At 62.9% G+C, this 113410-nt stretch carries 105 protein-coding genes, 4 tRNA genes and 2 pseudogenes (1 of these 111 cut by a window edge); 61 read left to right on the forward strand and 50 right to left on the reverse strand.

Features of this window, described 5'->3' with window-relative positions; translation table 11 throughout:
* The 6 genes and pseudogenes from DM872_RS04385 to DM872_RS04410 all read right to left on the reverse strand — a co-directional run.
* A pseudogene (locus DM872_RS04385) lies at positions 1-146 on the reverse strand (pyrroloquinoline-quinone synthase PqqC); the annotation flags it as partial.
* 11 nt (positions 147-157) lie between these two features.
* Positions 158-1072, reverse strand: coding sequence for a pyrroloquinoline quinone biosynthesis protein PqqB (pqqB, locus tag DM872_RS04390; RefSeq protein ID WP_179058317.1), 915 nt, complete (start codon positions 1070-1072; stop codon positions 158-160).
* Between the two features lie 46 nt (positions 1073-1118).
* Positions 1119-1190, reverse strand: a complete 72-nt coding sequence (gene pqqA / locus DM872_RS04395; RefSeq protein ID WP_072432761.1) for a pyrroloquinoline quinone precursor peptide PqqA — start codon at positions 1188-1190, stop codon at positions 1119-1121.
* Between the two features lie 292 nt (positions 1191-1482).
* On the reverse strand, positions 1483-3003 hold the full coding sequence (gene exaC, locus DM872_RS04400) for an acetaldehyde dehydrogenase ExaC (protein ID WP_179058318.1): 1521 nt from the start codon (positions 3001-3003) through the stop codon (positions 1483-1485).
* Positions 3004-3119: 116 nt separating this feature from the next.
* Entirely contained in the window at positions 3120-4703 is a 1584-nt protein-coding gene (locus DM872_RS04405; protein WP_179058319.1) for a methyl-accepting chemotaxis protein, read from the reverse strand.
* A gap of 176 nt (positions 4704-4879) precedes the next feature.
* Positions 4880-6664 carry a methanol/ethanol family PQQ-dependent dehydrogenase gene (locus tag DM872_RS04410; protein ID WP_179058320.1) on the reverse strand — a complete coding sequence of 595 codons (1785 nt, stop codon included), beginning with the start codon at positions 6662-6664 and terminating at the stop codon, positions 4880-4882.
* Between the two features lie 227 nt (positions 6665-6891).
* Between DM872_RS04410 and DM872_RS04415 the strand changes: the two genes are divergently transcribed.
* Complete coding sequence (locus tag DM872_RS04415; protein WP_179058321.1) at positions 6892-7905, forward strand: AI-2E family transporter; 1014 nt, start codon at positions 6892-6894, stop codon at positions 7903-7905.
* 95 nt (positions 7906-8000) lie between these two features.
* Here DM872_RS04415 and DM872_RS04420 read toward each other — a convergent pair whose 3' ends face one another.
* Genes DM872_RS04420 through pedF form a run of 4 tightly spaced genes read right to left on the reverse strand, consistent with a single transcriptional unit; the run spans position 8001 to position 11030 of the window.
* Complete coding sequence (locus DM872_RS04420) at positions 8001-8936, reverse strand: quinoprotein relay system zinc metallohydrolase 1 (protein ID WP_179058322.1); 936 nt, start codon at positions 8934-8936, stop codon at positions 8001-8003.
* A 9-nt stretch (positions 8937-8945) separates the two neighbouring features.
* Entirely contained in the window at positions 8946-9695 is a 750-nt protein-coding gene (locus tag DM872_RS04425; protein ID WP_179058323.1) for a quinoprotein dehydrogenase-associated SoxYZ-like carrier, read from the reverse strand.
* A 13-nt stretch (positions 9696-9708) separates the two neighbouring features.
* The gene (locus DM872_RS04430) at positions 9709-10587 is read right to left on the reverse strand and encodes a substrate-binding periplasmic protein (protein ID WP_179058324.1); all 879 of its coding nucleotides are present in this window, start codon (positions 10585-10587) and stop codon (positions 9709-9711) included.
* 5 nt (positions 10588-10592) lie between these two features.
* Positions 10593-11030, reverse strand: coding sequence for a cytochrome c-550 PedF (gene pedF, locus DM872_RS04435; RefSeq protein ID WP_179058325.1), 438 nt, complete (start codon positions 11028-11030; stop codon positions 10593-10595).
* Between the two features lie 1025 nt (positions 11031-12055).
* On the opposite strand from pedF, the gene DM872_RS04440 reads away from it, so the two are divergent.
* On the forward strand, positions 12056-12529 hold the full coding sequence (locus DM872_RS04440; RefSeq protein ID WP_179058326.1) for a BRO-N domain-containing protein: 474 nt from the start codon (positions 12056-12058) through the stop codon (positions 12527-12529).
* A 279-nt stretch (positions 12530-12808) separates the two neighbouring features.
* Here DM872_RS04440 and DM872_RS30415 read toward each other — a convergent pair whose 3' ends face one another.
* Entirely contained in the window at positions 12809-12943 is a 135-nt protein-coding gene (locus DM872_RS30415; protein ID WP_256873287.1) for a hypothetical protein, read from the reverse strand.
* A 153-nt stretch (positions 12944-13096) separates the two neighbouring features.
* Between DM872_RS30415 and DM872_RS04445 the strand changes: the two genes are divergently transcribed.
* The 10 genes from DM872_RS04445 (at position 13097) to DM872_RS04490 (ending at position 23226) form a co-directional block, all read left to right on the forward strand.
* Entirely contained in the window at positions 13097-14293 is a 1197-nt protein-coding gene (locus DM872_RS04445) for an ABC transporter substrate-binding protein (protein WP_179058327.1), read from the forward strand.
* Between the two features lie 23 nt (positions 14294-14316).
* Positions 14317-15285: a YVTN family beta-propeller repeat protein gene (locus DM872_RS04450; protein ID WP_179058328.1), complete on the forward strand. Its 969-nt coding sequence runs from the start codon at positions 14317-14319 to the stop codon at positions 15283-15285.
* Positions 15282-16004: an ABC transporter ATP-binding protein gene (locus DM872_RS04455; RefSeq protein WP_179058329.1), complete on the forward strand. Its 723-nt coding sequence runs from the start codon at positions 15282-15284 to the stop codon at positions 16002-16004. The genes DM872_RS04450 and DM872_RS04455 overlap by 4 nt, the downstream gene beginning before the upstream one ends.
* Positions 16005-16050: 46 nt before the next feature.
* Positions 16051-16845, forward strand: coding sequence for an ABC transporter permease (locus tag DM872_RS04460; protein WP_179058330.1), 795 nt, complete (start codon positions 16051-16053; stop codon positions 16843-16845).
* Positions 16846-17287: 442 nt separating this feature from the next.
* Positions 17288-19450 (forward strand): multicopper oxidase family protein, encoded by a 2163-nt coding sequence (locus tag DM872_RS04465; RefSeq protein WP_179058331.1) that lies wholly within the window; start codon positions 17288-17290, stop codon positions 19448-19450.
* Positions 19451-19459: 9 nt separating this feature from the next.
* Positions 19460-20428 (forward strand): SCO family protein, encoded by a 969-nt coding sequence (locus DM872_RS04470; protein WP_179058332.1) that lies wholly within the window; start codon positions 19460-19462, stop codon positions 20426-20428.
* A gap of 17 nt (positions 20429-20445) precedes the next feature.
* The gene (locus DM872_RS04475) at positions 20446-20940 is read left to right on the forward strand and encodes a hypothetical protein (protein WP_179058333.1); all 495 of its coding nucleotides are present in this window, start codon (positions 20446-20448) and stop codon (positions 20938-20940) included.
* Between the two features lie 139 nt (positions 20941-21079).
* The gene (locus DM872_RS04480) at positions 21080-21625 is read left to right on the forward strand and encodes a PQQ-dependent catabolism-associated CXXCW motif protein (RefSeq protein ID WP_179058334.1); all 546 of its coding nucleotides are present in this window, start codon (positions 21080-21082) and stop codon (positions 21623-21625) included.
* Between the two features lie 53 nt (positions 21626-21678).
* Positions 21679-22341 carry a response regulator gene (locus tag DM872_RS04485; protein ID WP_179058335.1) on the forward strand — a complete coding sequence of 221 codons (663 nt, stop codon included), beginning with the start codon at positions 21679-21681 and terminating at the stop codon, positions 22339-22341.
* Between the two features lie 27 nt (positions 22342-22368).
* A complete protein-coding gene (locus tag DM872_RS04490; RefSeq protein ID WP_179058336.1) occupies positions 22369-23226 on the forward strand; it encodes a DMT family transporter in 858 nt (285 codons plus the stop codon).
* Positions 23227-23584: 358 nt separating this feature from the next.
* Here DM872_RS04490 and DM872_RS04495 read toward each other — a convergent pair whose 3' ends face one another.
* The 3 genes from DM872_RS04495 to DM872_RS04505 form a co-directional block, all read right to left on the reverse strand.
* Positions 23585-24463 (reverse strand): DMT family transporter, encoded by an 879-nt coding sequence (locus tag DM872_RS04495; protein ID WP_179058337.1) that lies wholly within the window; start codon positions 24461-24463, stop codon positions 23585-23587.
* A gap of 52 nt (positions 24464-24515) precedes the next feature.
* Entirely contained in the window at positions 24516-25331 is an 816-nt protein-coding gene (locus tag DM872_RS04500) for a sugar phosphate isomerase/epimerase family protein (RefSeq protein WP_179058338.1), read from the reverse strand.
* 246 nt (positions 25332-25577) lie between these two features.
* Positions 25578-26354 (reverse strand): IclR family transcriptional regulator, encoded by a 777-nt coding sequence (locus DM872_RS04505; protein WP_179058339.1) that lies wholly within the window; start codon positions 26352-26354, stop codon positions 25578-25580.
* 277 nt (positions 26355-26631) lie between these two features.
* On the opposite strand from DM872_RS04505, the gene DM872_RS04510 reads away from it, so the two are divergent.
* From DM872_RS04510 to DM872_RS04525, 4 genes are all read left to right on the forward strand, one after another.
* A complete protein-coding gene (locus tag DM872_RS04510; protein ID WP_179058340.1) occupies positions 26632-26802 on the forward strand; it encodes a hypothetical protein in 171 nt (56 codons plus the stop codon).
* A gap of 97 nt (positions 26803-26899) precedes the next feature.
* Positions 26900-28168 (forward strand): OprD family porin, encoded by a 1269-nt coding sequence (locus DM872_RS04515; RefSeq protein ID WP_179058341.1) that lies wholly within the window; start codon positions 26900-26902, stop codon positions 28166-28168.
* A gap of 155 nt (positions 28169-28323) precedes the next feature.
* Positions 28324-30039 carry an FAD-dependent oxidoreductase gene (locus DM872_RS04520; protein WP_179058342.1) on the forward strand — a complete coding sequence of 572 codons (1716 nt, stop codon included), beginning with the start codon at positions 28324-28326 and terminating at the stop codon, positions 30037-30039.
* Between the two features lie 32 nt (positions 30040-30071).
* On the forward strand, positions 30072-30896 hold the full coding sequence (locus DM872_RS04525) for an aldo/keto reductase (protein ID WP_179058343.1): 825 nt from the start codon (positions 30072-30074) through the stop codon (positions 30894-30896).
* Positions 30897-31190: 294 nt separating this feature from the next.
* Here the strand turns inward: DM872_RS04525 and pcaC are convergent, their stop codons facing one another.
* The 8 genes from pcaC to DM872_RS04565 all read right to left on the reverse strand — a co-directional run bounded on the left by pcaC (position 31191) and on the right by DM872_RS04565 (position 38949).
* Positions 31191-31586 (reverse strand): 4-carboxymuconolactone decarboxylase, encoded by a 396-nt coding sequence (pcaC, locus tag DM872_RS04530; RefSeq protein WP_179058344.1) that lies wholly within the window; start codon positions 31584-31586, stop codon positions 31191-31193.
* Between the two features lie 82 nt (positions 31587-31668).
* The gene (pcaD, locus tag DM872_RS04535) at positions 31669-32457 is read right to left on the reverse strand and encodes a 3-oxoadipate enol-lactonase (RefSeq protein WP_179058345.1); all 789 of its coding nucleotides are present in this window, start codon (positions 32455-32457) and stop codon (positions 31669-31671) included.
* A gap of 9 nt (positions 32458-32466) precedes the next feature.
* Positions 32467-33828 carry a 3-carboxy-cis,cis-muconate cycloisomerase gene (locus tag DM872_RS04540; protein WP_179058346.1) on the reverse strand — a complete coding sequence of 454 codons (1362 nt, stop codon included), beginning with the start codon at positions 33826-33828 and terminating at the stop codon, positions 32467-32469.
* 198 nt (positions 33829-34026) lie between these two features.
* A complete protein-coding gene (gene pcaF / locus DM872_RS04545) occupies positions 34027-35232 on the reverse strand; it encodes a 3-oxoadipyl-CoA thiolase (RefSeq protein ID WP_179058347.1) in 1206 nt (401 codons plus the stop codon).
* Positions 35229-36011, reverse strand: coding sequence for a CoA-transferase subunit beta (locus DM872_RS04550; protein ID WP_179058348.1), 783 nt, complete (start codon positions 36009-36011; stop codon positions 35229-35231). The genes pcaF and DM872_RS04550 overlap by 4 nt, the downstream gene beginning before the upstream one ends.
* On the reverse strand, positions 36011-36859 hold the full coding sequence (locus DM872_RS04555) for a CoA transferase subunit A (protein ID WP_179058349.1): 849 nt from the start codon (positions 36857-36859) through the stop codon (positions 36011-36013). The genes DM872_RS04550 and DM872_RS04555 overlap by 1 nt, the downstream gene beginning before the upstream one ends.
* 156 nt (positions 36860-37015) lie before the next feature.
* Entirely contained in the window at positions 37016-37516 is a 501-nt protein-coding gene (locus DM872_RS04560; RefSeq protein ID WP_179058350.1) for a VOC family protein, read from the reverse strand.
* A gap of 383 nt (positions 37517-37899) precedes the next feature.
* Entirely contained in the window at positions 37900-38949 is a 1050-nt protein-coding gene (locus tag DM872_RS04565; protein ID WP_179058351.1) for an NAD(P)H-dependent flavin oxidoreductase, read from the reverse strand.
* Positions 38950-39043: 94 nt separating this feature from the next.
* Here DM872_RS04565 and DM872_RS04570 point away from each other — a divergent pair, with 94 nt between their 5' ends.
* Positions 39044-39907 (forward strand): LysR substrate-binding domain-containing protein, encoded by an 864-nt coding sequence (locus DM872_RS04570; RefSeq protein ID WP_179058352.1) that lies wholly within the window; start codon positions 39044-39046, stop codon positions 39905-39907.
* Positions 39908-39923: 16 nt separating this feature from the next.
* On the opposite strand, the gene DM872_RS04575 is transcribed toward DM872_RS04570, so the two are convergent.
* The 5 genes from DM872_RS04575 to gorA all read right to left on the reverse strand — a co-directional run bounded on the left by DM872_RS04575 (position 39924) and on the right by gorA (position 45563).
* Positions 39924-41093: an iron-containing alcohol dehydrogenase gene (locus DM872_RS04575; RefSeq protein ID WP_179058353.1), complete on the reverse strand. Its 1170-nt coding sequence runs from the start codon at positions 41091-41093 to the stop codon at positions 39924-39926.
* A gap of 8 nt (positions 41094-41101) precedes the next feature.
* The gene (locus DM872_RS04580) at positions 41102-42493 is read right to left on the reverse strand and encodes an aldehyde dehydrogenase family protein (protein WP_179058354.1); all 1392 of its coding nucleotides are present in this window, start codon (positions 42491-42493) and stop codon (positions 41102-41104) included.
* Positions 42494-42538: 45 nt separating this feature from the next.
* The gene (locus DM872_RS04585; protein ID WP_179058355.1) at positions 42539-43345 is read right to left on the reverse strand and encodes a dienelactone hydrolase family protein; all 807 of its coding nucleotides are present in this window, start codon (positions 43343-43345) and stop codon (positions 42539-42541) included.
* A 229-nt stretch (positions 43346-43574) separates the two neighbouring features.
* Positions 43575-44198, reverse strand: a complete 624-nt coding sequence (locus tag DM872_RS04590; protein WP_077526565.1) for a trimeric intracellular cation channel family protein — start codon at positions 44196-44198, stop codon at positions 43575-43577.
* 6 nt (positions 44199-44204) lie between these two features.
* Positions 44205-45563, reverse strand: coding sequence for a glutathione-disulfide reductase (gene gorA / locus DM872_RS04595; RefSeq protein ID WP_179058356.1), 1359 nt, complete (start codon positions 45561-45563; stop codon positions 44205-44207).
* A gap of 94 nt (positions 45564-45657) precedes the next feature.
* On the opposite strand from gorA, the gene DM872_RS04600 reads away from it, so the two are divergent.
* Positions 45658-46080: a VOC family protein gene (locus DM872_RS04600; RefSeq protein ID WP_179058357.1), complete on the forward strand. Its 423-nt coding sequence runs from the start codon at positions 45658-45660 to the stop codon at positions 46078-46080.
* A 190-nt stretch (positions 46081-46270) separates the two neighbouring features.
* Here the strand turns inward: DM872_RS04600 and galU are convergent, their stop codons facing one another.
* The 5 genes from galU to DM872_RS04625 all read right to left on the reverse strand — a co-directional run bounded on the left by galU (position 46271) and on the right by DM872_RS04625 (position 50379).
* Entirely contained in the window at positions 46271-47110 is an 840-nt protein-coding gene (gene galU / locus DM872_RS04605; RefSeq protein ID WP_077526560.1) for a UTP--glucose-1-phosphate uridylyltransferase GalU, read from the reverse strand.
* A gap of 47 nt (positions 47111-47157) precedes the next feature.
* Positions 47158-48519 carry a UDP-glucose dehydrogenase family protein gene (locus DM872_RS04610; protein WP_179058358.1) on the reverse strand — a complete coding sequence of 454 codons (1362 nt, stop codon included), beginning with the start codon at positions 48517-48519 and terminating at the stop codon, positions 47158-47160.
* Positions 48520-48623: 104 nt separating this feature from the next.
* The gene (locus tag DM872_RS04615; RefSeq protein WP_077526556.1) at positions 48624-48908 is read right to left on the reverse strand and encodes a hypothetical protein; all 285 of its coding nucleotides are present in this window, start codon (positions 48906-48908) and stop codon (positions 48624-48626) included.
* A 602-nt stretch (positions 48909-49510) separates the two neighbouring features.
* Positions 49511-49596, reverse strand: a tRNA-Leu gene (locus tag DM872_RS04620).
* Positions 49597-50070: 474 nt separating this feature from the next.
* Complete coding sequence (locus DM872_RS04625; protein ID WP_179058359.1) at positions 50071-50379, reverse strand: helix-turn-helix domain-containing protein; 309 nt, start codon at positions 50377-50379, stop codon at positions 50071-50073.
* Positions 50380-51084: 705 nt separating this feature from the next.
* On the opposite strand from DM872_RS04625, the gene DM872_RS04635 reads away from it, so the two are divergent.
* The 7 genes from DM872_RS04635 (at position 51085) to DM872_RS04665 (ending at position 60549) form a co-directional block, all read left to right on the forward strand.
* Positions 51085-51861, forward strand: a complete 777-nt coding sequence (locus DM872_RS04635; protein ID WP_179058360.1) for an HpcH/HpaI aldolase family protein — start codon at positions 51085-51087, stop codon at positions 51859-51861.
* Positions 51862-52124: 263 nt separating this feature from the next.
* A complete protein-coding gene (locus DM872_RS04640; RefSeq protein WP_179058361.1) occupies positions 52125-53324 on the forward strand; it encodes an ATP-grasp domain-containing protein in 1200 nt (399 codons plus the stop codon).
* Entirely contained in the window at positions 53321-55099 is a 1779-nt protein-coding gene (locus tag DM872_RS04645) for an IucA/IucC family protein (RefSeq protein ID WP_179058362.1), read from the forward strand. Before DM872_RS04640 ends, DM872_RS04645 begins: the two co-directional genes overlap by 4 nt.
* Complete coding sequence (locus DM872_RS04650) at positions 55084-56229, forward strand: MFS transporter (protein ID WP_179058363.1); 1146 nt, start codon at positions 55084-55086, stop codon at positions 56227-56229. The genes DM872_RS04645 and DM872_RS04650 overlap by 16 nt, the downstream gene beginning before the upstream one ends.
* Positions 56226-57977, forward strand: coding sequence for an IucA/IucC family protein (locus DM872_RS04655; RefSeq protein WP_179058364.1), 1752 nt, complete (start codon positions 56226-56228; stop codon positions 57975-57977). The genes DM872_RS04650 and DM872_RS04655 overlap by 4 nt, the downstream gene beginning before the upstream one ends.
* Positions 57974-59158 (forward strand): type III PLP-dependent enzyme, encoded by a 1185-nt coding sequence (locus tag DM872_RS04660; RefSeq protein ID WP_179058365.1) that lies wholly within the window; start codon positions 57974-57976, stop codon positions 59156-59158. The genes DM872_RS04655 and DM872_RS04660 overlap by 4 nt, the downstream gene beginning before the upstream one ends.
* A 590-nt stretch (positions 59159-59748) precedes the next feature.
* On the forward strand, positions 59749-60549 hold the full coding sequence (locus tag DM872_RS04665) for an inositol monophosphatase family protein (protein ID WP_179058366.1): 801 nt from the start codon (positions 59749-59751) through the stop codon (positions 60547-60549).
* A 157-nt stretch (positions 60550-60706) separates the two neighbouring features.
* On the opposite strand, the pseudogene DM872_RS04670 reads toward DM872_RS04665, so the two are convergent.
* The 8 genes and pseudogenes from DM872_RS04670 to DM872_RS04705 form a co-directional block, all read right to left on the reverse strand.
* Positions 60707-61318 (reverse strand): annotated as a pseudogene (locus DM872_RS04670) (DinB/UmuC family translesion DNA polymerase); the annotation flags it as partial.
* 109 nt (positions 61319-61427) lie between these two features.
* Positions 61428-61501, reverse strand: a tRNA-Cys gene (locus DM872_RS04675).
* A 40-nt stretch (positions 61502-61541) separates the two neighbouring features.
* Positions 61542-61617, reverse strand: a tRNA-Gly gene (locus DM872_RS04680).
* A gap of 69 nt (positions 61618-61686) precedes the next feature.
* Positions 61687-62247, reverse strand: coding sequence for a CDP-diacylglycerol--glycerol-3-phosphate 3-phosphatidyltransferase (pgsA, locus tag DM872_RS04685; RefSeq protein ID WP_077526549.1), 561 nt, complete (start codon positions 62245-62247; stop codon positions 61687-61689).
* 32 nt (positions 62248-62279) lie between these two features.
* Complete coding sequence (gene uvrC, locus DM872_RS04690) at positions 62280-64103, reverse strand: excinuclease ABC subunit UvrC (protein WP_179058367.1); 1824 nt, start codon at positions 64101-64103, stop codon at positions 62280-62282.
* A gap of 1 nt (position 64104) precedes the next feature.
* The gene (gene gacA / locus DM872_RS04695) at positions 64105-64749 is read right to left on the reverse strand and encodes a response regulator transcription factor GacA (protein ID WP_077526547.1); all 645 of its coding nucleotides are present in this window, start codon (positions 64747-64749) and stop codon (positions 64105-64107) included.
* A 291-nt stretch (positions 64750-65040) separates the two neighbouring features.
* Positions 65041-65670 carry an SCO family protein gene (locus tag DM872_RS04700; protein ID WP_306296687.1) on the reverse strand — a complete coding sequence of 210 codons (630 nt, stop codon included), beginning with the start codon at positions 65668-65670 and terminating at the stop codon, positions 65041-65043.
* 36 nt (positions 65671-65706) lie between these two features.
* Positions 65707-67494, reverse strand: a complete 1788-nt coding sequence (locus DM872_RS04705; protein WP_256873289.1) for a multicopper oxidase family protein — start codon at positions 67492-67494, stop codon at positions 65707-65709.
* 479 nt (positions 67495-67973) lie between these two features.
* Here DM872_RS04705 and DM872_RS04710 point away from each other — a divergent pair, with 479 nt between their 5' ends.
* The 4 genes from DM872_RS04710 (at position 67974) to DM872_RS04725 (ending at position 69978) form a co-directional block, all read left to right on the forward strand.
* On the forward strand, positions 67974-68174 hold the full coding sequence (locus DM872_RS04710; RefSeq protein WP_179058368.1) for a hypothetical protein: 201 nt from the start codon (positions 67974-67976) through the stop codon (positions 68172-68174).
* A 383-nt stretch (positions 68175-68557) separates the two neighbouring features.
* On the forward strand, positions 68558-68833 hold the full coding sequence (locus DM872_RS04715) for a type II toxin-antitoxin system HigB family toxin (RefSeq protein WP_373273679.1): 276 nt from the start codon (positions 68558-68560) through the stop codon (positions 68831-68833).
* Positions 68830-69306: a helix-turn-helix domain-containing protein gene (locus tag DM872_RS04720; protein WP_179058370.1), complete on the forward strand. Its 477-nt coding sequence runs from the start codon at positions 68830-68832 to the stop codon at positions 69304-69306. The genes DM872_RS04715 and DM872_RS04720 overlap by 4 nt, the downstream gene beginning before the upstream one ends.
* A 141-nt stretch (positions 69307-69447) precedes the next feature.
* Positions 69448-69978 carry a tyrosine-type recombinase/integrase gene (locus DM872_RS04725; RefSeq protein WP_373273680.1) on the forward strand — a complete coding sequence of 177 codons (531 nt, stop codon included), beginning with the start codon at positions 69448-69450 and terminating at the stop codon, positions 69976-69978.
* Positions 69979-70100: 122 nt separating this feature from the next.
* On the opposite strand, the gene DM872_RS04730 is transcribed toward DM872_RS04725, so the two are convergent.
* Positions 70101-70190: transfer RNA gene (locus DM872_RS04730), tRNA-Ser, on the reverse strand.
* Positions 70191-70316: 126 nt separating this feature from the next.
* Between DM872_RS04730 and DM872_RS04735 the strand changes: the two genes are divergently transcribed.
* The 7 genes from DM872_RS04735 to DM872_RS04765 all read left to right on the forward strand — a co-directional run bounded on the left by DM872_RS04735 (position 70317) and on the right by DM872_RS04765 (position 74561).
* Positions 70317-70985: a Bax inhibitor-1/YccA family protein gene (locus DM872_RS04735; RefSeq protein ID WP_179058371.1), complete on the forward strand. Its 669-nt coding sequence runs from the start codon at positions 70317-70319 to the stop codon at positions 70983-70985.
* 112 nt (positions 70986-71097) lie between these two features.
* Positions 71098-71490, forward strand: a complete 393-nt coding sequence (tusD, locus tag DM872_RS04740; RefSeq protein ID WP_179058372.1) for a sulfurtransferase complex subunit TusD — start codon at positions 71098-71100, stop codon at positions 71488-71490.
* A 1-nt stretch (position 71491) separates the two neighbouring features.
* Positions 71492-71848, forward strand: a complete 357-nt coding sequence (gene tusC / locus DM872_RS04745) for a sulfurtransferase complex subunit TusC (protein WP_179058373.1) — start codon at positions 71492-71494, stop codon at positions 71846-71848.
* Complete coding sequence (tusB, locus tag DM872_RS04750) at positions 71848-72150, forward strand: sulfurtransferase complex subunit TusB (protein WP_179058374.1); 303 nt, start codon at positions 71848-71850, stop codon at positions 72148-72150. The genes tusC and tusB overlap by 1 nt, the downstream gene beginning before the upstream one ends.
* The gene (locus tag DM872_RS04755; protein WP_179058375.1) at positions 72147-72482 is read left to right on the forward strand and encodes a TusE/DsrC/DsvC family sulfur relay protein; all 336 of its coding nucleotides are present in this window, start codon (positions 72147-72149) and stop codon (positions 72480-72482) included. Before tusB ends, DM872_RS04755 begins: the two co-directional genes overlap by 4 nt.
* Positions 72479-73462: a glycosyl transferase family protein gene (locus DM872_RS04760; RefSeq protein WP_179058376.1), complete on the forward strand. Its 984-nt coding sequence runs from the start codon at positions 72479-72481 to the stop codon at positions 73460-73462. Before DM872_RS04755 ends, DM872_RS04760 begins: the two co-directional genes overlap by 4 nt.
* An 85-nt stretch (positions 73463-73547) precedes the next feature.
* Positions 73548-74561: a glutathione S-transferase family protein gene (locus DM872_RS04765; RefSeq protein WP_179058377.1), complete on the forward strand. Its 1014-nt coding sequence runs from the start codon at positions 73548-73550 to the stop codon at positions 74559-74561.
* On the opposite strand, the gene cysG is transcribed toward DM872_RS04765, so the two are convergent.
* The 6 genes from cysG to ftsK all read right to left on the reverse strand — a co-directional run bounded on the left by cysG (position 74546) and on the right by ftsK (position 82133).
* A complete protein-coding gene (gene cysG, locus DM872_RS04770; protein ID WP_179058378.1) occupies positions 74546-75940 on the reverse strand; it encodes a siroheme synthase CysG in 1395 nt (464 codons plus the stop codon). The two genes, DM872_RS04765 and cysG, sit on opposite strands and share 16 nt — an antisense overlap.
* Positions 75941-76062: 122 nt before the next feature.
* Complete coding sequence (gene serS / locus DM872_RS04775) at positions 76063-77343, reverse strand: serine--tRNA ligase (RefSeq protein WP_179058379.1); 1281 nt, start codon at positions 77341-77343, stop codon at positions 76063-76065.
* A 16-nt stretch (positions 77344-77359) separates the two neighbouring features.
* Positions 77360-77734, reverse strand: coding sequence for a fluoride efflux transporter CrcB (crcB, locus tag DM872_RS04780; RefSeq protein WP_179058380.1), 375 nt, complete (start codon positions 77732-77734; stop codon positions 77360-77362).
* Positions 77731-79056: a replication-associated recombination protein A gene (locus tag DM872_RS04785; protein ID WP_179058381.1), complete on the reverse strand. Its 1326-nt coding sequence runs from the start codon at positions 79054-79056 to the stop codon at positions 77731-77733. The genes crcB and DM872_RS04785 overlap by 4 nt, the downstream gene beginning before the upstream one ends.
* Positions 79057-79068: 12 nt before the next feature.
* On the reverse strand, positions 79069-79695 hold the full coding sequence (gene lolA / locus DM872_RS04790; RefSeq protein WP_179058382.1) for an outer membrane lipoprotein chaperone LolA: 627 nt from the start codon (positions 79693-79695) through the stop codon (positions 79069-79071).
* Positions 79696-79724: 29 nt separating this feature from the next.
* The gene (gene ftsK, locus DM872_RS04795) at positions 79725-82133 is read right to left on the reverse strand and encodes a DNA translocase FtsK (RefSeq protein WP_179058383.1); all 2409 of its coding nucleotides are present in this window, start codon (positions 82131-82133) and stop codon (positions 79725-79727) included.
* Positions 82134-82399: 266 nt separating this feature from the next.
* On the opposite strand from ftsK, the gene trxB reads away from it, so the two are divergent.
* From trxB to infA, 4 genes are all read left to right on the forward strand, one after another.
* Positions 82400-83350, forward strand: a complete 951-nt coding sequence (trxB, locus tag DM872_RS04800; RefSeq protein WP_179058384.1) for a thioredoxin-disulfide reductase — start codon at positions 82400-82402, stop codon at positions 83348-83350.
* A 37-nt stretch (positions 83351-83387) separates the two neighbouring features.
* Positions 83388-84068, forward strand: coding sequence for a leucyl/phenylalanyl-tRNA--protein transferase (gene aat / locus DM872_RS04805; RefSeq protein WP_179058385.1), 681 nt, complete (start codon positions 83388-83390; stop codon positions 84066-84068).
* 54 nt (positions 84069-84122) lie between these two features.
* Positions 84123-84830, forward strand: a complete 708-nt coding sequence (locus DM872_RS04810) for an arginyltransferase (protein ID WP_077526651.1) — start codon at positions 84123-84125, stop codon at positions 84828-84830.
* 101 nt (positions 84831-84931) lie between these two features.
* Positions 84932-85150, forward strand: coding sequence for a translation initiation factor IF-1 (infA, locus tag DM872_RS04815; RefSeq protein WP_016492441.1), 219 nt, complete (start codon positions 84932-84934; stop codon positions 85148-85150).
* A gap of 53 nt (positions 85151-85203) precedes the next feature.
* Here the strand turns inward: infA and clpA are convergent, their stop codons facing one another.
* Together clpA and clpS are read right to left on the reverse strand one after the other, a co-directional pair.
* Positions 85204-87474 carry an ATP-dependent Clp protease ATP-binding subunit ClpA gene (clpA, locus tag DM872_RS04820; RefSeq protein WP_179058386.1) on the reverse strand — a complete coding sequence of 757 codons (2271 nt, stop codon included), beginning with the start codon at positions 87472-87474 and terminating at the stop codon, positions 85204-85206.
* A gap of 28 nt (positions 87475-87502) precedes the next feature.
* Entirely contained in the window at positions 87503-87865 is a 363-nt protein-coding gene (clpS, locus tag DM872_RS04825; RefSeq protein WP_179058387.1) for an ATP-dependent Clp protease adapter ClpS, read from the reverse strand.
* A gap of 230 nt (positions 87866-88095) precedes the next feature.
* Here clpS and cspD point away from each other — a divergent pair, with 230 nt between their 5' ends.
* Positions 88096-88359, forward strand: a complete 264-nt coding sequence (gene cspD, locus DM872_RS04830; RefSeq protein WP_179058388.1) for a cold shock domain-containing protein CspD — start codon at positions 88096-88098, stop codon at positions 88357-88359.
* A 67-nt stretch (positions 88360-88426) separates the two neighbouring features.
* Here cspD and icd read toward each other — a convergent pair whose 3' ends face one another.
* Complete coding sequence (icd, locus tag DM872_RS04835; RefSeq protein WP_179058389.1) at positions 88427-89683, reverse strand: NADP-dependent isocitrate dehydrogenase; 1257 nt, start codon at positions 89681-89683, stop codon at positions 88427-88429.
* Positions 89684-90039: 356 nt separating this feature from the next.
* Here icd and DM872_RS04840 point away from each other — a divergent pair, with 356 nt between their 5' ends.
* From DM872_RS04840 to nuoI, 20 genes are all read left to right on the forward strand, one after another.
* A complete protein-coding gene (locus DM872_RS04840; RefSeq protein ID WP_179058390.1) occupies positions 90040-92268 on the forward strand; it encodes an NADP-dependent isocitrate dehydrogenase in 2229 nt (742 codons plus the stop codon).
* Positions 92269-92366: 98 nt separating this feature from the next.
* Entirely contained in the window at positions 92367-92810 is a 444-nt protein-coding gene (locus DM872_RS04845; protein ID WP_179058391.1) for an NUDIX hydrolase, read from the forward strand.
* Between the two features lie 151 nt (positions 92811-92961).
* On the forward strand, positions 92962-94080 hold the full coding sequence (gene mnmA / locus DM872_RS04850; protein WP_179058392.1) for a tRNA 2-thiouridine(34) synthase MnmA: 1119 nt from the start codon (positions 92962-92964) through the stop codon (positions 94078-94080).
* Positions 94077-94697, forward strand: a complete 621-nt coding sequence (gene hflD, locus DM872_RS04855) for a high frequency lysogenization protein HflD (protein ID WP_179058393.1) — start codon at positions 94077-94079, stop codon at positions 94695-94697. The genes mnmA and hflD overlap by 4 nt, the downstream gene beginning before the upstream one ends.
* Before the next feature lie 108 nt (positions 94698-94805).
* Positions 94806-96176 (forward strand): adenylosuccinate lyase, encoded by a 1371-nt coding sequence (gene purB / locus DM872_RS04860; protein ID WP_153922512.1) that lies wholly within the window; start codon positions 94806-94808, stop codon positions 96174-96176.
* 60 nt (positions 96177-96236) lie between these two features.
* Positions 96237-97403: a ribosomal protein uL16 3-hydroxylase gene (locus DM872_RS04865; RefSeq protein ID WP_179058394.1), complete on the forward strand. Its 1167-nt coding sequence runs from the start codon at positions 96237-96239 to the stop codon at positions 97401-97403.
* Complete coding sequence (locus DM872_RS04870) at positions 97396-97821, forward strand: GNAT family N-acetyltransferase (protein ID WP_028628738.1); 426 nt, start codon at positions 97396-97398, stop codon at positions 97819-97821. The genes DM872_RS04865 and DM872_RS04870 overlap by 8 nt, the downstream gene beginning before the upstream one ends.
* Positions 97822-97829: 8 nt before the next feature.
* Entirely contained in the window at positions 97830-98459 is a 630-nt protein-coding gene (locus DM872_RS04875; protein ID WP_179058395.1) for a DUF7931 domain-containing protein, read from the forward strand.
* Positions 98456-99265, forward strand: a complete 810-nt coding sequence (locus tag DM872_RS04880; RefSeq protein WP_179058396.1) for a secretin N-terminal domain-containing protein — start codon at positions 98456-98458, stop codon at positions 99263-99265. The genes DM872_RS04875 and DM872_RS04880 overlap by 4 nt, the downstream gene beginning before the upstream one ends.
* Before the next feature lie 510 nt (positions 99266-99775).
* Positions 99776-101371 carry an isocitrate lyase gene (locus DM872_RS04885; protein ID WP_120651293.1) on the forward strand — a complete coding sequence of 532 codons (1596 nt, stop codon included), beginning with the start codon at positions 99776-99778 and terminating at the stop codon, positions 101369-101371.
* Between the two features lie 224 nt (positions 101372-101595).
* A complete protein-coding gene (locus tag DM872_RS04890) occupies positions 101596-102195 on the forward strand; it encodes a murein L,D-transpeptidase catalytic domain-containing protein (protein ID WP_179058397.1) in 600 nt (199 codons plus the stop codon).
* A 110-nt stretch (positions 102196-102305) separates the two neighbouring features.
* Positions 102306-104300, forward strand: coding sequence for a PhoX family protein (locus DM872_RS04895; RefSeq protein WP_179058398.1), 1995 nt, complete (start codon positions 102306-102308; stop codon positions 104298-104300).
* Positions 104301-104790: 490 nt separating this feature from the next.
* Entirely contained in the window at positions 104791-105204 is a 414-nt protein-coding gene (locus tag DM872_RS04900; RefSeq protein ID WP_077524433.1) for an NADH-quinone oxidoreductase subunit A, read from the forward strand.
* A 10-nt stretch (positions 105205-105214) separates the two neighbouring features.
* On the forward strand, positions 105215-105892 hold the full coding sequence (locus DM872_RS04905) for a NuoB/complex I 20 kDa subunit family protein (protein WP_077524434.1): 678 nt from the start codon (positions 105215-105217) through the stop codon (positions 105890-105892).
* A gap of 62 nt (positions 105893-105954) precedes the next feature.
* Positions 105955-107736 (forward strand): NADH-quinone oxidoreductase subunit C/D, encoded by a 1782-nt coding sequence (gene nuoC / locus DM872_RS04910; protein WP_153922522.1) that lies wholly within the window; start codon positions 105955-105957, stop codon positions 107734-107736.
* Positions 107733-108233 (forward strand): NADH-quinone oxidoreductase subunit NuoE, encoded by a 501-nt coding sequence (nuoE, locus tag DM872_RS04915; RefSeq protein ID WP_107504067.1) that lies wholly within the window; start codon positions 107733-107735, stop codon positions 108231-108233. Before nuoC ends, nuoE begins: the two co-directional genes overlap by 4 nt.
* On the forward strand, positions 108230-109576 hold the full coding sequence (nuoF, locus tag DM872_RS04920) for an NADH-quinone oxidoreductase subunit NuoF (RefSeq protein WP_179058399.1): 1347 nt from the start codon (positions 108230-108232) through the stop codon (positions 109574-109576). Before nuoE ends, nuoF begins: the two co-directional genes overlap by 4 nt.
* A 99-nt stretch (positions 109577-109675) precedes the next feature.
* Positions 109676-112384 (forward strand): NADH-quinone oxidoreductase subunit NuoG, encoded by a 2709-nt coding sequence (gene nuoG / locus DM872_RS04925; RefSeq protein WP_179058400.1) that lies wholly within the window; start codon positions 109676-109678, stop codon positions 112382-112384.
* Complete coding sequence (gene nuoH, locus DM872_RS04930) at positions 112381-113373, forward strand: NADH-quinone oxidoreductase subunit NuoH (RefSeq protein WP_179058401.1); 993 nt, start codon at positions 112381-112383, stop codon at positions 113371-113373. Before nuoG ends, nuoH begins: the two co-directional genes overlap by 4 nt.
* 11 nt (positions 113374-113384) lie before the next feature.
* Positions 113385-113410 carry the start of an NADH-quinone oxidoreductase subunit NuoI gene (gene nuoI, locus DM872_RS04935; protein ID WP_077524440.1) on the forward strand. Its footprint extends 523 nt past the window's final position, so 26 of the gene's 549 nt are visible here — the first part of the coding sequence; its start codon is at positions 113385-113387; the stop codon falls past the right edge of the window.

Consider the following 113410-nt stretch of genomic DNA (forward strand, 5'->3'; position numbering starts at 1 on the left):
CGGTTGGCCACCCAGCCCTGGATCTGCTCGCGGGTCGCACTGCCCTCGTACATCGCCCGGTGGTACGGGTGGTGGATGTGGTAGCAGGCGCCCTTGGCACGCAGGGCCTGTTCGAATTCGGCGGGCGTCATGGCGATCTGGTTCATCTCGGGCTCCGTTACAACACGATGCTCATGCCATCCCAGGCCACTTCGATGCCGTGGCGCTCCAGTTCGGCGCGTTCGGCGGAATCGATGTCGAGGATCGGGTTGGTGTTGTTGATGTGGATGAGCACCTTGCGCGGACCGGCAATGCCGTCGAGCACCTCGATCATCCCGCCCGGGCCGCTCTGCGGCAGGTGGCCCATCTCGCTGCCGAGCTTGTCGCCCACCTCGCAGTGGCGCATCTCGTCGTCACGCCAGAGCGTGCCGTCCACCAGCAGGCAGTCGGCGCGGCGCATCCAGTCGAGCAGCGCGTCATCCACCTGGCCCAGGCCCGGGGCGTAGAACAGGCTGCCGCCGCTCTCCAGGTCCTCGACGAACAGGCCGATGTTGTCACCGGGGTGCGGGTTGCCGCGGTGCGGCGAGTACGGCGGCGCGCTGCTGCGCAGGGGAATGGCGGTGAAATTCAGGCCCGGACAAGCGGGAATGGTGAACGACGGGCTGGCCAGGTCGATGGGGTTCCAGGTGAGGCCGCCATTCCAGTGCTGGAGCATGCTGAACAGCGGGAAGCCGCTGGACAGGTCCTGGTGGACCATGTCGGTGCACCAGACCGGGTGCGGGCAGCCCTCGCGCAGGCTCAGGAGGCCGGTGACGTGGTCGATCTGGCTGTCCATCAGAATGATCGCGGCAATGCCGGTGTCGCGCAGGCGGCGGGCCGGTTGCAGCGGCGGAAAGGCCTCGAGCTGGGCGCGGATATCCGGGGAGGTGTTGCACAGCACCCAGTCGACGCCATTGGCGCTGAGGGCGATGGAGGACTGGCTGCGCGGCTGCGCGCGGACCTTGCCGCTGCGTACGCCGGCGCAGTTGCGGCAGTTGCAGTTCCACTGGGGGAAACCGCCGCCGGCGGCCGAGCCGAGAATCTGGATGTGCATGGGAGTTGCCCTGGCGGGGGCCCCGGCTGGGCCGGGGCGATGCGGATCAGCGGTTGGCGAAGTACAGGGTGACTTCGAAACCAATGCGCAGATCGGTAAAGGCGGGTTTAGTCCACATGGAGCCATCCTCTTGTTATGTCGCCGGAGGATTCCGGCAAGTCCAGTTAACCACCGGCCCGGAGGGGCCCGAATGGTACTTTCGGAGGAGATTTGCTCGTGATTTGGTAGGGGCCGGAGGGTGGGATGGGGGAGAAGGTAGGTTGGGCAGAGCGCAGCGAAGCCCAACATTCGGAGCTTGACCCTGGCACGTTGGGCTTCGCTGCGCTCTGCCACAACCTACGGGAAGAGGTTCGTGCTCCATGAAATAAAAAACGCGGCCGAGGCCGCGTTTTTTATTCAGGTGCCGGGGATCAGAAGAAGCCCAGCGGATTGATGTCGTAGCTCACCAGCAGGTTCTTGGTCTGCTGGTAGTGGTCGAGCATCATCTTGTGGGTTTCGCGGCCGACGCCGGACTTCTTGTAGCCACCGAAGGCGGCGTGCGCCGGGTACAGGTGGTAGCAGTTGGTCCACACGCGGCCGGCCTTGATGCCACGGCCCATGCGGTAGGCGCGGTTGATGTCGCGGGTCCACAGGCCGGCGCCCAGGCCAAACTCGGTGTCGTTGGCAATCGCCAGGGCTTCGGCTTCGTCCTTGAAGGTGGTGACACCCACCACCGGGCCGAAGATTTCTTCCTGGAACACACGCATCTTGTTGTGGCCCTTCAGCAGGGTCGGCTGGATGTAGTAGCCGCTGGCGAGGTCGCCTTCGAGCTTCTCGGCAGCGCCACCGGCCAGCAGCTCGGCGCCTTCCTGTTGGGCGATGTCGAGGTAGGAGAGGATCTTCTCGAACTGCTGCTGCGACGCCTGGGCGCCGACCATGGTCTCGGTATCCAGCGGGTCGCCACGCTTGATGGCTTTGACCTTCTTCATCACCTCAGCCATGAAGGTCGGGTAGATGGATTCCTGCACCAGGGCGCGCGACGGGCAGGTGCAGACTTCGCCCTGGTTGAAGAAGGCCAGCACCAGGCCCTCAGCAGCCTTTTCGATGAACTCGGGCTCGGCCTGCATGATGTCTTCGAAGTAGATGTTCGGGCTCTTGCCGCCCAGCTCCACGGTGGACGGAATGATGTTCTCGGCGGCGCAGTGGAGGATGTGCGAACCCACCGGGGTGGAACCGGTGAAGGCGATCTTGGCGATGCGCTTGCTGGTGGCGAGCGCCTGGCCCGCTTCCTTGCCGAAGCCCTGGACGATGTTCAACACGCCCGGAGGCAGCAGGTCACCGATGATTTCCGCCAGCACCATGATCGACAGCGGGGTCTGCTCAGCGGGCTTCAACACCACGCAGTTGCCCGCGGCCAGGGCCGGAGCCAGTTTCCACGCGGCCATCAGCAGCGGGAAGTTCCACGGGATGATCTGCCCGACCACGCCCAGCGGCTCGTGGAAATGATAGGCGGCGGTGTGTTCGTTGATCTCGGCGGCGGAACCCTCCTGGGCGCGGATGCAGCCGGCGAAGTAGCGGAAGTGGTCGGCGGCCAGCGGCACGTCGGCATTCAGGGTTTCACGCACGGCCTTGCCGTTGTCCCAGGTTTCAGTAACGGCCAGCACTTCCAGGTTCTGCTCGATGCGGTCGGCGATCTTCAGCAGGATCAGGGCGCGGTCCTGCACGGAGGTGCGGCCCCAGGAATCGGCGACGGCATGGGCGGCGTCCAGGGCTTTCTCGATGTCTTCGGCGCCGGAGCGCGGGAACTCGGCGATCACTTCGCCATTCACAGGCGAAGTGTTGGTGAAGTACTGGCCACCAATCGGCGCGACGAATTCGCCGCCGATGTAGTTGCCGTAACGCGGCTTGAAGGTGACGACGGCGCCCGGAGTGCCTGGTTGTGCGTAGATCATGGCGTTGCTCTCTCTGGTCGGTACCTGCCCGGCTGGGCAAGCTGTGGACCGATCTTAGTCAGCCGTTGCCCAGCCCCGGTATGCGCCCATGGGAGAGACGCCCTCGTCATTTGGTATTAGTTGGCGGGCGCCGAGGCCCGCGCCAGAGCCTTCTTCCCCGAATTCGGCGTCGCCGCCTGCTCGGGTCGATAGCCCAGGCGCAGCCCGCCCCAGTGCCGGCCCTGGACGATGATCGGCACCGAGAGATCGTGCATCAGCTCGCCCGTATCGCGGGTGTAGGTCTGCAGCAGCAGCGGCTGCTGGTGGCTGCCGCAGCGCAGGCCGGTGCGGTCGTTGAACATGCGCTTGCTGCGGCTGCGGGCCATGTCCTGCTCGGGGTCGCCGGTAGGTGCCTGGCTGAAGGCCTTGTTGTGGGTTGGCACATAGCCTTCCTGGGTGCAGGCGATGGCGAACACCAGCCCCTCGTGCTGCTTGAGCAGCGCCTCCTGGATATCCGGCAGGACCTGGTCGGTGTAGCGGTCGAAGCGCGAGCTGTACTTCTGCGGGTAAGTACCGGGTACCACCTGGAAGCGCCGGTCGAAGAGGTCGTCGAGACTGACGCGCCCTTCCTGCACGTCACGTTCGAAGCGCGCGGCGATGGCAGTCGCGCCGTCGCGGGCCAGGTCGTAGATTCGCTGGTGGTAGTCATCCAGCGCTACTTCGGCCAGACGCTCGCTGATGGTTTCGGCCTGTCCTTCCAGCTGGCTCGCGGCCCCGGCCAGGCGGCGGGTCTGTTCATCGCTGTCACCAAGGTCACGGCGCATTTGCCCCACCGCGTCGAACAATCCGGCAAGCTGATCGCGGTTGGTCATGGCACCACGGGCGATCTGGTCCACCTGCCCTTCCACCGCCGCGGCCAAACCGGCGATCTTCTCCAACTGCCGGCCAGTCAGCTCGACCTGGCCGACACCGGCCTCCAGGTCGGTGGAGAGTTGTTGGATCTGTTCCACCACCAGTGTGGTCTGACGCTGGATGTCCGCCACCATCTGCCCGACTTCGCCCGTGGCACTGGCCGTGCGCCCAGCCAGACCGCGCACCTCATCCGCCACCACGGCAAAGCCACGACCATGCTCGCCGGCCCGCGCCGCCTCGATGGCGGCATTCAGCGCCAACAGGTTGGTCTGGCTGGCGATGGACTGGATGACCTGGGCCACTTGCTGGATTTCCTCGCTGCGCTGGCTGAGCGTGGCGATCAACTCGCGACTGGCGCCGGCCCTGAGACTCAGTTGCTGCATGAGTTCGATAGCCTGCTGCAGCACTTCACGCCCCTCATCCCCGCTCTGGCGTACATCGTGGGCAGCAGCGAACGCCTGCTGACTGAGTTCGGACGTAGCCGCCTCGGTGGCGATCATCACCTCGGCGCTACTGACAATGCGTTCGGCGGCCTGCAGCTGGGACTTGAGGCGATCGGCCAGACGATCCACCGACCAGGCGACGCCGGCGGCGGACAGGGCGTTATGGCTGGTACTGCGGGACAGGTCGCGGGTCAGTCGGGACAGGTCAGCCCCCTCTTCTACCGTTGTCCGCTCCTGGGGCTTCTGCCGGAACAGCCACGGCAGTGGCAACAACACGAGAACGCCGAGCCAGGGCGGCAGGCCCGTAAACGCCACGCCAATGGCGATGAGGAAGATCAAGAGGCTGTGAATCAGGCAGTAGCGCATCGCTCATCCCTTTGTTGTCATTGTTTTCGGGTATTAAGCGGCTAATCGCCATCAGGCGACATGGTTCCTTGGTCGTAGAACGCACGGTGTAAATCCATGTGGGAGCGAATTCATTCGCGAATGAATTCGCTCCCACATGAATGAACAAGGCCCGCCGGAGCGGGCCTTGCAGCGCATCAGCGTTTGGCTACGGCTTCTGCCTTCGGCAGTTTGAAGGTCCAGAGCATGCCGCCCTGGTTCAGGTCCTTGATGCGTTTGGCCACCTCGCCACCCCAGAGCGGCACCGCGCCACCCCAGCCGGACAGCACGGAGACGTACTGCTCGCCATCCATTTCCCAGGTGATGGGCGAACCGATCACGCCGGAGCCCGTGTTGAACTCATAGAGTTTCTTGCCAGTCTTGGCGTCGAAGGCCATCAGGTAGCCCTCGGGGTTGCCGGTGAACACCAGGTTGCCCTTGGTGGCCAGGACGCCACCCCACAGCGGCGCGTAGTTCTTGTAGCGCCAGACTTCCTTGCCGGACTTCGGATCGATGGCGCGCAGCACGCCAATGTAATCCTCGTTCAGCGGTTTGATGGTGAAACCGGCGCCGAGGTAGGCCGCCCCCTTCTTGTAGGAGATGTTCTCGTTCCACATGTCCATGCCCCACTCGTTGGAGGGCACGTAGAACAGGCCGGTGTCCTGGCTGTAGGCCATGGGCATCCAGTTCTTGCCGCCGAGGAAGGACGGCGCAACGAATACCGAGCTGCCGTGCTTGCCATCGGTAGCCGGCGCGCCCGGACGCTTGGCGTCGTCGTAGATCGGACGGCCTTCCTTGTCCAGGCCCTTGGCCCAGGTCACGGTGTCGACGAAGGGGAAGCCACGGATGAACTTGCCGTTGGTGCGGTCCAGCACATAGAAGAAGCCGTTGCGGTCGGCGGTGGCCGCGGCCTTAACGGTTTTGCCGCCGTCCTTGTAGTCGAAGGACACCAGCTCGTTGACGCCGTCGAAGTCCCAGCCATCGTGCGGGGTGGTCTGGAAGTGCCACTTGATGGAACCGTCTTCCGGATTCAGCGCCAGGCGCGAGGAGGAATAGAGGTTGTCGCCCGGACGCAGGTGAGAGTTCCACGGCGAGGGGTTGCCGGTGCCGATCAGCAGGGTGTCGGTGTCCGGGTCGTAGTAGCCGCCCAGCCAGGGCGCGGCACCGCCGGTCTTCCACAGATCACCGGGCCAGGTCTTGCCAGCCTCGCCGCCGGAGATGCCGCTCTCGACCTTCTTGCCGTCCTTGTAGACGTAGCCCATGTGGCCTTCCACGGTCGGACGGCTCCACAGCAGTTCGCCGTTCTTCGGGTTGTAGGCTTCGACCTTGCCCACCACGCCGAATTCACCACCGGCGACGCCGGTGATCAGCTTACCCTTCACCACCAGCGGTGCCGCGGAGATGGAGTAGCCGGCCTTGTAGTCGGCCACGGTCTTGCGCCAGACCACCTTGCCGGTGTCCTTGTTCAGGGCCACCAGCTTGGCATCGAGGGTCCCGAAGATCACCAGGTCGTCGTAGAGGGCCACGCCACGGTTGATCACGTCGCAGCAAGGCATGATGCCGTCCGGCAGGCGGGCATCGTATTGCCAGAGCTTCTTGCCGGTGCGCGCATCGACGGCGAACACCCGCGAGTAGGAGCCAGTGACGTACATCACGCCATCCTTCACCAGCGGCTGGGCCTGTTGGCCACGCTGCTTCTCGCCACCGAAGGACAGCGCCCACACCGGGCGCAGCTGCTGCACGTTGTCGCTATTGAGGGCTTCCAGGGTGCTGTAGCGCTGGCCTTGCAGGCCCAGGCCGTTGGTCACCACCTGGTCGGTGGATTTGGCGTCATCGAGGATTTCCTGGTCGGTGACACCGGCCAGCGCCAGGCTACTGGACAGCACCAGCGCGACGCCGAGCAGCGTCCGGGCAAAAGGCGGTTTGAGTGTGGCGAGATTCATTGACGGCTACCTCTGCGGGCTTGTTGTTGTGATCCGGGAAAATTTCCCGGTCTGCCGCAAATTCTTGGTTTGCCGCGCCAGGCCAACAATTGGACGCAGTGCGGATTTTCCTACTCCGTTGGTAGCAATACCGACAATCCCTCGCATACTTCAGCTGCCGATTGTGCTGCGGCGTCTACCACTGGCAGACTGCCGCCCCTGCTTTGCACTCCAATACCCCGGGACCTATGCAAGTCTTCAGTGATCGTCAACTGCTCCTGGCCAGCTGGGCCATCGTTCTCCTCGGCCTGCTGCTGGTACTGCCCTTCCGGCTCCTGCCTTCCCTGCTGTCCGGGCTGCTGGTCTATGAACTGGTCATCAGCCTGGCGCCGCGCCTGCAACCCGTGATTCCCGGCGGCCGCCGCGCCCGTTGGCTGGCAGTGGCCTTGCTGGGCACCCTGGTGGTGAGCCTGTTGTCACTGTTCTTCGTCTGGATCGCCGGCGTGGTGACGCAGGAAGTGCACAACCCCGGCCAGTTGCTGGAGAAGTTCATCACCCTCACCGAACAGGCCCGGGCACAACTGCCGGCGTCCGTCGAGAACTACCTGCCGGCCAGCGCCGACGACCTGCGCCGCGAACTGATGGATTGGCTGCGCGCTCATGTCGGGCAGCTGCAGCTGTTGGGCAAAGGCGCGGCGCATACCTTCGTGACCATGCTGATCGGCATGATCCTCGGCGCCATCATCGCGCTGCAGCCCATCCCCAACTTCGAGACCCTGCGTCCGCTCAGCCGCCTGTTGCTGGAGCGCATGGCCCTGCTGGTCACCGCGTTCCGCAACATCGTCTTCGCGCAAATCAAGATTTCCCTGGTCAACACCACCCTCACCGGCATCTTCCTGGCGGTAGTGCTGCCGCTGATGGACATCCAAATGCCACTGACCAAGGTCCTGATCCTGCTGACCTTCCTGCTTGGCCTCTTGCCGGTGATCGGCAACCTGATGTCCAACACCCTGATCTTCATCGCCGGGTTCTCGGTATCGCTCTGGGTGGCGGTCGGCGCGCTGGGCTACCTGATCGCCATCCACAAGCTGGAATACTTCCTCAACGCCCGCATCGTCGGCGGCCAGATCAGCGCCAGGGCTTGGGAGTTGCTGCTGGCCATGCTCGCGTTCGAAGCGATCTTCGGCCTGCAGGGGCTGGTGGCGGCGCCGATCTACTACGCCTACCTGAAAAGCGAGCTGAAGCACGCGGAGCTGGTGTAAGCCCAGTCCAAACTCGACCGTAGCTTTGTAGGATGTGGTGGAGCGAAGCGATACCCATCAGCCGTGATCGATGGGTATCGCAAGCTCCACCCATCCTACGGGGCGAGCGTATCCAACCTTTGCATCCGCGCCACCTCGTACTTCGGGTAGAGGTGGCTGACGCTTCGGATCAGCTCGTAGCGGCTCAGGTTCACTGACGCAAAACGCTGGGGAATAGGCGACCGGATCACCTCGTTCATCTCCTCCCCCTTCCCCGCCGCTTCTTTCAGCAACCCGTCCAGCCAGCCCAGGTAGTCACGCATCTGCGCGAACGGTGCCTTGTCCTGGCTGACGGGTCCGTGGCCGGGCACCAGGACCTTCCAGGGCTGCGCCTCCAGCGTGTCGATATCCGCCAGCCAGGCCTCCAGGCCAGGGCTGTTGGGCGTGGTCAGGGCGCGCTGGTAGAACACCAGGTCGCCGGCGAAGAGCACGCCGGTGTGTTCATCCAGCACCGCGAGGTCGGCGCTGGTGTGGCCGCGCAAGGCCAGCAGCCTCAAACGGTGACCGCCGATTTCACGCACGCCAGGCTCCAGCGTTTCGGTCGGCAGGACAACCTCGGTGCCGCGCATCCAGTCCCCGACCAGTCGATACATGTTCTCCGCCATGGCGTTGCCCTGTTCGTCGAGCAACTTGCGGGTACCGGCCAGTGCGGCGATGGGCACGTCAGTGAAAGCCTGATTGCCCAGCACGTGATCCGGGTGATGGTGGGTCAACAGCACCAGCGTCACAGGCTGGTCGGTGACCGCCTTGATGGCCCGGCGCATGGCCTCGCCGTAGGCCTTCGACGGCCCGGTGTCGATCACCACGACACCCGCGTCGGTAACGATGAAGCCGGTGTTGACGATGTTGCCGCCGTTGGCCTTGTCGAAATTGTCGGTGCTGCCTTCCAGCAGCCAGGTCCCCTCGGCGATCTGCCTGGGGCTGAGTGCGTAGTCCGGCTCGGCCTGGGCGGTGATGGCGACGCAGGCCAGTATTAGGGCGATCAGGCGCATGGTCCCTCCTTAGAAGCTGGCCTCGAATTCGTTGCCGTTGTTGTCCCGCAACCACAACCTGGCTTCCTCATTGCCCTGCACTTCCAGGCTGATGGTGGGGTTCTCGCTCACCGCCGGGAACAGTTCGAGGCTGGCCAGCACCTGGCCGCTGGCGTCACGCAGTTCGGCCTGGTTGAGGAAGAACTCAGGGATGCCGCCGACCAGGCCGTTGTCCATGGGGTGGTCGATGCGCAGGCGCAGGCGGTTGCTGCCGCCATGGGAGAAACGGCCGCCGTGGACCTGGCCCAGGCGATCCTCCCAGCCGGCCTGGGCACGCACCACACTGGGCGCGGTGCAGCCGCCACCCGCCGCATCGACGCGGGTGGAGCCGATATGCCAGAGGCCGTCACGGGTCAGCACGGCGGCGCGAATGGGCGTGGCCTGCTCGACGCGGATGCGGATGGCCAGCACCGGCGCCACGCGCTCGCCGGGCTGGAAGATGAATATCTGCGGAATCGGGTTGAGCTCGGCCCAGGCCATGATCTTCACCACCTGACCTGCATAGGCGCGGGCGTCCACCTGGATGGGCACCTGGCGAGAATCCTCGGCAAAGGGTGGCGCTTCCAGCACCACCTTCGGGTCGTGGACGAAGGGTTGGCCAGCAAGAATCCGCTGGTGGAAATAGTCCCACATGACCGATTCCACCGGGTCCTGGCCAGCGCCCAGCAACGGCGCGCTGGCCCCGAGCAATCCCAATAGCAGCAACGAACGCCTGTGCATCCCGCACCTCCGGCTATTGAACGTCCTGATAGAGCCCCGGCAACTCGTACCGCAGGCCGTAGGCGGCGTAGAGCTTTTCCATGCGGCCGTCACGCACCATGCCGTCGAGGGTTTCTTCCACGGCATTGGCGAGCTGGCGATTGCTCTCGTGCACCGCCATGCCGATGTCCCATTCGGGCTGGCCGAGGTTGGGGTAGGTGTTGTCGGCGTTGAGAATCTGCGGGTCGTGGGCCTGGTGCTCCAGCCAGTCCAGCTCCCCGCGCAGGGCCATCACGGCGTCCACCTCTCCCTTGCGCATGCCTTCGAAGGCCGCCGCCGGCCCCGGATAGTGGTGGGTATTGCGCGACAGGCGTCCGGCGAACACCGAGGTGAGGTAGAAGGACGGCACGCTTTCCAGCTCCACGCCGATGGGATGGAACTGGAACACCCCGATGCTCGGCACCTCGGGCAGGCGCCGGCTGTCGTAGGCCACCTGCCAGCGTTCGCGCTGGTACGGACCGAACATCACCACCTGCTCGTTGGCCAACTCGCCCACGTCGTTGCGCTTCTGCGAGTAGTCGCGGTCGTAAGGCACCCGCAGCATCACATCGGCGAGCACGCCGGGGCGCATGTAGTGCCCCTTCCAGATGAAGTTGCGCAGGTCATCGTCAAGCCGTTCTCCCGGCGTGACCCAGAGCAGTTCCAGCTTCAGCCCGAGCCCCTCGGCCAGGGCATTGGCAAGGTCGATATCGACTCCGCGCGCCTGACCGTCTTCCTTGAAGCTGTAGGGCGCGAAGTTCTCGTAGACGGCCACCCGCAGCACGCCCGAGTCGACGATGTCGTCATAGGGGCGCACCTGTGCCTGCGCCAGAGGCAGGCACAGCAGCCAGCACAACAGAACCAGCAGGCGCATGGCGATCACTCGTCCACGTGCACGCTTTCCAGGTAGGTGCGGATGGCCCAGAGCGCTTCCTGGCTCAGGTAGTCGGCCATCTTCGGCATGTACACCGCCCCGTCGCGCACCGCACCATTGATCACCCGCTCCTTGAACCACTCATCGCCGCTGGCGTCGGTTTCCAGGAAACGCAGGTCGGGCGCGATACCACCGGACTTGGCTTCCAGGCCATGGCAGCGCGCACAGTTCTGGTTGTAGGCGGAAGAGCCGATCTCAACCGCCAGGTCATGCTGGGCATAGGGCGCGCGGTAGGGGTTTTCCTCACGCCACTCCTTGCCCAACTGCTCCAGGCCTTCGGTATTCACTGCCTGGGGCACCACGTCGCCGTGGGCCAGGACGATTCCGCTGAGGGTCAGACCGGCCAGGAATGCGAGGCCGCGCAGTGCGCTGTTCTTGTTCATCACGTACATCCTCATTAGCTGTGCAAGGCGGCGCCCCGGTGAGGCGCTGTGAGGAAATGGTAAGAAGCCCCCGATCACACCCCCATCCTGCTTTGGTGGCCTGACCCTACTTCCTTGGTAGTAGTGCGGGCGGAGGCAAACGAAAGGCCCGCAGGCGGCAATGCAAACGGGCACGCGCGAGTGTGCCGGCGAATGGCAGGAGGCCATTCGCCGGCGAGCGAGTCCTGTGCAGGTGAGAGAGGTCGGGCTATTCAGTTGGCTCTGGAGTGCAGCGCCAAGGGGGGAAGATTTTGGCCGGCCAGGTCGCTGGAGGCCCTGGCGAGCTCAAACTCGAGCACACAGCAGAGCACCAGTAGCGGAAACAGAAGATGCTTGATGACAACCACGACGGAATCCTCTTGAAGGTTCCTGTGTCCGTCATGCTAGGGCCCTGCCCCCTGGCTGACCTTGCTACCTTGGTATCGACTGGGTAATACCTTCGTTGCGCACGCTTCCGCCGCCTCTGGCGGCAGCCCCGTCGGAGACAGCGGCAGGGGCATTCGCAGCAGCGCCAAATCATGGACCCCGGCATGCGCAGGATCAGTCCGTAGGATGTGGCGGGCGGCGCTCCGCTGGAGCGCAGCGATACCCATCACCTGTGAGCATTGACGCATCAGAAGCGCCCTACGCCCCGACCGCCTTGTAGTCCTACAGGCCCCACCGATAGCGTCTCGCCCCGTTGTGGCTTCGGCTGCAACCGGGCTTAGAACCCCCGAAAAATCGACACGCACATCGCCATAAGCGAGATCGGAGTGCTGCCCGCCAGCGCAACGCAACTCGGTTGTCTATGGCGGACCGTGCATGGGTGGGCTTTTGCCCACCGGTTTCGTGCGTATCGACCGGGGTTCTAACCCTGCACGGTCCGCCACCCTTTCCCGCGGTGGCGGCTACTCAGTTCCGAACATGGAGTTTGAACATGAGAGCCCCAACCCTGTATTTGCGCCCCTCTGGCGCCCTGCCCCTCCACCTCCGCCAGGAGGTGCGCCATGACTGACTACCGCACACCTACGCGCTTCCAGCGTTTTCGCCTGCCACTGCGCGCCCTGCTGATCGACGACCGCGCCTGGTTCGTCAGCCGCGACCTGGCGAAGCTGGCCAGCATCCGCACCGATACCGACTTTACCCGCAAGCTGGACGAGGACCAGCTGCGCGATGAGCTGATCCTTCTGGAGGACGGCGGCTTCAGCCTGGAACGGTTGGTGAACGAGAGCGGGCTGCACCAGTTGCTGCTGGTGCATTACTACCACCCGGAGCATCGTGGCCTGCGCCGCTGGATCACCGACGAAGTGGTGCCCGGTCTGGGCCGGGAGCACGCCCAGAGCCAGCAGCCGCGCCGCCGTCTGATGAACTGGCAGGGCCAGCCGCTGAACCTGATGGAGTGGCAGGGCACGCTGTGGATTCGCTATGAGGACATGCCTCGCTTCCAGGGGCAGGTGCCGGAGAGGAAGGCATTGTTGTGAGCCGTACATTCGCTACGTGACCACGGCACCTTGTGGGAGCGAATTTATTCGCGAATGAATTCGCTCACGCAGATGAGTCCTGATCTGGCCGTGCTCGCCCTCGACTGGGCCGGCTTCGCTGGCCTTAGCGAATGAATTCGCCCCCACAGGATGAGTGCCCCGCCGGCACTCGGCTGCCCGTAGGGTGCGCCGTGTGTTCAGCCGGGGGCCAGCTTCGCTGTCCTTGGCGAATGAATTCGCCCCTACAAGGTGAGTAATGACCTGCGCCGACAGAGTGCTTCAATCCTTCAGCCATATGACCGGCAACACCGAGGTACTGCCCTGGGGTTGGATGCCGGAGGGGCCGACGCGGTCGAAGCCGAGCAGGCTGAGGATCAGCAGCAAAGGCAACAGCAAGTGCTTGAGGATGCGCATTGGACGGCTTCCTTCTGGTTTTTGTGTGGTCATCCTAGGGCCTCGTCGCCGCCCGCCTTCTACTACCTTGGTACCGCCCGACCGGTACTTTCTTCATATTTCCCAGGCCCTGCCCCCTTCCTATGCTGGCTCCACGTTCAGAGGAGCCATGAAATGCGCCATTACCTGCTCCACGGCCTAACCTACTTGCTGGCGCTGACCAGCGCCGCCCTGGTCGCGACACATGTCCACGCTGAAGACGACGGCCTGGAGGTGCGCATCGGCTATCTGGCCTGGGAGCCCGCGCGCGGCCCGCTGTTGTCCAACGTGATTCCCGAACCGGAAGATGCCGGCCTGCGGGGCGCCGAACTCGCCATCATCGACAGCAACAGCACCGGCCGCTTCCTCAAGCAGAGCTACGCGCTGAGCGCCGTGCGCACCGGCACGCCCGAGGCGTTGCTGACCCAGGCGCGGGCGCTGCATGAACAGGGTCTGCGCTTGTTCGTGGTCAACGTCCCGGCGAAGGAGCTGCTGCAACTGGCCGATGCCCTCCCGGACAGCCTGCTGTTCAACGCCGGCAGCGCCAGCGACGAGCTGCGCGGTGCAGAGTGCCGCGCCAACCTGCTGCACAGCCTGCCCAACCGCGCGATGCTGGCCGACGCCCTGGCGCAGTTCCTCGCCACCCGCCGTTGGCAACGCTGGCTGTTGGTGACCGGCGAAACGCTGGACGACCTGGCCTACGCCTCCGCCCTGCGCCGCGCCGCCGGGCGCTTCGGCGCGAAGATCGTCGAAGAGAAACCCTGGACCTTTGACAATGACCAACGCCGCAGCGCCCAGGCGGACATGCCGTTGTTCACCCAAGCCAGCGAGTACGACGTGGTGCTGGTGGCGGACGAGCGCGGCGATTTCGGCGAGTACCTGCCCTACAACACCTGGTACCCGCGCCCCGTGGCCGGCACCCAGGGCCTGACCCCCACCGGCTGGCACAAGACGGTGGAAACCTACGGCGCCGCCCAGTTGCAGAAGCGTTTCGAAGCACTGTCCGGGCGCTGGATGAACGACCGCGACTTCGCTGCCTGGATCGCGGTGCGCAGCATTTCCAGCGCCGTGACCCGCCTGAAGACCGCCGATGCCCAGGCCATCCGCACCCTGGCGCTGTCCGCCGACCTGCCGCTGGATGGCTTCAAGGGCCGCAAGCTGAGCTACCGCGACTGGGACGGCCAACTGCGCCAGCCCATTCCCCTGGTGCATCCCCGCGCCCTGGTCAGCACCTCGCCCCAGGACGGTTTCCTGCACCCGGTGAGCGAACTGGACAGCCTGGGCTTCGACCGCCCCGAGAGCAGCTGCCACCGTTTCACCGCCACCAACTGACAACAACAAGAAGGAAATCCGCCATGCCCACTCCCCTTGCTGCCGCCATCGGCTCCGCCCTGCTGCTGTTTGCCGGCCAGGCACTGGCCGCCACCGCCTATGTGTCCAACGAGAAGGACGACAGCATCAGCGTCATCGACCTGGACAGCCTTGAAGTCACCGCCAGCCTCGATGTGGGCGCGCGCCCCCGTGGCCTGGCGCTGTCGAGTGACAACAAGCTGCTCTACATCTGCGCCAGCGACTCCGACACGGTGCAGGTGATGGACCTGGCCACCCGAAAGATCATCAAGGAGCTTCCCTCCGGCGCCGACCCCGAGCAGTTCGCCCTTCACCCCAACGACCGCTGGCTGTACATCTCCAACGAAGACGACGCCCTGGTGACCGTGGTCGACACCCAGAGCGACCAGGTGCTGGCACAGATCCAGGTCGGCGTGGAACCCGAAGGCATGGCGGTGAGCCCGGATGGCAAGTGGGCGGTGAACACCAGCGAAACCACCAACATGCTGCACTGGATCGACACCGCCACCCAACAGTTGGTGGACAACACCCTGGTGGACCAGCGCCCCCGCCACGTGGAGTTCAGCCCGGACGGCAAGCTGCTCTGGGCCTCGGCGGAAATTGGCGGCACGGTGACGGTGGTCGATGTGGCCAGCCGCCAGGTGCAGAAGGTGTTGAAGTTCCAGATCAAGGGCGTGCACCCGGACAAGGTGCAGCCGGTTGGGGTGAAGCTGACCCGCGACGGCAAGTACGCCTTCGTCGCCCTGGGCCCGGCCAACCATGTGGCGGTGCTGGATGCCAGGACCTATGAAGTCCTCGACTACCTGCTGGTGGGACGCCGCGTCTGGCACCTGGCGTTCACCCCGGACGAAAAGCGCCTACTGGCCACCAATGGCATCAGCGGCGACGTTTCGGCGATCGATGTCGACAGCCTCAAGGTGACCAAGTCGATCAAGGTTGGCCGTTACCCCTGGGGCGTGGTGGTGACCCCGTGAACGCGCTCGATCTGGTCGATCTGTCCTTTGCCTACGGTCCACGCCGCGCCCTGGACAGGGTCGGGTTCCACCTCGAATCAGGCAGCTTCACCGCCCTGCTCGGCCCCAATGGCGCGGGAAAATCCACTCTCGTCGCACTACTCACCCGGCTCTACGACCTGCGCCAGGGCGAGATTCGCGTCTGCGGCTATTCGCTGCGACAGGAGCCGCGCAAGGCCCTTGCACAACTTGGAGTGGTGTTCCAGCAGAGCACGCTGGACCTGGACCTCAGTGTTGAACAGAACCTGCGTTACCACGCTGCGCTCCATGGCTTGCCCGGCAAGTTGGCCACGCAGCGCATTGAGCGGGAGCTGGAACGCCAGCAATTGGGATCGCGTCGGCACGACAGTGTGCGCCTGCTCAATGGCGGCCACCGGCGCCGGGTGGAGATCGCCCGCGCACTGCTCCACGAGCCACGGCTGCTGTTACTGGACGAGGCCAGCGCCGGCCTCGACCCGGCCAGCCGCGAGGGCTTGAACCGGCACGTGCGGCAACTCTGTCGCGAACAAGGCGTTGCCGTGCTCTGGACCACCCATCTACTGGACGAGGTCCGGCCCGAGGACCGGCTGCTGATACTCAACCAGGGGCGGATCATCGCCAACGATCGCGCCGCCAGCCTGGGCGCGCAGCAGGATGGCGGCCTGGCCGCAGTGTTCGAGCGGCTGACGGCATGTGCATGAGCAGAAGTCTTTGCGGCGCACCCTATCCACCTTCGGAGGCATGACGATGTTCGCTCCCTACTGGCATTGCCTGCGCGGAATTCTGCTGCGCGAGTGGCTGCGTTTCGTGCTGCAGCGCACCCGTTTTCTCAGCGCCCTGGTGCGCCCGCTGCTCTGGCTATTGGTATTCGCCGCCGGTTTCCGCGCGGCCCTGGGCATCGCCATCATCGAGCCCTACGACACCTACATCACCTACGAAACCTACATAGTCCCGGGCCTGGCCTGCATGATCCTGCTGTTCAACGGCATGCAGGGCTCGCTATCGATGGTCTACGACCGTGAGATGGGCAGCATGCGCCTGCTGCTCACCAGCCCCCTGCCCCGTCCCTTCCTCCTGGCTTCCCGCTTGCTGGCCACATCGCTGGTATCGCTGCTGCAGGTCTATGCGTTCCTCGCCATCGCCTGGCTCTACGGGGTGCAACCGCCGGCCTTCGGCCTGCTCGCCGCCTTGCCGGCACTGCTGCTCGCAGCGTTGCTGCTCAGCGCCCTGGGGCTGCTGCTCTCAAACGGCATTCGCCAGCTGGAAAACTTCGCCGGCGTGATGAATTTCGTGATCTTTCCGCTGTTCTTCCTGTCATCGGCGCTCTATCCGCTCTGGAAGATGCGTGAGGCCAGCGAATGGCTGTACTGGCTCTGCGCACTCAACCCCTTCAGTCATGCGGTCGAGATGGTGCGCTTCGCCCTCTACGAGAGCTTCAACCCATTGGCGGTTGCCATCTGCCTGGTGCTGACGCTGGCCTTCGCCATGGCCGCACTGTTGAGCTTCAACCCCCAGCATGCGGCCTTGCGCAAGGCCGGGTAGCAGCCCTACCAGGGGCACTGTAACGCTCGGGAAACACTGGAGTTTTTCTCTGTGTTCTGTGGGAATGAAATGCACTTCTTTAGTCTTAAAGAGACTGAGAAAGCGCACGATGGCTGATTGACAGCACCCCCTATTCGTAACAGGATGTTTCAAAGAAACTGCAAAGCGATACAGAAACGTCCTGCTGTCTCATTCAGTCATTGAGAGTGGCCTGCGGGAAACGAGGCCAGCCTTGGGACGTGCCGCGCGAAAGCTCCCTGCTCATTCCATGTACTTTCGTTCTTCCGGGCCTCGGCGGCCGGTAGCCTTGCCTCTGCATCCCGTTCCTGCGCAGGGGCTCTTCCAGGGGTGCCACTATGAGGAGGGGCAGATGTACCTTCCACGAGATGTGTCCGGGGCACGGCTCAGGGAAGCGGAAAATGCGCGAAGGAACTTTGCAGAGTTGGCGAGTGCCCTCGCCAAAAGCCAAGTCACGCGACGTGACCTCATCAAATGGGGCCTTGCCACCTCCAGCGGACTGCTGCTTCCAGTCCATGGATTGAGCCCCTTCACCAGCAGCGCCTACGCCGATACGTTCGACATCCCCACGGGTCTGCCACCCAGCCCGTTGTTCGGCGTCCAGGCATTCACCCAACCCATGCCACGCTTCGACGTGCTGCTACGCAAGCCCTTCACGCCGGGCGCCGGAGTGATGAACCCCATCCCCTCCCGGCCGGGCGTGCCCGGACCGGACCCCATGGAGCAGGCGAACACGACGCAACGTCCGGTTCCCGCAGTGCTGGGTGGTGGCTTTGGACCCATCGAGGGGCGACCGCCGGGACCCATCTGGGCTCACCAGCAATGGGGCACTTTCCCGCCCAGGTTCATCGTCGAAGTCACCCAGGAAGGCGCCAAGGTAAACAAGAACTACAACCCCGGGGTGCCGTCGAACCTCAATTCGGGCATCGATCCAGCGCGGGACCTTCGCCCGGCATTCCACCCTGGCCTGCCTGACCAGGGACCGCTGGCGATGTGGACCTTCAACGGCACCTTGCCGCCCAAGCTGCTGATCGGCCGCTACCACGACTCGATCATCTTCCGGCACCACAACCGCTTGCCCGAGGACCCCGCCGCCAACGGCGGATTCGGCATCCACACCATCAGCACCCACGAGCACAACGGTCACCACGGTGCGGAAAACGACGGGTTCACCGGGGCCTACTTCTTCCCCGGCCAGTTCTACGACTACCACTACCCCATCTGCCACGGCGGCTACTTCAGCTTCAACAAGGATGGGACGGACCCCCGTTGCGGCGCCCCCAGCGATGGCGGAGGCATCGTTCCGTATCCGGGCGACTACCACGAGACCATGAGCACCCACTGGTTCCACGACCACATGTTCAGCTTCACCTCGCAGAACGTTTACAAGGGCAACGCCGGGATGTTCAACATCTACAGCAGCCTGGACCGCGGCAACGAGGAGCTGAAGGACGGCGTGAACCTGTGCCTGCCCAGCGGCTCAGCCAAGTCGTATGGCAACCTCGACTACGACGTAAACCTGATGCTTGCCGACAAGGCCTGGGACCAGGACGGTCAACTGGCGATGGACATCTTCGACTTCGACGGCTTCCTCGGTGACGTGATGACCGTGAACCTGGTCTACAAGCCGTATTTCGAAGTCGAGCGACGCAAGTACCGCTTCCGCATCCTCAATGCGGCGGTGGCCCGGTTCTTCAAGCTGTCCCTGAGCGACGCCTCGCCAATGATCCAGATCGCCAATGACGGCAACCTGCTGCCGACGCCGGTGGTACTCACCACGCTGGACGAAATGGGCATTGCCGAGCGCTACGACATCGTCATCGATTTCAAGCGTTACAAGGTTGGCGACAAAGTGTGGTTCGTGAACCTCGCCGAACACGAGAATGGCCGGCGGCCGAAGGAAGACCTGACGCTGCGCGAGGCCCTGTCGGGCAACTCCAGCGATCCTTGCGTGGGCCGATTCCTCGAGTTCCGCATTGTCCGCGACCCGGCGCGGCCCGATGTCAGCCAGGTACCGGACCAACTGATCCAGAACCCGGACCTGACGAAGATCCCGGTGGCTGCCCAGCGCACCTTCGAATTCGGCCGTGGGGCGAAGCAAACCAGCGCAGACCCGATCACCAGCTTCCTGGGCCCGTGGGGCATCAAGGTCGACGGGGTTACCACGCTGGCGGCGGACTTCGGTAGGGTATCGGCTGGGCCGCGATTCGGCACACGCGAGATCTGGACCTTGAGGAATGGTGGCGGTGGCTGGGATCACCCCATCCACATCCACTTCGAGGAGGGACAGATACTCGCCCGCGACGGCAAGGCGAGCAACGTGCCGGCCTGGGAACGTGGACGCAAGGACGTGTACCGCCTGCACCCTGGCGGCAGCGTCACGCTCACCATGCAGTTCCGCGACTTCGGCGGGATGTACATGGAGCACTGCCATAACACCACCCACGAAGACAACGCCATGCTCCTGCGCTGGGAGATTGACGATGCCGGCGGCGCCTTCCTGCGTCCGCTGCCAACGCCGATTCCAACGCCACAGGGCGTGAAGTTCGTGCCACCTGACGAAATCCTGCCCACCGCGTTCCGCTAGGAGGTCGCCATGGGCAGCTTGAAATGGCTGGTGCTGCTGGCCGTCAGCTCGCTGACGGCCAGCGGGGCTGCGCTCGCGGCGCAGCCCTGGGGCCCCGGTTACTTCCCCGATGTGCCCCTGATTACCCAGGACGGCCGGACCGTGCACCTTTATCAGGACCTGCTGAAGGGCAAGATGGTGGCGGTCAACATGATCTTCACCTCCTGCCCGGACAGCTGCCCACTCAGCACGGCCAACCTGGCCAGGGTGCAGCGGCAACTCGGGGACAAGGCCGCGAACATCCACTTCTACTCCATCACCGTCGACCCCGAGACCGACACGCCGGAAGTGCTCAAGGCCTATGCCGAGAAGTTCCACGCGGGGCCGAACTGGCTGTTCCTCACCGGCAAGCCGGATGACATACGCCTGGCGCAACGGAAGCTGGGCCTGTGGTCCAGCACCGATGCCGAAGCCCCGGATGCGCACCTGACCAGTCTGACGGTAGGCAACGAACCCACCGGCCAGTGGATGCGCCAATCCACCCTGGACAACCCGAACTTCCTTGCGGCCAAGATCAGTACGTTCCTGCTGGGCTGGCAGAACCAGCGCGGGGTGGCGGCCCAGGGTTATACGGAGGTCCCGCCCATCACCAACACCGACGCTGGGCGGCTGTTGTTCCGCAAGACCTGTGCGGCCTGCCACACCATCGGCAAGGGCGAGGCACTGGGCCCCGATCTGCAAGGCGTGACCGCGCGGCGCGACAAAGACTGGCTGCGGCACTTCATCAAGGCCCCGGATCAGATGCTGGAGCAACAGGACCCGATTGCCGTGGAACTGTTCGCCCGCCATAACCAGGTGCGCATGCCGAACCTGCACCTGGGTGACGAGGACGTGGAGGCGCTGATCCACTATTTCGAGCAACAAGGCGCGACCCCATCAGGGCAGTCGGAGTCGTCGCCAATTCCCCCGCAGAGCGAGGGGAGCCTGGCGACCCCCTGAGGGTCGAGGAGGTACAGATGAATATCGATCGAAGGCATCTACCCGCCGCGCTGCTGACCTTCGTCGGCCTGGTGGCCGCCACGGCATCGGGCATCGCCAACGCCCTGCCGCTGTTCAAGCGCAGGGCAGACCAGCTGGTGATCCCTATCGCCGGCACCCTGACCACCGCCACCGAGGACATCAGCCTGAAGGGCACCGCGCGCATCAGGAGCACCGAATTCAGCGACCCCGACTTCAATGGGCCGCCGGGGGCCATCCTGTTCATCGACTTTCTCAACGTGGTGGGAGCCGGATTGACCAGCAAGACCCGTTTCTTCGCCCATGGCGAGAACCGCGTTGTGCGCGAACTGCGCCCAACCGACGTGGTGGAGCTGACCTTCCTCATCACACCGGTCAACGCCAAGGCCACAGTGGCCGCGATCCCCGTGCTGGCCACCTTCCAGCTGACCTTCAACGTCGACCAGGGCCAGCTCACCGCCGCGACCGGGAGCTTCTCGACGCCGGACTTCTGACCTGTCCGTGGCCGCTGCCGGACACGGGGCCGGCAGGGCCAGCTACTACTTTGGTACTGGTTGCCCCCTCTTAACGTCGAATTCCCAAAGCAGCGGCGCTGGCCTGTAATGGCTGCATAAAAAGAACAGAGCGTCCGCCATGAAGCGCCTACTTACCTGCTTTGCCTGCGTTGTCCTTGCGCTGCCCGCGATTGCCAGGGAAGCAGCCGACATCCCGCTGTTCTCCGCGGACGGCTACCGCCTGACCCGCTACCGCAGCCCTACCCCCGCCAGCGCCGAATCCGCCCGCACCCTGGATACCGCCCAGCTCCAGGCCCAGTTGAAGGCGCAGCCCGATACCCTGCTGGTGGACGTCTACCGCCGCCAGTGGCTGCAAGGGAACTTCATCGAAGACGAACCCCACGCCAACATTCCTGGCAGCCTCTGGCTGGCCAACACGGGCGATGGCGAACTCAGTGCCGAATGGCTGGGTTACTTCACCCGCCATCTGCGACAGGCCAGCCAGGGCCGCAGCGACCGCCCTCTGGTGTTCTACTGCCGCTCCGATTGCTGGCTGAGCTGGAACGCCGTGAGGCGCGCTGCCGCGCTGGGCTACACCAACCTCTACTGGTACCGTGACGGCATCGATGCCTGGGAACAGGCCGGGCTTCCCATGCAGCCCGCCCATCCCTTGCCATTCCCCTGACCCGGCAGGGTCGGGCATGCCGCACCATAATGACAAAAACGAGGTGAAAGGCCGTGTACAAGATTCTGATTGCCGATGACCACCCGCTCTTCCGCGAAGCCATCCATAACGTCATCAGCGATGGTTTTCCCGAAAGCGAAGTGATGGAGACCGCCGACCTGGACAGCGCGCTGGCGTTGACCCAGGAGCACGATGACCTGGACCTGATTCTCCTCGACCTGAACATGCCGGGCATGCACGGCCTGAACGGGCTGATCAACCTGCGTAACGAGGCACCGACCGTGCCGGTGGTGATCGTCTCCGCCGAGCAGGACAAACAGGTGGTGCTGCAGGCCATTACCTATGGCGCGGTGGGTTTCATCACCAAGTCCTCGCCCCGCGCGCAGATGACCGACGCCATCGAGCAGATCCTCAACGGTAACGTCTACCTGCCTTCGGACATCATCCGCACGCAGAAAGCATCGCCCCGCCGCCACCATGATGAAGCCAGTATCCCGCCCGAACTGCTGCAGGCCCTGACTCGCAAGCAGTTGCTGGTGCTGGAACGGATGACCAAGGGCGAGTCGAACAAGCAGATCGCCTACAACCTGGACATCGCCGAGACCACCGTAAAAGCCCACGTCTCGGCGATCCTGCGCAAGCTCAACGTGCACAACCGGGTACAGGCCATTCTCTCGGCCAGCGATATCGACTTCACCGCCTATCTGCGCCGTTGAACACCGGCTACTTCCCTAAGGACAGCCATGCCCGCTCCTCGCACGCTTCTGCTCACGGCACTGGCCATGCTCGCCTTTGCCGGCAATTCCCTGCTCTGCCGTCTCGCCCTCAAGCACACCGCCATCGATGCGGTGAGTTTCACCGCTATCCGTATCGTCGCTGGCGCCCTGATGCTCTGGCTGTTGCTGCGCCTGCGCCGCCAGCCCCTAGCGGCGACCGGCAATTGGCGAGCAGCGGCGGCGCTGTTCGTCTATGCCGCCGCCTTCTCATACGCCTACTTGCAACTGGATGCCGGTGCCGGCGCGCTGTTGTTATTCGGCGCCGTGCAACTGTGCATGGTGGTCTTCGGCCTGCTGCGCGGTGAGCGGTTGAACCTGCAACAGGCGCTGGGCTTCACCCTGGCCACGGGAGGACTGGTGGTCCTGCTGCTGCCCGGCGCCAGCGCTCCTCCTCTTTTCGGCGGCCTGCTGATGCTGCTCTCCGGCCTTGCCTGGGGTGCCTACACCCTGCTTGGCCGCCAGGCTGGCCCGCCGCTGGCGGCCACCGCCGGGAACTTCATGCGCGCCCTACCGTTCGCGGCACTGCTCCTGTTGCCTTTCATCGACCAACTCAAGCTGGATCTGACTGGCTTTAGCTACGCCGTGCTTTCCGGCGCACTGACGTCCGGCATCGGCTACGCCATCTGGTACAGCGCCTTTCCGGGCCTCGGCGCCCTCCAGGCCGCGAGCGTGCAACTCAGCGTTCCCGTCCTCGCCGCCCTCGGCGGCGCTGTGCTGCTTGGCGAACACATCAGCCTGCGCCTTGCGCTGGTGTCGGTGGCTGTCCTCGGCGGCATCGCCCTGGTGCTGCGGGCGAAATTCCAGGCGGTGCCGCAGAGGGTTTGAGGTACACCTTTCCTGTGGGGGCGATTTCAATCGCTAAGCAGGGCGCAGTCCTGCCTTTGCTTGTGGGAGCGAATTCATTCGCGAAATTGACTAGGCACCGTGCCAGCCGGTGGCAACCCTCACCCCCGGCCCCTCTCCCAGAGGGCGAGGGGTGACTCACGGCTCACCTTCAGCACAATCCTGTAGGAGCGAATTTATTCGCGAAATTGACCAGGTACCGTGCCAACCGCTGACCACCCTCACCCCAGGCCCCTCTCCCGCACGCGGGCGAGGGGTGACTCACGGCTCACCTTCAGCACAATCCTGTGGGGGCGAATTCATTCGCTGAGCAGGTCGGATCCGTTCCCACAAACGGCACTCACCTACCCCGCTGCATCCACGCCGCGCCCAGTCCGCTCAGGCAGATGATGGCGATTCCCACCAGGCTGGTCGTGTCGGGCTTCTGGGAGAAGATCAGGAACCCCAGCAGGCCGGCGAACACGATTTGGCAGTAGCCGAACGGCGCCAGCAGCGCGGGTGCAGCGACGCGGAAGGCCTGGGTCAACAGCAGGTGCGCAGTCATCCCCGCTCCACCCAGCGCGAGCATCAGCAGGCCGTGGCCCAGGCTCGGCACCTGCCAGAAGAATGGCACCAGCGCACTCATCGCCAGGGTGTTGCACAGGCCGGCGAAGAAGTTGCTGGTGGTCGGGCTGTCGTGGGCCGCCACCTTGCGCGTGAGCACCTGGTAGAAGCAGAAACCCAGCGCCGAACAGAACGGGAACAGGATTGCCGGCGTGAACAGCTCGCCGCCGGGATGCACCACGACCAGCACACCGACGAATCCCATCACCACCGCCAGCCACTGTCCGAGGGTTACCTTTTCCTTGAGCAGCGGCACCGACAGCGCGGTGACCAGCACCGGCGCGAGGAAGTTGACCGCCGTCGCCTCGGCCAGGGGAATGTATTGCAGCCCGGCGGTGAACAGCAGGCTGGTGCTGAGCAGGCTCAACGCGCGCAACACCTGCAATACCGGGCGCCTGGTTCGCAGGACACGCAGGCCGGCCTGGGGCAGAAAAATGCCGGCCATCAGTAGCGTGTGCACCAGATAGCGAGCCCAGACGACCATGACGACCGGGTACAGGCCGCCGAGAAACTTGGACAGGGCGTCATGCCCCGCGAAGAGAAAGGTGGCCAACACCACCAGCAGGATGCCCCGCAGCGGTTGGTTGGCTCCGGACAAAGGGGCATTCGTACTCATGGGTCACTCAAAAAAAGACGCGGCCCAGCCGGCCGCGTGAAGGGGTGAAATCTCAGATGCGTTCGAGCAGCGTCCGCGCCTTGTCCAGCGCCATCTGCGCACGCACCTGGGCGCTCACGCCCTGCTCCATGAGCTGGCGCGTGGGGATTTCCAGGCTGAGGGGAATGTTCGCCGGCAAAGTCCGCAGCAGGCCGAGGAGATCGCAGTCGCCGTCGCCGGGGAAACGCCGCTCGTTGCGCGCCTGGCGAAGGATCTCGTCCATGTCGTCGGGCCGCGGGCCGGCCACGTCGCAGAGTTGGGCATATCGCAGGCGCGCCGGCGCGACCCTGGCGAGGTCCTCAAGGCGCGAGGCCGAGCGATTGAAGTGGAAGGCATCCACCAGCACTGCACCGTTGTCCCGCCCGGCCGCCTCGACAATGCGCAGGGCCTGGGTCAAGTCACGCGCGTCGGTCCAGGGCATGAACTCCAGACTCGGATGAATACCAAAGCGCGCAGCCAGATCGCAGAAAGCCGCGAAGTTGTCGGTGAGGCGCGCCTCGTCGCCGTCATTGCCGGCCACCAGCACCTCCGTAGCGCCGAACTCGGCGCCCGCTGAAAGCACGGCCTCGAAGTCGGCCACGCGGGTTTCCGCCTTGAGCCGGAGTATTTCGATGTCCATTACCCGCACGCCGGTATCACGCAAGCGATCCAGGGTCTGGCGGCGCAGCCCTGCGTCGGCCACCAGCGGGAAGTGGTATTCCTCGGGTGTGGCAGGCACCAGTCGCAGGCCGACATGGCTGTAGCCGGCACGGGCGGCCACCTCCACCATTTCAGGCGGTGAGAGTTCGAGGACGGTGAGCGCGGCGAGGGAGAAAATTCGTTCAGTCATGTTCTTCTCGGAATCCAGTTCCACAATTGGATTTGCAATATTTAGAACCTCGTTCCAAATAATCTCAAGAGGAATATGCGACCGACTGACGAAGTCAGGATTCGCGAAAGGTTTCGGGAAGGCGCAGAAAACGTGTAGGGGCGATTTCAATCGCCAAGCAGCCCGAAGGGCTGCCCTGCGGACCAACATGGGGCAGCTGCGCCGCCCTTGGCGAATGAATGCGCCCCTACAGGTTGTTTGATGTGATCAGACGAAAAACTCGGACGCCTGGCTCGCCGCAGTGAGCTCTTCCACCGCAGCCAGCAGCTGCGGCGCAACCTCATGCATGCGCGCTTCCGGCAGGCGCGCCGTGGGGCCGGCGACGCTGAGCACGCCGATGGGCCTGGCGGTACGCGGATCGCGCACCACCGCAGCAAGGGCCGACATGCCCACCGAGGAGCTTTCCACCACCCAGGCGTAGCCATGCTCGCGTGCCAGCCGCAGGCGTTCCAGCAGTTCGATGTTGGAGCGCGGGGCGTTGGGGCCGAAGTCCTGGCGGTCGGCCACGCCCTGACGTTCCACCAGGACCAGCGCTTCGGCATCGCTCAGGCTGGCCAGCCAGGCATGCCCGGAGGCGGTGTAGAACAGCGGTGCATCGCGCCCCATGTCAGGGTCGTAACGAAGGCCGGAACGCGCACCCTGGGATTTGACGATCCAGGTCAGGCGATCACCGTCGATGACCCCGAGGCGCACCAGTTCCCCAGTCTCCTGGGCCAGACGATCGAGGATCGGCTGGACGATGTCGGCGCCGCTGCTGGCCAGGTAACGGAAGGCCATGGCCACAAGGCGGGTGGACAGTTGGTAGCGGCTGTTTTCCTCGTTCTGGCGCACGTAACCGAGGCGGATCAGCTCAGCCAGCATGCGGTGGGTGGCGCTCTTGGGAATCTGCAACTCGTCGGCCAGGGTCTGCATCGGCAGGCCGCGTGGGTCGCTGGTAAGACGTTCGATCAGGTTCAAGGCGCGTTCGATCTGGCTACCGGCCATGGGAGAGGGTCCTCTGGAATATCCGCCGATTCTAGAAGACAACGCTGTCCTTACGAAACCTGGAACCGCGACCGTGGTTTCACGTAAGTCGACGCGATAAATGTACGGAACGGTTAGTTTTCGTTCGATGATCGAACAAAAGCGCTTTCGACCGATTGAACGCAAGGCTGGTGGATTTCACTATCGATCCCAGGTGCGAGGCGTTGCCGCAACCAGCCTGCGATCCCCAGCGACGCCTCGCCTTTTACCGACATAAATACAAGAAAGGTCGACCACGATGCTCCAGCCAGCCACCCCCAATGCCTCGTCGCCCATTCCCGGGCCGTCCTTCGATTGCGCTTCCCCTTTCGCCTCCGTTGCCCTGGTCCAACTGGCCAGCGGTGAAGGCCTGGGCGATCGACTGCAACGCTGCGTCGCACGCCTGATCGAGCGCCGCAAAGCCCGCTGACGCCAGCCGCAAACCCAACCCTGAGCTGTATTCGCGCAAGCGCCGCGAAGGGGCTTTTGCGCACCCGAAAACAACAATCACAGAGGCAAGAACGAGCATGAATTCCACCCGCCGCCAGGCCCAACCCTTTGTTCCGTGCATCCTCGCCGCCGCCGTTTCCCTGGCCGCCCTGCCCGCCCTGGCTGCCGATGAGCACGGTTTCGTGGAGGACGCCACGGCCACGCTGAACCTGCGCAACTTCTACATCAACCGCAACTTCGTGAACCCGACCTACCCCCAAGGCAAGGCCGAGGAATGGACGCAGAACTTCATCCTCGATGCCCGCTCGGGCTTCACCGAAGGCCCGGTGGGATTCGGCGTCGACATGCTCGGTCTGTTGTCGGTCAAGCTCGACGGTGGCAAAGGCACCCGTGGCACCCAGCTGCTGCCGGTGCATGACGACGGCCGCCCCGCCGACGACTTCGGCCGCCTGGCCGTGGCCGGCAAGATGCGCGTGTCGAAGACCGAGCTGAAGGTCGGCGAGTGGATGCCCGTGCTGCCGATCCTGCGTTCCGACGATGGCCGCTCCCTGCCGCAGACCTTCCAGGGCGGCCAGGTCACCTCCCAGGAGATCGACGGCCTGACGCTCTACGGTGGCCAGTTCCGCCAGAACAGCCCGCGCAATGACGCGAGCATGGAAGACATGTCCATGAACGGTCGCGCGGCCTTCACCTCCGACCGCTTCAACTTCGCCGGCGGTGAATACGCCTTCAACGAGAAGCGCACCCTGGTCGGCCTCTGGTACGCCGAACTGGAAGACATCTACCAACAGCAGTACCTGCAGGTGATGCACAGCCAGCCCGTCGGCGACTGGACCCTGGGCGCCAACCTCGGCTACTTCAACGGCAAGGAGAACGGCAACGCCCTGGCCGGCGACCTCGACAACCGCACATGGTCGGCGCTGCTGTCGGCCAAGCATGGTGGCAACACCTTCTACGTCGGCCTGCAGAAAGTCAGCGGCGACGATGCCTGGATGCGCGTCAACGGCACCAGCGGCGGCACCCTGGCCAACGACAGCTACAACTCCAGCTTCGACAACGCCAAGGAGAAGTCCTGGCAGGTCCGTCACGACTACAACTTCGCCGCACTCGGCGTGCCCGGCCTGACCCTGATGAACCGCTACATCAGCGGCGAGGACGCGCAGGTGGGCACAGTGACCGACGGCAAGGAATGGATCCGTGAAACCGAACTGGCCTATGTGGTCCAGTCCGGCGCCTTCAAGGCACTCAACGTGAAGTGGCGCAATTCGAGCATCCGCCGCGACTTCAGCAACAACGAATTCGACGAAAACCGTCTGATCGTCAGCTATCCGCTGTCGATCCTCTGATCCTTTGGGTAAGCGTGCTTCACCTCCCTCGGCCCGCCAATTGGCGGGCTTTTTTATGTTCGCTGACCGGCCACTTGCACGACCCCGGCCTTGGTCACGGGAGATAGCAGCAATAGAATACGGAACATGGTTCCAGTATTTGAGGTTAATCCGACATGCCTGCCGCACGCTCTGTTCCCAACCGCCTCGACTGCGATCTGCTGGTCATCGGCTCTGGCGCCGCGGGTCTTGCCGCCGCCGTCACCGCCGCCTATCACGGCCAGAAGGTAATCCTCGTCGAAAAGGAACCGGTATTCGGTGGCGCCACCGCCTGGTCCGGGGGCTGGATGTGGGTACCGCGCAATCCCTTGGCCCGGCGTGCCGGTATCGAAGAAGACATCGAGCAGCCGCGCACTTACCTGCGCAATGAGCTGGGCGAGCAATTCCGACCGGAACTGGTGGATGCCTTCCTCGAAACCTGCCCGGAGATGGTGAGCTTCTTCGAGCAACACACCGAGCTGCAGTTCGTCGATGGCAACGGTATTCCCGACATGCACGACGATACGCCCGGCGCCGCCAGCGGTGGCCATCAGGTGATCGCCGCGCCCTATGACGGTCGCGAAGTCGGGAACCTGCTGCCGCGCCTGCGCAAGACCATGCGTGAAACGTCCTTCATGGGCATGCCGATCATGGCCGGGGCCGACCTGGCCGCCTTCCTCGGCATGACCCGCTCACTAAGCGCCTTCGCCCATGTGACGCGGCGCTTCCTTACTCACCTCTACCACCTGGCACGCTATGGACGCGCCATGCACCTGGTGAACGGCGTAGCGCTGGTGGCGCGCCTGGCCCGGTCGGCCAACGACCTCGGCGTGCAACTGATGGAATCGGCGCCAGCGCGACGGCTGATAGTCGAAGGCGGCAGCGTTCGTGGCGCCGTGATCGAGCAGGACGGCATAGAGGTCACCATCCATGCCAAGGCCGTGGTCCTGGCAGCCGGTGGTTTCCCCAACGACCCGGTTCGACGCAAGGCCATGTTCCCCCGCGATATCAGTGGCCACGACAACCTTGCCCTGCCCCCGGCGTCCTGCTGCGGCGACGGCCTGCGTCTGGGTGAGTCCGTCGGCGGCGTCGTGGCCGACGACCTGCGTTCTCCCGTGGCCTGGGCGCCGGTATCCCGAGTGCCCTACCCCAACGGCACCTTTGGCCATTTCCCCCACATCATCGATCGCGGCAAGCCCGGAATCATCGGCGTCCTCAGCAACGGCAAGCGCTTCGTCAACGAAGCCGGCGGCTACTACGACTATGTGGACGCCATGAACAAGGCTGTTCCGGAAGGCGAGGAAAGCTGTTCCTGGCTGATCTGCGACCATCGCTTCCAGCGCCGCTACGGACTGGGCTTCGCCCGCCCCGCACCAGTGCCGCTCTGGCCGCACCTGCGCAATGGCTACCTCAAGCGCGGCAGCACCCTGGTCGAACTGGCACAAGCCTGTGGCATCGACGCCGCCGGGCTGACCACCAGCGTGGCTGCGTTCAACCACCATGCCCGCCACGGTGAAGACCCGGAGTTCGGACGTGGCAGCACCGCATTCAATCGCCGCAACGGGGACGCCCTGCATAAGGGTTCCAACCCCTGCGTGGCGCCGATCGAGCACGGCCCGTTCTATGCGGTGAAGGTCCAGCCAGGCTGCTTCGGCACCTTCGCCGGCCTGCGCACCGATGGACAAGCACGTGTACTGGACGGGAACGGCCAACCGATTCCCGGGCTGTATGCAGCAGGCACCGACATGGCCAGCGTGCTGGGCGGGCACTACCCGTCCGGCGGCATCAACCTGGGCCCGGCCATGACCTTCGGCTACATCGCCGGCCGCCATGCGGCTGGCATCCCCCAATGAGCAAGCTTCTATCCACGAACAAGGAGTCATCCATGCGGAATCTCACCACCGCCCAGGGACTGAACATGCCCCAACTCGGCCTCGGCACCTGGCCCATGACGGGCGAGGAATGCACCCGTGCTGTGCGCCAGGCCCTGGAGCTGGGCTACCGCCACATCGACACAGCACCCGCCTACGAGAACGAGGCCGCCGTGGGTGAAGCCCTGCGCCAGACTGATGTCGTTCGCGACTCCATTCATCTGACTACCAAGGTCTGGTGGGACAAGCTGCAGCCGGCCGCCATGCGCCAGTCCCTGGAAGACAGCCTGCGCGCCCTGGGCACCGAGCAGGTGGATCTGTTCCTGATCCATTGGCCAGCCAGGGACTGGGACCTTCCGCGCAGCATCGAAACCCTGGTGGCCCTGCGCGATGAAGGTAAAGCGCGCTGCATCGGTGTCGCCAATTTCCCCCTGGGCCTGCTGCGCCAGGTGGTCGATGACCTCGGTGCGCCCCTGTCCGCCATCCAGGTGGAGTACCACGTCATGCTCGACCAGCAGCGCCTGCTGGATTATGCCCGCAGCAAAGGCCTGGCCCTGACCGCCTACACCCCACTAGCCCGTGGGCTGGCAGCGGAGCAGGCCGCGATCAGGCAGATTGCCGAGAAGCACGGCGTGCTACCCAGTCAGGTGGCGTTGAAGTGGCTGTTGGAGCAGGACGGCGTCGCGGCCATTCCGAAGGCGTCCAGCCAGGCGAATCAACAGTCCAACCTGGATGCGCTCAAGGTGGAACTGGACGACGAAGACCGCGCCCTGATCGACGCGCTGCCGAAGAACCGCCGAGTGGTCAGCCCGGACTTCGCGCCGGAGTGGGATGCCTGATAGCGAGAAATGTGGGGGCAACTGCGTTGCCCTTAGCGAATGAATTCGGCCCCCCCCCCACAAGGTGCAAGCCTGTTCCGACTCTCGGCCCGGCACCAATCCTGTGGGGGCGATTTCAATCGCGAAACAGGCCGAAGGTCTGCCATTGCTCTGACCTGAGGGGGTTCAGCCACCCTTTTCGCGAATGAATTCGCTCCCACAAAAACTGCCACGAATGTCCGATCCGGAACCGATGGCCCAACAAAAAACGCCGCCCGGATGCGTGGTCCGGGCGGCGTTCGGGTATTGCGCAGATCAGCCTTGCAGCGATTCCACGCCCAGCTCATCCCACACGGCTTCGGCCAGGTGGAAGGTGGCATTGGCGGCGGGGATGCCGCAGTAAATGGCGCTCTGCATGATCACTTCCTTGATCTCGTCGCGGCTAACGCCGTTGTTCTTCGCGGCGCGCAGGTGCAGCTTCAGCTCGCCCTCGCGGTTCATGCCGATGAGCATGGCGATGGTGACCAGGCTGCGGGTGTGGCGCGGCAGGCCCGGGCGGGTCCAGATATCACCCCAGGCATGGCGGGTGATCATTTCCTGGAACTCTTCGTTGAACGGCGTGAGGTTATGCAGGCTGCGGTCCACATGGGCGTCGCCCAGAACCGCGCGGCGAACCTGCATGCCGGCTTCGTAGCGTTCTTTCTCGTCCATCGATACGTCCTCGAATGGGGATCGTAGGAGCGAGCTTTGCTCGCGAACCACTTCGCGAGCAAGCTCGCTCCTACATCAATAGTCAGGCAGTGAGGAACGCCAGCACGCGCTGGCTGAAGGTATCGCCAGCCTGCACGTTGGACAGATGCGCGGCGTGGAACTCCACCAGTTCGGCACCGGCGATGCGCTCCTGCATGAAACGGCCGTGCTCGGTGGTGGTCACCGGGTCGCCGCTGCCGCAGACGATCAGGGTCGGCGCGCTGATGCGGCCAAGCTGCTCGCGGTAATCGGCGTCACGCACGGCGGCGCAGTTGGCGGCGTAACCCTCGGGCGAGGTCTGCGCCAACATGCCGACGATGGGCTCGACCTTGGCCGGCTCCGCCTCGGCGAAATCCGGGGTGAACCAGCGGGAGATCGAAGCATCACGCAGATCGCGCATGGCCTGGGCACCGCCAGACAGCACGGTGTCGATGCGCGGATTCCAGACTTCGGGGGCGCCGATCTTGGCGGCGGTGTTGCACAGCACCAGGCGCTCGATGCGCGCGGGGGCGTTGATGGCCAGCCACTGGCCGATCAGGCCGCCCATGGACAGGCCGCAGAAGTACGCCTTCTCGATATCCAGGGCATCCAGCAGGGCCAGTACGTCACCGCCCAGTTGCTCGATGCTGTAGGGACCCTCGCTGACCAGGGACTTACCGTGGCCTCGGGTGTCGTAGCGCAGCACCTGGAAGTGCTGAGTGAAGGCCGGGATCTGGACATCCCACATGTGCAGGTCGGTGCCCAGGGAGTTGGACAGCACCAGCACCGGCGCACCGGCCGGGCCTTCGAGGAGGTAGTTCAGGTCGCCATCGGCGAGACGTACGGCAGGCATGTAAATCTCCTAACGCGAAAAATGCTTGTGATCGGTCACAGCGCGTTCGACCCAGCGACGCGCCTGTCCGAGGTAATGGGCCGGATCGAGCAGACGGTCCAGCTCGGCGGCGGAAAGTTGTGCGCTGACTTCGGCATTGGCGCCGAGCACGGCACGCAGGTGGGCGCCCTCCTTCACCGCCTGGCGGCAGCACTGCTCCACCAGGTGATGGGCGGCGTCACGGCCGATGCGCTGGGCAAGGGCGATGCTCACGGCTTCGGCCAGCACCAGCCCCTGAGTCAAGTCGAGGTTGCGGCGCATGCGCGCGGCATCGACTTCCAGGCTGGGCACCACCAGCAGCGCCTGCTGCAGGGCACCGGATACCAGGCAGCAGAGCTCCGGCAGGGTTTCCCATTCGGCATGCCACAGGCCGAGGCTGCGCTCGTGCTCCTGGGGCATGGCGGCGAACATCGTGGACACCAGGCCAGGCGCGCGGGTGGCGGCGCCGATCAGCACGGCGGCACTCACCGGATTGCGCTTGTGCGGCATGGTGGACGAACCACCTTTGCCGGGCGCAGAGGGTTCGAAGACTTCACCTGCTTCGGTCTGCATCAACAGGCTCAGGTCACGACCAAGCTTGCCGAGACTACCGGCGATCAGGCCGAGCAGGCTGGCGAATTCCACCAGGCGGTCGCGTTGGGTGTGCCAGGGCTGGTCCGGCAGGTTCAGGTCCAGTTCGCGGGCCAGCGCTTCGGCCACCGGCCAGGCCTGATCGCCCAGTGCAGCCAGGCTGCCGGACGCGCCGCCGAACTGCAGGCAGAACAGACGCGGCTTGAGCTCGGCCAGGCGTTGCCGATGACGGGTGACGGCGCCCAGCACCCCGGCGAGCTTCATGCCGAGGGTGACGGGAGTGGCCTGCTGCAGCCAGGTGCGGCCGGCCAGCGGGGTATCGGCGAAGCGTTCGGCCTGGACTGCCAAGGCTTCGGCCAGGCCGGCCAGGTCCTGCTCCAGCAGCTCGGCTGCGGCACGCAGCTGCAGCACCAGGCCGCTGTCCATGGCGTCCTGGCTGGTGGCGCCGAGGTGCACGTAGCGTTCGGCTTCCGCGCTCTTGGCCGCGACCCGCTTGCCGAGGGCCTTCACCAGCGGAATGGCGGAATTGCCAGCCGTGACAATGGCGTGGGCCAGCGCGAAGTAGTCGTAGAGTTCAGCCTTGCTAGCTGCCTCGATGGGCGCGACGGCGTCGCCGGGAATCAGGCCGACGCTCGCCTCTGCACGGGCCAGTGCGGCCTCGAAGTCCAGCATGCCCTGCACCCGGCCCTGGTCGGAGAACACCGCACGCATGGCAGGCTGGGTGAAATAGGCGTCGAAGAGTTGGTTGCTCGGGCTGTTCAAGCCAGTGCTCCGAAATTCGGGATAGTGTTTCGTTTTATAGCAGCCGGCCCTTGCGAGCCAGTGGTGCGAGATCTAGCCGTAGGATGGGTCGGGCGGCGATCCGCGAGCGGAGCGAAACCCATGCGGTGTCGCATTGATGGGTTTCGCAGGCTCTACCCATCCTACAGGTCAGCCATTTCCGGCAAGCGCAGTAGCCTGTCAGACCTTCTCGATGGCGATGGCCAGGCCTTGGCCCACACCCACGCACATGGTTGCCAGGCCGAGCTTGCCGCCGGATTTCTCCAGCTGGTGCAGGGCTGTCTGGACCAGACGCGCACCACTGGCACCCAGCGGGTGGCCGAGGGCGATGGCGCCGCCGTTCGGGTTGACCTTGTCGCTGTCGTCGGCGATGCCGAGTTCGCGCATTACGGCCAGGCCTTGAGCAGCGAAGGCTTCGTTCAGTTCGATCACGTCGAAGTCACCGATGGCCAGGTTCAGGCGTTCCATCAGCTTGCGCACCGCCGGCACCGGGCCGATGCCCATCACGCGCGGGGCAACGCCGGCGCTGGCCATGCCGAGCACTTTCGCGCGCGGGGTCAGGCCGTGCTTCTTCACCGCTTCGGCGGAAGCCAGGATCAGCGCCACGGCACCGTCGTTCACGCCAGAGGCGTTGCCGGCGGTGACGGTCTTGCCTTCACCGTTGACCGGTTTCAGCTTGGCCAGGGCTTCGAGGGTGGTGTCCGGACGCAGGTGTTCGTCCTGGTCGACCACGGTCTCGCTCTTCTTGCCCTTGATCACCACCGGAACGATTTCCTCGGCGAAGAAGCCTTCGGCCTGAGCGCGACCGGCACGCTGCTGGCTGCGCAGGGAGAACAGGTCCTGGTCTTCACGGGAAACCTGGTAGTCATCAGCCACGTTGTCCGCGGTCTGCGGCATGGCATCGACGCCGTACTGGGCCTTCATCAGGGGGTTGATGAAGCGCCAGCCGATGGTGGTGTCTTCGATTTTCTGGGTGCGGCCGAAAGCGCTGTCGGCCTTGCCCATCACATAGGGGGCGCGGGACATGGATTCCACGCCGCCAGCGATGGCCAGCTCCATTTCACCCGAGGCGATGGCGCGGAAGGCAGTGCCCACCGCATCCATGCCCGAAGCGCACAGACGGTTCAGGGTGACGCCCGGAATGCTGTCCGGCAGGCCGGCCAGCAGCAGCGCCATGCGCGCGACGTTGCGGTTGTCTTCGCCGGCCTGGTTGGCGCAGCCGAGGAAGACCTCATCCAGCTGGTCCCATTTGACCTGGGGATTTCGCTCCACCAGGGCCTTGATCGGGACGGCAGCCAGGTCGTCGGCGCGTACCGGAGCCAGCGAACCGCCAAAGCGGCCGATGGGCGTGCGGATGGCGTCGCAGATGTAGACCTCCCGGCTCATTCCTCACCCCCTTGCTGGCCGTGGGCGGCGGCGGTGCGTTCCTCAAGGGCGCGCAGTGCGGTCAGCTCGGTTTCGTTCGGAGCCTGAGTCTCGGACACATCGGCAGCGAAGCGGATGGCCCAGCCGGTGTTCTCGATCACTTGCTCGCGGGTCACGCCCGGGTGCAGCGAGGTGACGATGAATTCGTTGGTGCCAGCTTCCGGCTCCATGATGCAGAGGTCGGTGATCAGCGCCACCGGGCCTTTGCCGGGCAGGCCGAGCTGCTTGCGGTGGTCACCGCCTTCGCCGTGGCCGACGGAGGTGATGAAGGCCAGCTTGTCGACGAAGGTGCGATGGGACTGCTTGAGGATGATCAGCACTTCCTTGGCGGAACCGGCGATCTCCGGAGCACCGCCCGCGCCCGGCAGGCGCACTTTCGGGCTGTTGTAGTCGCCGATCACGGTGGTGTTGATGTTGCCGAAGCGGTCCACCTGGGCTGCGCCGAGGAAGCCGACGTCGATGCGGCCACCTTGCAGCCAGTAGCGGAAGATTTCGCCGGTGGGCACTACGGTGTCGGCGGTTTCGGCCAGTTCGCCGTCACCGATGGACAGCGGCAGCACGCTCGGCTTGGCGCCGATGGGGCCGGATTCATAGATCAGCACCACGTCCGGGGAGGAAGTCAGGCGCGCCAGGTTGGCGGCCTTGGACGGCAGGCCGATGCCGACGAAGCAGACGGCACCATTCTTCAGGCGGCGGGCGGCCGCCACGGTCATCATTTCGTTAGTGGTATAGGCGCTCATCACTTGGCCTCCGCAATCTTGGCTTGGAACTCGCTGAAATCCTTGGTGCCACGGATGTACTCATCGATCCAGGCAGTGAAGGTTTCGCGGTTGCGGGCGATCGGATCCCAGGCCTGGTAGAAGCGGTTATCGCGCTCATAGTAGCCGTGGGCGTAGGACGGATGGGCGCCACCGGGAACGTGGCAAACAGCGGTCAGGGCCCAGGTGGGCAGGACGCAGGCGTTCATCGGCGCGTTCAGGTCATCGACGATTTCTTCGACGGTGACGATGCAACGCTTGGCCGCCAGGGCAGCTTCCTTCTGCACGCCGAGGATGCCCCAGAGCAGCACATTGCCCTTGCGGTCAGCCTTCTGGGCGTGGATCACGGTGACGTCCGGGCGGACCGAAGGCACAGCAGCCAGTTGCTCACCGGTGAACGGGCACTGGATGAACTTGATATTCGGGTTGACCTTCGGCAGGTCGGAACCGACGTAGGCGCGCAGCACGGCGAACGGCAGGCCGGATGCGCCAGCTACATAGGAGTTGGCCAGGTCGGCATGGCTGTGCTCGTCGATTTCCAGGGCGTTCGGCCACTGCTTCTCGACGGCATCACGCAGGCGGTGCAGCGAGCCCACGCCGGGGTTGCCGCCCCAGGAGAAGGTCAACTTGCGGGTGCAGCCAGCGCCGATCAGCAGGTCATAGACCAGGTCGGGGGTCATGCGCACCACGTGCAGGTCTTTCTTGCCCTGGCGAATGATTTCGTGGGAAGCGGCAGTAGGAATCAGGTGGGTGAAGCCCTCAAGGGCTACCTTGTCGCCGTCGTTGATGAAACGCTCGACGGCTTCGCGGAGGGAAATGATTTCAGCCATGGTCGATCTCGTGTTGTTATCCAGGGCGTTTGGGGGCGCCGGGTGAGGAAAAAGTACTCCCCGCCCCCATCCTGGACAATCCGATAATCGACTATTCGTGCGGTTATCGAACGGATGTGTATCTTGCTACCGAATCCGTTCCGGGCCGTTGCGACCTCAGCCGTCGAACGCTTTTTTCAGCGCCGCGACATCCAGTTTCTTCATCTGCATCATGGCTGCGAAGGCGCGCTGGGAGCCTGGCGACTGGGAGTCCTCGAGCATCTTGATCATCGCGATGGGGACTACCTGCCAGGAGAGCCCATAGCGGTCCTTTAGCCAGCCGCACTGTTGGGCGTTCGGGTCGCCTCCGGCGGAGAGTTTGTCCCAGTAGTGGTCCAGTTCCTCTTGATCGTCGCAGTGGATCTGAAAGGACACCGCCTCATTGAACTTGAACACCGGACCGCCATTGAGGGCGGTGAAGCGCTGGCCGTCCAGTTCGAAGTCCACGGTGAGCACCGATCCCGGCTCCCGGCCATGGACGTCCCGACCCGCCTCGCCATAGCGGCTGATAGCGGTGACCTTCGAATTGGGGAAGATACCGATGTAGAAATTGACCGCGGCCTCTGCCTGGTCGTCGAACCAAAGACACGGGACGATGGTGTGAATCCGCTTGCTCATGGTGCACCTCCTGGTGGGTGGAATGACGATAGATGATCTTCCCCTGGTCGATTGGCGCCCCGACAAATCGACATCACTCGATGATTTCCTGTAGGAGCCAGCTTGCTGGCGAAGCAACTCCATTCGCTGGCAAGCCAGCTCCTACAGGGCGAATTCCCCTCAGCGGTGCATATCCTCGATCCAAACAAATCGATGACCTCCTGTAGGAGCCAGCTTGCTGGCGAAGCGACTCCATTCGCTGGCAAGCCAGCTCCTACAGGGCGAATTCCCCTCAGCGGTGCATTTCCTCGATCCACACAAATCGATGAACTCCCGTAGGAGCCAGCTTGCTGGCGAAGCGCGGCCATTCGCTGGCAAGCCAGCTCCTACGGGGCACATCCTGCTCAGTCGGACATTTCTTCCACCAGCACCTTCACCAGCTCCGCCGCCGGCATCTCCCGCGCCAGCGGCGCGCCCTGCCCCGCCCATTGCACGGCGAAGGCGTTGCAGCCCCTGGCGCTGGCGGCGGCATGCAGGGCCTTGGCGGCGTCGTAGGTATTCGGGTAGTCCGGCAGGGCCGGGGCATCGGCAGTGTCGAGATCAGTCCAGAGGCGGTTGACCATGCCACGGGCGGCGCGGCCGGAAATGGCGGCGGTGATGCGAGTCTGGTGGGCGCGCTCGCCTTTCAGGGCCGCGCGATAGGCAGCATTTGCGGCGGATTCCGGGCACGGCACGAAGGCGGTACCCAGTTGCGCAGCCTCGGCACCCAGCGCCAACGCGGCGCGGATGCCCTGCCCGTCCATGATGCCGCCGGCGGCGATGACCGGCAGGCGGCAGTTGCGGGCGATCAGCCTCACCAGTGCCAGGGTGCCGATGCCGGCATCGCCCTTTTCGGGCTCGAAAACGCCACGGTGGCCACCGGCTTCGATGCCCTGGGCCACGATGGCATCGACGCCTGCTGCCTCCACCAGGCGCGCCTCTTCCAGGCTCGTGGCGCTGGCCAGCAGGCGAATACCGGCCGCCTTGAGCGCGTCGATCCAGTCGCGGGAAGGCAGGCCGAAATGGAAGCTGACCACGGCCGGACGCTCATCCAGCAGCATCTGCACCATTTCCGGATCGGCGAGGAAGCTCTTGTAGATCTCGCGAATGCTGGCTGGCGGCTCGGCGCCGAACTCGGCAAACAGCGGTCGCAGGTGTTCCAGCCAGGCAGCCTCGCGCTGGGCGTCGGCCACAGCTGGGCGATGGCAGAACAGGTTGACGTTGAAGGGGCGGCTGGTCAGGGCACGGGTTTCCGCGAGCATGGCGCGAGCCTGAGCCGGGGTGCTGGCACCAATGCCGATGGAGCCCAGGGCGCCGGCGTTGGACACGGCAGCCGCGAGGGCCGGGGTGGAAACACCCACCATGGGGGCCTGGATGATGGGGAATTCGATACCGAGCAATTGGGTGATGGACATGACGCAGCGACTCCTGGACACGTGAAAACCTGGCCAATCTATCTCAAATAGAGAATAATTTTAAGCACTCATTCTCCATTAGAGATTATTAGTCATGGATCTATCCAGCCTGGAGATATTCCGTGCCGTGGCCCTGGAGCACAGCGTGACCCGTGCGGCCCAGCGCCTGCAGCGGGCGCAGTCCAACGTCACCACGCGGATTCGCCAGCTGGAGGAAGAGTTGGGCACGCCCCTCTTCCTCCGTGAGGGCAAGCGCATGACCCTGACCGATCGCGGCCAGGCCTTCCTCGACTACAGCGAACGCCTGCTGGCCCTGGCTGACGAAGCGCGCCAGGCCATGCACCCCCTGCAACCAGGCGGCCGCCTGCGCCTGGGCAGCATGGAAAGTACCGCTGCCAGTCGTCTTCCCGTTCCCCTCGCGCGCTTCCATGGCCAGTGCCCTGACGTGGAACTGGAGGTGAGCACCGGCACCAGCCAGGCTCTGCTGGAAGGTGTTCTGGCGCGCCGCCTCGATTGCGCCCTGGTGGCCTGGCCCAAAGGCCAGGAGGAAGTCGCCGCGATGGGACTGGAGGCGCAGCCGGTGTTCCTGGAGGAGTTGCTGCTGGTACTGCCAGCCGGCCACCCACCGGTAACGGAACCGTCCGATGTCCAGGTGCGTGGACTGGCAGGATTCGCCGAGGGCTGCACCTATCGGCAGATCGCCGAGAACTGGTTGTCCGGCGAAAGTCGCCCATTGCCCAAAGTCCAGCAGGTGGGTTCCTACCACGCCATCCTCGCCTGCGTATCCGCTGGCTCCTGCGTCGGCATCCTGCCACGCTCGGTGCTGGAGCTGCAGCGCGAACCCTCGCCACTCCAGCAACTGCCCCTCATGCAGGTCGAAACCCTGCTGGTATGGCGCCAGGGCTACTCCACGGCCGCCTTCGAGGCGTTTCGCCAGGTGCTCTCCGGCAACTACTGAGGTGTTCCGGCCTCCTTCAGAGCCGACCGTGCAGTGCCTTCTCGAAGATGCGGCTGTACGCCTGGGCGTCGTACTGCACCGGGTTGGTGCCAGCCGACGGATCGACTTCGGCCATACGTCCGACCTGTTCCACTCGCCCATCGTCGATGCCGATGTCGCCCAGGCTGTGGGGGATATCCAGTTCGCTGCGCAGATCCACTACCCAGTCGAGCACGCCGGCAAAACCCGCCTTCGGCAGGCCTAGGTAACGCGCCAGCCTTGCCATGGGACCTTCGATGTGGGCGCGGTTGGCCTGCAGCACGTAGGGCATCAGCACGGCATTCAGCAAACCGTGGTGAGCGTCGTACAACGCGCCCAGGGGATGAGCCAGCGCATGCATGGCACCCAGGCCACGCTGGAAGGCGGTGGCGCCCATGCTGGACGCCACGAGCATCTGCAGCCGGGCTTCGACATCGCTGCCCTTTGCGGTTGCCCGGGGGAGATAGTCCTTGACCAGGCGCATGCCCTCCAGGGCGATGCCGGCAGCCATGGGGTGATAGAGCGGTGAGCAATAGGCCTCCAGGCTGTGGGACAGCGCGTCCATACCCGTGGCTGCGGTGATTTTCGGCGGCAGGCCGACGGTGAGTTCCGGGTCGAGGATGACGATCGCGGGCAGCATGCGGGCGTGGAAGATGATGCGCTTGATATGCGCCTGGTCGTCGGTGATGACCGCGGCGCGACCGACTTCGGATCCGGTGCCGGCCGTGGTGGGTACGGCAACCACCGGAGCCATGCCAGCCACGTTGACGCGTGAGGCGTTGTCGCCGATGTCCTCGAAGTCCCAGAGCGGACGATCCTGCCCCACCATCAAGGCGATGGCCTTGCCGGCATCCAGGGCCGAGCCGCCACCGAAAGCGATCACCCCGTCATGACGACCCGCCTTGAATGCGGCCACGCCATCCATCACGTTTGGTCCAGTCGGGTTGCCCTTGATCTGGTGGAACAGCCCCGCAGTGAGTCCCGCATCGCGGCATTGGCGCAATGCCGAATCGATCATCGGCAACGCCGCGAGCCCCGGGTCGGTGACCAGCAGCGGCGCCTGCATGCCCAGTTCCCGGCAAGCGGAATCGAGCTCCTTGATACGACCGATACCGACGCGCACCGATGTCGGGTAGTTCCAGTTCATGCGGAAGTGGCTCGGGTCCATGTCGCGCCTCACAAAGTGTTCTTGAAATGGAATGACTTCGGCCGGGTCAGGTGTTCGTAGCCCACCGTTGATAGGGTGCAGCCGCGCCCGGACTGCTTGACGCCGGTCCAGGCCAGGGCCGGGTCCAGGTAATCGCAGCGGTTGAGGAACACGGTGCCTGCCTCGACCCGGTCCCCCAGCGCCAGGGCAGTGGTTTCGTCCCTGCTGAAGATCGCGGCAGTCAGGCCATAAGGGCTGTCGTTCATCAATGCTACGGCCTCGTCGTCGTCGCGCACCTTCTGGATGCCCACCACCGGGCCGAATGATTCCTCGTTCATCACCCGCATGCCGTGGTGGACATCGGTGAGTACCTGGGGTGCGAGGTAGGCGCTGCCGGGCTGGTCCAGGGCGAAGGTGTTCGGATCGAGATGGACTTTCGCGCCCTGCCCCACGGCTTCGCGTATCTGCGCCCGGACGAACTCCGCCGCTTCGCTGCGCACCAGTGGTCCGAGGGTGGTTTCCGGATCGTCGGAACGGCCCAGACGGTATTCCCCCACCAGCGCCACGGCCTTCTCGACGAAAGCGTCGTAGAGATCGGCATGCACGTAGATGCGCTCGATGCCACAACAGGACTGGCCGGAATTGAAGAAGGCGCCATCGATGGCGGTTTCCACGGCATGGCCGAGGTCGGCATCCGCGCGCACGTAGGCTGGGTCCTTGCCGCCGAGTTCCAGGCCGGAGCTGATGAAGCGCCCGGCCGCCGCGCGCTCGACCATGGCACCGCCTTCTACCGAGCCGGTGAAGGCCACATGACGAACCGGCTCGGCCTGGATCAGCTGTTCCGTGTCACTGTGGGTCAGGTGCAGGTACTGCAGCACGCCCAGCGGCAGGCCGGCTTCGACGAATGCCTCTGCCATCCGCTCTGCGCAGAGCGGTGTCTGCGCCGAGTGCTTGAGCAATACGCAGTTGCCCGCAAGCAAGGCCGGCACCACCGCGTTCACGGCCGTCAGGTAGGGGTAGTTCCAGGGCGCGATGACCAGCGCCAACCCCAGTGGTTCGCGGCGGATCAACCGGGTGAAGCCAGGTTTGTCCGGTAGACGGATATCAGCCAGGGCCGCTTCGGCGATATCCGCCATGTAGGTGGCCCGCTCCACGAAGCCACGAATTTCCCCAGGTGCATAGCGAATCGGCCGTCCCATCATCCAGCAGAGCTCTTCGGCCAGTTGCGCCTCACGCGCAGCGAATGCAGCGATGGCGCGGCGGGTGATCGCGACCCGTTCGGCCACGGGGGTTCCTTTCCAGGCTGCCCGTGCGAGTTCGGCACGCTCCAGCGCCGCCGCGATCTGCGTCGATGAGGCCCAGGGCCGCTCGACGTAGATCGAACCGTCGATGGGTGAGCGGGTCTGCAGCAGCTTGCTCATGGAACAGCTCCCTTGGTTGCCTTCCTTTCAAGCCTAGCCAACGCACTACTGGCCGAGGGTTTCCTTGAACAGCGCCTGCATGTCGGCCCAGGAGTTCTCGTCCGCCACCTCGTTGTAGCCCAAGTCCGGTCCTTTCTCGCTGCCGTGCCCGGCATGGCTCAGGCGGTCGGCATCTGGATTGGTGAAGCTGTGCTTGGCCTTCGGCTGGATCACCACACGGTAGTCGGCCTTGGCGTTGTCGAACTCTTCTTTGAACGTGGTGACCGAGGCCATGGGCACCAGAGTGTCCTTCTCGCCATGCTCCACCAGCACCTTGGCCTTGACCGCGCCCGGCTTGGCGGCGGAGGTGGCGGCCAGGACGCCGTGGAAACTGACGACGGCGGCCAGCGGCAGGCCTTCGCGAGCCATGTCCAGGACCACTTTGCCGCCGAAGCAGTAGCCGATGGCGGCCAACTTGTCGGGGTCGGTCTGCGGTTGCGCCTTCAGCAGGTCGAGCCCGGCGAGGAAACGCGCCTTGGCCGCCGGAGCGCTGGCCAGGGCAGCCTGCATGAAGGCCTGGGCATCGGCCGGGTGTTCGGTGTTCTTGCCCTCGCCATACATATCGATGGCGAGCGCGCTGTAACCGAGCGCGGCGAGATCGCGAGCGCGACGTTTGGAGTAGTCGTTCTGGCCCCACCATTCGTGAACCACGATCACCCCTGGCCGTTTGCCGACGACGGCATCGTCATAGGCGTAGTAGCCGATCAGGGATGTGCCGTCCGGGCCCTTGTAGGGAATTTCTGTGGCTTTGATTTCGGCCTGGGCGAGGCCGGCACCGAGGAGCAGCGCAAACAGGAGCGCGATTCTGGACATGCAGCATTCCTCCAACCTGAAGTGGTGAGAAACAACTGCATCCAGTGTCGCGGGTTTGCCGGATTTCGCCAGCGATCCCTGCAAAGACCCGCGCGGAGCGTCGATTGTGGGGGCGATTTCAATCGCTATGCGGACCGCAGGTGCGCCTATCCACTCGTCAGAGGGCAGCTGCGCTGCCCTAAGCGAATGAATTCGCCCCCACAAAGCAAGGCGATCCAGGGCGACGAGATCAGTCGCGATCGAGCAGATGGAATCGCGGCAACGAAAGCTTCCAGTGGATGGCCGCCAGGCGAATCAGCAGCACCACCAGCATGGCCGCCGCGGTGACCAGCCAACCCGGCAACGCCACCTCGCGCAGACCAAGGAAGACGAGGGAACCGGCGATGCAGGCGATTGCGTAGATTTCCTTCTGGAAGATCAACGGCACCTCGTTGCAGATGATGTCGCGCAATACGCCACCGCCCACACCGGTGATCACGCCCATGATCACTGCCGTGCCGGGCTGCAGGTTGTGCTGCAGGGCAACCTCGGTGCCATACACGGTGAACACCGCCAGACCGAAGGCGTCCGCGACCAGCAGACCGGTTTCATTGATCGGCTGTGTCAGGCGCACCCAGATCACAGTGCCGAGCGCTGCCAGGGACGCCACCAGGATGTAAGTGTCGTCGCGAATCCAGCTCACCGGGTGGTTGCCGAGGATGACGTCACGCAAGGTGCCGCCACCCAGGGCAGTGATGATTGCAATCACCAATACACCGAACAGGTCCATGGATTTGCGCCCCGCCATCAGGGCGCCGGTAATGGCGAAGACCGCTACGCCGAACAGGTCGGACAGGTAGAAGAGTTGCTCCATTCAGCGTCAGGCGCCGACCGGGGTACGCATGGTCACGAACTCTTCAGCGGCGGTCGGGTGCACACCGATGGTTTCGTCGAAGATGCGTTTGGTGGCGCCAGCCTTGATCGCCACGGCCAGGCCCTGGACGATTTCACCCGCCTCCGGGCCAACCATGTGGCAACCGAGGACTCGATCGGTCTCGGCATCCACCACCAGCTTCATCAGCGTGCGCTCCTGGTTTTCCGTCAGGGTCAGCTTCATGGGCCGGAAGCGGCTCTCGAAGACCTTGACCTTGTGGCCCTTGGTACGCGCTTGCTGCTCCGTCAGGCCAACGGTGCCGATATTCGGCAGGCTGAAGACGGCGGTTGGAATGTGGTCGTAGTCCACCGGCCGGTATTCCTCCGGCTTGAACAGGCGACGGGCCACGGCCATGCCTTCGGCCAGGGCGACCGGCGTGAGTTGCACGCGGCCGATCACATCGCCCAGGGCCAGGATGGAGGGCTCTGTGGTCTGGAACTGCTCATCCACCTTGATGAAGCCGCGCGCGTCCAGTTCCACTCCGGTGTTCTCCAGGCCCAGGTTGTCGAGCATCGGGCGGCGGCCGGTGGCATAGAAGACGCAGTCGGCTTCCAGGTGGCGGCCGTCCTTGAGGGTCGCCAGGAGGCTGCCGTCGGACTGTCGCTCGATTCGGGCAATGTCGGAATTGAACTGCAGGTTCATCCCCTTCCTGCCCAGCTCTTCGCGCAGGTGGTTGCGCACGGAGTCGTCGAAGCCGCGGAGGAAAAGCTCGCGGCGATAGAGCAAGGAAGTCTGCGCTCCCATGCCGTGGAAGATCGACGCGAACTCGACGGCGATATAGCCGCCGCCCACCACCAGCACGCGCTTGGGCAGTTTCTCGAGGAAGAAGGCTTCGTTCGAGCTGATGGCCAGCTCACGTCCGGGAATGTCGGGAATCTGCGGCCAGCCGCCGGTGGCGACAAGGATGTTCTTCGCGGTGCATCGCTGGCCGTCCACTTCCACGGTGTGCGGGTCCACCAGTCGGGCGTGGCCTTCCAGCAAGGTGACGCCGCTGTTGACCAGCAGGTTGCGGTAGATGCCGTTGAGGCGATGGATCTCGCGGTTCTTGTTGGTGATCAGGGTTTGCCAGTCGAAGTCGGCCTCATCGAGGCTCCAGCCGAATCCCTTGGCCTGCTCGAAGTCCTCGGCGAAATGGGCACCGTAGACCAGCAGTTTCTTCGGCACGCAGCCGACGTTGACGCAAGTGCCGCCCAGATAGCGGCTCTCGGCTATGGCCACACGGGCCCCGAAGCCTGCCGCGAAGCGCGCGGCACGCACGCCGCCGGAACCGGCACCTATGACGAAGAGGTCGAAGTCGTAAGCCATGGCAAATCTCCAGAAACAAGCCGCCAGCATACCGGAAGATCTGTCTCTGACCAGTTGCCGGGCCTATTCTTGAAGCATCGAGAAGGAGGTTGCCATGCACCCCACCCTCACCCATGTGGCCCTGCATGTACCGGAGCTGGAGGCCTGCGTCCGCTTCTATGCAGACTTCTGCGGGATGCGCGTGATACACGAGCGCGCGGGCAAGGGCTCGAAGATCGTCTGGATGGCCGAGCCCGGCAAGGAACACCAGTTCATCTTCGTGATCATGCCCGGCGGCCAGGACCGCCATCTTGCCGCTGACGACTACAGCCACCTTGGCTTCGCCGTGGACAGCCGCGAAAGGGTGGACGCCATCGCGGCCCAGGCCGAAGCGGCGGGCTGCCTGATCTGGCCCCCACGTGACGAGCCCTATCCCGTCGGCTATTACTGCGGCCTGCGCGACCCGGCGGGCAACTATGTGGAATTCAGCTACGGCCAGCCGTTGGGGCCGGGGTCGGAGGCGATGCCGATTCCCTAGGGAGCTCGGCGCTTCTGTTGTGGGGGCGATTTCAATCGCTATGCGGACCGCAGGTTCGCCCCTCACCCTTTGAAAGGGGCAGCGATGCTGCCCTCAGCGAATGAATTCGCCCCCACAGGAAAAAGCGAACACCTTGTGCCAAAAATGAAAAAGGCCGCCCGAAGGCGGCCTTTTCACGGGTTCAGCCCAATCAGTAGGCCTTGCCGGTCTTGTACAGGTTCTCGAAGCAGTAGTTGGTGGCTTCGATATAGCCTTCCGCACCACCGCAGTCGAAACGCTTGCCCTTGAATTTGTAGGCCAGCACGCAGCCGTCCTGGGCCTGCTTCATCAGGGCGTCGGTGATCTGGATTTCACCACCCTTGCCCGGCTCGGTCTGCTCGATGAGATCGAAGATGTCCGGGGTCAGGATGTAGCGGCCGATGATCGCCAGGTTGGACGGGGCATCTTCTGGCTTGGGCTTCTCCACCATGCTGTTCACACGGAAGATGTCGTCACGGATCATCTCGCCGGCGATCACGCCGTACTTGGAGGTTTCCTCGCGCGGTACTTCCTGGATGGCGACGATGGAGCAGCGGAACTGGTTGTACAGCTTGACCATCTGCGTCAGGACGCCGTCGCCTTCGAGGTTCAGGCACAGGTCGTCGGCCAGGACCACGGCGAAGGGCTCGTCGCCGATCAGCGGACGACCGCTGAGGATGGCGTGACCCAGGCCTTTCATTTCCACCTGACGGGTGTAGGCGAAGCTGCACTCGTCGATCAGGCGACGGATGCCGACCAGGTATTTCTCCTTGTCGGTGCCCTTGATCTGGTGCTCCAGCTCGTAGCTGATGTCGAAATGGTCCTCGAGGGCGCGCTTGCCACGGCCAGTCACGATGGAGATTTCGCTCAGGCCAGCGTCCAAGGCCTCTTCAACGCCGTACTGGATCAGTGGCTTGTTCACCACTGGCAGCATTTCCTTGGGCATCGCCTTGGTGGCCGGCAGGAAGCGGGTACCGTAACCGGCGGCGGGGAACAGGCATTTCTTGATCATTTCGATCCTTTGCGGTGGGTGTTATGGCGAATTGCCGCGCAGTCTAATCACGCGGCACTCGCCTTACAATGCCCGCTTGCGGGCCGTCCTATGCCGCGATAGAGAAACCCTGCTTCGACCAGCTGCGCCGGCTCGTAGAGGTTTCGTCCATCAAAGATCACGGGCATGCGCATAAGACCACGAACCCGCTCGAAGTTCGGTTGGCGGAACTGCTTCCATTCAGTGACCAGCACCAGCGCATCGGCGCCTTCCACCGCGCTGTAGGGAGAATCCAGCAATCGCAATTGCCCAGTTTCCAGCGCTTTCGGATAGCGCGCTGCGACGCCGGCATTGGCCACTGGGTCATGCGCCTGCACCCGCGCACCGGCCTGTAGCAGGGCCTCCAACAACACGAGGCTGGGCGCTTCGCGCAGGTCGTCGGTACCCGGTTTGAAGGCCAGCCCCCAGAGTGCGACCACCCTCCCCTGCAGGAATCCGTTGAAGTGCTCGCGCACCGTCTGGAACAGCAAGGTCTTCTGCAGGGCGTTGCGCGCTTCCACGGCGCGCAGGATGCCGGGCTCCATGCCTTCCTGTTCCGCGGTACGGATCAGCGCGCGCACATCCTTGGGGAAGCAGGAGCCGCCGTAGCCGCAACCCGCATAAATGAAGTGGGTACCGATGCGCTTGTCGCTGCCAATGCCTCGTCGCACGTCTTCGATGTCCACGCCAAGTCGCGTGCAGATGCCCGCCATTTCGTTCATGAAAGAGATCTTTGTCGCGAGGAAGGCATTGGCAGCGTACTTGGTGAACTCCGCCGCACGCACACCCATGGTGATGACTCGCTCGTGATTGCGCAGGAACGGCGCGTAGAGCCGGCGCAACTGCTCGCTGGAGCCTGGATCATCGCAGCCGATGATGACCCGGTCCGGACGCATGAAATCGTCAATGGCCGAGCCTTCCTTGAGGAACTCCGGGTTGCTCGCCACCTGCACCCGAAAGCCGAGGCCGCGCGATGCCAGACCCGCATGGATACGCTGGGAAACCCGCTCCGCCGTTCCCACGGGTACGGTGGATTTGTCGACCACAATGCACGGACGCCTGAGCACCGCGCCGAGTTCGTCGGCCACGGCCAGCACATGGGACAAGTCGGCGGAGCCGTCCTCACCGCTTGGAGTACCCACAGCGATGAAGATGATATCGGCCTGCAGGACGCCCTCTTCCAGCCGCGCGGCGAAGCTCAACTGGCCGCTGGCGAGATGTGCCTGGAGCATGGGTTCCAGGCCAGGTTCGTAAATCGGCACCTGACCCCGGGATAGGCGCGCCAGACGGAACGGGTCTCGCTCCACACAACTGACCTGGTTGCCCATTTCGGCAAAGCAGGTTGCCGTCACCAAACCCACATATCCCGCCCCAATCACGCATAGCCGCATGGATAGTCCTCCACCTGTGATAGGCGGATTCCATCCAAGGCTGATGGCAAGGCCGTGACGAGGGCGTGACAGATCAGAGAAACAGAGTGTTTCGGACCGTCTGTTCAGGATTCCTGTGGGAGTTCGTTCAGCTCAAGCTCCACCAGGGTCTCGTTACCCTCGTGGGCGACAGGCACGCCACTGTAGCTGGCGAGTGCTTCCCAATGCTGATCCAGCCCGGCCCCGATGGCAGCCAGGTGGTCGATCATGCGCCGTCCTGCGCTTTTAACCGCTGGGTCCTCACTACGCATCATCTCGAACGACATTTCGCTCATTGCCGCCGTGAGATGAGTGAGGCTGCGGGTCGTCAGGCTGAGCAAACGCACCAGGTGCTGCTCTTTCGATTCCATTCGATTCCTCTCCTGCGCCTGATCCATTCAGGTCCCCCTAACGCTAGCCGAAATTGCGCCACCACTTCGCCATGAAGGCGTTGCGCAGCTTCAGCCTTAGTCCGCTCGTGGGTTCAAAGGTTCTGCGATGCAGCAGATGACCCCTCATCCGCGGCAGGCCGGGCGATCATAAACCAGGAGTTGCGAAGGAGATATCGCCAGACACGAACAGGCCCGCACGTGGCGGGCCTGGGATTCGTAGTAGGTGGCCGGCGCTGGTTTCCGGCTTGCAAGGTTTATCAGGCATCTCACAGAAGCCAGTAACTCTTCTGCTTCACACGGCGTAAGGGCTGGATCTCATCTGGGAGATCTTTCTAACCGTGTACCCTTCGGAACGCGCCCCACGTTTCCTTGCTATCCGCTTGCGCATCAGTCTGCGTATCCACCTACTGATATTGAATTTAGCAAAGCCCTCTACTTCCGAAAGCGAGTTTTTAGATCAATTTCTTTCGGAGCCGGAATGGGCTGTAACTGAACGGACTCAGCATCCTGCACCTGCACGCAGGAACCGCGAGAGCGCGCAGAAGTTACTTGAGCAGAGGATGGTAAGAGACTGATTTTATTGGTGCCCGGAGCGGGACTCGAACCCGCAAGCCCAAAGGGCGAAGCATTTTAAGTGCTCTGCGTATACCGATTTCGCCATCCGGGCAGGAGGGGCATTGGTGCAGGGCGCTGATTTAAGCCCAAATAAAATTTCGAATCAATCACTTAGGCGTCGAACAGACAACTTGTGAGCAATCAGGTTCCACTGCCCAAGGGCTGAGCGCGCCGGGAGCTTCTGCGCGGCAGCGGCTCGGCCGTCGACCGCCCTCTGCGGGGCGCAAAGACCCCGGATAAATCGCCCCCGGCCGACATGTCGGCCGAGTGCTCAACCGGGGGCTTATGCGCGCTGGGCTGGAAACTGTGCGCTGCCTGGCAGGACGAGGAGCAGTCAGTTGCTCCAGTGAGGAAGGCTCAGCGATTAAACATCGCTGATGCCACAAGTACCTACATGAGCAACCCGGGCATAGGGGCGAGCTTCGCCCCTATGCCGATCCGTGGACCTGGTTTATTGGAAGCAGTCGGCCAGCTCATCATCCTAGCGTGTAGGACGTAAGGGTTGCTAAACGCCCTCGTCGGTGGATCAGGCGAGCTCCTGGATCAGCTCAGGATGCTTACCCAGGAGGCGGATCAGGACGGTGGCCTGGTCGTTCGGGGTGGATCGGCCCTGCTCCCAGTTCTTCAGAGTGGCCGGTTTGGCGTGAAGGGCATTCGCGAACACCGCCTGGGACATTTTCAGCTTCTTGCGGATCGCTTGGATTTCCTGGCCAGTGGCTGGCTCAAGAGGCTTGACCTCGACCTTGTGGGTACGCAGGGTCAGCTTGCCTTCGCGTTCCGCAACTAGGTCGTCGAAGCCTTGCATGAGTTCGGCAAAAATGTCGCGCTTGGTCATGGGATCGATCTCGCTTTGACTTCTCTATCCAGTGCCTCAATGCCTTGCGCTGGTCGTTGCTCAGGTCGTCCAGTTCGTCCTTGTCGTAGACGGTGAAGAGCCAGAACTGCGTTCCGATGTGCCAGTAGTAGTAGATGACCCGGATCCCGCCACGCCTGCCCTTGTTCCGCTTCGGGTCGGCGAAGCGGATTTTCCGTAGCCCGCCAGTGTGGGCAATCACCGCCCCTCTTCGGGGTTTTCCAAGAGCAACTGCTGGAACGCGCGGTATTCGTCGTCGTCCAGGTAGTCCTTTCGAATCCGTTCGAAGGTGGTCTTCTCAACGAAGAGTGCTTTCATATTACTGTACGCATCTTGCGTATAGCTTCGAAGGCACTCGCTTTGTGTGTCAAGCGAACTGCCGGCCAATTCGGGGCTACTGGTCCGATCATTTCTGATTGGGGGCCTCACGAAACGCCGATGCTAGTGGCGTCGATAGACATTCATGAGCGGCAAGGAACGCGAGTCATCGATCTCGATCGGCAACTCGTCAGCCAGGCGATTACACGTTTGGTCCCCTGAATTCAGCTGAACAGGCAAGCGTGGCGAACGCCTCGACAGACGCACTTGAATCGCCCATCCAACGCAATCGAGACGCATCCGCAATATGTCTTTACATTCCATTTACAATGATTATCATTTGTAAACGATTATTGATACTGGATTGCCATGATTCGTCAGTCACCCGTCCTTGAACGAATAGATCAAGGAGGTTTCGTCTTCGGCCTGCTCAATTCCGTGCCATCTCCCTTGCTCTGCGAGATGATCGCCCATGCGGGCTATCACTTCGTGATCCTCGACATGGAGCACCTTTTGCGCTCTGGGGATGAGCTGATGCATTGCCTGCGCGCCTGCGAGTCGGCCGGCATCTCGCCATGGCTGCGTGTGCCAGAAGTCGACGCCAAGCTGATTGGTCGTGCGCTCGACGCTGGCGTAGAAGCCATTGTGCTACCCCGCGTCGAAAGCGCCGAAGAAGTCTCCCGCGCTCTCTCGGCAGCATTCTTCCCGCCCCGGGGCACGCGCGGTATCACTGGCGGCAGAGTGACCGGCTTCGGTCGCCTGCCCCTGGCGTCCTATATCGAGAGAGCCAATCACGCACGCCCCATCGTACCGATGATCGAAAGCGCAGCCGGCGTTCAAGCCCTGCCTGAAATCCTTCAGTTGCCCGGGATTGGCATGGTTCTCGAAGGTGCGCTTGATCTGGCCCTTGACCTCCAACTAGGCCCGGACCCACTCCATCCGCGCGTCTGGCAGACCCTTCAGGATATGGCGCAAGCCTGCACCGCCGCCGGCGTCCCATTTTGCGCCAATCCACGTACCCCCGAACAACACCAGCATTGGCAAGCACTGGGTATTCGAAGCTATCTGGCCGGCGAAGACCGCGGCCTGCTGCATAGCGCGCTCAAGACACGCCTAGCCAGTCTTCAACCTTCCCCTAAGCCCTGAAGCTATTTGGATGATAAAGGAATATCAATTGCGCACCTCATCCCCTAATCCCCTGTTCCTGAAGATCGCACTTATTCCGCGGTCTCGACTCGCCCGCCACGTCCGGTCGCTTCTTGGGCCTAGGCGTTAGCAACCGCTTCTAACCCACCCCCGCACGCACCCGTTGTCTGCCGTCGCCAGCCCCTCGCTGCTCGCCGGCCGGCTACCCCCAAACCGTCGTCCGCTCATTCGGAGGGACGATTGCTGCCCGCAGGAGGCTTTCCATGCAACGCCCGCTCGTGATTCTGACTCACATCGTTCACCCCGCCATCACCGAGGGTTTCCTTCCCGCCGCGCGCAAACGCGGGATACCGGTGGTGCTGATCAGCGACCACGCCCAGGCCCATAGGCGGGAACTGGCGTCGGCCGGTCATGCCGCCAAAGGCCTGGAAATCCTCGAGTGCGACGTGTTCAACCCGCTTGCCGTGATCGAGTTGATCAATGCCCATGGCCTGCGCCCCCTGGCCGTATTCTCCAACAGCGATCACCTGCAGACGGCCACCGCCCTGGTGGCAGAAACCTTCGGCTGCCCCGGCAAGGACTGGCACCTGTGCTACGCCGCCAAGAACAAGGCCGCGATGCGCGAGCGCATGCAGCAGCTCGGCCTTCCCAGTCCATGGTTCCACGTCCTCACCGCAGACGGGGCGGTGCCCGCCGATGCACCCTTCCCCCTGGTCGCCAAGCCCCGCGAGGGCGTCGCCAGCCTCGATGTGCGCCTGTGCCACAGCGCCGACGACCTGAGCGCCTACTGCGGGCAGTTCTGGCAACACAATCCCGGCCGTGCGCTGCTGCTGGAGGCCTACCTGGAAGGCCCGCTGTTCACCCTCGAAACCCTCGGCGACGGCCAGCGCCTGCGCGCCATCGGCGGCTTCGACGTGACCCTCTCCAGGCCTCCATATTTCGTCGAGCTGGCCGCACGCTGGAACGGCCCGCGCTGCCGCGAACACCGTACTGCGGCCCTGGCCCAAGTGGCTGCGTTCGGCATCAACTTCGGCGTCTGCCACAGCGAATTCATCCTCACTGCGCAGGGTCCTGTGCTGGTAGAGATCAACTACCGCAGCATCGGAGACGGCCGTGAGTTCCTCCTGGACCGCCTGCTGCCGCAAGGCTGGTTCGATCGCATCCTCGCCCTGCACCTGGGTGAGCCGCTGGCGGATGCCGAAGACAGCGCTGCCGACGCCCTGGTGCATTATCTGGTTGCCGAACGGGCCGGCCGCCTGGTCGAAGCCCCCGGCAGCTTCCAGCACGAGCATGACGGCCACTGGAGCGACTACCGTGCCCTGCATCAGCCTGGCGACGAGATCCGCCTCAGCAACTCCAACAAGGATTACCTCGGCGTACTGCGGCTGATCGCTCCCAACGCCGCCAGCCTGGACGCACGCCTGGCCGCCGCCTTGGCCGACCTGCGCTGGGTGCTGGCATGAGCCTCGTCGCTAGCAGCGCCGACAAGGCGTCGATCGCCCTGCGCATCATCGACTGCTGCCTGCGCGAAGACATCCGTGGCTTGCTCAGTCAGGGTCAGGTGCGCGACCTTCCAGCGGAGCTGGCCAACCAATGGCCGGGAGCCTCGGTGCAGGACTGGCTCTGCGTCAGCCATCTGGGCAGCGGCGAGCTCTGGCTGCCATTGCGCCGCGGCGGCCCTCTGCAAGCCTGGTGTGTGGAGCGCGATAGCTGGCTCTGGAAACAGCCGGATGGGGCGCGTGTCGAACAGGGCTATGATCGCTGGCTCGAACACCTCGGGCATGGCCTGGACGCCGAGAGCCTGGCGCTCTTCGCCGCCTACCGTGACGAAGCCGACTGCGCCGCCCTGCATCGCGGCCTCTGTCGCGAGGCCTACCAGGCGCAGGCAAGTAGCCTGGCCACCATGCTCGATGAACAATCCTGGGGCCAGCGGTTGCTCGGCATCGACCGCATCGCCAGCTACCTAGACCACCCCTTCTATCCCACCGCCCGCGCTAAGAGTGGCTTCGACCAGGCAGCCCTGCAGGGCTACGCGCCGGAATTCGCCCCGCGCTTCACCCTCAATTGGCTGGCCGTCCCGAAAAGCGATCTCAGACTCAGCAGCCCAGCGCCGGCCCATTGGCCGAGCTTCGGCGAACTCGGCCTGGACGTGGACCTGGCCACCAGTCATGTCCTGCTGCCGGTTCATCCGCTGACCTGGCCGATGCTGGAGCAATACGGCCTGCCCGCAGGCAGCCTCAAGGCCCCGCGCAGCGCCCTGCTGGTGGAACCGACGCTCTCCGTACGCACCATGGTTTGCGTGGAACACCCGCACTGCCACATTAAGCTGCCACTGCTGGTCAGCACCCTCGGCGCCCGCAACCTGCGGCTGATCAAACCGAGCACTTTGTACGACGGCCACTGGTTCCAGACCACCCTGCAAGCTCTCGCCGTACGCGACCCGGCCCTAGGCCAGCGCTACCTGCACGTCGATGAGCTGCATGGCGGGCACGCTGGGGAACACAAGCACCTGGCCTACATCGTCCGGCGCTACCCGGCCGAACTAGCCGAGGCTACCCTGGTACCGGTCGCCGCCCTGGCCAGCCCGCTACCGGATGGCCGGCTGTTCCTCGAAGCGCTGGTCGAGCGCTTCCATGCCGGCGACCTGCAGGCCTGGCTGAGCGATTACCTGGACCTGCTGCTGCAAGTGCATCTGCGCCTGTGGCTGCGATACGGCATTGCCCTGGAAGCCAACCAGCAGAACGCCGTGCTCATCCTGCAGAGCGGCCAGCCCATGCGCTTGCTGATGAAGGATAACGACGCCGCACGCCTCTGGCCCGAACGCTTCGCCCAGGCCTGCCCTGACCTCGCGAGCCTACCTGTCGCGCTACGTGACGAGCGCATCCGCGTGGCCGACAGTCAGCCGCTGGCGGAAATGTTCTGCACCATCACCCTGCAGCTGAACATGGTCGCCCCGCTGGAGGCGATCGCCGACGCCGGCTTGGCAGCGCGGGAAACGCTCTACGCGACCCTGCGCCAACGCCTGCTCGCCTGCATCGAGCAGCTGGAGGGCGAAGGCCTGGACTGCGGGGAGGCCCGACGCTTCCTGCTGGGCAGTCCGACCCTGCCGGTGAAGTACCTGCTGAGCGCCGGTAGCCTGTTCAGCAAGGCGCAGTCCGGGGCCCAGGACATCAACAAGTTCTATGGCTACAGCGCGGCAAATTTTCTGCTGGAGGTGCAACCATGCCGCGCCGACTGATTGCCAGCGTGCTGCTTGGCCACTACCTCTCCGCCTTCACTGCCCTGGGCATTCCGCTGTACCTGCCGCGCATCCTCGCCGATCTGGCGCCGGATACGCCGGCCTGGAGCATTGGCGTGCTGTTCATCCTGCCGACCCTATGCACCGCCCTGGCTGCGCCGCTCTGGGGCCAGCTGGCCGATCGTCATGGCTGCCGCCTGTCGCTGTTGCGCGCCCATGCGGGACTTTGCGCTGGATTCCTGCTGGCCGGCTTCAGCCCCAACCTCACGGTGTTTGTGCTGGCACTGGTGATCCAGGGCACCTTCGGCGGCGCCATGGCGGCATCCAATGCCTACCTGGCCACCCAGCTCAAGGACGGCAGCCTCTCCCGGGCATTGAACTGGACCCAGTATTCGGCACGGCTGGCGATGATCAGCGGGCCAATCCTGCTCGGCCTGCTCACGGCCAGCGGCATGGGTCTGGAGCTCTACCGGTCGCTGGCCTGGCTGCCGCTGCTGGCCTTCGTGCTGATCCTGCCGCTGCCGGCCGATTCGCCCCGGCGCCAGGCCGGCACCAAGGCCAAGGGCGAGCAACCTGGCCAACTGCCGGACGACCTGCAACGCCTGCTGGCGGTGCAGTTCCTATTCAGTTTCGCCATGGTGGTGACTTTCCCCTACTTCGTCCCCTACGGCGAAGCCCTGGGGCTGGGCAACGACGCCCTTATCGGTCTGCTCTACAGCCTGCCGCATCTGGTCTACCTGCTGGCCCTGCCGTGGGCCCAGCGCCAGGCCGCCAACCTGCTCCTGCCGGGACTCGGCCTATTAGCCCTAGCCAACGCCCTGCAGTTCTGGACCAGTCAGCCGGAGTCGCTGTTCGCGCTGCGCCTGCTTAGCGGCGCCGGCATGCTGCTTGGTTTCATCGGTCTGCATCGCTGCCTCAGCCAACGCAGCCGCCAAGGCAGTGCCGGGCGCCTGTTCGGCTGGTACGACTCCAGCGGCAAATGGGCCGGCGCCGCAGCCGGCGTCACCGCAGGTCTGGTCAGCCAGAGCTGCGGTATCGCGTCCCCCTTCCTGGTCGCCTGCCTGGCCGCCGTCGCGGCGCTGGTACTGGCGCGTCCCTTGCTCACCGCCACGCGGGAGATAACTGCATGAACCTTGCGAACAACCTGGCCACCCTCCACGAACGCACACTCGACGGCGACGCCCAGCACCACGCCATCGAATGCCTGATAAATTGCTATCTGCGCGAGTACGCCTTGCCCCGTGGCGAGGCCAGCCTCGACTCCCGGGATCACGACCTGCCGATGAGCCTTCGTCAGCTCGCTGGTCAGCGCGTGTGCATTCGCTTGCCGGCGGGACGCCTGGCCCTGCTGGCCGATCGCACAAGCGTGCTCGGCCGCTGCCGCTTTGTCAGCGCGCCCTACTACAAAGGCAACGGCAACGGCTGGCGTCCCCTTGGCGCCCTGGAGCTGGCGCGCCTGCTGATCGCCCCGCTGACCAGCGCCGAACGCCATGGTGAACTGGTACAACAGATCGGCAACAGCCTGCACATCACCCGCACTTTCCTGCGCCACGCCGTACCCGCCAACCAGCAACCGGAAGACAGCCTGTTGCGTTCGGAGCAGCACCAGATATGGGGCCACGCCCTGCACCCAACGCCCAAGAGCCGTGAGGGCGTCGCCCTCGACGCGCTGCTGGCGTGCTCACCCGAGGTGGGCGCCTGCTTCGCCTTGCATTGGTTCCGTGTCGACCCGATCCTCGTACGCCACCAGGGCAATGACCCGCGCGACACCCTGCGACAGCTCAGCGGCCGTGACGACCTCTACCCGTGCCACCCCTGGGAAGTACAGCGCATTCTCGCCAATCCGTTGGTGCAGCGGGCACAGTCGCAGGGGCTGATGGAGTACCTCGGCGCCCAGGGCCTGCCGCTTTACCCCACCTCATCGGTGCGTACCCTGTACCACCCGGATCTGGAGTATTTCCTCAAGTTCTCCGTGCACGTGCGGCTGACCAATTGCGTGCGCAAGAACGCCTGGTATGAGCTGGACAGCGCCGTTGCCCTGACCCGATTGCTGACGCCGGTCATGGACGAACTGGCCGAGGCCCGGCCGGGCTTCGAGCTGATGCCTGAGCCCGCCGCCAGTACACTCGACCTCAGCGCCCTGGGCGATCCCGAACAGGCCCGCGACGTCACCGAATGCTTCGGCATCCTCTACCGCAGTAACCTGGAGCTGGCGAGCCGCACCGCGTTCCAGCCGCAGGTGGCCATGGCCCTGTTCACCTGGGACCTGCACGGCCACAGCGTGTGCCGGCAGCGCGTCCGTCAGTGTGCTGAACGCCGTGGCTTGTCCCAGGCCAAGGCCACCCTGCTTTGGCTGGAGCGCTATGCCGACCTGCTGCTTGGCGGCGTATTGCACTGCCTGTTCCGCCATGGCGTGGTACTGGAGCCGCACCTGCAGAACACCGTCCTCGGCTTCGACGACGACGGCCTGCCCAGCCGCGTCTGGGTCCGTGACCTGGAGGGTACCAAGCTGGTCCCCGAGTATTGGCCGCAGGCACGCCTGGCGCACCTCGACGAGCGCACCCGCGCATCCCTCTACTACAGCGCCGACAAGGCCTGGAAGCGATTCGCCTACTGCGCCCTGGTGAACAACCTGGGCGAAGCGATCTTCCACCTCGCCGACGGCCAAGCCGCACTGGAGCAACGTCTGTGGCAGCGTGTCGGCCAGCAGCTGGAGCAGCTCTGCGAGGACCTCGGCCAGCCGGAGCAATTGCTCGATCTGTGCGCCGGTGCGGCACTGCCTAGCAAGGAAAATTTCATGACCCGCCTGATGCAGCGCGCCGACCGCGACGCCGGCTACACCACCCTGCCCAACCCCTTCTTCGGAGCCCGCCCATGAGCCTTCCCCAGCGCATCACCGATGCCATCGACGAGCTGCGCGAGAAAGCCCGCGACCCGCTCTGTGCCTACCTGTACGACCTGCCGGCCTTGGAGCAGCGCGTGCGTGCCATGCGCGCCGTGCTACCCGCGGGCTGTGAACTCTTCTACGCTGCCAAAGCCAACCCGGAAGTACCCATCTTGCGCACCCTGGCACCGCTGGTCGATGGTTTCGAGGCCGCTTCCGGCGGCGAACTGGCCTGGCTGCATGAGCACTGCCCGAACCAGCCGCTAATCTTCGGTGGCCCCGGCAAGCTCGACAGCGAACTGGAAGCCGCGCTGGACTGCCGGATCGACGCCTTCCATGTGGAAAGCGTGCACGAATTGCGCCGCCTCGCGCGGCTCGCCGCAGTACGCGGCCTTCGCGCCCCAGTGCTGCTGCGGCTCAACCTCAAGCTGGCCGAGGCACCGGACAGCCGCCTGGTAATGGGCGGCAAGCCCACGCCCTTCGGCCTCGATGAAGACGCGCTGGACGAAGCCTTGGCACTGCTGCGCCAGGAACCTGCCCTGGAGCTCAAGGGCCTGCATTTTCACCTGCTCTCCCACCAGTTGGACGTGGCGGCCCACCTGCAACTGATCCGTGCCTACTGCCAAGCCTTCCGCCGCATCTGTCGTGAGCAAGATATGCAGCTTCCGCTACTGAACGTGGGCGGTGGCATGGGCATCAACTACCAGGACCCGGCAGGCTCCTTCGACTGGCCCCGCTTCTGCCAGGGCCTGACCGAGGTACTGGCGGAGGAAGGCATGGCGGACACCCGTGTCCGCTTCGAGATCGGCCGCTTCATCAGCGCTGCCTGTGGCTACTACGTGATGCAGGTGCTCGACATCAAACGCAACCACGGCCAGTACTTCGCCGTGGCCCGCGGCGGCACCCACCACTTCCGCACCCCGGCGGCCCAGGGCCACGACCACCCCTTCGTGGTGCTGCGCGGGGGTCGGGTACCGGAACTGCGAGGTCAGCCCATCACCCTGGTTGGCCAGCTATGCACGCCAAAGGACGTATTGGCACGCCAGCAGCAAATAAGCGAACTCGCGGTCGACGATCTGCTGGTGTTCACCCACGCCGGCGCCTACGCCTGGAATATCTCCCACCAAAAATTTCTGATGCATGAGCCACCGCAAATGATCTTCCTGGCCGAGTAAGGATCGGTATGTGAACGGACAGGCATTGACCGGAAGCAGACGACAGCAAGAGGCCAGTAGCAAATGCCCGTCATTTGATGCCTCTAGCTGCCATTGGTCGATGTGATGAACGGAGAGTGCACAGCCTGGTGGGAGGGCTATACCGGTTAAGCCGTATTCGTCCTCCACTGCCGGCCGGGCGCCAGCTACGGATCTGCTAATGCATCAGGGCATTGCACAAAGTTTGCAAACGAAGCTTTGCAAGGTGCTGCCTCGTTGCCTGATTCAATGCTCGGCTGACCCTACGGGCGATCTGACGGTCGTGGCGAAACCGCTGGAGGGGATGAGGGCTGGGTCATCACGGGCTTCAATGCCAAAGACCTTGCCACGCCGGCAGCGCTCGACCAGGCCGTTTGGGAAATCTACTGGGAGATTCGGGAAGGCCTCAGGGAACAGTGAGGCCGCCACGGGAGAGAACCATGGCGGCCCCTGAGACGTTCAAGATCATGCGCCAATGAAAGTGATCCTGAATGCCCACTCGAAAGTAATCCTGCTCCACGCTGTGGACGATTCAATGTGTAAGGCCTGTCTATTTGCCCTGAGTATTGCAAATGCACGATGTAGACCTTCCCAATCTGCTTGGCTACGTAATCTCCGAAGTGCTCGATGCTGGGAATCTGATGCTGGCGGAGTGGGCTCGCCCTAAAGGGCCACGACGTCGCAAAGGGAAGTCGGTCGTCGATACTGAAATCGAATGGCAATTGCGGGATGCCTTGAAAGAGGCACTTGAGTGCAATTTCTGGGGCAGAGCCACGGGATATGTATTGACTGGCGATCCATGGTGCTGGGTAGTTAATCCCAATGATGGCAGCAACGATTTCCTCAAGGGTCGGATGGTCTCGACCATCTCTGTGGGGCTGCTGTACGAAGGTGTGCCCGTGTTGGGGGTGGTGTATGCCCCTATCACAGACGAGTTCGGTCCCGACTGCATCGCCTGGGCTGAGGGACTACCGCACTTGCTGCGCAATGGTCACGAAGTACGCAATGACCTGAGTGAGCAAAATTTGTCCGCAGGAAGCGCCGTCCTGGTAGGCACGACCGTTCTTCAGCCCTACTTGAAGACGGAGCTCTGTGCACCTGGCCAATGCATGGCGATGACGAGCATCGCCTACCGTCTTGCCCTCACGGCTGCTGGCGATGCAGTGTGTGCCATCTCGTTGGATGCTTTGTCTGCACACGACGTTGTGGCAGGGCACGCGCTACTGCGTGCGTGTGGCGGGGTCCTGCTGAACCAGGATGGGCAGGCAATTACGTACGGCACTGAAGCAACCATGATCACTGCCTCGCAGCATTGTCTGGGTGGCGCACCGCAAGCCTGCGCAGTGCTACTGCATCGCGAATGGATTACTTAGGAGCGCAACCAGTCCTTGCGCAGCAGCCAGGCCGCATTTCCGATTTGCAGGATGCCGCATTCTTGTCCTCCGTGTGAGCGAGGATAAGAATGCGGTATCCCGTACAAACGGCGTTAATGGTCAGAAGGAGCCGGTAGCGAAGGGCTGCCTCGCATACTCACGAGACAGTCCAAAGCTGATCCACCCTCGTCGTAAAGCTCTGACTCATCAGCTCCCGCCTCATCCCCCAGTCCGGCGCCACGGGCACCCCGCCCGGCCGGACTGTCCCCTTCCCCCATCGCACATTGATGGCATCCATCACCGCCATAGCCTTGCTCGCCCGCTCCGGCTGGACGGGCGCGAACAGATCGCCGGTGAACTCGCCCGGCTGGCGTAGATCCAGGAGCAGCACCTCGGCCTTGCTGAAGGCGAAGCCGGCCCGATAGACCAGCTCCAGCCCCTCGCAGGCAGCCTTGGTGATCAGCCGAGTGTCATCGGTGGGGTACGGCAGCTCGACGGCGACGCCCTTGGCGAACTTGGGTTCGTCCGGATTGAACATGCCGGTGCGGATGCTCACTCGCACCTGCTTGCACATCGAGCCCTGGGCCCGGAGCTTTTCGCATGCCCGGGCAGCATAGGTGGCCACCGCCTCGCGAATGGGCGCCAGGTCATGCAGGCGCTTGCCAAACATCCTGCTGCAGCAGATCTCCTGCTTGCGCGGGGCAGCGTCCTCCAGCTCCAGGCAGGCGACTCCTCGCAGCTCGCGCGCAGTCTTCGGGGAGATCGTCGACCCCACAAAATGAGAGGGGTTACGGAAACGATGTAAAAGTTACGGAAATGATCCGCTAGTGGGGAAAAGAAAAAACCCCGTAGATTTTTGATCTACGGGGCTTTTTAGATGGAGGCCGAAGTCGGAATCGAACCGGCGTACACGGATTTGCAATCCGCTGCATGACCACTCTGCCATCCGGCCTAACAATAACGCCGCTTGCGGCGGCGTCATCGCGTGAAACTGGAGCGGGAAACGAGACTCGAACTCGCGACCCCGACCTTGGCAAGGTCGTGCTCTACCAACTGAGCTATTCCCGCTTTGTCGTGTTGACGGGCGCCATTCTATAGATTCATGAACAGCCGTCAACCCCTTGATTCAAAAAACTTTTATTTTTCCTTCGGGTCGGTGCTGAGGTGCGGCAAAGCGGCTAGCAGGTAGTGCAGCATGGACCAGAGGGTAAGTGCGGCAGCGAGGATCAGCAGGAAATATCCAACGCCGACCCAGAAGGTGAGCAGCGGCGGATTGGCCAGAAGAATGACCAGCGCCACCATCTGCGCCGCAGTCTTCCATTTGCCCAGGTTGGACACCGCAACATGGGCACGCGCACCTAGCTCCGCCATCCACTCACGCAGGGCCGACACCACGATCTCGCGACCAATGATGGTGGCAGCAGGTAGCGTCAGCCAGAGGTTGTGGTGCTCTTCCACCAGCAGCACCAGCGCTACCGCCACCATCAGCTTGTCAGCCACCGGATCGAGGAAGGCACCAAAGGGCGTGCTTTGCTGCCAACGCCGCGCCAGGTAGCCATCGAACCAGTCGGTGACCGCCGCGATGGCAAAGACTGCACTGGCTGCCAGATAGCTCCAGGAGAACGGCAGATAGAAAAGCAGGATGAAGACGGGAATGAGCAGTACGCGCAGAACGGTGAGCAGGTTAGGAATATTCATCGTTACGGCTGGTTCTGAAGGAAGGCCGCATTCTACTCGCTGTGCAGAGCGGCATAAATCGACTCAGCAAGCTTTTTGCTGATGCCCGGTGCCTTGGCGATCTCTTCGATGCTCGCGCGGCTGAGTTCCTGCAGTCCGCCAAAGTGCTTGAGCAACTCGCGGCGTCGCTTGGGCCCTACTCCAGCCACGTCTTCCAGGCTCGAGGTACGCCGCGCTTTGCCACGCCGGGCGCGGTGGCCGGTGATGGCAAAACGGTGAGCCTCGTCGCGAATCTGCTGGATCAGGTGCAAAGCGGGAGAGTCCGCTGGCAGCGTGAACTCGTGCGCAGCATCGTTCAGGTAGAGCGTTTCGAAACCGGGCTTGCGAGTCACGCCCTTGGCGACGCCGAGCAGAATCAGCTCCGGCACGGCCAGTTCCTTCAATACTTCCTGGGCCATGGCCAACTGACCCTTGCCGCCATCCACCAGCAGGATATCGGGCAGCTTGCCTTCCCCGTCCTTGAGCTTGCCGAAGCGGCGCGAGAGCGCCTGGTGCATGGCGGCGTAGTCGTCACCCGCGGTGACGCCCTCGATGTTGTAGCGTCGATAGTCCGACTTCAGTGCGCCCTCAGGGCCGAAGACTACGCATGACGCGACAGTGGCCTCACCACTGGAATGGCTGATGTCGTAGCACTCCAGGCGCTGCGGCGCTTCATCCAGACCGAGGGCCTCGGCCAAGGCTTCGAAGCGAGCCGCAGTGTGCTGCCGGTTGGCCAGGCGCGCGGCCAACGCTTGCTCCGCGTTGGTGACTGCCAGCTGTTGCCAGCGTGCGCGCGTGCCACGCACCCGATGACTGATGTCCAGCTCCCGACCACGTAATTCGGCCAGTGCTGCGATCAGTGTCGGGAAGTCTTCATGGGTTGCATTGACGATGAGTTCGCTGGGCAGATCGCGCTCCTGGTTGCCCAGGTAGTACTGGGCGATGAACGCCACCAGCACGTCCGCAGATTCTTCTTCGATGCCGACCTGGGGGAAGAAATTCTTGCTGCCCAGCACACGTCCACCGCGAACGCTGATCAGGTGGACACAAGCACCGCCCGGCGTCGCGATGGCAGCGACTACGTCGATATCGCCGGTGCCGCCTTCCATGCTTTGCTGGTCCTGCACCCGCCGCAGGATGGCAATCTGGTCGCGAAGCTCGGCCGCGCGCTCGAAATCGAGTTTCTGTGCCGCCCCTTCCATTGCCGTGGACAGCTCCTGGGTCAGCGCATTGCTACGCCCTTCCAGGAACATCACGGAGTGCCGCACGTCTTCGGCGTATTCCGCCGGGTCCACCAGTGCAACGCAGGGTGCCTTGCAGCGCTTGATCTGGTACTGCAGGCAAGGCCGGGTGCGGTTCTTGTAGTAGCTGTCTTCACACTGACGGACCAGGAAAGCCTTCTGCAGCAGGTTGAGGCTTTCGCGGATGGCACCGGCACTGGGATAAGGACCGAAATAGCGGCCCTTCTTCTTTTTCGCGCCCCGGTGGATGCTGAGTCTCGGAAAGTCGCCATCGCTCAGGTGCACATAGGGATAGGACTTATCGTCCCGCAGCAGGATGTTGTAAGGCGGCCGCCATTCCTTGATGAGCGTCTGCTCCAGCAGGAGCGCTTCAGTCTCATTGGCGGTAATGGTGGTCTCGACCTGGACGATCCGCGCCACCAGGGCTGCGGTCTTGGGCGCCAGCCCGGTCTTGCGGAAGTAGCTGGCGAGACGCTTCTTCAGGTTCTTCGCCTTGCCCACATAAAGCAGCTTGCCGCCCGCATCGAGCATCCGGTAAACACCCGGACGACCGCTGCAGGCGGCTAGGAAAGCACTTGCGTCGAAGGAGTCGGACATCTTAGCTGACGGCGTCTACCATGCCGTGCCGAACGGCCAGCAACGCCAACTCGACATCGCTGGAAATCGAAAGCTTGTCGAAGATTCGATAGCGGTACGTATTCACCGTCTTCGGCGACAGGCAGAGCTTGTCCGAAATGCTCTGCACCTTTTGGCAGTTGGCGATCATCAGGGCGATCTGAATTTCGCGCTCTGAAAGCAGATCGAATGGAGAGCCGCTGGCCTGGGGCTGAAAGGACTTGAGCGCCAATTGCTGGGCGATCTGTGGGCTGATGAACCGATGCCCTGCGAAGACCTGGCGAATCGCCTGGATCATCTCTTCCAGGGCCGCGCCCTTCGTCAGGTAGCCGGCCGCACCGGCCTGTAGCAGACGAGTCGGGAAGGGATCTTCCTCACAGGCAGTCACCGCGACCACCTTGATGTCGGTGTGGCTGCGCAGAAGCTTGCGAGTAGCCTCCAGACCGCCGATGCCTGGCATCTTGACGTCCATGAGGACGACATCGGGCTTGAGTTCCCGTGCTTTCTTGAGTGCTTCCTCACCGCTATCGGCCTGCCCTACCACCTGCAGGCCATCGATATCGGCCAGCATGCGGGTAATCCCCGTTCTTACTAGATCGTGGTCATCGACCACCAGCACCCTAATCAAGCGACACCTCTTCAGTGCATCGCGCGCTGCCTGGGGCAGCAAGCTTGTTCAAATGAAGCTCACATTAGCAAATGACCAGAGATTGACCTAGCTCCAGTTTCAACACACGTCAAAGGAGCAGCGCCAATTTCTCAACCGAGAAATACCAGACAGAGATCGAATCAGATACTGAATGTGGGAAGAATCCGAATAAATACAGATGATTACGCGCTATTCAGGATGTGGATGATAAGAAAAGCGGGCACGGAATGCGAGGGTGTCCCTGTAAAGCCAGGGACACCCTCGAATTCGTCACGAGGTTGCTACCCATTCGCGATCGACGTGGTTCAACGTGGCAAGGATGTGCTGCGGTCCGGTCAGTGCAGGTGCCATGGTCCAGCGTTCGTAACTGTCGTTCCCCATGCGCACGAGCCCGGTGTGACTGGTCAGATTGCGATCGACCTCGGGATCGATATCGTAGAAGCCCAGGCTGAAGCGAATGGCCTCGATGTCTTCGGGCGCTCCGGTAAGGAATTCCCAGCCCCGACCGACGTGGTACTTCTCGACATAGGCCTTGAGCACGTCGGGCGTATCAAGCAATGGCTGCAGGGTAATGGAGTGCATGAACACACTGTGCCCCACCCGGTCACCCAGCAGTTGCTGGAACTGGCGCAGGTTTGCCGTCATGGTCGGGCATTTGCCGGTGCATTGCGTGTACATCATGTTGAAGGTGACAACCTTGCCGCGAATGAGGTCGTCATAAAACCGCACCCTGCGGCCCTCGTGGGTATAAAGCGTGACATTGGGAAAGGGAATTGCCCCCGCCCCTTTTGCATAGGCGGTTTCGACCATCCCATCGCCGCCGCGCATGGCTGCCCAACCAGCCAGCAAGGTAGCCGCACCACCCATTCCAGCCAGCATCTTTCTTCGCGTGTTCATCATGATTCCTCCCACCTCGAAAATGCTCCGCAATCGGCCTCAGACGATGTCCCAACGCAGCATCATCGAATGGTCCTCGTGGATCAGGTTGTGGCAGTGCATGGGGTACTTGCCCTTGTAGTCGCGGAAACGCAGGAATATCCGCAACGTGGTGAACGGCTCGACCACATAGACATCCTTGCGCCCTTGCTCATGGGGCGGGATGGGCACGCTGACACCCCTGACGAGCTTCTGCAGGATTCGTCCTTCTTCGAAATGGATGTGAATGGGGTGGCTCCAGCCATCATCGACGTTGGACAGCTCCCAGATCTCATACCCGCCCTTGGGAATCTGTGCCCTCGCCACATTCACATCGACGAACAGCTTGTTGATCGCCCACATGCCCCTGTCGCGCTCGAAGATCCAGCGACGAACCGGCGCCGTGTCGATCTCGGCCTGGGTAATCACTGGCAACGGCCGCAGAGTTGCCGGCACCCGACTCAGATCCTGGGCTGGCGCATAACGATCGACGACTATCTTCAGCACGCGATCGCCCGGATCCTTGATGTCCTTGGGACGACGGGTTTCGATCTGACGCATGCGGTTGACCAGATAGAGCTGCGTACCGATCACATACTTCGAGAAATCGACCACTATGTCCGCGCGCTCGGCAACGCCCAGCGTCACGTTGGTCTGATTGAGCAGCGGTGCCGGGAACAGGTTTCCGTCATTGGAGATGTGAGTGAACTTCTGCATCACGTTGGTCGGTGACACCAGAGCGAAATTATAGAAACGGCTCGGGCCCGTGTTCAGCAAGCGGAAACGGTACTTGCGGGCGGCCACCCGCAGAACCGGTTCGATTCGGCCATTCACCGCCACCTTGTCGCCCAGCACCCCTTCCGGATTGACCTGGTCGTAGAACAGCCTGCCGTTCGCATCGAAACGCCGATCATTGAAGTTCAGCGGGTAGTCGTACGGATAGCTCGGCAGGCGCAGCGCATTGGGATTCGGATCGGCCTCATTTCCCGAATCCAGCTCATCGAACATGCAGTAGAACCCCGCCAGCCCGAGGTAGAGGTTGGGTGCGGTGAAGTCCAGCGTGTGATCGTGATAGAACAGCGTGCCGAGGGCTTCGGTAGGGTCTCCGACCAGGTCCTGACGTGCTTCGAACCCCGCCTTCACGTTCGAGTACAGGTGATCCTTGAATCTGCCGTTGGCCGAGAGCGTCGGGCCATGTTTGGTGGGGCTGTAATAGTCACCCGGGAAACCATCGCTCTCCGATCCGCAATGCAGGTTATGCAAGTGAGTCGAGATCTCCGGCGTACCGAAGCCCACATGGTTCTGCGGCAGCTTGTTATGGATACGACAGATCAGCGGGCGCCCATAGCGTGCAAAGAACGTCGCGCTGGGCATGCTGTGGTCCGGATTGCTATTGGCCTGGTAGCCCCAGATCCGCTGCGGTGGATAGGACGGGCTGTAGACCCAGTCATTTCGCTCCGTGGCACTGATCTCGTAAAGCAATGCACCCGGCCCGAACTGCGCCCAGCGCTGGTGAGGGTTGCGCCCTGCCTCGCCTCCGGCAACGTTGGCAACCTCAGTAGGTGGCGGACTCAGTGACGATACCGGGCCCGCCGGAGTGATCTGCGTCGGCAGTTCGTGGGCCCAGGGAACGGTTGGTGGACTTGGCGGGAATACCGGTGGCGCAGTTTCAGCTCGCACCTTCGTACCCGTCATCAGCAGAGGCGCCGCCATCGTCGCTGCTGTCAGTTTCAGAAATTTCCTTCTCCCCTCGCCGTCAGCCTGTTCCTCAGACCGACCTGTCGCGTGCTCGCAGTCAGGGCGTTTCATGACTCTCTCCAGTTGCTGGCCCTAAACACTGGACGGACGCCTTATGGCGTCTCTAGAGGAACTGCACCAGTGAATATCTGGGCTGTTTGAGCGTTTACTCGTTCTTGTTTAGCGCCGCATAACGTCAATAACCTGACTAAAGTGCAGATGTTTCAAAATGTAAATGCCAATGGTCATCCGATTGACGCGCCCGTCTGACAGCGATGAAACGCCCGAGATAGAGCGGCTGGAGAGATAGGGAGGGAGACAGCCAAGCCGCCACTCAGGGATGAGCGGTCAAACACTTGCGCTGAAGGGCTGGAAATGTAACGAAATCGAGAAAACTCCCGCGCCCAGAAGCCCGGGAACGAGTCGCATGACGAATGCTTGGCGACATGAAAGCGACCCTCGAAATGATCCGTATCGAGATCCAGGTTGCGGGGTCGGCAAGGTCCAGCTATCAAAAATGTTCCACTTCTACCTACACAAGGAGTTCCACCATGAGTGCACGCTTCTCGGTGAAAAGGGTCCCGAATGTTCAGGCCAGAGGGATCAGAAATGGTGAAGTTCTCGGAGGAACAGCGCTGGATGCCTATTGGTACCGGATTATCGACCGGGCCACCGGCAACTTTGTCGGCGACAAGCATCAGGAAGAAGCCGTGGCGATAGGCGAATGCCAGAGGCTGAACACCAGAACCTGAAGCGCCCAAAACGAAACTGGGGGCCGCTCTTTCGAGGCGGCCCCCAGTACCTTCTGTTTCCAAGGGTTCCAGAACGCTGCATCGTCGTCAAAAAAGGGAATTTCTTCGCAAAGTTTTCGGCGGCTGGTTCATGGGCGGGCCCACGCGCACGCCATCAGATTGGCAAGACGAAAAGTGGCTGGGGAGCAGGTGGTGCACGGTTGGGCGATGGGGGCATGACGACCGCAATGGCGCTCGAAAACACCCGACGTACCCCACTAGAGTCGAGCCCTCCAAAGTTGACAATTTAGCAACCTCGCCCTAAGGTTGCTAAAACATCAACAAGGACGGACATGCACGTTTTCAAGAAGAAGGCTTTCACTGATGCATGTGAGCAGTACCCCGTGAAAGCAACGAGCATCATGGAAATCTTCAAGGTCCTGGACAAATCCACCGCCCGCACCCCGCTGGAGCTCAAGGCGACCTTGTCATCACTGGGCAATTTCACCCACCGACCCAACTGGTGGGTGATCGACATAGGCGGCAACGAACTGCGACTGATCGCCGCCATCGATTTCGAGAAGCAACGGATCTTCGTCAAACACATCTTCAACCACGCCGAGTACGACAAGGCCAACAAGTGGTACCGAAGCCCCAAGAACACAGGAGTCATGCCATGAGCGCCGTCGCCATCGACTACGCCCCGACTGCCGGCATCCACGAACTGGCGGAGCACCTCAAGAAATTCCAGTGCAGTCTCGAGCGCGCTGGCGGCACCATCATCCAGAGCATCACCAGCGAAGCTGAGTACGACCGCGCCCTGGCACTGCTAGACGAACTCACCGAAGTAGCCGAGCAAACCCCGCAAACCGAGCGTCTGGTCGACCAGCTCTGCCTGGCCATCAAACGCTATGAGGACACCGCCCCCCAGTTCGCCGAGTTCAATGCCGGCGTGGCGGCCATCACCGGCGTACAGATGCTGAAGTTCCTGATGGCTCAGAACCACCTCACCGGTTCTGACCTGCCAGAGATCGGCGACAAGACCGTGGTATCTCGCACCCTCAATGGAAAGCGCACCCTGAGCAGCACGGATATCCAGGCACTGTCGAAGCGCTTCCATGTAGAGCCGGGCGTGTTCTTCCCAGTGGCCTAAGCCTCTCAATGCCAGGCACAGGCCCCGCGGGGCCTGCGCCGAAGTTTCAAGGACACTGCCATGAAATGCCCCAGCCTGCGGCCAGGCTGACCTGGTACACGACGTTCGTGAAATGCCCTACACCAGCAAAAGCGAGATCAGGTGAAGCGCTTGGCCTGGGAGGATATAGACCTGGTCGCCGGCACCGCCCTATTCCGGCGGGCCAGGGTGCGGAGCAAGTACAAGGTCACCAAGACGCGTCGATCAACGCGAGAAGTTCGGCTGTTGGCCCCTGCGCTCAGGGCGCTGCAAGCCCAAGCGAAACTGACAGGTAACCTGAAACCGGTAGAGATCGAGGTGACGAAGCGGGACAGCCGGACAATCCGGCGTCAGAAGGTGCGTTTCGTCTTCCACAACGGCGGTACCGGCCAGCCCTATTCGACCTCGGACAACCTGCGTAACGGCTGGTGGAAGACTCACCTGAAGAAGGCCGGTGTGCGCTATCGCGACCCAGACCAGTGCCGGCACACCTTCGCCAGCCAGATCCTCAGCAGCAGCGTGGCCTCACCCGAGTGGATTGCCGACCAGCTGGGGCACAGCTCCACCGCCATGGTCTTCAAGCACTACGCCAAGTTCATTAGCAAAGACGGCCCCGATATCGTAGGCATGCTGAATCGCGCCCTGGACCTCTAAAACGACACTGGGGGCCTCTCTTTCGAGAAGGCCCCCAGTGGTCTATTGTTCCCAAAGTGTTCCCCAAACGCTCCAATTTGGCGTTTTCTGGAAAACTTTCCCTTTGAAATCAATATGTTAGATGGCGGAGGCGGTGAGATTCGAACTCACGGAAGAGTCTCCCCTTCGGCGGTTTTCAAGACCGCTGCCTTAAACCACTCGGCCACACCTCCGCTTGCGCGGGGCGCCATAGTACCGGAACGCAACACGCTGTCAAACTCTTGCAATAGGCGCCTTCCACGCCTCTGTTAATATCCAGCTCTGACCAAGGTCACGGAAACCAAATCGGGAGTGTCGCGATGAACGAACAGAATTATGCCCTCAACCCTGCGCAGGCTGAGCAGCTTGAAGTCAGCCGCGTGCTGCGCAATACGTACGGGCTGCTGGCCCTGACGCTGGCGTTCAGCGGCCTGGTCGCCTACGCAACCCAACAGATGCGCGTGCCATATCCCAGCATCTTCGTGGTGCTGATCGGTTTCTACGGCCTGTTCTTCCTGACCGTGAAACTGCGCAACTCCGCCTGGGGCCTGGTCTCCACCTTTGCCCTCACCGGCTTCATGGGCTACACCCTGGGTCCGATCCTCAACATGTATCTCGGGATGCCCAACGGCGGTGAAGTGGTGAGTTCCGCCTTCGCCATGACCGCCCTGGTATTCTTCGGTCTATCCGCCTATGTGCTGACCACCCGCAAGGACATGAGCTTCCTCGGTGGTTTCATCACCGCCGGTTTCTTCGTCCTGATCGGCGCCATGCTGGTAAGCATCTTCTTCAATATCAGCGGCCTGCAATTGGCGATCAGCGCCGGCTTCGTAGTGTTCTCGTCGGTCTGCATCCTGTTCCAGACCAGCGCCATCATTCACGGCGGCGAGCGCAACTACATCATGGCCACCATCAGCCTGTACGTATCGATCTACAACCTGTTCATCAGCCTGCTGCAGTTGATTGGTGTATTCAGCAGCAACGATTGATTGCCAATGCTCCTCGGACTAGCCCGCTTCGGCGGGCTTTTTTCTGTCCGGGCGGGCAAAAGGGCGCGTCTGGCCGTATCATTCCAGCAGTTTTCCATTCGCCCGAGCGACCATGAAATTCGCCATTGCCCTGTTCGCCCCGCCCCATTCGCCCTCCTCCCGGCGCGCCCTCCGCTTCGCTGAGGCCTGCCTTGACGGGGGCCATGAAATCGTCCGGTTGTTCTTTTATCAGGAGGGTGTGCACAGCGCTTCCGCCAATGCCGTTGCCCCCCAGGATGAGCCGAACCTCGCCGCCGAATGGAGCGCTTTCGTGCGCAAGCACCAGCTGGATGGCGTCGTCTGCATCGCCGCGGCACTCCGCCGTGGCGTGCTGAATGCGGAAGAAGCGCGGCGTTATGAAAGAACCGCGGCCAATCTGGCCGAAGGCTGGGAGCTATCCGGCCTGGGACAACTGCATGAAGCCGCGCAGATAGCCGATCGACTGGTCAGCTTCGGAGGCAACTGAAATGAAGTCCATGCTTATCATCAGTCGCCAGGCCCCCTGGAGCGGTCCCGGAGCGCGCGAGTCCCTGGATATCGCGCTCGCGGGAGGCGCGTTCGACCTGCCACTCGGACTGCTGTTCCTTGATGACGGGGTGTTCCAGCTCGCATCCAACCAGCAGCCGGCAACACTCCAGCAGAAGGACCTGACCGCCAATCTCCAGGCCCTGCCGCTGTTCGGCGTCGAGTCGCTTTTCGCCTCCGCGCGCAGCCTTCAGGAGCGCGGCCTGGACGGCGCTGCCCTGAACCTGACCGTGGAGGTCCTCGACGATAGCGCCCTGACTTCCCTTATCGACCGTTATGACCAGGTGCTCACACTCTGATGGCCACCCTGCACGTTCTCTCCCACTCCCCTTTCTCCGACAGCCGCCTCGGAAGTTGCCTCCGCCTGCTGGGCCCCACTGACGGACTGCTACTTAGTGGCGATGCTGTTTACGCGCTGCAACCTGGCAGCCTGACTCGCCAGGCGCTGGAGCTGATGCCGGACTCGATTGCCCTGCACGCGCTTGCGGAAGACTTGCAAGCTCGAGCCCTGACCGGCCTTCCGGCGCGCTTGAATGCCGTGGATTATCTGGCATTCGTGGAGCTCTGCTGCCACTACGACAAGGTGAACAGCTGGCTATGAGCGACTTGGTAATAGACGGGCGCAGCATCCCGCTGGACAAGGATGGCTATCTCCAGGAGCTGAGCGACTGGAGCCCTGCCGTGGCCAATGCCCTAGCCGATCTTGAGGAGTTGGCCCTGCAGCCGGAGCACTGGGAGATTCTCGATCTGCTCCGCGGTTTCTATGCCGAATTCCAGCTGTCCCCCGCGAACCGCCCCCTGGTCAAGTACGTTGCGCAGAAACTGGGCCCGGAAAAGGGCAACAGCCTGCACCTGAATCGCCTGTTCAAGGGCGCCCCTGCCAAGCTTGCCGCCAAGCTCGCCGGACTACCCAAGCCGACCAATTGCCTATGAATCTCGTCACCCCACCGGAACATCCCTTTGCCCAGTTCGTGCGCATCCTCGGAAAAGGCAAGCGCGGCGCTCGTAATATGACCCGAGAGGAAGCCCGCGAAGCCATGGGCATGCTTCTCGACGGCGAAGTTGAAGACACCCAGCTCGGTGCCTTCCTCATGCTGCTGCGACACAAGGAAGAGAACGCCGAAGAACTCGCGGGCTTCACCGAAGCGTTCCGTCAACGCAATCAGGCGCCACCTATCCAGGTGGACCTGGACTGGCCGAGCTACGCCGGCAAGAAACGTCACTTGCCGTGGTACCTACTGGCAGCCAAGGCGTTGGCCGACAGCGGCGTGCGCATTCTCCTGCACGGCGGTGGCGCCCATACGGCCGGTCGCATGTACAGCGAGCAATTGCTCGATCTGTTGGACATTCCGCTATGCCGGGACTGGGAGCAGGTCGCTGTAGCCCTCGACAAACGCCGTCTGGCCTTCATTCCCCTGGGTTCATGGGCGCCGCAATTGCAGCGAATGATCGATCTGCGCAACACCCTTGGCCTGCGCTCTCCCATCCACTCCCTGGCACGCATCCTCAACCCGCTCGATGCGCGCTGCGGCCTGCAGAGCATCTTCCATCCCGGCTACCAGGCGGAACACCGTGAAGCCAGCCGTCTACTCAACGACCACGCGATTGTGATCAAGGGTGAAGGTGGCGAGATCGAGGTCAATCCGGACGCTGCCTGCCATCTCTACGGCACCGTCAACGGCGAGGCATGGGATGAGGAATGGCCAGCACTTTCCCCCCTCCGGCACGTGAAGCCGGAAAGCCTGGACCCCAACCACCTGGTTGCCGTCTGGCAGGGCAAGAGCGGCGATGAATACGGCCTCCTGGCAATACGCTCCACCATGGCGCTGGCCTTGCGAGGCATGGGCATGGAACGCGAACAGGCCTTCGAGGAAGCCGATCGGATCTGGGCGCTCCGCCAGATATCGATTTAGTCGATAACCAATCCCATCAATTTGCGCTTTTCCATCGATAGCTTGTCGCTAGACTGGAATCCGAACTCAACTTCGGAGACCGATCATGGGCTTGCTGATCGATGGAAAGTGGCATGACAAGTGGTACGACACCGCCAAGGATGGGCGTTTCCAGCGCGAGAGCGCGCGTCGGCGAAACTGGATCACAATCGATGGATCACCAGGCCCGTCAGGTGTCGGGGGCTTCCCGGCAGAATCCGGCCGCTATCACCTCTATGTATCCCTCGCCTGCCCCTGGGCCCATCGGACCCTGATCTTCCGAAAGCTCAAGGGTCTGGAGTCGTTGATCGACGTCTCAGTGGTCAGTTGGCTGATGCTGGAACAGGGCTGGACCTTCGACCCGGAATTCGGCTCCACCGGCGACAAACTGGACGGATTCGAATTCCTGCACCAGCGCTACACGCAGGACACTCCCGACTACAGCGGTCGGGTGACGGTGCCACTGCTCTGGGACAAGCGCACCGGACGCATCGTCAGCAACGAATCCTCCGAAATCATCCGGATGTTCAACAGCGCTTTCGACCCTCTCACCGGCAATACCCTGGATTTCTATCCGGAAACGCTGCACGACGAGATCCACGCACTCAACGAGCGCATCTACCCGGCGATCAACAACGGCGTCTATCGAGCAGGCTTCGCCACGACCCAATCCGCCTACGAAGAAGCCTTTCAGGTGTTGTTCGATGAGTTGGACCAACTGGACGCGCTACTGGAAACACGACGCTATCTAACTGGCGAGCGGATCACCGAAGCGGACTGGCGACTCTTCACCACGTTGATTCGTTTCGACGCCGTCTACCACGGACACTTCAAGTGCAACCTGCGGCGCCTCGAGGATTACCCGAACCTCTCAGGCTGGCTGCGTGAGCTGTACCAGTGGCCTGGCGTTGCTGAAACGGTGAACTTCACCCACATCAAGCACCACTATTACGCCAGCCATCGCACCATCAATCCCACAGGCGTAGTGCCGCTGGGTCCAGCACAGGATTTCAGCCGCCCACATGGTCGTGGGCACCTGAAGGCACTGCCTGTAGCAACGACGGCTCAGACGCCCGCCTGAGCCCCTTCGAACCAGGCCAGCTTGTCGCGCAGGGTCACGACTTCACCCACGATCACAAGGGTAGGCGCATGGACCTCGTGCTCCGCCACCAGTTGCGGCAGGTTGGCCAGGGTGCCGGTGAAGACGCGCTGGCGGCTGGTGGTGCCCTGCTGCACCAAGGCAGCAGGAGTATCGGCGGCGCGGCCATGCGCGACCAGTTGCTCGCAAATCAGCGGAAGGCCCACCAGTCCCATGTAGAACACCAGGGTCTGGCCCGGGGAGACGAGGTCTGCCCAGGGCAGGTCGCAGCTTCCATCCTTGAGGTGACCAGTCACGAAGCGCACCGATTGCGCATAGTCCCGGTGGGTGAGCGGGATACCGGCGTAGGCGGCGCAGCCGGAGGCAGCGGTAATACCCGGCACGACCTGGAAGGGAATTCCCTCGGCCGCCAGTTCTTCGATCTCCTCGCCTCCACGGCCGAAGATGAAGGGGTCACCACCCTTGAGGCGTAGCACCCGCTTACCCAGCTTGGCCTGTTCGATCAGCAAGCGATTGATCTCGTCCTGCGGCAGCGCATGGTCGGCACGACGCTTGCCGACATAGATGCGTTCGGCGTCCCGACGGCAGAGCTCGATGATGGGCGAGGCAACCAGGCGGTCGTAAAGCACGACATCCGCCTGCTGCATGAGGCGCAAGGCACGGAAGGTCAGCAGGTCCGGGTCTCCCGGCCCAGCGCCCACCAGATACACCTCACCCAATGCCTTGGGCGCGCCGCCAGCTACTCGCTCGGCCAGCAGACGCTCGGCTTCGGCGCCCTGCCCGGCCAGCATGCGTTCGGCCACCGGCCCTTGAAACACTTCTTCCCAGAACACGCGTCGCTGCTGCACATCCGGGAGAAGCACCTTTACCTGGTCGCGAAACTTCTTCGCCAGGCCAGCCAACTGGCCGTAGGCGGCAGGAATCCAGGTTTCGATCTTCGCGCGAATCAATCGCGCCAGTACGGGGGCGTCACCCGCACTTGATACGGCAACGATCAGCGGAGAGCGATCGACGATGGCGGGAAAGATCACGCTACAAAGCTTGGGAGCGTCCACCACGTTGACGGGAATGCCACGCGCCTGGGCCTGCGCCGACACTTCCGCGTTCAGCGCCGTGTCGTCGCCGGCAGCGATAACCAGCACACAGGCGTGCAGATCCGCCTCCTGATAACCGCGCAGATGCGACTCGCCGGCGCTCTGCTCGACCATATCCAGCAGCTGCGCATCGATTTCCGGCGCCACGACTCGCAGCCGAGCCCCCGCGTCGGCGAGCAGGCGCGCCTTGCGCAGGGCCACCTCGCCCCCACCGACCACGAGCACCTTACGCCCTTGAAGATTGTGGAACAGCGGGAGGAAATCCATAGCAGCGCCTTCTAGCAGTAACGGGTGGAAGTAGAGCTTGAACGGTCACCGCCCGCGTGCAGCCAGGCTACGACGCGGGCGGTGGGGCTTTCCATGTCCCCTGGCGATGCAGGGGCTGGCGATCAGCCGATGACGTCGATGCCGCCCATGTAGGGCTTCAGCACTTCCGGCACGCGGATGCTGCCGTCAGCCTGCTGATAGTTCTCGAGGACGGCAACGAGCGTGCGGCCGACAGCCAGGCCGGAGCCATTCAGCGTGTGCACCAGCTCAGGCTTGCCGGTTTCCGGATTGCGGTAGCGCGCCTGCATGCGGCGAGCCTGGAAATCACCGCAATTGGAGCAGGAGGAAATCTCGCGGTATTTGTCCTGGCTAGGGACCCAGACTTCGAGGTCGTAAGTCTTGGTGGCGCTGAAGCCCATGTCGCCGGTGCAGAGGGCCAGAACGCGGTAAGGCAGTTCGAGCAGTTGCAGTACGCGCTCAGCGTTGGCGGTCAGGCCTTCCAGGGCCTCGAAGGACTTGGACGGCTCGACGATCTGCACCATCTCGACCTTGTCGAACTGATGCTGACGGATCATCCCGCGAGTATCACGACCCGAGGCACCGGCCTCGCTGCGGAAGCACGGTGTGTGGGCAACGAACTTGATCGGCAGTTGCTTGGCGTCGACGATCTCGCCAGCAACGATATTGGTCAGGGAAACTTCTGCGGTCGGAATCAGGTAGAAGTCCGCCTCGTTCTCACGAGTGATCTTGAACAGATCCTCTTCGAACTTGGGCAGCTGGCCGGTTCCCTGCAGGGCCGGAGCCTGGACCAGATAAGGCGTATAGGCCTCTTCGTAACCGTGGTCAGTCACGTGCAGGTTGATCATGAACTGCGCCAGGGCACGGTGCAGGCGGGCAATGGGGCCGCGCAGCAGGGCGAAACGTGCACCGGAGAGCTTGGCGGCGGTTTCGAAATCCAGCCAGCCATGTTGCTCGCCCAGGGCGACGTGGTCCTTGACGTCGAAGTCGAAGCTGCGCGGAGCGCCCCAGCGACGCACCTCAACGTTGCTCTCTTCGTCCGCACCTACCGGCACGGACTCATCGGGCAGGTTCGGGATGTTCAGGAGCAGGTTGTCGAGTTCTACCTGGATGCTTTCCAGCTCGCGCTTGCCCTCTTCGAGCTCATTACCCATCCGATCGACGTCGGCCAGCAACGGCGCAATGTCTTCACCGCGCTGTTTGGCCTGGCCAATGGATTTGGAACGGGCGTTGCGCTCGGCCTGCAATTGTTCAGTGCGGGTCTGCACCGACTTGCGCTGGTTCTCCAGCGCTTCCAGGCGCGCTACGTCAAGTTCAAAGCCACGGGTGGCAAGGCGTTCCGCGATTTCCCGGGGCTGGGTGCGGACCAGTTTGGCGTCGAGCATGTCAGGTTCTCGTCTCTCAGATTTTCGTCAGTATCAGGCCCGCCCAGGTGGCGAGCAGGCCACCCAACACGCTCAGCAGCCCATAGCCCAAGGCCATTGGCAGCTGGCCATTTTCAAGCAGGCGCAGCGTGTCGAGGGAAAAGGATGAAAAAGTCGTCAGGCCACCCAGGAATCCCACCATGAGCCCGGCACGGATTTCCACCGGAACTTCGGGTCGCAGGAGGAACAGGCCGTACAAATAGCCTATCAGCAGGCAGCCGACGATATTGACCGCAAGGGTACCGGCGTAGAAGTAGCGTGGCCAGTAGGCAGCAATCAGATTACCGGTGGCGAATCGCAGCAAGGTACCCGCCACGCCACCAGCAGAGACCGCCAGGATCAGTCCGATCATGGTTTTCTCCGCTGCCAGGGGCTGTTGCGATCCAGATTCTTCAGATGCTGCAGCTTGTCGCGAATCTTCAGCTCCAGACCGCGCGGCACCGGTTGGTAGTACTGGCGCGGCTCAAGCTGCTCAGGGAAGTAATCCTCCCCCGCCGCGAAAGCATCTGGCTCGTCATGGGCGTAGCGGTATTCCTCGCCATAACCCAGTTGTTTCATCAGCTTGGTGGGGGCGTTACGCAGATGCAGTGGCACCTCGAGCGAACCGCTCTCGGTCACATCGCGCATGACGGCCTTGAAGGCCATGTAGACCGCATTACTCTTCGGCGCGCAGGCGAGATAGGTAATGGCCTGCGCTACAGCCAGTTCGCCTTCGGGGCTTCCAAGCCTTTCCTGTACATCCCACGCCGACAAGCACAGGCTCAGGGCGCGGGGATCGGCGTTGCCGATGTCCTCACTGGCCATGCGCACGACACGGCGGGCGATATAGAGGGGGTCGCAACCGCCGTCGAGCATCCGCGCGTACCAGTACAGCGCCGCATCCGGGTCCGAGCCACGCACTGATTTATGCAAGGCGGAAATCTGGTCGTAGAAGGCTTCGCCGCCCTTGTCGAAACGGCGACGGCTGTCGCCCAGGAGATTCTGCAGCAGCTCAGAGCCGATCTCGCCACCGTCTTCGGCAAGGTCGGCCGCGTTCTCCAGCAGGTTGAGCAGGCGGCGACCATCGCCGTCGGCAGCAGCCATCAGCATGGCGAAGCTCTCGTCCGGCAAGCTCAGGTTGCGCTTGCCCAATCCCTTCTCCTCGCTCAGCGCGCGCGCCACCAGCTTGCGCAAGGCCGGCTCGTCGAGGCTCTTCAGCACATAGACACGTGCACGCGACAGCAGCGCATTGTTGAGTTCGAAGGACGGGTTTTCGGTGGTCGCACCGATGAAAATCAGGGTGCCGTCTTCCACGTAAGGCAGGAAGGCGTCCTGCTGGGACTTGTTGAAGCGATGCACCTCATCCACGAAAAGGATGGTGCGACGACCGTACTGCGCGGCCTGCTGCTTCGCCATTTCCACGGACTGACGAATCTCTTTCACGCCCGAAAGGACCGCGGAGATGGTCTCGAAGTGAGCATCGGTGACCTGGGCCAGCAGTTTGGCCAAGGTCGTCTTGCCTACGCCGGGCGGCCCCCAGAAGATCATCGAGTGCAGTGCGCCCTGCTCCAGGGCCTCACGCAACGGCTTGCCGGGTGCCAGCAGGTGCTCCTGGCCGACGTACTCGTCCAGGCTGGTAGCACGTAAACGCGCAGCCAGCGGTTGGGCGATGGGTTCGGAGCGGAAAAGGTCCATGGGCGTTACAGCTTATTCCTGGATGACGTCGGCGCCTTCCGGGATCTTGAAGTTGAACTGCGCGGTATCGATCGCCTGGTTCATCTTGACCCCGAGGAAGAGGATGTTGGTGCGCTGGCCGACGCTGTCGATCAGTTGCATGTCGTTGATCACGCCATTGCGGAACGACAGGCGCAGGGTGTCGAACAGGGTGTCCTTGGCCTTGGGCTTGAGGATGAAGTCCACCACATCGCCGCCTTCCTTATGGGTGATCTCGAAGTTCTCGCTGATCTTCGAAATATCACCGGACAACAGCAGCGCCGGAGTGTGGGTCAGGCGTTGATCGAGGGTCTGGATGGTTACCTGTTGCAGGTCCGGGTCGTAGAGCCAGACCTTCTCGCCATTGGAAACCAGCAACTGCTCCATCGGCGCATCGGTATGCCAACGGAACAGGCCTGGACGCTTCAGCGAGAGCTCTCCCGAGGTTTCCTGCAGTTGAGTACCGGAACCATCGAGGGTCAATTGGGAAAAGCGGCCGGTAATGGTCTGGGCCTTGTTCAGCATTTCAGTCAGGCGACCGATGGCCAGCTTGTCGTCAGCCTGGGCGGTCAAGGCGGTCAGCCCGAGTACAGCGACCATGAGCATGCGGATGAGTCGCATGGAATTCCTCGTCAAAAATCCGTTTCGGATCAGTCTCGCACCGGTGACGGCGCGATCACCTCGCGCGAACCGTTGCCGTTCATGGGGCTTACCACCCCAGCCATTTCCATCGCCTCGATCATGCGCGCGGCGCGGTTGTAGCCAATCTTCAGCTTGCGCTGCACGGCGGAAATCGAAGCGCGGCGACTTTCGGTCACGAAGCGCACCGCCTCGTCGTACAGCGGATCGTCCTCGCTGCCTTCGCTGCCGCCTTCACCGCCGTCTCCGCCGGAGAAGCTGCCACCGCCCTCATCCGCGCCCGCGAGGATGTCTTCGATGTAGTCCGGCGCACCGCGCAGCTTCCAGGCTTCCACCACACGGTGCACTTCGTCGTCGGACACGAAAGCGCCATGGACACGGATTGGCAGGCCAGTGCCCGGGGGCAGGTAAAGCATGTCGCCATGGCCCAGCAGTTGCTCCGCGCCGCCCTGATCGAGGATGGTGCGGGAGTCGATCTTGCTGGATACCTGGAACGCCATTCGAGTCGGGATGTTGGCCTTGATCAGGCCGGTGATCACGTCAACCGAAGGACGCTGAGTCGCGAGAATGAGGTGGATGCCGGCTGCCCGCGCCTTCTGCGCAATACGGGCAATCAGCTCTTCCACCTTCTTGCCGACGATCATCATCATGTCAGCGAATTCGTCGACGACGACCACGATGGTCGGCAGCGTCTTCAGCAGCGGCGCTTCGTCTTCCATGCTCTCGCGGCGATACAGCGGATCAGTCAGCGGCGTGCCGGCTTCCTCGGCGTCTTTCACCTTGCGGTTGAAACCGGCAAGGTTCCGCACGCCCATGGCCGCCATCAGCTTGTAGCGCCGCTCCATCTCGGCAACGCTCCAGCGCAAGGCGTTAGCCGCTTCCTTCATGTCGGTGACCACGGGGCACAGCAGGTGAGGAATGCCTTCGTAGATGGAAAGCTCCAGCATCTTCGGGTCGATCATGATCATCCGCGCCTGCTCGGGTGTGGACTTGAACAGGATCGACAGGATCATGGCGTTCACGCCGACCGACTTACCGGAACCGGTGGTACCAGCCACCAGCAGGTGAGGCATCTTGGCGAGGTCGGTGATGATCGGTTTACCACCGATGTCATGCCCCAGGGCAAGGGTGACCGGCGACTTGGCCTCGTCGTATTCGGACGAGGACAGTACTTCGGAGAAGCGCACCATCTGGCGGTCTTCGTTGGGAATCTCGATGCCGACAGTGGTCTTGCCGGGAATGACTTCCACCACGCGAACACTGATCACTGCCAGGGAACGAGCCAGGTCCTTCGCCAGGTTGGAGATACGACTGACCTTCACACCTGCGGCCGGCTGGATCTCGAAGCGGGTAATCACCGGGCCGGGGTGTACGGACTCCACGATTACCTCGACGCCGAACTCCTTCAGCTTGATCTCCAGAAGGCGCGACATGGCCTCCAGGGATTCCGGCGAGAAGCTCTTCTGCTTCTTCTCGGCGACATCGAGGATGGAAATGGGGGGCAAGGTACCTTCGACGGCCGTGTCGACGAACAGCGGCGCCTGTTTCTCCTTCTGCACGCGCTTGCTCGACTCTGCCGGCTTGGGCGGCGGTGGCGGCGCAATGACTGGCGCCGGGCGCTTCTCACGCTCAGTCATGTGCTTGGTCAGGGCATCTTCGCGCTCGATCAGGCGCTCCTTGACCTTGGCCTGCTCGCGGCGATCCGGCACCACTGGCGCCGCAACCTCGTTCACACGCACATCCACTTCACGCAGCTTGGCCACCAGTTGCTTGCGCTCGAGGCGCGCGCTCCACCATCGGTTGACGGCGCTCTGAATGAGCTCGAAGAGGTCGAGGGTGATCTTGCCGGTCAGATCCATGACCTTGAACCAGGAAAGATCGGTGAACACCGTCAGGCCGAAGAGGAAGAGTGCGAAGAACAGCAGGGTGCTGCCCTGCACATTGAGGGCATTGACCGCCAGATGACTGAGACTCTCGCCCAAGGCGCCGCCCGCGGAGGCCGGCAGCCCGGCATGGTCCTGGAAGTGGATATCGGCCAGTGCGGCGCCGGAAAGTACGAGGAAAACCAGGCCGATCAGGCGCCAGGAAAACAGCCAGCCGCTCCAGTCGATGGGTTCGTGTCGGTGCCGGAAGACCTGCAGGGTCTTGATCGCCAACAGCAGCGGGAACACATAGGCGAAGTAGCCCAAGGCCATGAACAGAATGTCGGCGAACCACGCGCCCAGGCGGCCGGCAGCGTTCTGCACTTGCTCGACGTTGCTGGTATGGGTCCAGCCCGGATCGGAGGAGTCGTAGGTGAGCAGTGCCATCCACAGGTAGAGGCAGACCGCACCCAGCGCGATCAACGCACCTTCCTTGAGGCGATAATGCAATTGCTGGCGCCAGACAGGAATCTGGGCTCTGGTCGTGGAATTCTTCAAAACGCGTCTTTTCCTGCGCCCGTGGCGCGTTCAAGAGTCGGTCGAGGGTGAAAAGCCCGCAGGCACTGTGCCATCACGGGCTCCAACCCATTCGGAACGCGGCCCATTGTACGGATTTGCCTGCGCGACGCCATGAGGGAACTGATTGTCGCTCCAGCGTTTTGGCGACGTCTCGCGCTTCGGTGTAGCATAGCCGCCAACAATTTGCGCAATGCTCAATTGGAGCATGCATTCTCTTTCGTGACAAAGACTTATGGAGCCTTTTTATGAGCGAAGTCAAGCATTCCCGATTGATCGTCCTGGGCTCCGGCCCGGCGGGCTACACCGCGGCTGTCTATGCCGCTCGCGCCAACCTCAAGCCGGTGGTGATCACCGGTATCCAGCCCGGCGGCCAACTGACCACCACCACTGAAGTGGACAACTGGCCGGGCGACGTCGAAGGCCTGACCGGCCCGGCCCTTATGGAGCGCATGCAGAAGCATGCCGAGCGTTTCGATACCGAGATTGTCTACGACCACATTCACACCGCCGAGTTGCAGAAGCGCCCCTTCATCCTCAAGGGCGACAGCGGCACCTACAGCTGCGACGCACTGATCCTGGCGACCGGCGCCTCTGCCCAGTACCTCGGCCTGCCCTCCGAAGAAGCCTTCGCTGGCAAAGGCGTCTCCGCCTGCGCGACCTGCGACGGTTTCTTCTATCGCAACCAGGTGGTCTGCGTTGTTGGCGGCGGTAACACCGCAGTCGAGGAAGCCCTGTACCTGGCCAACATCGCCAAGGAAGTCCACCTGATCCATCGCCGCGACAAGCTGCGCTCGGAGAAGATTCTTCAGGACAAGCTGTTCGAGAAGGCCGCCAACGGCAATGTACGCCTGCACTGGAACCACACCCTGGACGAAGTCCTGGGCGACAACACTGGCGTAACCGGCGTGCGCCTGCAGAACACCGTCGACGGCACCACCAAGGAGCTCTCCCTGGCGGGCGTATTCATTGCCATCGGCCACAAGCCGAACACTGACCTGTTCAAGGGCCAGTTGGAGATGCGTGACGGCTACCTGATCGTCCAGGGCGGACTCGAAGGTAACGCGACTGCCACCAGCATTCCGGGCGTATTCGCCGCCGGCGACGTGGCTGACCACGTCTACCGCCAGGCCATCACTTCCGCCGGCTCGGGCTGCATGGCCGCGCTGGACGCCGAAAAGTTCCTCGACGCCAACTGACAGGAATGGCGGGCTTCGGCCCGCCCTCCCCTCCTCCATGCTGACCTGGCTACATCGCGACTCCCTCGAATTCCCGCCGCTCGGCCGAGCGATGCGTGAGCCCAATGGCCTATTGGCTGCCGGTGGCGATCTCTCGCCCGAGCGCCTGATTCAGGCCTATCGCCACGGCTGTTTTCCCTGGTACCAGGAAGGCCAACCCATTCTCTGGTGGTCTCCCAACCCCCGCACCGTGCTGCAGCCGCAGGAAATTCACATTTCCCGCAGCCTTGCGAAGCTGCTTCGCCAAGGACGCTTTCGCGTGACCTTCGACCAGGCGTTCCACGCTGTCGTAGAGGGCTGTGCCGGACCACGCAGCTATACCGACGGCACCTGGATCACCCCGGCAATGCAGGCGGCTTATATCGAACTGCACCGTCGCAACGTCGCACACTCGGTGGAAGTCTGGAAGGACGATGAACTTGTTGGCGGCCTCTACGGACTGGCCATCGGCAAGCTGTTTTTTGGCGAGTCGATGTTCAGCCGGACCGACAACGCGTCAAAAGTCGGTTTCGCCACCCTGGTGCAACACCTCGACCAATGGGGCTTCGTTCTGATCGACTGCCAGATGCCCACGCAGCACCTGCAAAGCTTTGGCGCCCGCACCATCAGCCGGGAGAAGTTTTCCCGCTACCTGCAGCTCTACCTCGATCAACCGAACACCGCAGACTGGATCGCCTAGGCGAGCCCCGCAGCCTGACATACACTTGCTGAAGGGATTTCCCGGGGGTTGATCATGACCGAGCTGGCTCGTCTCAAGTTTTACGCCACTCAGCCGCATCCATGCAGCTACCTGCCCGAGGAGCAGGCCACTACCCTGTTCCTCGATCCCAGCCAGCCCATGGACGTGGAGGTCTATGCCGAATTGTCGGAAATGGGCTTCCGCCGCAGTGGCGACCATCTCTATCGCCCACATTGCCAGCGCTGCAATGCCTGCGTGCCTGCGCGCATCCCTGCTGACCAGTTCATTCCGAGCCGCCAGCAGAAGCGCATCCTCAAGCGCAACAGCGACCTGACCGTGACCGCCGTGCGCCCGTCCTTCACCGAGGAGTATTACGCGCTCTACGTCCGCTACATCGAACAGCGCCACTCCGATGGCGACATGTATCCGCCCAGCCGTGACCAGTTTTCCACTTTCCTGGTTCGCGACCTGCCGTTTTCGCGTTTTTATGAATTCCGCCTCAAGGGCGAACTGAAAGCCGTGGCGGTGACGGATGTACTGCCGAACGGGCTTTCTGCGGTCTACACCTTCTACGACCCCGACGAAGAGCGACGCAGCCTCGGTCGCTATGCCATCCTCTGGCAGATCGGCGAAAGCGCCCGCCTCGGCCTGCAGGCCGTGTACCTCGGCTACTGGATCAAGAACTGCAGGAAGATGAACTACAAGACCCAGTACCGCCCCATTGAACTCTTCGTCAATCAGCGTTGGGTGACGCTCAGCTGAAGCCCTTGGCGAGCAGTGCTGTTTTCGGGCACAATGCACGCCGTTTTTGCCCGCCGCGCGTTGCGGCCGGGCCTATCTCTGAATCCCGAGGGCTTTACTGCATGTCGAAAGAAGACAGCTTCGAAATGGAAGGCACTGTCATCGACACCCTGCCCAACACCATGTTCCGTGTGGAGTTGGAAAATGGGCACGTCGTCACCGCGCACATTTCCGGCAAGATGCGCAAGAATTACATCCGCATCCTCACCGGCGACAAGGTTCGCGTCGAGCTGACGCCGTACGATCTGAGCAAAGGCCGCATCACCTACCGCGCCCGCTGATCGGATAGTCATGAAAAAGCCCGGCAATTGCCGGGCTTTTTTGTGGATGGCCGTCAGGCCATCTCTGCTGTGGTCTCGAACTCGAAGCTGAGCTCCTCATCCTTGACGTCGACGTGGACCACGCCGCCGTGCTCGGCCAGTTCGCCAAACAGGATCTCCTCGGCCAACGGCCGCTTGATCTTGTCCTGGATCAGCCGCGCCATCGGACGCGCGCCCATCTGGGCATCGTAGCCCCGCTCTGCCAGCCAGCCACGCGCCTCATCGCTGACCACCAGCTGCACACGCTTGTCCTCCAGCTGCGCCTGCAGTTCGGTGAGGAACTTGTCCACGACATTCTTGATGACTTCGTGGCTCAGGCGGCCGAACTGGATGATGGTGTCCAGGCGGTTGCGGAACTCCGGCGTGAAGCTCTTGCGAATGACTTCCATCGCGTCCGAGGAGTGATCCTGCAGAGTGAAGCCGATGGACGCCCGTGCAGCGGTTTCGGCGCCGGCGTTGGTGGTCATGATCAGGATCACGTTGCGGAAATCCGCCTTGCGACCGTTGTTGTCCGTCAGGGTGCCGTGATCCATCACCTGCAGCAGCAGGTTGAAGACTTCCGGGTGAGCCTTCTCGATCTCGTCCAGCAGCAGCACGCAGTGCGGCATCTTGGTGATCGCCTCGGTCAGGAGGCCACCCTGATCGAAACCAACGTAGCCCGGAGGCGCACCGATCAGACGCGAAACGGTGTGCCGCTCCATGTACTCGGACATGTCGAAGCGAAGCAGCTCGATACCCATTGCCTTGGCCAACTGACGAGCAACCTCGGTCTTGCCTACCCCGGTGGGACCGGCAAACAGGAAAGAGCCAACAGGCTTGTCCGGGGACTTCAGACCAGCGCGGGACAACTTGATCGCGGTGGACAGGGAGTCGATTGCCGCGTCCTGACCGAACACGGTCAGCTTCAGGTCACGCTCCAGGTTACGCAGCAGCTCTTTGTCGGAACTGGTGACGTGTTTAGGAGGAATCCGCGCGATCTTGGCAACGATATCCTCGACCTGCGCCACTTCGATTCGCTTGGCACGCTTTTCTTCCGGCTGCAGGCGCTGGTACGCACCCGCTTCATCGATCACGTCGATCGCCTTGTCAGGCATGTGCCGATCATTGATGTAGCGCGCCGCCAGCTCAGCAGCGGCACGCAGCGCCTCGTCGCTGTACTCGATATGGTGATGCTGTTCGAAGCGCGCCTTGAGCCCCCTGAGGATGCCCACGGTGTCTTCGACGGAAGGCTCGGTGACATCGACCTTCTGGAACCGCCGCGCCAAGGCCCGATCCTTCTCGAAGATGCCGCGGAATTCCTGGAAGGTGGTGGAACCGATGCAACGGATCTCACCCGAGGAAAGCAGCGGCTTGAGCAGGTTCGACGCATCCATTACGCCGCCGGACGCCGCACCGGCGCCGATGATGGTATGGATCTCGTCAATGAAGAGGATGGCGTGGGGGCGCTTGCGCAGCTCATTGAGGAGCGCCTTGAAGCGCTTCTCGAAGTCACCGCGATATTTGGTGCCCGCCAGTAGCGCACCCAGATCAAGGGAATAGACCACGCTATCAGCCAGCAGGTCGGGCACCTGGTTGTCGACGATACGCTTCGCCAGGCCCTCGGCGATCGCAGTCTTGCCGACACCTGCCTCCCCCACCAGCAACGGATTGTTCTTGCGACGACGCGCCAGGATCTGGGCGACGCGCTCGACTTCGTTCTCACGCCCCACCAACGGGTCGATCCGCCCCATCCGTGCCAGTTCGTTCAGGTTACTGGCGTAGGCATCGAGAGGATGTCCGGAAGCAGCGGCCTCACCGCCCTCCTCGTCTTGCATTTCCTGCTCGTGGTCGTGCTGCTCGCCGTGTCCCGGCACCTTGGAAATACCGTGGGCGATGTAGTTGACGACATCGATACGGGCCACGCTCTGCTGTTTCAGCAGGAACACAGCCTGGCTCTCCTGCTCGCTGAAGATCGCAACCAGCACGTTGGCGCCGGTGACTTCGCGCTTGCCGGAACTCTGTACGTGGAACACCGCGCGCTGCAGAACACGCTGGAAACCGAGCGTCGGCTGGGTTTCACGATCCTCGTCGTGCTGGGGAATCAGCGGAGTGGTGGAATCAATGAACTCCTGCAGGTCGTGCCGCAACTTGTCCATATTCGCGCCGCATGCACGCAACACCGTTGCGGCAGCTTCGTTATCCAGCAGGGCGAGCAACAGGTGCTCGACCGTCATGAATTCATGGCGCTTGGCGCGGGCCTCCTTGAAGGCAAGATTGAGGGTGACTTCGAGCTCGCGGTTCAACATGGCTTCACCTCATACCCAAGGGGCGGCATTAACCGTCCTTCTCGATCTCACAGAGCAGCGGATGCTGGCTCTCTCTCGCATATTGATTGACCTGCATGGCCTTGGTTTCGGCTATGTCACGCGTGAACAAGCCGCAAACCGCCCGACCTTCCGTATGCACGGTCAGCATGATCTTGGTGGCGAGTTCCCGGTTCATACCGAAGAACGTTTCGAGCACCTCGACCACGAAATCCATTGGGGTGTAGTCATCGTTAAACATGACCACCTTATACATAGGTGGCGCCTGCAGGGCTGGCTTGGCTTCCTGCACTGCCAGGCCCGTGGAGTCGTCCTCATAATGCTGCGGACTGTCCTGATTGAATGTTAGTCGAATCTGGCTGCTTGCATGCATGCTGGAATTAAAGGTCATAGGTGAGTGAAAAACGGCCGCTGGAAAGACTTTGATCCGTTTCTCAGGCGATGCCGGGAACGCCTTGACTAACGGCAAAACGGTGTTACAACCAGTGGATACCCGTCTTCGGGTATCAGGGGTTCCACGTGCGTGGCCAAGGCGGCCCTAAGGGCGTGGAGTCGAAGTGGATGATACTCCAGTGATGGAGTCCTTTGCAGAGGGATATCAGCATGCTTAGCGGTAAGGTCAAGTGGTTCAACAACGCCAAAGGCTATGGATTCATCCTCGCCGAAGGCCGAGATGAGGACCTGTTCGCCCACTATTCGGCCATCCAGATGGACGGCTACAAGACGCTAAAGGCTGGACAGCCGGTAAGCTTCGATATCATCCAGGGGCCGAAAGGCCTGCATGCCGTGAATATTCGTCCGGTCACGGCCACCACCGAAGCGCCTGCCGCAATCAGCCAACCCCAGGGCAGCACGGTAGAAGTTTGAGCCCTCGAAATATTTGGGCAAAAAAAGGCCGGTCAGATGACCGGCCTTTTTGTTTCCGCCTTCAGCCTCACATGTGAGCGATGATCGCGTCGCCGAACTCGGAGCAGGACAGCAGCTTGGCGCCATCCATAAGACGCTCGAAGTCGTAGGTAACGGTCTTCGCCGCAATGGCTCCGTTGGTGCCATCGATGATCAGGTCGGCCGCTTCGGTCCAGCCCATGTGGCGCAGCATCATCTCTGCGGAAAGGATGACCGAGCCCGGGTTGACCTTGTCCTGACCCGCGTACTTCGGTGCGGTGCCGTGGGTGGCTTCGAACATGGCAACGGTGTCGGACAGGTTGGCACCGGGGGCAATACCGATACCACCTACTTCGGCAGCCAGCGCGTCCGACAGGTAGTCACCGTTCAGGTTCAGGGTGGCGATGACGTCGTACTCGGCCGGACGCAGGAGGATCTGCTGCAACATGGCGTCGGCGATCACATCCTTAACCACGACATTCTTGCCGGTGCGCGGATTCTTGAACTGCATCCACGGGCCGCCATCCAGCAGTTCGGCACCGAACTCATCGCGAGCGACTTCGTAGCCCCACTCCTTGAAGGCACCCTCGGTGAACTTCATGATGTTGCCCTTGTGAACAATGGTCACGGAGCTGCGATCATTGTCCACGGCATATTGCAGGGCCTTGCGCACCAGGCGCTTGGTACCATCCTGGGAAACCGGCTTGATGCCGATGCCGCAGTTCTCGGTGAAGCGGATCTTCTTGACGCCCATTTCCTCGGTGAGGAATTTGATGACCTTCTCGGCCTCGGGGCTGCCGGCTTTCCATTCGACGCCTGCATAGATGTCTTCGGAGTTCTCGCGGAAGATCACCATGTCAACGTCGCCGGGCTTCTTCACCGGGCTCGGAACGCCCTCGAACCAGCGAACCGGGCGCTGGCAAACGTAGAGGTCCAGCTCCTGGCGCAGGGCCACGTTGAGCGAGCGGATGCCACCACCGACAGGCGTGGTCAGCGGCCCCTTGATGGAAACGACGTAATCGCGAACGGCTTCCAGGGTTTCTTTCGGCAGCCAGGTGTCCTGGTCGTAGACCTGGGTGGCCTTCTCACCGGCATAGACTTCCATCCACGATATCTTGCGGGCACCGCTGTAGGCCTTGGCCACCGCGGCATCCACCACTTTGATCATGACAGGGCTGATATCAACGCCGATGCCGTCACCCTCGATGAACGGGATGATCGGGTTATTCGGTACATTCAGGGACATATCTGCATTGACGGTGATTTTGTCACCGACTGCCGGCACCTGGATCTTTTGGTATCCCATGCTGAGCTCCGTATTGTGGTTGAGAACGCTCTTGCAGCTCGTGAGCCTACTCCAGTTGGCCGGTCATCGACCATATCTTCCTTAGTCGAAACACCCCCTCGCGTCAGCCCGCCTAAAGGAGTGATATACTGCGCGCCGTGACTTGACAGTCATCGGGGTCGAGCAGTCTGGGACCAGACTCACTGTCCTCGCAGCGGCCGAACCACCACCATGGCAAAGCCGTACAACGCTCTACTGGCGCTTCATTACCCCCGCGGCAAATCTCGACACAGCTCAACTTCGACATTGAGCGAATGTGCCTACCAATGCGCTTCGAGACTCTGTGCGCGCCCAGAAAAGAAGAGAGTTAAACGTTAATGTCCAACCGTCCGAAGATTACGTACACCTTCACCGACGAAGCCCCTGCGCTCGCCACCTACTCGCTCCTCCCCATCGTCAAAGCCTTCGCCGCCTCGGCTGGCATCGACGTCGAGACCCGCGACATCTCTCTTTCAGGCCGTATCCTGGCCTCCTTCGCTGACAAGCTCCCCGCCGACAAGCGCATCGAAGACGATCTGGCCTACCTGGCAGTCCTGGCCACCTCGCCGGACGCCAACATCGTAAAACTTCCGAACATCAGCGCCTCGGTGCCGCAGCTCAAGGGCGCCATCGCCGAACTGCAGGCACTGGGCTACGGCATCCCGGACTTCCCGGAAGATCCGCAGACCGACGACGAAAAAGACACCCGCGCCCGCTACGCCAAGGTACTGGGTAGCGCCGTGAACCCGGTCCTGCGCGAAGGCAACTCCGACCGCCGCGCCCCCGCCGCCGTCAAGGCCTATGCCCGCAAGCACCCGCACTCCATGGGCAAATGGAGCATGGCCTCCCGCTCCCACGCCGATTACATGCGTGGCGGCGACTTCTTCTCCAGCGAACAGTCCATCACCATGGCCAAGGCCGGTGACGTGCGCATCGAGTTCGTCGGCAAGGACGGCAAAGTCGAAGTCAAGAAGCAGCTCCCCCTGCAGGACGGCGAAGTTCTCGACAGCATGTTCATGAGCTGCAAGAAACTGCGCACCTTCTTCGAGCAGACCCTGCAGGACTGCAAGGAAAGCGGCGTCATGTGGTCCCTGCACGTCAAGGCGACCATGATGAAGGTCTCCCACCCGATCGTGTTCGGCCACGCCGTCAGCGTTTACTACAAGGACGTGTTCGACAAATACGGCGAGCTGTTCAAGGAACTGGGCGTCAACCCGAACAACGGCATCAGCAGCGTCTACGACAAGATCAAGGTGCTGCCGGCTTCCCAACAGGAAGAAATCCTCCACGACATCCACGAGGTGTACAGCCACCGTCCGGAAATGGCGATGGTCGACTCCGTGAAGGGCATCACCAACCTGCACATCCCGAGTGACGTGATCGTCGACGCCTCCATGCCGGCGATGATCCGCAACTCCGGCCAGATGTGGGGCAAGGATGGCAAGCAGAAAGACACCAAGGCGGTCATGCCTGAGAGCACCTACGCTCGCATCTACCAGGAAATGATCAACTTCTGCAAAACCAACGGCGCCTTCGACCCGACCACCATGGGCACCGTGCCGAACGTCGGCCTGATGGCACAGAAAGCGGAAGAATACGGTTCCCACGACAAGACCTTCGAGATGACCGCTGACGGCACCATGCGCGTCGTGGCCGCCGATGGCACCGTGCTGATGCAGCACCAAGTGGAAGCCGGCGACATCTGGCGCGCCTGCCAGACCAAGGACGCCCCGATCCGTGACTGGGTCAAGCTGGCCGTGACTCGTGCTCGCCAGTCCAACACCCCGGCCATCTTCTGGCTGGACCCGGAGCGCGCCCACGATCGCGAACTGCGCAAGAAGGTCGAGCTGTACCTGCAGGATCACGACCTGACCGGACTGGACATCAGCATCAAGGGCTACAACGAAGCCATCCGTACCAGCATGGAGCGTCAACTGCGTGGCCAGGACACCATTTCGGTGACCGGCAACGTACTGCGCGATTACCTGACCGACCTGTTCCCGATCATGGAACTGGGTACCTCGGCCAAGATGCTGTCCATCGTTCCGCTGATGGCGGGCGGCGGCATGTACGAGACCGGTGCTGGCGGTTCGGCTCCGAAGCACGTACAGCAGCTGGTGGAAGAGAACTACCTGCGCTGGGATTCCCTCGGCGAGTTCCTGGCCCTGGCGGTCTCCCTGGAAGAAACCGGGATCAAGACCGGCAATGCCAAGGCCAAGCTGCTTGGCAAGGCACTGGACGAGGCCACCGGCAAACTGCTGGACAACAACAAGTCGCCATCGCGCAAGGTTGGCGAGATCGACAACCGCGGCAGCCACTTCTACCTGGCGATGTACTGGGCCCAGTCCCTGGCCGCCCAGGACGAAGACAGCGAACTGAAAGCCCACTTCGCCCCGCTGGCGAAGGCTCTGACCGAGCAGGAAGCGACCATCGTCGCCGAACTGAACGGCGCCCAGGGCAAGGCTGTGGAAATCGGCGGCTACTACCGTTCGAACCCCGAGCTGACCAGCCAGGTGATGCGTCCCAGCAGCACCTTCAACGCTGCGATCGACGGCCTGCTGGCTTAAGCCACAGGGCGACACAGGAAACCCCGGGCATTGCCCGGGGTTTCTTTTTTTCGCCACAGGCGACTTATGATGTCGCCCCCTTTTCCGGAGCCTTGCCGATGACCTGGCAACCTCACATCACCGTCGCCACCATTGTCGAGGACCAGGGCCGCTTCCTTCTGGTGGAGGAAGAAGCCGATGGCCGCGCCGTGTTCAACCAGCCCGCCGGCCACCTGGAAGCCAACGAGACCCTCCTTGAAGCTGCGCTGCGCGAAACCTTCGAAGAAACCGGCTGGGAGGTCGAGCTGACCGCAGTGACAGGTATCTACCTCTACACCGCCCCCAGCAACGGCGTGACCTACCAGCGCGTCTGCTTCGCCGCCAAGCCGCTGCGCCACCATCCGGACCAGCAGCTGGACGACGGCATCATCGGCCCGCGCTGGCTGACCCGCGACGAGCTCTTGGCCGAAAAAGACCGCTGGCGCAGCCACCTGGTCCTGCGCTGCATCGACGACTACTTGGACGGCGAGCGTTTCCCCCTGAGCCTCATCCGCGCGCAATGAAACCCTTGTAGGAGCGAGCTCTGCTCGCGAAGCTCTATCGCCCGCGCCATCGCGAGCAGAGCTCGCTCCTACGAAAGACAGGCCCGCCCATCTGATCATGAACCGGTTCTGATAGAATTCCGCTTTTGCGTAATAGCCAGTGCAGATTCCCATGCGTGATCCAGCCAATACCCGCGTCATAGTCGGCATGTCCGGCGGCGTCGACTCCTCGGTTTCCGCCCTCCTCCTGCTCGAACAGGGCTATCAGGTTGAAGGCCTGTTCATGAAGAACTGGGACGAAGACGATGGCACCGAGTACTGCACCGCCAAGGTAGACCTGGCCGATGCCCAGGCCGTCTGCGACCGCATTGGCATCAAGCTGCATACGGCCAACTTCGCCGCGGAGTATTGGGACCATGTGTTCGAGCACTTCCTTGAGGAATACAAGGCCGGCCGCACGCCCAACCCGGACATCCTCTGTAACCGCGAGATCAAGTTCAAAGCCTTCCTCGACTACGCCCTCTCCCTGGGCGCCGACCTGATCGCCACCGGCCACTACGTACGCCGCCGTGACATCGACGGACGCACCGAGCTGCTCAAAGGCCTGGACCCGAACAAGGACCAGAGCTACTTCCTCCACGCGGTTGGCGGCGAACAGATCGCCCGCACCCTGTTCCCCGTGGGCGAACTGGAGAAGCCCGAAGTGCGCGCCATCGCCGAAAAATACGGCCTGGCCACCGCGCGCAAGAAGGACTCCACCGGTATCTGCTTCATCGGCGAGCGCCGCTTCACCGATTTCCTCAAGCAGTACCTGCCCGCACAACCCGGCGACATCGAAACCACCGAAGGCGACGTCATCGGCCGCCACCACGGCCTGATGTACCACACCATCGGCCAGCGCCAGGGCCTGGGCATCGGCGGCATGAAAGACGCGAGCGATGAGCCCTGGTACGTCCTCGCGAAAGACCTGTCGCGCAACGTACTGATCGTCGGCCAAGGCAACGAGAACCCCTGGCTTTACTCCCGCTCGCTGAACGTGTCGGAAATCTACTGGGTAAACCCCATCGACCTCAGCCAGCCGCGTCAACTCAAGGCCAAGGTGCGCTATCGCCAGAGCGACCAGCCCTGCACCCTGGAAGCAACTGCCGACGGTTACGTTGCGGTGTTCGACGAAGCCCAGCGGGCCGTCACCCCGGGACAATCCGTGGTCTTCTACGACGGTGAAATCTGTCTCGGCGGCGGCGTGATCGAAAGCGCCGAGCCTTCGGATGCCGGAGTGAAACGCCCATGAACCAGACCCGTGAGCAATTGGTCGCCCTTGGCGCCGTCTTCGAAGCGGCCGCGCTGGTGGACCGCATCGCCAAGACCGGCCAGATCAGCGAACCACCGCTCGGCTGCATGCTCGGCAGCCTGCTGGTCCGGGACCCGAAAGACACGCTGGACGTCTACGGCGGCGACGACCTCAACCTGCGCGACGGCTACAAGGCCCTGGTCAGTGCCCTCGAGCGCGAGCCCGCCAGCCTGCAGCGCGAGCCGCTGCGTTACGCCCTGGCCCTTCTGACCCTGGAGCGCCAGCTGGCGAAACGCGGCGATATGCTCGAAGTGATCGGCACTCGCCTGGACCAGATCCAGCAGCAGGTACAGCACTTCGGCCTGGTGCACGATAACGTCATCGCCGCTTGCGCCAGCTTGTACCAGGACACGCTGAGCACCTTCCGCCAGCGCATCCAGGTGCATGGCGACATGCGCCACCTGCAGCAATCCAGCAACGCCGCGAAAATCCGCGCCCTGCTGCTCACCGGCATCCGCGCCGCGCGCCTCTGGCGCCAGCTGGGCGGCAATCGCTGGCAGCTCCTGTTCAGCCGTCGCAAGCTGCTCAACGAGCTGTACCCGCTCCTGCGCGGCTGACTCGCCTGCGCCATGTGTCGTCGACCATGGCGCTCGAGCACCGAGTTGGACTAAAACCATGTATGATGTGCGCCCCTTTTCGTTGACCGATTGTCCGAGAACGCACTCATGCAGCTTTCCTCGCTCACCGCGGTTTCCCCCGTCGATGGCCGCTATGCCGGCAAAACCAGCGCCCTGCGCCCGATTTTCAGCGAATACGGCCTGATCCGTTTTCGCGTCCAGGTAGAGGTCCGCTGGCTGCAGCGCCTCGCCGCCCACGCCGGTATCCCGGAAGTCGCGCCCTTCTCCGCTGAAGCCAACGCCCTGCTCGACAAGCTGGCTGAAGACTTCCAGCTGGAGCACGCCGAGCGCATCAAGGAAATCGAGCGCACCACCAACCACGACGTGAAAGCTGTGGAATACCTGCTCAAGGAGCAGGCAGCCAAGCTTCCCGAACTGGCCAAGGTCAGCGAATTCATCCACTTCGCCTGCACCAGTGAGGACATCAACAACCTGTCCCACGCCCTGATGCTGCGCGAAGGCCGCGACCAGGTCGTGCTGCCACTGATGCGCCAACTGGCCAACGCCATCCGCGATCTGGCCGTGCGCTTCGCCGACGTGCCGATGCTCTCCCGCACCCATGGCCAGCCGGCCTCGCCGACCACCCTCGGCAAGGAAATGGCTAACGTCGTGTACCGCCTGGAGCGTCAGATTGCCCAGGTAGCCGCCGTACCGCTGCTGGGCAAGATCAACGGCGCCGTGGGCAACTACAACGCCCACCTGTCCGCCTATCCGGACGTCGACTGGGAAGCCAACGCCCGCGAGTTCATCGAAGGTGACCTGGGGCTGACCTTCAACCCCTACACCACCCAGATCGAGCCGCACGACTACATCGCCGAGCTGTTCGATGCAGTCGCCCGCTTCAACACCATCCTCATCGACTTCGACCGCGACGTCTGGGGCTACATTTCGCTCGGCTACTTCAAGCAGAAGACCATCGCTGGCGAGATCGGCTCTTCGACCATGCCGCACAAGGTCAACCCGATCGACTTCGAAAACTCCGAAGGCAACCTGGGCATCGCCAACGCCCTGCTCCAGCACCTGGCCAGCAAACTGCCAATCTCCCGCTGGCAGCGCGACCTGACTGACTCCACCGTGCTGCGCAACCTCGGTGTCGGCTTCGCTCACAGCGTCATCGCCTACGAGGCGACCCTCAAGGGAATCAGCAAGTTGGAGCTGAATGCTCAACGTATTGCTGAAGACCTGGACGCCTGCTGGGAAGTCCTCGCCGAGCCGATCCAGACCGTGATGCGCCGCTACGCGATCGAAAATCCGTACGAGAAGCTCAAGGAACTGACTCGCGGCAAGGGCATCAGCCCGGAAGCGCTGCAGACTTTCATCGATGGCCTGGATATTCCGGCCGAGGCCAAGGCTGAACTGCGCAAAATGACTCCCGCCAGCTACATCGGTAACGCTGTAGCTCAGGCCAAGCGCATCTGATTGGTTTTGAACCAGTGCACGCCCGGCTGTGCCGGGCGTTTTTATTTCAAAGGCTTAGACATGAATCCTGATACTCCTCTTCAACTTTTGGGCGGACTTACCGCGCGCGAATTCCTGCGCGATTACTGGCAACAGAAGCCGCTCCTGATCCGTCAGGCGATTCCCGGATTCGAAAGCCCCATCTCCCCCGACGAGCTCGCCGGCCTTTCCCTGGAAGAGGAAGTGGAGTCGCGCCTGGTACTCGAACATGGCGAGCGCCCCTGGGAACTGCGTCGCGGCCCTTTCGCCGAAGACACTTATCAGAACTTGCCCGAGCGCGACTGGACCCTGCTGGTCCAGGCGGTCGACCAGTTCGTTCCGGAAGTTGCCGAATTGCTGGAACACTTCCGCTTCCTGCCGAGCTGGCGCATCGATGATGTGATGATCAGCTATGCCGCGCCCGGCGGCGGTGTAGGCCCGCACTTCGACAACTACGACGTGTTCCTGCTGCAGGGCCACGGCCGCCGCCACTGGAAGCTCGGCCAGATGTGCGATGCCGAAAGCGCCCTGCTACCCCACGCAGACCTGCGCATCCTCGCCGACTTCCAGCAGAGTGAAGAATGGGTCCTGGAGCCCGGCGACATGCTCTACCTGCCGCCACGCCTGGCGCATTTCGGCATCGCCGAAGACGACTGCATGACCTACTCCGTCGGCTTCCGCGCCCCAAGCGCGGCCGAAGTGCTGACCCACTTCACCGACTTCCTCGCCCAGTTCATGCCGGACGAAGAGCGCTACAGCGACGCAGGCACGGCCCCCACCAGCGATCCGCACGAGATCCAGCGCGACGCACTCGATCGCCTGAAATCGCTGCTCAACGAGCACATGAGCGACGAACGTCTGCTGCTCACCTGGTTCGGCCAGTTCATGACCGAACCGCGCTACCCGGAACTGGTGGCTGGCGCCGAAGTGGAAGAAGAGGATTTCCTCGGCGCGATCGAGGATGGCGCGGTACTGATCCGCAACCCCAGTGCGCGCCTGGCCTGGTCCGAAGTCGACGTCGGCCTGGTGCTGTTTGCCAGCGGCCAGAGCCGCCTGCTGCCAGCCAGCTTGCGCGAACTGCTGAAGCTCATCTGCGCCGCCGAAGCGTTGCATCTGGAGAATCTCGGCCAATGGCTGGCCGATGACGAGGGGCGTAAGCTTCTCCTCGAACTGGTCAAGCAAGGAAGTCTGGAGTTTGCCGATGAGTGAGATACACGTCCGCGTTGCCGACTGGCAGAAGGACAATGCCGACCTGCGCCGTATCCGTGAGGCTGTATTCATCGCCGAACAGTCCGTCGCACCGGAACTGGAATGGGATACCGAAGATGCGGACGCCGTGCACTTTCTCGCCTTCGAGCGGGACTATGCTATCGGCACCGCCCGCCTGCTTCCTGATGGCCACATCGGCCGTGTTTCGGTGCTCAAGGACTGGCGCGGACTGAAGGTTGGCGATCGCCTGCTGCAGGCCGCTATCGCCGAAGCCGAACGTCGCGGCCTGAAGCGCCAGATGCTGTCCGCCCAGGTCCATGCCACCGCGTTCTATGAGCGTCACGGCTTCAAGATCGTCAGCAGCGAGTTCCTCGAAGCTGGCATCCCCCACGTGGACATGGTGCGCGAAAGCCAGTAGAGGCCGAGATGAACGAAAACACCCCGGAAAGTACTGAGAACGACGTCGAATTACCGGCCATTGAGTTCCAGTCGCCGGGGCGTTTCAGCGTTCACAACCCCTCTTCGCTGCAAGCCGAGGCGCCCGAATGGGAACCCGCCCCGTTCAGCCTCGGCAGTCATGATCGCCTCGAGCGTTTCAGCACTCCGGACGACGCCCGCGCCCACGCCCTTGCACTCATGCAACAGGCGCACCGCCGGCTCTGCCTCTACACCCCGGACCTGGAGCCCTGGCTTTATCACAACAGCGCTATCCAGCAGGCCTGCACCCGCCTCCTGGTCAGCTATCCGAAATGCCAGGTGCGCATTCTCGTGCGCGACTTGAGCCGCGCAGTGAAAGAAGGCCATCGCCTGCTCAGCCTCAGTCGGCGCATTTCCAGCAACTTCCAGATTCGCCGGATCAACCCCGACCACCCTTCGGAGGACCTGGCGTACCTGATAGCCGATGACCGCGGACTCCTCGTTCGCCCCGAGCCCGAACAGTACGCCGGCTACGCCCTCTACAACGACCCCGGAAGGACCCGGCTGCAGCAGACCCGCTTCGACCAGGCCTGGGACCTGAGCATTACCGATGCCGATTTGCGGAGCTTCCTGATATGACCCCACGCGCCCTGCTCGCTGCACTCCTGCTGCTCATCTGTCTGCCACTGCAGGCGGCGACGGAGCTCATCCAGTTGCGCTATCGCACGGCGGATGAGCTGCTGCCGATGGTGCAGTCGGTGCTGGGCAATGAAGGACGCGTCAGCGCTTATGGCAACCAACTGATCGTCAACGCCGAACCGGCGAAGATCAACGAACTGCGCAACCTGCTCGACCAACTCGACACCCGCCCCCGCCGCCTGCTGATCAGCGTCGACACCAGCGACAGCAACTTCCAGAGCGACCGTGGCTATGCGGTCAACGGCTCGGCCAGTGTTGGCGGCGTCGATGTCCAGGCAGGGCGCGGCGAAGTCCATGGACGTGACCAGGTGCGCATCATTCGCCGCAGTACCGACAGCCGTGGCGCGGGCGTACAGCAAGTGCAGACCACCGAGGGCTACCCGGCGCTGATCCAGGTGGGCCAGAGCGTACCCCTCACCACCACCAGCAGCGGCCCCTACGGCGAGGTCTACAGCAACACCGAATACCGCAACGTAACCCGCGGCTTCTACGTCACCGCCACCCTCACCGGCGAGCTGGTGCACGTCAGCATCAGCAGCAACCGGGATCGCCTGAACAGCAGCCAGCCCGGCGTGATCGACGTGCAGAGCACCGACACCAAGGTCAGCGGACGCCTTGGTGAATGGATCACCATCGGCGCCGTGAACGAGGACAGTCAGTCCGACCAGAGCGGCTTCCTGCGCCACCGCACCACCCAGGGACGTGAAGACATGACCCTGCGCCTCAAGGTCGACGCAGTCGACTGACAGCCTCTTTTCAGACCACCCGGTCTCATCCGAAGGTCTTATGTAGTAGTCCAAAAAAAACACTACAAAACGATTGACGAACACTTGTTTGAAAGAGCAAGATGGCCTCGCTCCCGCTAGCCAGGGGCTCTGAAAAGGGCCTCCGGGTCGCGCTCCAGCCAACCAGCCGAGCCGCCCCGTGTTGTAACAGCCCATAAGGCAGTGCGACGAGGTTGCGACTGGAACGAGGTTGTCCTGAGGGACGGGGAAGCACCCGCAACAATCGCAGGATCGAAGGCAGTGCCCGGCAGATCGCCCAACGGTTTCCACGAACCGGCAAGTGATCGAAGAGCGCAAAACCACCCATCGATTTCGCGAGCGTCTGCAGTCAGTCACCCCGCCTCCAGTTACACCTCCCTCCAGTCGGCCCTTCGACGCGCTGCGGTGAGCAACCCGCAATAACCTTCAGAACGCAGGTTTTTGAGTGGGAAAGTCGGTGCTCAACCACATACACACTTTGAAGGATTGACCATGTCCGCTTATCAAAACGACATCAAGGCCATTGCCGCTCTGAAAGAAGCGAACGGTAACAGCTGGAGCGCTATCAACCCCGAGTCGGTTGCCCGTATGCGCGCCCAGAACCGCTTCAAGACCGGTCTGGATATCGCCAAGTACACCGCGGCCATCATGCGCAAGGACATGGCCGAGTACGATGCCGACGCTTCCGTCTACACCCAGTCCCTGGGCTGCTGGCACGGCTTCATCGGTCAGCAGAAGCTGATCTCCATCAAGAAGCACCTGAAGACCACCAACAAGCGCTACCTCTACCTGTCCGGCTGGATGGTTGCCGCGCTGCGTTCCGATTTCGGCCCGCTGCCCGACCAGTCCATGCACGAGAAGACTGCCGTTTCCGGCCTGATCGAAGAGCTCTACACCTTCCTGCGCCAGGCTGACGCCCGCGAACTGGACCTGCTGTTCACCGCGCTGGACGCCGCCCGCGCCGCCGGCGACAAGGTCAAGCAGGACGAAATCCAGGCTCAGATCGACGGCTACGAAACTCACGTAGTACCGATCATTGCAGACATCGACGCTGGTTTCGGTAACCCGGAAGCCACCTACCTGCTGGCTAAGAAAATGATCGAAGCGGGTGCTTGCTGCATCCAGATCGAGAACCAGGTTTCCGACGAGAAGCAGTGCGGCCACCAGGACGGCAAAGTGACCGTTCCGCACGAAGACTTCCTCGCCAAGATCAACGCCGTTCGCTACGCCTTCCTCGAGCTGGGCGTTGACGATGGTGTGATCGTTGCCCGTACCGACTCCTTGGGTGCCGGCCTGACCAAGCAGATCGCCGTGACCAAGCAACCGGGCGACCTGGGCGACCAGTACAACTCCTTCCTGGACTGCGACGAAATCAACGCATCCGACCTGCAGAACGGCGACGTGGTGATCAACCGCGGCGGCAAACTGCTGCGTCCGAAGCGTCTGCCGAGCAACCTGTTCCAGTTCCGCAAGGGCACCGGCGAAGATCGCTGCGTCCTGGACTGCATCACCTCGCTGCAGAACGGCGCCGACCTGCTGTGGATCGAAACCGAGAAGCCCCATGTTGGCCAGATCAAAGGCATGGTTGACCGCATCCGTCAGGTCATCCCGAACGCCAAGCTGGTTTACAACAACAGCCCGTCCTTCAACTGGACCCTGAACTTCCGTCAGCAAGTGTTCGATGCATTCGTTGCTGAAGGCAAAGATGTTTCCGCCTACGACCGCGCCAAGCTGATGAGCGTCGAGTACGACGAGACCGAGCTGGCCCAGGTTGCAGACGAGAAGATCCGCACCTTCCAGCGCGACGGTTCGGCCCACGCCGGCATCTTCCACCACCTGATCACCCTGCCGACCTACCACACCGCGGCCCTGTCCACCGACAACCTGGCCAAAGGTTACTTCGCCGACCAGGGCATGCTGGCCTACGTGAAGGGTGTTCAGCGTCAGGAACTGCGTCAGGGCATCGCCTGCGTCAAGCACCAGAACATGGCTGGCTCCGACATCGGCGACAACCACAAAGAGTACTTCGCTGGCGAAGCGGCTCTGAAAGCGAGCGGTAAAGACAACACCATGAACCAGTTCCACTAAGAAGAACTGCCACCGGTCGACCACGCATCGACCGGACATGGCGAGTCAAAGAACCCCGGTGCTTGCACCGGGGTTTTTCTTTGCTGCAGCAATGTGAACTTCAGCCGTATGTATCGGCCAGAAAATCAAACGGAAGGACCCGGGATCAGCGATCCGATCACCGAGAATTTGCCTCATCGCCCGGGCCGCATAGAATCGGCATACCCCCCCTCGGAGAACTGGCCGTGCCGAGAGCCCTCTTACTGATCCTGCTACTGCTCTCCCCCGCCCTGCACGCAGGCGACCTGGAGACGCTGATCTCCCAGCCCTCCCTGGGCGACATTCTCGATGAATTGAAAAGCAGCCAGCACCCGCGCTTCGCGGTAGTCGACTACGGCCGCTCCTCCACGCTGCCACGCTTCTACCTTTTCGACAGCCGCAGTCATGCACTGCTCGGCAGTTTCCGGGTCGCCCACGGCAAAGGCTCGGACATGGACCATGACGGCAATGCCGACTACTTCTCCAACGACCCAGGCAGCCGCGCCACTTCCCTCGGCCTGTTCCGCACAGCCCAGGTATTCGACAGTGCGGAGCCCGGTCACGGTCGCTCGATGCGCCTGATGGGACTTTCGCCAAGCAACAGCAATGCTGAAGAGCGGGCCATCGTCATCCATGCCAACGCTTACATGGAAGAAGACTTCATTCGCCAGCACGGCGTACCGGGGCGGAGCTTCGGCTGCCTGGTCCTGTCCAGCGCCGATCGCGATCGAGTAATCCAACAACTCGCAGGTGGCGCGCTGATCTTCGCCATCCAGCAGAAAGAGCGGACCATGGCGCGCAACTGAAAGCGTGCGCCAAATCCCGCGCAACAGTATTTCCATCTCGCTGTAATCGTTCCGTCGCCTTCGACAATTAGCGTCAGATCTCCGTCGATTCGCCTGCGTGGAGACCCGCCTTGAACGAACACAACGACAACGCCGTGCTCTTTGGTAGCGGCGACGAACTACCCAGCAACACCTCCAACAACCCGCACATCAACGACCTGATCGGTGGCCTCAATCGCCGCCAGGTGCTGATCGGTGGCGCCGCCGCGAGCGCCCTGGCCTTCCTTGGCGCAGCTATTCCAGGTGATGCGATGGCCGCCGACTCGCAGGCAAAGGGCTTCCCCTTCAAGCCGCGCTCGCGCCTGCCCTTCGATGCCATCCCCACCGGCCGCGCCGACACCATCAGCGTGCCGCCGGGCTACAAGGCCACACCGTTCATTCCGTGGGGCACGCCAATCACGGGCCGCTACCCGGCCTTCGCAGAGGATGCCAGCAACAGCGCACAGGATCAGGCCGAGCAGATCGGCATGCACCATGACGGCATGCACTTCTTCCCCATCGACGCCCGTCGCGGTCCGGGTAAGCGTTCCGACCACGGCCTGCTGGTTCTCAACCACGAGTACATAGACGCCCCGCTGCTGCACCCCAATGGCCCGACCGTTGTCGACGGCAAGCGCACCATTGCCGACGAGGTTCGCAAGGAGATCAATGCCCACGGCGTTTCCGTGGTTGAGATCCGTCGCAATATAAATGGCGAATGGGAAGTGGTGCCGAGCCGCCGCAACCGCCGCGTCACCGCCGCCACGCCGATGCAGATCACCGGGCCGGCGCGCGGCCACACCTTGCTGAAAACCCGTCACAGCCCGCAGGGCACCGCCACTCGCGGCACCCAGAACAACTGCTCCAACGGCTTCACCCCCTGGGGCACCTATCTGACTTGCGAGGAGAACTGGGCCGGCTACTTCGCCACCCGTGACAGCGACCTGCCGCGCGAACTCAAGCGCTATGGCCTGCGCAGCAGCAGCCGCTTCGGCTGGGAGACCCTACCGGGCGACGAGTTCGAACGCTTCGACGCGACCCGCAAGACCGCCGACGCCACGGGCGACTACCGCAATGAGCCGAACCACTTCGGCTGGATCGTCGAGATCGATCCCTTCGACCCGGACTCCACCCCGGTGAAGCACACCGCCCTGGGCCGCTTCGCTCACGAAGGCCTGATCTTCGCCCCGGTGAAACCCGGTCGCCCAGTAGTCTGCTACTCCGGTGACGACTCGCAGAACGAATACATCTACAAGTACGTCAGCCGCGACAAGTACCGCCCCGGCCAGGCCAACGGCCGCCTGCTGGACGACGGCACCCTGTATGTCGGTCGTTTCAATGCCGACGGCAGCGGCGACTGGCTGCCCCTGGACATCAATGACCGCAACTTCCTCAAGGCCTGCCTGGCAGCGGGCGTCACCTTTGCCGACCAGGGCGAAGTGCTGATCAACACGCGCCTGGCTGCCGACGCCGTTGGCGCGACCCGCATGGACCGACCGGAATGGGGCGCAGTCAATCCGGACAATGGCGAGGTCTACTTCACCCTCACCAACAACACCGCCCGTACTGCGGCCGACGCCGCCAACCCGCGCCCGGCCAACGCCTACGGGCATATCATTCGCTGGCGCGAAGACAGTCGCGACCATGCCGGACGCCGTTTCGACTGGAACATCTTCCTGCTCGCCGGCCCCGAGGCGGACAGCCGTGGCCCGGATGGCAAGCCGCTCGGCGCACAGAACATCCTGGCCAGCCCGGACGGGCTCTGGTTCGACGACGAGGGACGTTTGTGGATCCAGACCGACATGAGCGGCAGCCAGCTCAGCGCCGGCCCCTTCGGTAACAACCAGATGCTCGTAGCCGACCCGCGCAGCGGCGAACTCAAGCGTTTCCTGGTAGGCCCGCTGGGTGCCGAAGTCACCGGCATCAGTGCAACACCGGATTTCCGCACCCTGTTCGTCAACATCCAGCACCCGGGCGAAGGCTCCACCGCGACCAACCTGCTCAGCGCCTGGCCGGACGGCCCGGGCAAGCGCCCCCGCTCGTCCACCGTGGTCATCCAGCGCGAGGACGGCCGTCGACTGCTCTGAATCCCCTCAAGGATTTCGGCCGGCTCATCTGGGCCGGCCTCTTTTTCCTCTTTCGCAATTCAATATGAACAAAAACAAATGGAATTGTCGCAATTATGAAAACAGCTGGAAGAGCAACTTAGGAACGTTCACAGCATATTTTCCGAGGCAATTTACAAGTTCTCCTGAGCAACTCACGTGTAGTGATTAATTAACCACCAATCAAACGCTAATGACTATCATTTGCTCACCTAGAGCACCCCTCGCTGCGACATAAGGCCGCAATCCGACCAAGGCCTAAGAAAACGCTGAAACACTGATGAGTAGTGGCCTGCAGAGGAGCAGAGGGTCAGAAATCCGGCTGCGCGGGCAATTTTTTGACGTGAAAAATTTACTTGCACACCCGGTCGGGCATAAAATTGTCCGAATCGATTGCCAGGGTCTCAATGAAACCCGGCACTAAACCTATTAAACGCAAGTGAACGCCGTTCCTTGACTAAGGAGTTCCGGCATGTCGGAAGCTACTGCCATCATCTCCCACAACTGGGGTTTCGCTGTTTTCCTGTTGGGTGTCGTCGGCCTCTGTGCCTTCATGATCGGTGTCTCCAGCCTGCTGGGCAGCAAGGCCATCGGTCGTAGCAAGAACGACCCCTTCGAATCCGGCATGCTCCCCACCGGCACGGCCCGCCTCCGCCTCTCCGCAAAGTTCTATCTGGTCGCGATGCTCTTCGTGATCTTCGACGTCGAAGCCCTCTTTCTCTTCGCTTGGTCCGTCTCTGTCCGTGAAAGCGGTTGGGCCGGTTTTATCGAAGCAACCATTTTCATAGCAATTCTGTTGGCAGGTCTTGTCTACCTTTGGCGCATCGGGGCGCTCGATTGGGCTCCCGAAGGTCGTCGCAAGCGGCAGGCGAAGCTAAAACAATGAGGCTTTGGCAATGCAATACAAACTTACTCGGATCGATCCGGATGCCACTTACGAGCAGTATCCGATCGGCGAACGGGAGACCGTTTCCGACCCGCTGCTAGAAGATCAGGTGCACAAGAACATCTTCCTGGGCAAGCTCGAGGATGTTCTCAACGGAGCAGTCAACTGGGGTCGCAAGAACTCCCTGTGGCCGTATAACTTCGGCCTCTCCTGCTGCTACGTGGAAATGACCACTGCCTTCACCGCACCGCACGATATCGCGCGATTCGGTGCGGAAGTCATTCGTGCATCACCACGCCAGGCCGACTTCATGGTCATCGCCGGCACCTGCTTCATCAAGATGGCACCGGTCATCCAGCGCCTCTATGAGCAGATGCTGGAGCCGAAGTGGGTAATTTCCATGGGTTCGTGCGCGAACTCCGGCGGTATGTACGATATTTACTCGGTCGTTCAGGGCGTAGACAAGTTCCTGCCCGTGGACGTCTACATTCCCGGCTGCCCGCCCCGTCCGGAGGCGTTCCTGCAAGGCCTGATGCTGCTGCAGGAATCCATCGGCCAGGAGCGCCGCCCGCTATCCTGGGTCGTGGGGGACCAAGGCGTCTATCGTGCCGATATGCCCTCCGAGCGAGAAAAGCGCCGCGAACAGCGTATTCAGGTCACCAACCTGCGCAGCCCCGACGAAGTCTGAGCCTGTTCTTCTCCGGAAGACCCCAGGCTCATTCTTTACGTTGACCGATAGCGACCGAGACCATGACTGCAGACACCGTTCTGTCTATTCCGCCTTATAAGGCTGACGACCAAGACGTCGTCGTAGAGCTCAATTCCCGCTTTGGCGCCGAAAGCCTGACCATCCAGTCGACCCGTACCGGAATGCCGGTGATCTGGGTCGCCCGTGACAAGCTGATCGACGTCCTGAAGTTCCTGCGCAACCTCCCGCGCCCCTACGTCATGCTGTACGACCTGCATGGCGTGGACGAGCGCCTGCGCACCCAGCGCCGCGGCCTGCCGAACGCCGATTTCACGGTGTTCTACCACCTCATGTCGCTGGAGCGTAATAGTGACGTGATGATCAAGGTGGCCTTGTCCGAGGGCGACCTCAACCTGCCTACCGTCACCGGTATCTGGCCGAACGCCAACTGGTACGAGCGCGAAGTCTGGGACATGTACGGCATCACCTTCGCCGGCCATCCGCACCTGTCGCGGATCATGATGCCCAACACCTGGGAAGGACACCCGCTGCGCAAGGACTACCCGGCGCGCGCCACCGAATTCGACCCTTTCAGCCTGACCCTGGCCAAGCACCAGCTTGAAGAAGAAGCTGCGCGCTTCCGCCCGGAAGACTGGGGCATGAAACGCCACGGCGAGAACGAGGACTACATGTTCCTCAACCTCGGCCCGAACCACCCTTCCGCCCACGGTGCCTTCCGCATCATCCTGCAGCTTGACGGCGAAGAGATCGTCGACTGCGTGCCGGAAGTCGGTTACCACCACCGCGGTGCCGAGAAGATGGCCGAGCGCCAGTCCTGGCACAGCTTCATTCCGTACACCGACCGTATCGACTACCTCGGTGGCGTGATGAACAACCTGCCGTACGTCCTCGCGGTCGAGAAGCTCGCCGGCATCAAGGTGCCGCAGCGCGTCGACTTCATCCGCGTGATGATGGCCGAGTTCTTCCGGATCACCAGCCACCTGCTGTTCCTGGGTACCTACATCCAGGACGTGGGCGCCATGACGCCGGTGTTCTTCACCTTCACCGACCGCCAGCGTGCCTACAAGGTGATCGAAGCCGTCACCGGTTTCCGCCTGCACCCGGCCTGGTACCGCATCGGTGGCGTCGCCCACGACCTGCCGCGCGGCTGGGATGGCCTGGTGAAAGAATTCGTCGAATGGCTGCCCAAGCGCCTCGACGAATACGAAAAGGCCGCCCTGCAGAACAGCATCCTGCGTGGCCGTACCATCGGCGTCGCCCAGTACAACACCAAGGAAGCCCTCGAGTGGGGCGTCACCGGTGCTGGCCTGCGCTCCACCGGTTGCGACTTCGACCTGCGCAAGGCACGCCCCTACTCCGGCTACGAGAACTTCGAGTTCGAAGTGCCGCTGGCCCACAACGGTGACGCCTATGATCGCTGCATGGTCCGCGTCGAAGAAATGCGCCAGAGCATCCGCATCATCGACCAGTGCCTCAAGAACATGCCGGAAGGCCCGTACAAGGCGGACCACCCGCTGACCACGCCGCCGCCGAAAGAGCGCACGCTGCAGCATATCGAGACCCTGATCACCCACTTCCTGCAGGTTTCCTGGGGCCCGGTCATGCCGGCCAACGAAGCCTTCCAGATGATCGAGGCGACCAAGGGTATCAACAGCTACTACCTGACCAGCGACGGCAGCACCATGAGCTACCGCACCCGGATCCGGACGCCCAGCTTCCCCCACCTGCAGCAGATCCCCTCGGTGATCCGCGGCAGCATGGTGGCAGACCTGATCGCCTACCTGGGCAGTATCGACTTCGTAATGGCTGACGTGGACCGCTGATCATGAGCACCCTTATCCAGACCGACCGTTTCGTACTCAGCGAAACCGAGCGCTCGGCCATCGAGCACGAAATGCATCACTACGAGGACCCGCGCGCGGCGTCCATCGAAGCCCTGAAGATCGTCCAGAAAGAGCGTGGCTGGGTGCCGGATGGCGCTGCGGACGCCATCGGCGCGATCCTCGGCATTCCCGCCAGCGACGTCGAAGGCGTGGCGACCTTCTATAGCCAGATCTTCCGCCAGCCGGTCGGCCGCCACGTCATCCGCGTGTGCGACAGCATGACCTGCTACGTCGGCGGCCATGAGTCCGTCGTTGCCGAAATGCAGAAGCAGCTCGGCATCGGCCTCGGCCAGACCACCACCGACAGCCGCTTCACCCTGCTGCCGGTCTGCTGCCTCGGCAACTGCGACAAGGCCCCGGCTGTGATGATCGACGACGACACCTTCGGCGACGTACAACCTGATGGCGTTGCCAAGCTGCTGGAGGCCTACCAATGAAGACCCTCACCTCCATTGGCCCGGCCAACCGCATCGCCCGCAGCGAAGAAACCCATCCGCTGACCTGGCGCCTGCGTGAAGACGCGCAGCCGGTATGGCTCGACGAATACCAGCAGAAGAACGGCTACGCCGCTGCTCGCAAGGCCCTGACCGAGATGGCACAGGCCGACATCGTTCAGCAGGTCAAGGACTCCGGCCTCAAGGGCCGCGGCGGTGCGGGCTTCCCCACCGGCGTGAAGTGGGGCCTGATGCCGGCCGACGAATCCATGAACATCCGCTACCTGCTGTGCAACGCGGACGAAATGGAACCCAACACCTGGAAGGACCGCATGCTGATGGAGCAGCTGCCGCACCTGCTGGTGGAAGGCATGCTGATTTCCGCGCGCGCCCTCAAGGCCTATCGCGGCTACATCTTCCTGCGCGGCGAGTACGTCGACGCGGCGCGCAACCTCAATCGCGCCATCGATGAAGCCAAGGCCGCAGGCCTGCTGGGCAAGAACATCCTTGGCAGCGGCTTCGACTTCGAACTCTTCGTCCACACCGGCGCAGGCCGCTACATCTGTGGTGAAGAGACCGCACTGATCAACTCGCTGGAAGGCCGTCGCGCCAACCCGCGTTCCAAGCCGCCCTTCCCTGCCGCCGTCGGCGTCTGGGGCAAGCCCACCTGCGTCAACAACGTCGAGACCCTGTGCAACGTGCCAGCGATCGTCGCCAACGGCGTGGACTGGTACAAGACCCTCGCCCGCCCGGGCAGCGAAGACATGGGCACCAAGCTCATGGGCTTCTCCGGCAAGGTGAAGAATCCCGGTCTCTGGGAACTGCCCTTCGGCGTTCCTGCTCGCGAACTGTTCGAAGACTACGCTGGTGGGATGCGCGACGGCTTCAAGCTGAAAGCCTGGCAACCCGGCGGTGCCGGTACCGGCTTCCTGCTCCCCGAGCACCTGGATGCACCCATGTACGCCGCAGGCATCGCCAAGGTGGGCACCCGTATGGGTACCGGCCTCGCGCTGGCCGTCGACGACAGCATCAACATGGTCTCCCTGCTCCGCAACATGGAGGAGTTCTTCGCCCGCGAGTCGTGCGGCTGGTGCACACCCTGCCGCGACGGCCTGCCCTGGAGCGTCAAGGTCCTCCGCGCCCTGGAGCGCGGCGAAGGCCAGGCGGGTGACCTGGAGACACTGGAGCAGCTCGTCAGCTTCCTCGGCCCAGGCAAGACCTTCTGCGCCCACGCACCGGGTGCCGTCGAGCCACTGGGCAGTGCGATGAAGTATTTCCGTCCGGAGTTCGAGGCAGGCATCGCCAGCCAGATTCCGGCAGCGCGTCCGATTCCCGTCGGCGCCTGAACAGAAGAATTCGCGCAGCGGCGGCCGCTCACCCGGCCCCGCGCGCACGCTGATTCCATTAGCCAAAGCCCGGTCACACGGGCAGATGAAGACTGAACCATGGCCACTATCCACGTAGACGGCAAGACGCTCGAAGTCGATGGTGCAGACAACCTCCTGCAGGCCTGTCTGTCCCTCGGACTCGACATCCCCTACTTCTGCTGGCACCCGGCGCTCGGTAGCGTCGGCGCCTGCCGCCAGTGCGCGGTCAAGCAGTACACCGACGAGAACGACAAACGCGGTCGCCTCGTCATGTCCTGCATGACTCCCGCCACCGATAACAGCTGGATTTCCATCGATGACGAAGAGGCCAAGCAGTTCCGCGCCAGCGTCGTCGAATGGCTGATGACCAACCACCCGCACGACTGCCCGGTGTGCGAGGAAGGCGGTCACTGCCACCTGCAGGACATGACGGTAATGACCGGCCACAACGCCCGTCGCTACCGCTTCACCAAGCGTACCCACCAGAACCAGCAGCTCGGCCCGTTCATTTCCCACGAGATGAACCGCTGCATCGCCTGCTATCGCTGCGTGCGCTACTACAAGGACTACGCCGGCGGCACCGACCTCGGCGTCTACGGCGCCCACGACAACGTCTACTTCGGCCGCGTCGAAGACGGCGTGCTGGAGAGCGAGTTCTCCGGCAACCTGGTCGAGGTCTGCCCGACCGGCGTGTTCACTGACAAGACCCACTCCGAGCGCTACAACCGCAAGTGGGACATGCAGTTCGCCCCGAGCATCTGCCAAGGCTGCTCCAGTGGTTGCAACATCAGCCCCGGCGAACGCTACGGCGAGATCCGCCGCATCGAGAACCGCTTCAACGGCTCGGTGAACCAATACTTCCTGTGCGACCGTGGCCGCTTCGGCTACGGCTACGTCAACCGCGAAGACCGTCCGCGCCAGCCGCTGCTGGGCAACCAGCACCTTGGTCTGGACGCTGCGCTGGACAAAGCCGCCGAGCTGCTCAAAGGCAAGCGCGTGATCGGCATCGGCTCGCCCCGCGCCAGCCTCGAAGGCAACTTCGCCCTGCGTGAGCTGGTCGGCGCCGAGAACTACTACTCCGGCATCGCCGCCCAGGAACTCGCAAACCTGCGCCTGATCCGCGACATCCTGCAGAACGGCCCGCTGCCCGTGCCCACCCTGCGCGACGTCGAGAAGCACGACGCCATTTTCGTCCTCGGTGAAGACCTGACCCAGACCGCCGCCCGCATGGCCCTGGCCCTGCGCCAGGCCGTCAAGGGCAAGGCCACCGACATCGCCGCCTCGATGAAGATCCAGGATTGGCACATGGCCGCCGTGCAGAACGTCGCTCAGGACGCCCTGAACCCGCTGTTCATCGCCAGCGTCGCCGCCACCCGCCTGGATGACGTCGCCGCCGAAAGCGTCCACGCCGCTCCGGCCGACCTCGCCCGCCTCGGTTTCGCCGTGGCCCACGCCATCGACCCGAGCGCACCGGCCGTGGAAGGCCTGGAAGGCGAAGCCGCTGAACTGGTCAAGCGCATCGCCGATGCCCTGCTCGCTGCCAAGCGTCCGCTGGTCATCTCCGGCGCTTCCCTGGGCGAGAAGGCCCTGATCGAAGCCGCCGCGAACATCGCCAGCGCGCTGAAGAACCGTGAGAAGAATGGTTCCCTCAGCCTGGTGGTGCCGGAAGCCAACAGCATGGGCCTGGCCCTGTTCGGCGGCGAGTCCGTCGATGCCGCCCTGGAAGCCCTGACCGCAGGCAAGGCCGATGCCGTCGTCGTTCTCGAGAACGACCTGTACCGCCGCGCCGACGCCGCCAAGGTGAATGCCGCCCTGGCAGCAGCCAAGGTCGTGATCGTTGCCGACCACCAGCAAACCGCTACCGTCGAGCGCGCCCATCTGGTGCTGCCGGCTGCCAGCTTCGCCGAAGGCGACGGCACCCTGGTCAGTCTGGAAGGCCGCGCCCAGCGCTTCTTCCAGGTCTTCGACCCGACCTACTACGACGCCAACATCCTCGTTCACGAAGGCTGGCGCTGGCTGCATGCGCTGCACAGCACCCTGCTGGGCAAGACCGTCGACTGGACTCAGCTGGACCAGGTGACTTCCGCCTGTGCCGACAGCAGCCCGCTGCTGGCTGGTATCCGCGATGCCGCGCCGGCTGCCTCCTTCCGCATCAAGGGCATGAAGCTCGCTCGCGAGCCGCACCGCTACAGCGGTCGTACCGCCATGCGCGCCAACATCAGCGTGCACGAGCCGCGTCAGCCCCAGGACAAGGACTCCGCATTCGCCTTCTCCATGGAAGGTTATGCCGGCACCAAGGAAGATCGTCAGCAGATTCCGTTCGCCTGGTCCCCGGGCTGGAACTCGCCGCAAGCCTGGAACAAGTTCCAGGACGAAGTCGGTGGCCACCTGCGCGCTGGCGACCCGGGCGTGCGCCTGATCGAGGCCAAGGGCCAGTCCCTGCCCTGGTTCGGCATCAACGCTGCCTTCAACCCGGCCCAGGGCACCTGGCAGGCGGTGCCGCTGCATCACCTGTTCGGCAGCGAGGAGAACAGCTCCCGCGCCGCGCCGGTACAAGAGCGCATCCCGCAGCCTTACGTGGCCCTGGCCAAGGACGAAGCTGACCGCCTCGGCGTCAACGATGGTGCCCTGCTCGCCCTGACCGTCAACGGCCAGACCCTGCGTCTGCCGCTGGCCATCAAGGAAGAAATGGGCATCGGCCTGGTCGGCCTGCCCGCCGGCCTGCCGGGCATCCCGGCCGTCTTCGCCGGTGCCGTCGTCACTGCCGTACAGGAGTCCGCGCAATGAGCTGGCTGACGCCCGAACTGATCGACATCGTCGTCACCGTTCTCAAGTCCATCGTCATCCTGCTCGGGGTGGTCGTGAGCGGTGCGCTGCTCTCTTGGGTAGAACGTCGCCTGCTCGGCCTGTGGCAGGACCGCTACGGTCCGAACCGCGTAGGTCCGTTCGGCGCTTTCCAGCTCGGCGCCGACATGATCAAGATGTTCTTCAAGGAAGACTGGACTCCGCCGTTCGCCGACAAACTGATCTTCACCCTGGCGCCCATCATCGCGATGAGCGCCCTGTTGATCGCGTTTGCCGTGGTCCCGGTCACCCCCACCTGGGGCGTGGCCGACCTGAACATCGGCGTGCTGTTCTTCTTCGCCATGGCAGGTATCGCGGTGTACGCGGTGCTCTTCGCCGGCTGGTCGAGCAACAACAAGTTCGCCCTGCTCGGGAGCCTGCGCGCCTCGGCCCAGACCATCTCCTACGAGGTGTTCCTGGCCCTGTCGCTGATGGGCATCGTGGCGCAGGTCGGCTCGTTCAACATGCGCGACATCGTTGAATACCAGGCCCAGCACCTGTGGTTCATCATTCCGCAGTTCTTCGGCTTCTGTACCTTCTTCATCGCTGGCGTTGCCGTGACCCACCGTCACCCGTTCGACCAGCCGGAAGCGGAACAGGAACTGGCCGACGGTTACCACATCGAATACGCCGGCATGAAATGGGGCATGTTCTTCGTGGGCGAGTACATCGGCATCGTGCTGATCTCCGCCCTGCTCGTGACCCTGTTCTTCGGCGGCTGGCACGGCCCGTTCGGCATCCTGCCGCAGATCCCCTTCATCTGGTTCGCCCTGAAGACCGGCTTCTTCATCATGCTGTTCATCCTGCTGCGCGCATCCATTCCGCGCCCGCGCTATGACCAGGTGATGGCCTTCAGCTGGAAGGTGTGCCTGCCGCTGACCCTGATCAACCTGCTGGTGACCGGCGCCCTGGTGCTGGCCTCGGCCCAGTAAGGAGTAATGCCATGATCAAAGAAATCATCCACGTCGT

Source organism: Pseudomonas taiwanensis, from assembly GCF_013393345.1.
Taxonomy (GTDB): domain Bacteria; phylum Pseudomonadota; class Gammaproteobacteria; order Pseudomonadales; family Pseudomonadaceae; genus Metapseudomonas; species Metapseudomonas resinovorans_C.

What these genes read in the sequence shown, in the direction of transcription:
- pqqB (WP_179058317.1), bottom strand. Translation starts at nt 1,072, where the DNA reads ATGCACATCCAGATTCTCGGCTCGGCCGCCGGCGGCGGTTTCCCCCAG.
- exaC (WP_179058318.1), bottom strand. Translation starts at nt 3,003, where the DNA reads ATGATCTACGCACAACCAGGCACTCCGGGCGCCGTCGTCACCTTCAAG.
- DM872_RS04405 (WP_179058319.1), bottom strand. Translation starts at nt 4,703, where the DNA reads ATGCGCTACTGCCTGATTCACAGCCTCTTGATCTTCCTCATCGCCATT.
- DM872_RS04410 (WP_179058320.1), bottom strand. Translation starts at nt 6,664, where the DNA reads ATGAATCTCGCCACACTCAAACCGCCTTTTGCCCGGACGCTGCTCGGC.
- DM872_RS04415 (WP_179058321.1), top strand. Translation starts at nt 6,892, where the DNA reads ATGCAAGTCTTCAGTGATCGTCAACTGCTCCTGGCCAGCTGGGCCATC.
- DM872_RS04420 (WP_179058322.1), bottom strand. Translation starts at nt 8,936, where the DNA reads ATGCGCCTGATCGCCCTAATACTGGCCTGCGTCGCCATCACCGCCCAG.
- DM872_RS04425 (WP_179058323.1), bottom strand. Translation starts at nt 9,695, where the DNA reads ATGCACAGGCGTTCGTTGCTGCTATTGGGATTGCTCGGGGCCAGCGCG.
- DM872_RS04430 (WP_179058324.1), bottom strand. Translation starts at nt 10,587, where the DNA reads ATGCGCCTGCTGGTTCTGTTGTGCTGGCTGCTGTGCCTGCCTCTGGCG.
- pedF (WP_179058325.1), bottom strand. Translation starts at nt 11,030, where the DNA reads ATGAACAAGAACAGCGCACTGCGCGGCCTCGCATTCCTGGCCGGTCTG.
- DM872_RS04440 (WP_179058326.1), top strand. Translation starts at nt 12,056, where the DNA reads ATGACTGACTACCGCACACCTACGCGCTTCCAGCGTTTTCGCCTGCCA.
- DM872_RS30415 (WP_256873287.1), bottom strand. Translation starts at nt 12,943, where the DNA reads ATGCGCATCCTCAAGCACTTGCTGTTGCCTTTGCTGCTGATCCTCAGC.
- DM872_RS04445 (WP_179058327.1), top strand. Translation starts at nt 13,097, where the DNA reads ATGCGCCATTACCTGCTCCACGGCCTAACCTACTTGCTGGCGCTGACC.
- DM872_RS04450 (WP_179058328.1), top strand. Translation starts at nt 14,317, where the DNA reads ATGCCCACTCCCCTTGCTGCCGCCATCGGCTCCGCCCTGCTGCTGTTT.
- DM872_RS04460 (WP_179058330.1), top strand. Translation starts at nt 16,051, where the DNA reads ATGTTCGCTCCCTACTGGCATTGCCTGCGCGGAATTCTGCTGCGCGAG.
- DM872_RS04470 (WP_179058332.1), top strand. Translation starts at nt 19,460, where the DNA reads ATGGGCAGCTTGAAATGGCTGGTGCTGCTGGCCGTCAGCTCGCTGACG.
- DM872_RS04475 (WP_179058333.1), top strand. Translation starts at nt 20,446, where the DNA reads ATGAATATCGATCGAAGGCATCTACCCGCCGCGCTGCTGACCTTCGTC.
- DM872_RS04480 (WP_179058334.1), top strand. Translation starts at nt 21,080, where the DNA reads ATGAAGCGCCTACTTACCTGCTTTGCCTGCGTTGTCCTTGCGCTGCCC.
- DM872_RS04490 (WP_179058336.1), top strand. Translation starts at nt 22,369, where the DNA reads ATGCCCGCTCCTCGCACGCTTCTGCTCACGGCACTGGCCATGCTCGCC.
- DM872_RS04495 (WP_179058337.1), bottom strand. Translation starts at nt 24,463, where the DNA reads ATGAGTACGAATGCCCCTTTGTCCGGAGCCAACCAACCGCTGCGGGGC.
- DM872_RS04500 (WP_179058338.1), bottom strand. Translation starts at nt 25,331, where the DNA reads ATGACTGAACGAATTTTCTCCCTCGCCGCGCTCACCGTCCTCGAACTC.
- DM872_RS04505 (WP_179058339.1), bottom strand. Translation starts at nt 26,354, where the DNA reads ATGGCCGGTAGCCAGATCGAACGCGCCTTGAACCTGATCGAACGTCTT.
- DM872_RS04510 (WP_179058340.1), top strand. Translation starts at nt 26,632, where the DNA reads ATGCTCCAGCCAGCCACCCCCAATGCCTCGTCGCCCATTCCCGGGCCG.
- DM872_RS04515 (WP_179058341.1), top strand. Translation starts at nt 26,900, where the DNA reads ATGAATTCCACCCGCCGCCAGGCCCAACCCTTTGTTCCGTGCATCCTC.
- DM872_RS04520 (WP_179058342.1), top strand. Translation starts at nt 28,324, where the DNA reads ATGCCTGCCGCACGCTCTGTTCCCAACCGCCTCGACTGCGATCTGCTG.
- DM872_RS04525 (WP_179058343.1), top strand. Translation starts at nt 30,072, where the DNA reads ATGCGGAATCTCACCACCGCCCAGGGACTGAACATGCCCCAACTCGGC.
- pcaC (WP_179058344.1), bottom strand. Translation starts at nt 31,586, where the DNA reads ATGGACGAGAAAGAACGCTACGAAGCCGGCATGCAGGTTCGCCGCGCG.
- pcaD (WP_179058345.1), bottom strand. Translation starts at nt 32,457, where the DNA reads ATGCCTGCCGTACGTCTCGCCGATGGCGACCTGAACTACCTCCTCGAA.
- pcaF (WP_179058347.1), bottom strand. Translation starts at nt 35,232, where the DNA reads ATGAGCCGGGAGGTCTACATCTGCGACGCCATCCGCACGCCCATCGGC.
- DM872_RS04550 (WP_179058348.1), bottom strand. Translation starts at nt 36,011, where the DNA reads ATGAGCGCCTATACCACTAACGAAATGATGACCGTGGCGGCCGCCCGC.
- DM872_RS04555 (WP_179058349.1), bottom strand. Translation starts at nt 36,859, where the DNA reads ATGGCTGAAATCATTTCCCTCCGCGAAGCCGTCGAGCGTTTCATCAAC.
- DM872_RS04560 (WP_179058350.1), bottom strand. Translation starts at nt 37,516, where the DNA reads ATGAGCAAGCGGATTCACACCATCGTCCCGTGTCTTTGGTTCGACGAC.
- DM872_RS04565 (WP_179058351.1), bottom strand. Translation starts at nt 38,949, where the DNA reads ATGTCCATCACCCAATTGCTCGGTATCGAATTCCCCATCATCCAGGCC.
- DM872_RS04570 (WP_179058352.1), top strand. Translation starts at nt 39,044, where the DNA reads ATGGATCTATCCAGCCTGGAGATATTCCGTGCCGTGGCCCTGGAGCAC.
- DM872_RS04575 (WP_179058353.1), bottom strand. Translation starts at nt 41,093, where the DNA reads ATGGACCCGAGCCACTTCCGCATGAACTGGAACTACCCGACATCGGTG.
- DM872_RS04580 (WP_179058354.1), bottom strand. Translation starts at nt 42,493, where the DNA reads ATGAGCAAGCTGCTGCAGACCCGCTCACCCATCGACGGTTCGATCTAC.
- DM872_RS04585 (WP_179058355.1), bottom strand. Translation starts at nt 43,345, where the DNA reads ATGTCCAGAATCGCGCTCCTGTTTGCGCTGCTCCTCGGTGCCGGCCTC.
- DM872_RS04590 (WP_077526565.1), bottom strand. Translation starts at nt 44,198, where the DNA reads ATGGAGCAACTCTTCTACCTGTCCGACCTGTTCGGCGTAGCGGTCTTC.
- gorA (WP_179058356.1), bottom strand. Translation starts at nt 45,563, where the DNA reads ATGGCTTACGACTTCGACCTCTTCGTCATAGGTGCCGGTTCCGGCGGC.
- DM872_RS04600 (WP_179058357.1), top strand. Translation starts at nt 45,658, where the DNA reads ATGCACCCCACCCTCACCCATGTGGCCCTGCATGTACCGGAGCTGGAG.
- galU (WP_077526560.1), bottom strand. Translation starts at nt 47,110, where the DNA reads ATGATCAAGAAATGCCTGTTCCCCGCCGCCGGTTACGGTACCCGCTTC.
- DM872_RS04610 (WP_179058358.1), bottom strand. Translation starts at nt 48,519, where the DNA reads ATGCGGCTATGCGTGATTGGGGCGGGATATGTGGGTTTGGTGACGGCA.
- DM872_RS04615 (WP_077526556.1), bottom strand. Translation starts at nt 48,908, where the DNA reads ATGGAATCGAAAGAGCAGCACCTGGTGCGTTTGCTCAGCCTGACGACC.
- DM872_RS04625 (WP_179058359.1), bottom strand. Translation starts at nt 50,379, where the DNA reads ATGACCAAGCGCGACATTTTTGCCGAACTCATGCAAGGCTTCGACGAC.
- DM872_RS04635 (WP_179058360.1), top strand. Translation starts at nt 51,085, where the DNA reads ATGATTCGTCAGTCACCCGTCCTTGAACGAATAGATCAAGGAGGTTTC.
- DM872_RS04640 (WP_179058361.1), top strand. Translation starts at nt 52,125, where the DNA reads ATGCAACGCCCGCTCGTGATTCTGACTCACATCGTTCACCCCGCCATC.
- DM872_RS04645 (WP_179058362.1), top strand. Translation starts at nt 53,321, where the DNA reads ATGAGCCTCGTCGCTAGCAGCGCCGACAAGGCGTCGATCGCCCTGCGC.
- DM872_RS04650 (WP_179058363.1), top strand. Translation starts at nt 55,084, where the DNA reads ATGCCGCGCCGACTGATTGCCAGCGTGCTGCTTGGCCACTACCTCTCC.
- DM872_RS04655 (WP_179058364.1), top strand. Translation starts at nt 56,226, where the DNA reads ATGAACCTTGCGAACAACCTGGCCACCCTCCACGAACGCACACTCGAC.
- DM872_RS04660 (WP_179058365.1), top strand. Translation starts at nt 57,974, where the DNA reads ATGAGCCTTCCCCAGCGCATCACCGATGCCATCGACGAGCTGCGCGAG.
- DM872_RS04665 (WP_179058366.1), top strand. Translation starts at nt 59,749, where the DNA reads ATGCACGATGTAGACCTTCCCAATCTGCTTGGCTACGTAATCTCCGAA.
- pgsA (WP_077526549.1), bottom strand. Translation starts at nt 62,247, where the DNA reads ATGAATATTCCTAACCTGCTCACCGTTCTGCGCGTACTGCTCATTCCC.
- uvrC (WP_179058367.1), bottom strand. Translation starts at nt 64,103, where the DNA reads ATGTCCGACTCCTTCGACGCAAGTGCTTTCCTAGCCGCCTGCAGCGGT.
- DM872_RS04700 (WP_306296687.1), bottom strand. Translation starts at nt 65,670, where the DNA reads ATGATGAACACGCGAAGAAAGATGCTGGCTGGAATGGGTGGTGCGGCT.
- DM872_RS04705 (WP_256873289.1), bottom strand. Translation starts at nt 67,494, where the DNA reads ATGAAACGCCCTGACTGCGAGCACGCGACAGGTCGGTCTGAGGAACAG.
- DM872_RS04710 (WP_179058368.1), top strand. Translation starts at nt 67,974, where the DNA reads ATGAGTGCACGCTTCTCGGTGAAAAGGGTCCCGAATGTTCAGGCCAGA.
- DM872_RS04720 (WP_179058370.1), top strand. Translation starts at nt 68,830, where the DNA reads ATGAGCGCCGTCGCCATCGACTACGCCCCGACTGCCGGCATCCACGAA.
- DM872_RS04735 (WP_179058371.1), top strand. Translation starts at nt 70,317, where the DNA reads ATGAACGAACAGAATTATGCCCTCAACCCTGCGCAGGCTGAGCAGCTT.
- tusD (WP_179058372.1), top strand. Translation starts at nt 71,098, where the DNA reads ATGAAATTCGCCATTGCCCTGTTCGCCCCGCCCCATTCGCCCTCCTCC.
- tusC (WP_179058373.1), top strand. Translation starts at nt 71,492, where the DNA reads ATGAAGTCCATGCTTATCATCAGTCGCCAGGCCCCCTGGAGCGGTCCC.
- tusB (WP_179058374.1), top strand. Translation starts at nt 71,848, where the DNA reads ATGGCCACCCTGCACGTTCTCTCCCACTCCCCTTTCTCCGACAGCCGC.
- DM872_RS04755 (WP_179058375.1), top strand. Translation starts at nt 72,147, where the DNA reads ATGAGCGACTTGGTAATAGACGGGCGCAGCATCCCGCTGGACAAGGAT.
- DM872_RS04760 (WP_179058376.1), top strand. Translation starts at nt 72,479, where the DNA reads ATGAATCTCGTCACCCCACCGGAACATCCCTTTGCCCAGTTCGTGCGC.
- DM872_RS04765 (WP_179058377.1), top strand. Translation starts at nt 73,548, where the DNA reads ATGGGCTTGCTGATCGATGGAAAGTGGCATGACAAGTGGTACGACACC.
- cysG (WP_179058378.1), bottom strand. Translation starts at nt 75,940, where the DNA reads ATGGATTTCCTCCCGCTGTTCCACAATCTTCAAGGGCGTAAGGTGCTC.
- serS (WP_179058379.1), bottom strand. Translation starts at nt 77,343, where the DNA reads ATGCTCGACGCCAAACTGGTCCGCACCCAGCCCCGGGAAATCGCGGAA.
- crcB (WP_179058380.1), bottom strand. Translation starts at nt 77,734, where the DNA reads ATGATCGGACTGATCCTGGCGGTCTCTGCTGGTGGCGTGGCGGGTACC.
- DM872_RS04785 (WP_179058381.1), bottom strand. Translation starts at nt 79,056, where the DNA reads ATGGACCTTTTCCGCTCCGAACCCATCGCCCAACCGCTGGCTGCGCGT.
- lolA (WP_179058382.1), bottom strand. Translation starts at nt 79,695, where the DNA reads ATGCGACTCATCCGCATGCTCATGGTCGCTGTACTCGGGCTGACCGCC.
- trxB (WP_179058384.1), top strand. Translation starts at nt 82,400, where the DNA reads ATGAGCGAAGTCAAGCATTCCCGATTGATCGTCCTGGGCTCCGGCCCG.
- aat (WP_179058385.1), top strand. Translation starts at nt 83,388, where the DNA reads ATGCTGACCTGGCTACATCGCGACTCCCTCGAATTCCCGCCGCTCGGC.
- DM872_RS04810 (WP_077526651.1), top strand. Translation starts at nt 84,123, where the DNA reads ATGACCGAGCTGGCTCGTCTCAAGTTTTACGCCACTCAGCCGCATCCA.
- infA (WP_016492441.1), top strand. Translation starts at nt 84,932, where the DNA reads ATGTCGAAAGAAGACAGCTTCGAAATGGAAGGCACTGTCATCGACACC.
- clpA (WP_179058386.1), bottom strand. Translation starts at nt 87,474, where the DNA reads ATGTTGAACCGCGAGCTCGAAGTCACCCTCAATCTTGCCTTCAAGGAG.
- clpS (WP_179058387.1), bottom strand. Translation starts at nt 87,865, where the DNA reads ATGCATGCAAGCAGCCAGATTCGACTAACATTCAATCAGGACAGTCCG.
- cspD (WP_179058388.1), top strand. Translation starts at nt 88,096, where the DNA reads ATGCTTAGCGGTAAGGTCAAGTGGTTCAACAACGCCAAAGGCTATGGA.
- icd (WP_179058389.1), bottom strand. Translation starts at nt 89,683, where the DNA reads ATGGGATACCAAAAGATCCAGGTGCCGGCAGTCGGTGACAAAATCACC.
- DM872_RS04840 (WP_179058390.1), top strand. Translation starts at nt 90,040, where the DNA reads ATGTCCAACCGTCCGAAGATTACGTACACCTTCACCGACGAAGCCCCT.
- DM872_RS04845 (WP_179058391.1), top strand. Translation starts at nt 92,367, where the DNA reads ATGACCTGGCAACCTCACATCACCGTCGCCACCATTGTCGAGGACCAG.
- mnmA (WP_179058392.1), top strand. Translation starts at nt 92,962, where the DNA reads ATGCGTGATCCAGCCAATACCCGCGTCATAGTCGGCATGTCCGGCGGC.
- hflD (WP_179058393.1), top strand. Translation starts at nt 94,077, where the DNA reads ATGAACCAGACCCGTGAGCAATTGGTCGCCCTTGGCGCCGTCTTCGAA.
- purB (WP_153922512.1), top strand. Translation starts at nt 94,806, where the DNA reads ATGCAGCTTTCCTCGCTCACCGCGGTTTCCCCCGTCGATGGCCGCTAT.
- DM872_RS04865 (WP_179058394.1), top strand. Translation starts at nt 96,237, where the DNA reads ATGAATCCTGATACTCCTCTTCAACTTTTGGGCGGACTTACCGCGCGC.
- DM872_RS04870 (WP_028628738.1), top strand. Translation starts at nt 97,396, where the DNA reads ATGAGTGAGATACACGTCCGCGTTGCCGACTGGCAGAAGGACAATGCC.
- DM872_RS04875 (WP_179058395.1), top strand. Translation starts at nt 97,830, where the DNA reads ATGAACGAAAACACCCCGGAAAGTACTGAGAACGACGTCGAATTACCG.
- DM872_RS04880 (WP_179058396.1), top strand. Translation starts at nt 98,456, where the DNA reads ATGACCCCACGCGCCCTGCTCGCTGCACTCCTGCTGCTCATCTGTCTG.
- DM872_RS04885 (WP_120651293.1), top strand. Translation starts at nt 99,776, where the DNA reads ATGTCCGCTTATCAAAACGACATCAAGGCCATTGCCGCTCTGAAAGAA.
- DM872_RS04900 (WP_077524433.1), top strand. Translation starts at nt 104,791, where the DNA reads ATGTCGGAAGCTACTGCCATCATCTCCCACAACTGGGGTTTCGCTGTT.
- DM872_RS04905 (WP_077524434.1), top strand. Translation starts at nt 105,215, where the DNA reads ATGCAATACAAACTTACTCGGATCGATCCGGATGCCACTTACGAGCAG.
- nuoC (WP_153922522.1), top strand. Translation starts at nt 105,955, where the DNA reads ATGACTGCAGACACCGTTCTGTCTATTCCGCCTTATAAGGCTGACGAC.
- nuoF (WP_179058399.1), top strand. Translation starts at nt 108,230, where the DNA reads ATGAAGACCCTCACCTCCATTGGCCCGGCCAACCGCATCGCCCGCAGC.
- nuoG (WP_179058400.1), top strand. Translation starts at nt 109,676, where the DNA reads ATGGCCACTATCCACGTAGACGGCAAGACGCTCGAAGTCGATGGTGCA.
- nuoH (WP_179058401.1), top strand. Translation starts at nt 112,381, where the DNA reads ATGAGCTGGCTGACGCCCGAACTGATCGACATCGTCGTCACCGTTCTC.